Annotated in this window: 90 protein-coding genes and 2 tRNA genes (2 of these 92 running past the window's edge); 63 read left to right on the top strand and 29 right to left on the bottom strand. The window is 50.9% G+C overall.

Features of this window, described 5'->3' with window-relative positions:
- The 20 genes from ABDW72_RS00470 to ftsZ all read left to right on the top strand — a co-directional run.
- A protein-coding gene (locus tag ABDW72_RS00470; RefSeq protein WP_347156465.1) for a phytoene desaturase family protein crosses the window boundary here: on the top strand, window positions 1-1,378 show its 3' portion. The gene continues 122 nt to the left of window position 1, outside the view; only the last 1,378 of its 1,500 coding nucleotides appear in the window; its start codon lies off the left edge, out of view; the stop codon is at window positions 1,376-1,378.
- 19 nt (window positions 1,379-1,397) lie between these two features.
- The gene (locus ABDW72_RS00475) at window positions 1,398-2,231 is read left to right on the top strand and encodes a phytoene/squalene synthase family protein (RefSeq protein ID WP_347156466.1); all 834 of its coding nucleotides are present in this window, start codon (window positions 1,398-1,400) and stop codon (window positions 2,229-2,231) included.
- Window positions 2,231-2,764, top strand: coding sequence for a hypothetical protein (locus ABDW72_RS00480; RefSeq protein WP_347156467.1), 534 nt, complete (start codon window positions 2,231-2,233; stop codon window positions 2,762-2,764). The genes ABDW72_RS00475 and ABDW72_RS00480 overlap by 1 nt, the downstream gene beginning before the upstream one ends.
- A gap of 77 nt (window positions 2,765-2,841) precedes the next feature.
- Complete coding sequence (locus ABDW72_RS00485) at window positions 2,842-3,540, top strand: lycopene cyclase domain-containing protein (protein WP_347156468.1); 699 nt, start codon at window positions 2,842-2,844, stop codon at window positions 3,538-3,540.
- 5 nt (window positions 3,541-3,545) lie between these two features.
- On the top strand, window positions 3,546-4,397 hold the full coding sequence (locus tag ABDW72_RS00490; protein WP_347156469.1) for a 4-hydroxy-3-methylbut-2-enyl diphosphate reductase: 852 nt from the start codon (window positions 3,546-3,548) through the stop codon (window positions 4,395-4,397).
- A 99-nt stretch (window positions 4,398-4,496) separates the two neighbouring features.
- Window positions 4,497-5,180 (top strand): fatty acid desaturase, encoded by a 684-nt coding sequence (locus ABDW72_RS00495; RefSeq protein WP_347156470.1) that lies wholly within the window; start codon window positions 4,497-4,499, stop codon window positions 5,178-5,180.
- Window positions 5,181-5,318: 138 nt separating this feature from the next.
- Window positions 5,319-5,891: a hypothetical protein gene (locus ABDW72_RS00500; RefSeq protein ID WP_347156471.1), complete on the top strand. Its 573-nt coding sequence runs from the start codon at window positions 5,319-5,321 to the stop codon at window positions 5,889-5,891.
- A gap of 466 nt (window positions 5,892-6,357) precedes the next feature.
- Complete coding sequence (gene mraZ, locus ABDW72_RS00505; protein ID WP_347156472.1) at window positions 6,358-6,825, top strand: division/cell wall cluster transcriptional repressor MraZ; 468 nt, start codon at window positions 6,358-6,360, stop codon at window positions 6,823-6,825.
- The gene (rsmH, locus tag ABDW72_RS00510) at window positions 6,825-7,739 is read left to right on the top strand and encodes a 16S rRNA (cytosine(1402)-N(4))-methyltransferase RsmH (RefSeq protein WP_347156473.1); all 915 of its coding nucleotides are present in this window, start codon (window positions 6,825-6,827) and stop codon (window positions 7,737-7,739) included. Before mraZ ends, rsmH begins: the two co-directional genes overlap by 1 nt.
- Before the next feature lie 41 nt (window positions 7,740-7,780).
- Complete coding sequence (locus ABDW72_RS00515) at window positions 7,781-8,215, top strand: FtsL-like putative cell division protein (RefSeq protein ID WP_347156474.1); 435 nt, start codon at window positions 7,781-7,783, stop codon at window positions 8,213-8,215.
- Entirely contained in the window at window positions 8,205-10,307 is a 2,103-nt protein-coding gene (locus tag ABDW72_RS00520) for a penicillin-binding transpeptidase domain-containing protein (RefSeq protein WP_347156475.1), read from the top strand. The genes ABDW72_RS00515 and ABDW72_RS00520 overlap by 11 nt, the downstream gene beginning before the upstream one ends.
- A gap of 2 nt (window positions 10,308-10,309) precedes the next feature.
- Complete coding sequence (locus ABDW72_RS00525) at window positions 10,310-11,773, top strand: UDP-N-acetylmuramoyl-L-alanyl-D-glutamate--2,6-diaminopimelate ligase (RefSeq protein WP_430438140.1); 1,464 nt, start codon at window positions 10,310-10,312, stop codon at window positions 11,771-11,773.
- A 59-nt stretch (window positions 11,774-11,832) separates the two neighbouring features.
- Window positions 11,833-13,053: a phospho-N-acetylmuramoyl-pentapeptide-transferase gene (mraY, locus tag ABDW72_RS00530; protein WP_347156477.1), complete on the top strand. Its 1,221-nt coding sequence runs from the start codon at window positions 11,833-11,835 to the stop codon at window positions 13,051-13,053.
- Window positions 13,054-13,060: 7 nt separating this feature from the next.
- The gene (murD, locus tag ABDW72_RS00535) at window positions 13,061-14,404 is read left to right on the top strand and encodes a UDP-N-acetylmuramoyl-L-alanine--D-glutamate ligase (RefSeq protein ID WP_347156478.1); all 1,344 of its coding nucleotides are present in this window, start codon (window positions 13,061-13,063) and stop codon (window positions 14,402-14,404) included.
- Window positions 14,405-14,435: 31 nt separating this feature from the next.
- Window positions 14,436-15,608: an FtsW/RodA/SpoVE family cell cycle protein gene (locus ABDW72_RS00540; protein ID WP_347156479.1), complete on the top strand. Its 1,173-nt coding sequence runs from the start codon at window positions 14,436-14,438 to the stop codon at window positions 15,606-15,608.
- Window positions 15,601-16,713 (top strand): undecaprenyldiphospho-muramoylpentapeptide beta-N-acetylglucosaminyltransferase, encoded by a 1,113-nt coding sequence (murG, locus tag ABDW72_RS00545; protein WP_347156480.1) that lies wholly within the window; start codon window positions 15,601-15,603, stop codon window positions 16,711-16,713. Before ABDW72_RS00540 ends, murG begins: the two co-directional genes overlap by 8 nt.
- On the top strand, window positions 16,710-18,119 hold the full coding sequence (murC, locus tag ABDW72_RS00550) for a UDP-N-acetylmuramate--L-alanine ligase (RefSeq protein ID WP_347156481.1): 1,410 nt from the start codon (window positions 16,710-16,712) through the stop codon (window positions 18,117-18,119). Before murG ends, murC begins: the two co-directional genes overlap by 4 nt.
- 100 nt (window positions 18,120-18,219) lie before the next feature.
- Window positions 18,220-18,885 (top strand): cell division protein FtsQ/DivIB, encoded by a 666-nt coding sequence (locus ABDW72_RS00555; RefSeq protein WP_347156482.1) that lies wholly within the window; start codon window positions 18,220-18,222, stop codon window positions 18,883-18,885.
- 12 nt (window positions 18,886-18,897) lie between these two features.
- Complete coding sequence (gene ftsA, locus ABDW72_RS00560; protein WP_347156483.1) at window positions 18,898-20,238, top strand: cell division protein FtsA; 1,341 nt, start codon at window positions 18,898-18,900, stop codon at window positions 20,236-20,238.
- Between the two features lie 25 nt (window positions 20,239-20,263).
- Entirely contained in the window at window positions 20,264-21,799 is a 1,536-nt protein-coding gene (gene ftsZ / locus ABDW72_RS00565; protein WP_347156484.1) for a cell division protein FtsZ, read from the top strand.
- 267 nt (window positions 21,800-22,066) lie between these two features.
- Here ftsZ and ABDW72_RS00570 read toward each other — a convergent pair whose 3' ends face one another.
- The 4 genes from ABDW72_RS00570 to ABDW72_RS00585 form a co-directional block, all read right to left on the bottom strand.
- Entirely contained in the window at window positions 22,067-22,591 is a 525-nt protein-coding gene (locus ABDW72_RS00570) for an NADPH-dependent FMN reductase (RefSeq protein ID WP_347156485.1), read from the bottom strand.
- Window positions 22,592-22,745: 154 nt separating this feature from the next.
- The gene (locus ABDW72_RS00575; protein WP_347156486.1) at window positions 22,746-23,501 is read right to left on the bottom strand and encodes a succinate dehydrogenase/fumarate reductase iron-sulfur subunit; all 756 of its coding nucleotides are present in this window, start codon (window positions 23,499-23,501) and stop codon (window positions 22,746-22,748) included.
- 138 nt (window positions 23,502-23,639) lie between these two features.
- Window positions 23,640-25,574 (bottom strand): fumarate reductase/succinate dehydrogenase flavoprotein subunit, encoded by a 1,935-nt coding sequence (locus tag ABDW72_RS00580; RefSeq protein ID WP_347156487.1) that lies wholly within the window; start codon window positions 25,572-25,574, stop codon window positions 23,640-23,642.
- Between the two features lie 22 nt (window positions 25,575-25,596).
- Window positions 25,597-26,277, bottom strand: coding sequence for a succinate dehydrogenase cytochrome b subunit (locus tag ABDW72_RS00585; protein ID WP_347156488.1), 681 nt, complete (start codon window positions 26,275-26,277; stop codon window positions 25,597-25,599).
- A 254-nt stretch (window positions 26,278-26,531) separates the two neighbouring features.
- On the opposite strand from ABDW72_RS00585, the gene ABDW72_RS00590 reads away from it, so the two are divergent.
- The 6 genes from ABDW72_RS00590 (at window position 26,532) to ABDW72_RS20345 (ending at window position 32,487) form a co-directional block, all read left to right on the top strand.
- Window positions 26,532-29,288: a T9SS type B sorting domain-containing protein gene (locus ABDW72_RS00590; protein ID WP_347156489.1), complete on the top strand. Its 2,757-nt coding sequence runs from the start codon at window positions 26,532-26,534 to the stop codon at window positions 29,286-29,288.
- Window positions 29,288-29,719, top strand: coding sequence for a thiol-disulfide oxidoreductase DCC family protein (locus tag ABDW72_RS00595; protein ID WP_347156490.1), 432 nt, complete (start codon window positions 29,288-29,290; stop codon window positions 29,717-29,719). Before ABDW72_RS00590 ends, ABDW72_RS00595 begins: the two co-directional genes overlap by 1 nt.
- 150 nt (window positions 29,720-29,869) lie before the next feature.
- Window positions 29,870-30,751 (top strand): ACP S-malonyltransferase, encoded by an 882-nt coding sequence (fabD, locus tag ABDW72_RS00600; RefSeq protein WP_347156491.1) that lies wholly within the window; start codon window positions 29,870-29,872, stop codon window positions 30,749-30,751.
- Window positions 30,752-30,894: 143 nt separating this feature from the next.
- Window positions 30,895-31,701 (top strand): CPBP family intramembrane glutamic endopeptidase, encoded by an 807-nt coding sequence (locus ABDW72_RS00605; protein ID WP_347156492.1) that lies wholly within the window; start codon window positions 30,895-30,897, stop codon window positions 31,699-31,701.
- A 191-nt stretch (window positions 31,702-31,892) separates the two neighbouring features.
- On the top strand, window positions 31,893-32,174 hold the full coding sequence (locus ABDW72_RS00610; protein ID WP_347156493.1) for a DUF4184 family protein: 282 nt from the start codon (window positions 31,893-31,895) through the stop codon (window positions 32,172-32,174).
- Window positions 32,143-32,487 carry a DUF4184 family protein gene (locus ABDW72_RS20345; protein ID WP_430438135.1) on the top strand — a complete coding sequence of 115 codons (345 nt, stop codon included), beginning with the start codon at window positions 32,143-32,145 and terminating at the stop codon, window positions 32,485-32,487. Before ABDW72_RS00610 ends, ABDW72_RS20345 begins: the two co-directional genes overlap by 32 nt.
- 246 nt (window positions 32,488-32,733) lie before the next feature.
- Here ABDW72_RS20345 and folK read toward each other — a convergent pair whose 3' ends face one another.
- Window positions 32,734-33,219, bottom strand: coding sequence for a 2-amino-4-hydroxy-6-hydroxymethyldihydropteridine diphosphokinase (gene folK, locus ABDW72_RS00615; RefSeq protein WP_347156494.1), 486 nt, complete (start codon window positions 33,217-33,219; stop codon window positions 32,734-32,736).
- Entirely contained in the window at window positions 33,212-34,057 is an 846-nt protein-coding gene (locus ABDW72_RS00620) for an alpha/beta hydrolase family protein (protein ID WP_347156495.1), read from the bottom strand. Before ABDW72_RS00620 ends, folK begins: the two co-directional genes overlap by 8 nt.
- Before the next feature lie 340 nt (window positions 34,058-34,397).
- On the opposite strand from ABDW72_RS00620, the gene ABDW72_RS00625 reads away from it, so the two are divergent.
- Window positions 34,398-35,378: a polyprenyl synthetase family protein gene (locus tag ABDW72_RS00625; RefSeq protein ID WP_347156496.1), complete on the top strand. Its 981-nt coding sequence runs from the start codon at window positions 34,398-34,400 to the stop codon at window positions 35,376-35,378.
- Window positions 35,379-35,545: 167 nt separating this feature from the next.
- Here the strand turns inward: ABDW72_RS00625 and ABDW72_RS00630 are convergent, their stop codons facing one another.
- On the bottom strand, window positions 35,546-36,811 hold the full coding sequence (locus ABDW72_RS00630; RefSeq protein ID WP_347156497.1) for a peroxiredoxin family protein: 1,266 nt from the start codon (window positions 36,809-36,811) through the stop codon (window positions 35,546-35,548).
- A gap of 192 nt (window positions 36,812-37,003) precedes the next feature.
- Between ABDW72_RS00630 and ABDW72_RS00635 the strand changes: the two genes are divergently transcribed.
- Entirely contained in the window at window positions 37,004-39,283 is a 2,280-nt protein-coding gene (locus ABDW72_RS00635) for an aconitate hydratase (protein WP_347156498.1), read from the top strand.
- Between the two features lie 431 nt (window positions 39,284-39,714).
- On the opposite strand, the gene ABDW72_RS00640 is transcribed toward ABDW72_RS00635, so the two are convergent.
- Window positions 39,715-43,038, bottom strand: a complete 3,324-nt coding sequence (locus tag ABDW72_RS00640) for a S8 family serine peptidase (RefSeq protein WP_347156499.1) — start codon at window positions 43,036-43,038, stop codon at window positions 39,715-39,717.
- A gap of 402 nt (window positions 43,039-43,440) precedes the next feature.
- Window positions 43,441-43,737: a sll1863 family stress response protein gene (locus tag ABDW72_RS00645; protein WP_347156500.1), complete on the bottom strand. Its 297-nt coding sequence runs from the start codon at window positions 43,735-43,737 to the stop codon at window positions 43,441-43,443.
- 430 nt (window positions 43,738-44,167) lie between these two features.
- Between ABDW72_RS00645 and ABDW72_RS00650 the strand changes: the two genes are divergently transcribed.
- Complete coding sequence (locus ABDW72_RS00650) at window positions 44,168-44,602, top strand: response regulator (protein WP_347156501.1); 435 nt, start codon at window positions 44,168-44,170, stop codon at window positions 44,600-44,602.
- A 58-nt stretch (window positions 44,603-44,660) separates the two neighbouring features.
- Here ABDW72_RS00650 and ABDW72_RS00655 read toward each other — a convergent pair whose 3' ends face one another.
- Genes ABDW72_RS00655 through ABDW72_RS00675 form a run of 5 tightly spaced genes read right to left on the bottom strand, consistent with a single transcriptional unit; the run spans window position 44,661 to window position 48,723 of the window.
- Window positions 44,661-46,013, bottom strand: a complete 1,353-nt coding sequence (locus tag ABDW72_RS00655; protein WP_347156502.1) for an ATP-binding protein — start codon at window positions 46,011-46,013, stop codon at window positions 44,661-44,663.
- 3 nt (window positions 46,014-46,016) lie between these two features.
- Window positions 46,017-47,045 (bottom strand): PP2C family protein-serine/threonine phosphatase, encoded by a 1,029-nt coding sequence (locus ABDW72_RS00660; RefSeq protein ID WP_347156503.1) that lies wholly within the window; start codon window positions 47,043-47,045, stop codon window positions 46,017-46,019.
- Window positions 47,035-47,424: an anti-sigma regulatory factor gene (locus tag ABDW72_RS00665; protein WP_347156504.1), complete on the bottom strand. Its 390-nt coding sequence runs from the start codon at window positions 47,422-47,424 to the stop codon at window positions 47,035-47,037. The genes ABDW72_RS00660 and ABDW72_RS00665 overlap by 11 nt, the downstream gene beginning before the upstream one ends.
- A 7-nt stretch (window positions 47,425-47,431) precedes the next feature.
- Window positions 47,432-47,842 carry an STAS domain-containing protein gene (locus ABDW72_RS00670; protein ID WP_347156505.1) on the bottom strand — a complete coding sequence of 137 codons (411 nt, stop codon included), beginning with the start codon at window positions 47,840-47,842 and terminating at the stop codon, window positions 47,432-47,434.
- A 5-nt stretch (window positions 47,843-47,847) separates the two neighbouring features.
- Window positions 47,848-48,723 (bottom strand): STAS domain-containing protein, encoded by an 876-nt coding sequence (locus tag ABDW72_RS00675; RefSeq protein WP_347156506.1) that lies wholly within the window; start codon window positions 48,721-48,723, stop codon window positions 47,848-47,850.
- A gap of 218 nt (window positions 48,724-48,941) precedes the next feature.
- Here ABDW72_RS00675 and ABDW72_RS00680 point away from each other — a divergent pair, with 218 nt between their 5' ends.
- Complete coding sequence (locus tag ABDW72_RS00680; protein ID WP_347156507.1) at window positions 48,942-49,490, top strand: DUF4136 domain-containing protein; 549 nt, start codon at window positions 48,942-48,944, stop codon at window positions 49,488-49,490.
- A 202-nt stretch (window positions 49,491-49,692) separates the two neighbouring features.
- Here the strand turns inward: ABDW72_RS00680 and ABDW72_RS00685 are convergent, their stop codons facing one another.
- The 5 genes from ABDW72_RS00685 to queF all read right to left on the bottom strand — a co-directional run bounded on the left by ABDW72_RS00685 (window position 49,693) and on the right by queF (window position 52,608).
- Window positions 49,693-50,268 carry a heme NO-binding domain-containing protein gene (locus ABDW72_RS00685; protein ID WP_347156508.1) on the bottom strand — a complete coding sequence of 192 codons (576 nt, stop codon included), beginning with the start codon at window positions 50,266-50,268 and terminating at the stop codon, window positions 49,693-49,695.
- 187 nt (window positions 50,269-50,455) lie between these two features.
- Window positions 50,456-51,001 carry a hypothetical protein gene (locus tag ABDW72_RS00690; RefSeq protein WP_347156509.1) on the bottom strand — a complete coding sequence of 182 codons (546 nt, stop codon included), beginning with the start codon at window positions 50,999-51,001 and terminating at the stop codon, window positions 50,456-50,458.
- 399 nt (window positions 51,002-51,400) lie between these two features.
- The gene (locus tag ABDW72_RS00695) at window positions 51,401-51,649 is read right to left on the bottom strand and encodes a hypothetical protein (RefSeq protein ID WP_347156510.1); all 249 of its coding nucleotides are present in this window, start codon (window positions 51,647-51,649) and stop codon (window positions 51,401-51,403) included.
- A 139-nt stretch (window positions 51,650-51,788) separates the two neighbouring features.
- Window positions 51,789-51,862: transfer RNA gene (locus ABDW72_RS00700), tRNA-Pro, on the bottom strand.
- Between the two features lie 245 nt (window positions 51,863-52,107).
- Window positions 52,108-52,608, bottom strand: a complete 501-nt coding sequence (queF, locus tag ABDW72_RS00705) for a preQ(1) synthase (protein WP_347156511.1) — start codon at window positions 52,606-52,608, stop codon at window positions 52,108-52,110.
- Window positions 52,609-52,924: 316 nt separating this feature from the next.
- Here queF and queC point away from each other — a divergent pair, with 316 nt between their 5' ends.
- Window positions 52,925-53,608 carry a 7-cyano-7-deazaguanine synthase QueC gene (gene queC / locus ABDW72_RS00710; RefSeq protein WP_347156512.1) on the top strand — a complete coding sequence of 228 codons (684 nt, stop codon included), beginning with the start codon at window positions 52,925-52,927 and terminating at the stop codon, window positions 53,606-53,608.
- Window positions 53,609-53,644: 36 nt separating this feature from the next.
- On the top strand, window positions 53,645-54,349 hold the full coding sequence (locus ABDW72_RS00715) for a 7-carboxy-7-deazaguanine synthase QueE (RefSeq protein WP_347156513.1): 705 nt from the start codon (window positions 53,645-53,647) through the stop codon (window positions 54,347-54,349).
- Between the two features lie 87 nt (window positions 54,350-54,436).
- Here ABDW72_RS00715 and ABDW72_RS00720 read toward each other — a convergent pair whose 3' ends face one another.
- Window positions 54,437-56,884 (bottom strand): beta-propeller fold lactonase family protein, encoded by a 2,448-nt coding sequence (locus tag ABDW72_RS00720; RefSeq protein WP_347156514.1) that lies wholly within the window; start codon window positions 56,882-56,884, stop codon window positions 54,437-54,439.
- A 662-nt stretch (window positions 56,885-57,546) separates the two neighbouring features.
- On the opposite strand from ABDW72_RS00720, the gene ABDW72_RS00725 reads away from it, so the two are divergent.
- From ABDW72_RS00725 to ABDW72_RS00735, 3 genes are all read left to right on the top strand, one after another.
- The gene (locus ABDW72_RS00725; RefSeq protein ID WP_347156515.1) at window positions 57,547-57,915 is read left to right on the top strand and encodes a BlaI/MecI/CopY family transcriptional regulator; all 369 of its coding nucleotides are present in this window, start codon (window positions 57,547-57,549) and stop codon (window positions 57,913-57,915) included.
- Window positions 57,912-60,260: a M56 family metallopeptidase gene (locus ABDW72_RS00730; protein WP_347156516.1), complete on the top strand. Its 2,349-nt coding sequence runs from the start codon at window positions 57,912-57,914 to the stop codon at window positions 60,258-60,260. Before ABDW72_RS00725 ends, ABDW72_RS00730 begins: the two co-directional genes overlap by 4 nt.
- Window positions 60,261-60,528: 268 nt before the next feature.
- Complete coding sequence (locus ABDW72_RS00735) at window positions 60,529-63,015, top strand: TonB-dependent receptor domain-containing protein (RefSeq protein ID WP_347156517.1); 2,487 nt, start codon at window positions 60,529-60,531, stop codon at window positions 63,013-63,015.
- Window positions 63,016-63,086: 71 nt separating this feature from the next.
- Here the strand turns inward: ABDW72_RS00735 and ABDW72_RS00740 are convergent, their stop codons facing one another.
- Complete coding sequence (locus ABDW72_RS00740; RefSeq protein ID WP_347156518.1) at window positions 63,087-63,689, bottom strand: histidine phosphatase family protein; 603 nt, start codon at window positions 63,687-63,689, stop codon at window positions 63,087-63,089.
- Between the two features lie 396 nt (window positions 63,690-64,085).
- Between ABDW72_RS00740 and ABDW72_RS00745 the strand changes: the two genes are divergently transcribed.
- Both ABDW72_RS00745 and ABDW72_RS00750 read left to right on the top strand, forming a co-directional pair.
- Window positions 64,086-65,177: a polysaccharide pyruvyl transferase family protein gene (locus tag ABDW72_RS00745; protein WP_347156519.1), complete on the top strand. Its 1,092-nt coding sequence runs from the start codon at window positions 64,086-64,088 to the stop codon at window positions 65,175-65,177.
- A complete protein-coding gene (locus ABDW72_RS00750) occupies window positions 65,174-66,559 on the top strand; it encodes a Coenzyme F420 hydrogenase/dehydrogenase, beta subunit C-terminal domain (RefSeq protein WP_347156520.1) in 1,386 nt (461 codons plus the stop codon). The genes ABDW72_RS00745 and ABDW72_RS00750 overlap by 4 nt, the downstream gene beginning before the upstream one ends.
- A gap of 72 nt (window positions 66,560-66,631) precedes the next feature.
- Here ABDW72_RS00750 and ABDW72_RS00755 read toward each other — a convergent pair whose 3' ends face one another.
- The 4 genes from ABDW72_RS00755 to ABDW72_RS00770 form a co-directional block, all read right to left on the bottom strand.
- Window positions 66,632-67,579 carry a glycosyltransferase family 9 protein gene (locus tag ABDW72_RS00755; protein ID WP_347156521.1) on the bottom strand — a complete coding sequence of 316 codons (948 nt, stop codon included), beginning with the start codon at window positions 67,577-67,579 and terminating at the stop codon, window positions 66,632-66,634.
- A gap of 280 nt (window positions 67,580-67,859) precedes the next feature.
- Window positions 67,860-68,747 (bottom strand): hypothetical protein, encoded by an 888-nt coding sequence (locus ABDW72_RS00760; RefSeq protein ID WP_347156522.1) that lies wholly within the window; start codon window positions 68,745-68,747, stop codon window positions 67,860-67,862.
- Window positions 68,748-69,683: 936 nt separating this feature from the next.
- Window positions 69,684-70,181, bottom strand: a complete 498-nt coding sequence (locus ABDW72_RS00765; RefSeq protein WP_347156523.1) for a DinB family protein — start codon at window positions 70,179-70,181, stop codon at window positions 69,684-69,686.
- A 103-nt stretch (window positions 70,182-70,284) separates the two neighbouring features.
- Window positions 70,285-70,974: a helix-turn-helix transcriptional regulator gene (locus ABDW72_RS00770; RefSeq protein ID WP_347156524.1), complete on the bottom strand. Its 690-nt coding sequence runs from the start codon at window positions 70,972-70,974 to the stop codon at window positions 70,285-70,287.
- Window positions 70,975-71,382: 408 nt separating this feature from the next.
- Here ABDW72_RS00770 and ABDW72_RS00775 point away from each other — a divergent pair, with 408 nt between their 5' ends.
- The 11 genes from ABDW72_RS00775 (at window position 71,383) to ABDW72_RS00820 (ending at window position 89,496) form a co-directional block, all read left to right on the top strand.
- On the top strand, window positions 71,383-72,804 hold the full coding sequence (locus tag ABDW72_RS00775) for a 3-keto-disaccharide hydrolase (RefSeq protein ID WP_347156525.1): 1,422 nt from the start codon (window positions 71,383-71,385) through the stop codon (window positions 72,802-72,804).
- 210 nt (window positions 72,805-73,014) lie between these two features.
- A complete protein-coding gene (uxuA, locus tag ABDW72_RS00780; RefSeq protein WP_347156526.1) occupies window positions 73,015-74,196 on the top strand; it encodes a mannonate dehydratase in 1,182 nt (393 codons plus the stop codon).
- A gap of 170 nt (window positions 74,197-74,366) precedes the next feature.
- Window positions 74,367-75,551 (top strand): Gfo/Idh/MocA family protein, encoded by a 1,185-nt coding sequence (locus tag ABDW72_RS00785; RefSeq protein WP_347156527.1) that lies wholly within the window; start codon window positions 74,367-74,369, stop codon window positions 75,549-75,551.
- Between the two features lie 113 nt (window positions 75,552-75,664).
- The gene (locus ABDW72_RS00790) at window positions 75,665-76,984 is read left to right on the top strand and encodes an MFS transporter (protein ID WP_347156528.1); all 1,320 of its coding nucleotides are present in this window, start codon (window positions 75,665-75,667) and stop codon (window positions 76,982-76,984) included.
- 47 nt (window positions 76,985-77,031) lie between these two features.
- Window positions 77,032-79,374: a DUF7133 domain-containing protein gene (locus ABDW72_RS00795; RefSeq protein ID WP_347156529.1), complete on the top strand. Its 2,343-nt coding sequence runs from the start codon at window positions 77,032-77,034 to the stop codon at window positions 79,372-79,374.
- A 324-nt stretch (window positions 79,375-79,698) separates the two neighbouring features.
- Window positions 79,699-80,028 (top strand): aminopeptidase P N-terminal domain-containing protein, encoded by a 330-nt coding sequence (locus ABDW72_RS00800; RefSeq protein ID WP_347156530.1) that lies wholly within the window; start codon window positions 79,699-79,701, stop codon window positions 80,026-80,028.
- Between the two features lie 2 nt (window positions 80,029-80,030).
- Window positions 80,031-80,108, top strand: coding sequence for a hypothetical protein (locus tag ABDW72_RS20420; protein ID WP_488168635.1), 78 nt, complete (start codon window positions 80,031-80,033; stop codon window positions 80,106-80,108).
- Between the two features lie 50 nt (window positions 80,109-80,158).
- Window positions 80,159-81,811, top strand: a complete 1,653-nt coding sequence (locus tag ABDW72_RS00805; RefSeq protein ID WP_347156531.1) for a M1 family metallopeptidase — start codon at window positions 80,159-80,161, stop codon at window positions 81,809-81,811.
- Between the two features lie 614 nt (window positions 81,812-82,425).
- Window positions 82,426-85,440, top strand: a complete 3,015-nt coding sequence (locus tag ABDW72_RS00810; protein WP_347156532.1) for a SusC/RagA family TonB-linked outer membrane protein — start codon at window positions 82,426-82,428, stop codon at window positions 85,438-85,440.
- 19 nt (window positions 85,441-85,459) lie between these two features.
- Window positions 85,460-87,043 (top strand): RagB/SusD family nutrient uptake outer membrane protein, encoded by a 1,584-nt coding sequence (locus tag ABDW72_RS00815; protein WP_347156533.1) that lies wholly within the window; start codon window positions 85,460-85,462, stop codon window positions 87,041-87,043.
- Window positions 87,044-87,165: 122 nt separating this feature from the next.
- The gene (locus tag ABDW72_RS00820; protein WP_347156534.1) at window positions 87,166-89,496 is read left to right on the top strand and encodes a S9 family peptidase; all 2,331 of its coding nucleotides are present in this window, start codon (window positions 87,166-87,168) and stop codon (window positions 89,494-89,496) included.
- 26 nt (window positions 89,497-89,522) lie between these two features.
- Here ABDW72_RS00820 and ABDW72_RS00825 read toward each other — a convergent pair whose 3' ends face one another.
- Window positions 89,523-90,410 (bottom strand): AraC family transcriptional regulator, encoded by an 888-nt coding sequence (locus ABDW72_RS00825; RefSeq protein ID WP_347156535.1) that lies wholly within the window; start codon window positions 90,408-90,410, stop codon window positions 89,523-89,525.
- A 177-nt stretch (window positions 90,411-90,587) separates the two neighbouring features.
- Between ABDW72_RS00825 and ABDW72_RS00830 the strand changes: the two genes are divergently transcribed.
- From ABDW72_RS00830 to ABDW72_RS00880, 11 genes are all read left to right on the top strand, one after another.
- Entirely contained in the window at window positions 90,588-91,535 is a 948-nt protein-coding gene (locus tag ABDW72_RS00830; RefSeq protein ID WP_347156536.1) for a dihydrodipicolinate synthase family protein, read from the top strand.
- Between the two features lie 54 nt (window positions 91,536-91,589).
- Entirely contained in the window at window positions 91,590-93,044 is a 1,455-nt protein-coding gene (locus ABDW72_RS00835) for an aldehyde dehydrogenase (NADP(+)) (protein ID WP_347156537.1), read from the top strand.
- 11 nt (window positions 93,045-93,055) lie between these two features.
- A complete protein-coding gene (locus ABDW72_RS00840; protein WP_347156538.1) occupies window positions 93,056-94,057 on the top strand; it encodes a 4-hydroxyproline epimerase in 1,002 nt (333 codons plus the stop codon).
- A gap of 2 nt (window positions 94,058-94,059) precedes the next feature.
- Window positions 94,060-95,361 (top strand): NAD(P)/FAD-dependent oxidoreductase, encoded by a 1,302-nt coding sequence (locus tag ABDW72_RS00845; protein ID WP_347156539.1) that lies wholly within the window; start codon window positions 94,060-94,062, stop codon window positions 95,359-95,361.
- A gap of 56 nt (window positions 95,362-95,417) precedes the next feature.
- Window positions 95,418-97,196 carry a DUF885 family protein gene (locus ABDW72_RS00850; protein WP_347156540.1) on the top strand — a complete coding sequence of 593 codons (1,779 nt, stop codon included), beginning with the start codon at window positions 95,418-95,420 and terminating at the stop codon, window positions 97,194-97,196.
- A gap of 9 nt (window positions 97,197-97,205) precedes the next feature.
- Window positions 97,206-99,422, top strand: a complete 2,217-nt coding sequence (locus tag ABDW72_RS00855) for a S9 family peptidase (RefSeq protein WP_347156541.1) — start codon at window positions 97,206-97,208, stop codon at window positions 99,420-99,422.
- A 122-nt stretch (window positions 99,423-99,544) separates the two neighbouring features.
- Entirely contained in the window at window positions 99,545-101,935 is a 2,391-nt protein-coding gene (locus tag ABDW72_RS00860; RefSeq protein ID WP_347156542.1) for a beta-L-arabinofuranosidase domain-containing protein, read from the top strand.
- 126 nt (window positions 101,936-102,061) lie between these two features.
- Window positions 102,062-104,026, top strand: a complete 1,965-nt coding sequence (locus ABDW72_RS00865) for a glycoside hydrolase family 127 protein (protein ID WP_347156543.1) — start codon at window positions 102,062-102,064, stop codon at window positions 104,024-104,026.
- A gap of 257 nt (window positions 104,027-104,283) precedes the next feature.
- Window positions 104,284-107,127, top strand: a complete 2,844-nt coding sequence (locus ABDW72_RS00870) for a glycoside hydrolase family 2 TIM barrel-domain containing protein (RefSeq protein WP_347156544.1) — start codon at window positions 104,284-104,286, stop codon at window positions 107,125-107,127.
- 208 nt (window positions 107,128-107,335) lie between these two features.
- Window positions 107,336-107,412, top strand: a tRNA-Arg gene (locus tag ABDW72_RS00875).
- A 271-nt stretch (window positions 107,413-107,683) separates the two neighbouring features.
- Window positions 107,684-108,100, top strand: a complete 417-nt coding sequence (locus ABDW72_RS00880; protein WP_347156545.1) for an organic hydroperoxide resistance protein — start codon at window positions 107,684-107,686, stop codon at window positions 108,098-108,100.
- An 87-nt stretch (window positions 108,101-108,187) separates the two neighbouring features.
- Here ABDW72_RS00880 and sucC read toward each other — a convergent pair whose 3' ends face one another.
- Window positions 108,188-109,384, bottom strand: a complete 1,197-nt coding sequence (gene sucC / locus ABDW72_RS00885; RefSeq protein WP_347156546.1) for an ADP-forming succinate--CoA ligase subunit beta — start codon at window positions 109,382-109,384, stop codon at window positions 108,188-108,190.
- A 192-nt stretch (window positions 109,385-109,576) separates the two neighbouring features.
- Here sucC and ABDW72_RS00890 point away from each other — a divergent pair, with 192 nt between their 5' ends.
- Window positions 109,577-110,680: an AI-2E family transporter gene (locus ABDW72_RS00890; protein ID WP_347156547.1), complete on the top strand. Its 1,104-nt coding sequence runs from the start codon at window positions 109,577-109,579 to the stop codon at window positions 110,678-110,680.
- Between the two features lie 335 nt (window positions 110,681-111,015).
- The gene (locus tag ABDW72_RS00895; protein WP_347156549.1) at window positions 111,016-111,684 is read left to right on the top strand and encodes an ABC transporter ATP-binding protein; all 669 of its coding nucleotides are present in this window, start codon (window positions 111,016-111,018) and stop codon (window positions 111,682-111,684) included.
- Between the two features lie 148 nt (window positions 111,685-111,832).
- On the opposite strand, the gene ABDW72_RS00900 is transcribed toward ABDW72_RS00895, so the two are convergent.
- On the bottom strand, window positions 111,833-111,970 hold the full coding sequence (locus tag ABDW72_RS00900) for a hypothetical protein (protein WP_347156550.1): 138 nt from the start codon (window positions 111,968-111,970) through the stop codon (window positions 111,833-111,835).
- 218 nt (window positions 111,971-112,188) lie between these two features.
- On the opposite strand from ABDW72_RS00900, the gene ABDW72_RS00905 reads away from it, so the two are divergent.
- Complete coding sequence (locus tag ABDW72_RS00905; protein WP_347156551.1) at window positions 112,189-112,989, top strand: hypothetical protein; 801 nt, start codon at window positions 112,189-112,191, stop codon at window positions 112,987-112,989.
- An 80-nt stretch (window positions 112,990-113,069) separates the two neighbouring features.
- The gene (locus ABDW72_RS00910) at window positions 113,070-115,022 is read left to right on the top strand and encodes a RecQ family ATP-dependent DNA helicase (RefSeq protein ID WP_347156552.1); all 1,953 of its coding nucleotides are present in this window, start codon (window positions 113,070-113,072) and stop codon (window positions 115,020-115,022) included.
- Between the two features lie 128 nt (window positions 115,023-115,150).
- On the opposite strand, the gene ABDW72_RS00915 is transcribed toward ABDW72_RS00910, so the two are convergent.
- Window positions 115,151-115,343 carry the end of a proline iminopeptidase-family hydrolase gene (locus tag ABDW72_RS00915; protein ID WP_347156553.1) on the bottom strand. 866 nt of this gene lie beyond the right edge of the window, so the window shows 193 of its 1,059 coding nt (coding positions 867-1,059); its start codon lies beyond the right edge, outside the window; it ends in the stop codon at window positions 115,151-115,153.

Genomic DNA, 115,343 nt, shown 5'->3' on the forward strand with positions numbered 1-115,343 from the left:
GGCGCGCAGCTTCAGCACCGAAGGGTTTACGTTTGATATGGGCCCCAGCTGGTACTGGATGCCCGATGTATTTGAAGCCTATTTTAACCGTTTTGGGAAAAAAGCCGCCGATTACTATAAGCTAAAGCGCCTGGACCCGTCTTATACTGTTATTTTTAGCGAAGACGATTTTATGCAGGTACCTGCTTCTTTAGAGCAGTTGCGGCAGCTTTTTGAGCAAATGGAGCCAGGCAGCGCTGCACAGCTCGATAGGTTTCTGGAGCAGGCCGCATATAAGTATGAGGTTGGCATTAACCAACTGGTATATAAACCGGGGCGTTCCCTCACAGAATTTATGAGCCCCCGCCTCCTGCTGGATGTGCTCCGCCTCGACGTGTTCCAGTCTTTCTATAAACATATCCGCCGTTATTTCAGGCATGAGAAAATAATCAAGCTTATGGAGTTTCCGATCCTGTTTCTGGGTGCCCTGCCAGAGAACACGCCGGCACTCTACAGCCTGATGAATTATGCCGATATCAGTCTGGGAACATGGTATCCGGAAGGAGGAATGCACAAGATCGTGGAGGGCATGGTGCAGCTGGCAGAGGAGAAGGGCGTACAATTTCGCTACGACCAGGAGGTGCGCCAGATAGAGGTGCAGGACGGGGAGGCGCAGCGCATCATCACGGCTACTGATACGTTTGAAGCCGACGTGATCGTGGCCAGCGCTGATTATCACCACGTAGAAAGTAAACTGCTGACCGGGGAGTACAGAAGTTATTCGCCGGAGTATTGGGATAAGCGCGTGATGGCGCCCTCATCGCTGCTGTTTTACCTGGGCGTAAACAAGCGCCTGCAAAACCTGCAGCATCATAACTTGTTTTTCGACGAGGATTTCGGGCCACACGCCAAAGAGATCTATACGCACCCGAGATGGCCTGAGAAACCTTTGTTCTATGTTTCAATGCCTTCTCTAACCGATCCAAGTGTAGCTCCTGCAGGGGGCGAGAACCTGTTTATACTTATACCAGTGGCTCCGGGGCTGGAGGATACGGAAGCCGTAAGAGAGCAATACTATACCCTGGTAATGGACAGGCTGGAGCGCCTCACCGGGCAGGAGATTCGAAGTGCCGTGGTGTATAAGCGCAGCTACGCCCACCGCGATTTTATCAGTGATTATCATGCCTTTAAAGGGAACGCCTATGGGCTGGCAAATACGCTCATGCAGACGGCGCTGCTGAAACCGGCACTCAAGAGCCGTAAAGTGAATAATCTGTTTTATGCAGGTCAGCTGACGGTGCCCGGACCCGGCGTACCCCCGGCGCTGATCTCAGGGCAGGTAGTGGCCAAAGAAATAGCAAAGGAGTTTGCTGCTGTCCCAGAAACTGTAAATTCTTAATCCTTTTACGTCAACACCCATGGAGCTTTACAGAGAAACATGTCACAAGTGCAGCAAAGTCATTACGCAGGCATATAGCACCTCCTTTACACTGGGCATCAAAACACTGCATAAAAAGTTTCATGAGCCCATTTATGCCATCTATGGCTTTGTGCGGTGTGCTGATGAGATTGTGGATACCTTCCATGACTATGACAAACGTAAGCTGCTGGCAGATTACAAAAAGCAGGCATTTGAGGCGATCGAAAATGGCATCAGCCTGAATCCGGTGTTGCATGCTTTCCAGGTTGTCGTAAAGGATTATGGCATTGACTGGTCTTATATTGAGGCATTTCTGAAGAGTATGGAAATGGACCTTGAGGACCATGTATATGATAGCTCTCTGTATAATGAATATATCTATGGCTCGGCAGAGGTGGTAGGCCTCATGTGCCTGAAAGTGTTCTGCGAAGGAGACGAGGCCATGTTCGAACGACTTCGTAGACCTGCCTGCAGCCTGGGTGCCGCCTTTCAGAAAGTGAATTTCCTGCGCGACATGCGTAGTGATTATACCGACCGCGGGCGCGTATACTTCCCTAAAGTAGAGTATGGCAGCTTTAACAACAGCAGCAAGGCGGCCATAGAAGCAGATATACGGAATGATTTTGAAGAAGCGTATGTTGGCATTATGGCACTGCCCCGCTCAGCGCGGATGGGCGTTTACCTGGCCTACGTTTATTATTTGAAGTTATTCCGGAAAATTCAAAACCTGCCGGCAACCCACATCCTTAATGAGCGCGTAAGAGTACCTGATAAGGCAAAGCTGGCAATATTGCTCGGCTCCTATTTACGGTACCGACTTAATGCGATTTGATGAGAAAGTATGTTCTTTTAATTTTATTTCTGGCGCTTATAGGGCAGGCATTTGCCGGTGAAACGGCACGGTATAAACTGGATTCTTTGCGCCTGCAGTACCAGGAGGCGAGCAAAAACGAGGAGGTTGCCAACGCTTTTTATAAGCTGATGAGTACCTACCAGGGCCATGACCCTTTGGTTTTAAGCTACCAAGCTGCTTCAGAAGCTGTGATGGCGAAATATGTCTGGAACCCTTACAGCAGGCTAAAGCATTTGAAAACAGCTTCGGCTATTTTTGAGCGGGCTGTAAAGCTGGACAATACGCATCCTGAAATACGCTTTCTACGCTTTACGGTAGAGCACTATGTGCCACGCTACCTTAACCTGAGCGGGCACGTGGCAGAAGATAAGCAGATTGTGCTCAGCAGCCTGCAAGCGTATCCCAACTCGGTTTTATCACCCGGGCTGGCAAAAACGATACGCGATTTTATGCTTTCTAAAGACCATTGCACCGAAGCCGAAAAAGTGGCCCTGCGTAGCGTTCAGATTTAAGAACGGCCGGAGTAGTGCTGCGGTGTTACGCTTAACCGGCGGCTTGATGGCACCAGGTCCGTTTACCTTATAGCACTATGTACATCTACTTATACCTGAATCTCTTTACGGTATTCTTTCCGTTGCTGCTCTCTTTTGACAGGAAAGTTGCTTTCTATAAAAAGTGGCCGGCACTTTTCCCGGCTATACTTGTTAATGCGCTGGTGTTTGTTGTCTGGGATGCCTTTTTTACCAAAATAGGGGTGTGGGGCTTCAATCCCGCTTACCTGACGGGCATCTACCTGTTCAACCTTCCACTAGAGGAGGTGCTCTTCTTTATAACGGTTCCTTACGCCTGCGTTTTTATCTACGAGGTACTGAATGCTTATATATCGCGCGATGTGGTGCGGCCTTATGCCAAAACCATTGCTTTTTTCCTGATGATGGTGCTGCCGGTGATTGCAATTTTTAACATGGAGCGGCTCTATACTTCTTTTACATTTTGTTTGCTCATCATCCTGCACCTGGTGCACCTACGCTATTTTTATGACAAGGTGCTCGGTCGCTTTTACCTCATGTATGCGGTACACCTGGTGCCTTTTCTGCTGGTAAACGGCGTGCTGACATACTTGCCGGTGGTATGGTACAACAACAGGTATAACCTGGGTATCAGGCTAGTATCGATTCCGATAGAAGATGTGTTGTACTCTATGCTGATGCTGTTGCTGACCATCTCGATTTATGAAGGCATTCTGCGCCGCAAGACGGCTAAACAATATGAGCCCGTGGCTGTATAACCAATATGAAAAGCCTGCGCGTTACCATCGACTCTAATTCCGGCTTCTGCTTTGGTGTGGTATACGCCATCCAGATGGCCGAAGACCTGCTGGATGAACAGGGATACTTGTACTGCCTGGGCGATATTGTGCACAACGACAGAGAAGTAGAGCGCCTGCAGAAACGGGGGCTGCGGATCATCAACCACGAGCAACTGGCCGAACTCCGCCAGGAAGCAGTGCTGATCCGGGCGCATGGAGAGCCTCCGGAAACCTATCAGATGGCCCTGCAAAACAACCTCACGCTTATTGATGCCTCTTGCCCGGTAGTACTTAAATTGCAGAACCGCATCAAAACCTCGTATGACAAGAAAGAGCAGCTTTTTATCTATGGCAAGCACGGCCATGCTGAGGTGCTAGGATTATTAGGGCAAACAAGCAATGAGGCTGTGGTTTTTGAAAGTATGGGAGAACTGTTGCAACACGAGTTGCCGCAGAAACTGACGCTCTACAGCCAGACAACTAAAAGTACCGATAGCTTTTATGCCATCAAAGAAGAGTTAGAAGCGCGCGGGTTTGAGGTAAATGCCAACGATACCATCTGCCGGCAGGTCTCTAACCGTGATAAGGAACTGCGGAAGTTTGCAGCCAGGTTTGATAAAGTTATTTTTGTTTCGGGCACCAAATCCTCAAATGGCAAAGTGCTGTACCAGGTTTGTAAAGCCGCGAATGAGCACACGCATTTTATCTCTACGGTAGAGGAACTGCAGCCGGAGTGGTTTAGCACCGGCGATAGCGTGGGCATATGCGGTGCTACTTCCACGCCTATGTGGCTAATGGAGCAGGTGCGCGATGCATTATTGCAGGAGGAGGAATAATAAATTGCTGTACGCAACCGGCGCTCTTTTATACTTGGAGTATGAGAGGGGTGGCTTTTATACGTTGCTAAACAGCAGGTGTGATGGATTTAATTAACTATGGACAACGGAAGGGACAACAGGGGGATTTTTATAGCGGCCGTTATTCTGGTATGTTGGGCCGGCCTGCTTGCCTGTCTGCTTACATCTTTCACCGTTAATTTTGCCTCACCGCTAACATACCTGTTTGTGCTTTTACAGACACACCTGTACACAGGCTTGTTTATCACCGCACATGATGCCATGCATGGCGTGGTAGCGCCCGGTAAACCTACGTTAAACCGCCGTATCGGCACTTTTACAGCTTTTCTTTTTGCCTATAACTGGTATCCGCGCCTGTTACCCCGCCATCACCTGCACCACCACCACGTAGCGACAGAGCAAGACCCGGACTACTATCATGGATCTTTCTGGCCCTGGTACTTTCGCTTTTTAAGAAACTACATCACCTGGTGGCAACTGGTTTTGATGGCTATCACCTATAACCTGCTGCAGCTGTTCTTTCCACTGCCTAATGTGGTGCTGTTCTGGATGCTGCCAGCGGTTTTGGCTACATTTCAGCTATTTTATTTTGGCACATACCAGCCTCACCGCGGAATGCATGCACCAGAAAACCTGCATAATTCGACCACGCAGGCTAAAAATCATGTATGGGCGTTTATAAGTTGTTATTTTTTCGGATATCATTTCGAGCACCACGATAAACCGTATCTGCCTTGGTGGCAACTATATAAGACAAAATAGATATTCCTATTTTATTTTTCTAAGCAATTTTGTAACTATTAAGGGGGAGAGTAAGTATGCATCAGCTACACTTGTGTACATATATGTCCTGTTATTTCTATAAATTGCCCTAGCTTTTCACCCTTAATTGTTAATTGCATGAAATTACCTGTACTTTCTTTTTACCTGTTGCCGGCGTTGCTGCTGTGCATGGCCCTGTCGCAGCCAGCATATGCCAGTAAAGATGACAATACACTTAAAACAGGCATCAGCTATGTATGGCTCTCTGATTATGACAGCCAGGGTGTGATGTTCAGCGACCGCTATAGCCATTACCTAGGTGACCGCTTTGCTGCCGGACTTAATCTTGGTTTACTGGCAGCTTCCCGGTATGACGAGATAAAGCAACTCTACACCATCAAGAATACTTTTTACATGGGTACGCTGGAACTGAGCTACGATGTCATCAAAAACGATGCAATTCGTCTCCGGGTCGGAGCAGGCGGTAGCATGCGCCACCGTGCAGAAATCAGCTCCAATACCAAAGACCTGGGTACCTTGGATGGGTCTGTACGGCATATTAAATCGTCGGAGGGGGGCTATAATGCGTTCCTGGAGAATGACTTCGGTATTCTGAAAAATGGCGTGGCGGGCGGCCGCATCGAGTACTTCTCGTATGCCAAAGGAACCCCTGTTTTTGCCATAGGATTGCACATCGGCTTCTCGTTCTAAGAACACCTATAACTACATTTGACAAGGGAGCTTTTAGCTCCCTTTTTTGTTGCCCTTCCTCCTGGTTTACCCAGCTCCAGAGCCAGCAGATCTATCCCAAATAGGTGCTGCTAAACCGGACAAAGGTTGGGAAACGCACCCACTTTTCACCACATTTTCCACTTTCCGCCACTTCTGCTGTGGATATTAATCTAAAATTCTAAATATTATATATTTATATCGGTAAGTAATTGATGGTTAATATGTTGTATTTATTATAGGTCGTAGTATAGGCAAAGAATTGGATGAAAGCAAAAAAACTTATACCCAAGATATAAGCATTGTGGGATGTATAATGTGGATAAGTGGGGTGGATAACCATAATTTATCCACAAAGTGGTAAAAAGTGGTAGATTGTGGTTGCCGGGTTTCCCTGAATCGCTACATTTGTATACTCCGAGAACTATACGGAATAAGGCTCGATTTTATGAACTTCCTCTCTGGCGAATATGAATGCAAGATAGATCCGAAGGGAAGGCTGGTTTTACCTGCAAAGATAAAAGCCAACCTGCCAGAGGCGTCGGGCAATCATGTGGTGCTCACAAGGGGGTTTGAACCGTGCCTGGTGTTGTACCCGAAAGCAGATTGGAAAGTGATTTACGACAAGGTGGCGGGTCTGAACGAGTTCAACGAAGAATATCGCCAGTTTCAGCGCAATTTCTTCCGGGGCAACACGGAGGTGGAGTTGGATGGCGCCGGGCGCTTTATCGTGCCAAGAACGATGGCGCGTTTTGCAGAACTGGAGAAAGAAGCGATTGTAGTGGGATTAGGCAACCGGGTGGAGATCTGGAACCCTGACAAGTATGAGGACTTCCTGATCAAGGATCAGCAGAACTTCTCTCAGTTAGCCCAGAAGTTTTTAGGGGATAAACCAGGAGAGGAGCCGCTGATCTAATGGAGTATCATCGCCCGGTATTGTTGGAGGAGTCGGTTGCAGCCATGGATATCAGACCGGACGGGGTGTATGTGGATGTGACCTTTGGCGGAGGCGGCCATTCTGCCCAGATCGTACAAAAGCTTGCAGCTGGCAAGCTATACAGTTTTGACCAGGACCGAGATGCCGAGGAGCAGTCGAAGAAGTTGGAAGGTCCGAACTTTCAGTTTGTGCGGGCTAATTTCCGCGATTTAAAAAAGTACCTGCGCCTGTACCGCGTGAAAGAAGTAGATGCCATACTTGCTGACTTGGGTGTGTCATCGCACCAGTTCAATGTGCCGGAGCGTGGCTTTTCAACTCGCTTCAATGGTCCGCTGGACATGCGCATGAACCCGGAAGCGGGCATTACGGCGCAAGAGGTGCTGGAAACTTACTCGGAAGAGCAGTTGCACCGCATCTTTGGCATTTACGGCGAAGTGAAGAACGCCCGCACACTTGCCCGTACCATAGTAGAAAAACGGGTGCGCAAGCCACTGGAAACGATAGAAGACTTTAAACAGGCGATCAGCTCCTGTACCCCGAAAGGGAAAGAAAATAAGTACCTGGCGCAGGTCTTTCAGGCGCTCCGAATTGAAGTAAATGACGAGATGAAGGCGCTGGAAGAAATGCTGCAACAGGCGGCAGAGGTGTTAAAGCCCGGTGGGCGACTGGTTGTGATCTCCTATCATTCGTTGGAAGACCGGCTGGTAAAAAACTTCATCGCCAAAGGCAAATTTTTCGGGGAGGTGGAGAAGGATCTCTTTGGCAACGAAATAAAACCGCTGGAGGCTGTCAACCGCAAACCACTGGTGCCGTCGGAGCAGGAGCTACTGGAGAACAGCCGCTCTCGGAGCGCTAAACTAAGAGTAGCAGCAAAAAGAGAATTAGATGATTGATTAAACGGTTGAGCGTTGCTCAGCTAAAAATAAGCGTAACTATGGCTTCTAACCTGATGACTAAGAAAGCAAGCGCACCCAAGTATAATGCGGTGCGCGTGAAGCCAGCGGAAGAGCCGCCTAAGCCGCAGCCCAAAGCCAGAAGCTTTAGTTTATTCTCGCTGCTCGACAAGTATGCCAACGTTGATTTCCTGTTTGAGGAAGGGGTGCCGCTCAAGTATATGCCGCATGTGCTTTTCCTGACAGCCATGGCCCTCTTTTACATCGGCAACACCCATTTCGCCGAAAAGACGATCCGCAAAATAGACAAGGTGAAGGCAGAAACCGAAGACCTGCGCGCCGATTATACTACGCTCAAATCGGAGTATATGGAGGCCAGCAAGCAGTCGGAAGTGGCCCGCAATGTGGCGCCGCTTGGCCTGATCGAAAGTTCATCTCCCCCTTACCAAGTAATAGTACCAGCAGATGAATATTAAGAAGTCCATACTCGTTCGTGTGCGGGTAGCCTTTCTGGCTATCTGCCTTTTTGCATGCGCGATTGTGTACAAAGTAGTGGCGATCCAGTTTATGGATGGCGCCAAATGGAAGAAGATCTCTAAAGAGCGCCGCATCCATTACCAGCCGGTGTTTGCCACCCGCGGCAACATTTACTCTGATAACGAAAGTATACTGGCCACGTCGCTGCCGTTTTACCGCGTTGCTTTTGACCCGACTGTGGCTGATGCTGCCGTGTTCAATGGCGGGGTAGATTCGCTGGCCCTGCTGCTGTCGCGCTACTTCAAAGACCGTCCGGAAGAATACTACCGCCGCAAGATCAAGAATGCCCGCCACAACGGCCGGCGCTACATCCGGCTTAACGGCCATCAGATCGACTACCAGGCCAAGAAGATGATGGCCAAGTGGCCTATTTTCCGCACCGGCAAGAACAAGGGAGGCGTGATCTTCGAGAAAGTAGAGAAGCGTTTCAAACCTTTCGGCATTCTGGCAGACCGTTCTATCGGCTTTATCAATGAAGATAAGAACGGCGCGGGCTTGGAATACAGCTTCAACAGCGATCTGGCTGGCACTGACGGAGAAGCACTTTTCGAGCGTATTGCAGGTGGTAACAAGCCGATTTACGACGGAACCGAAGTGCAGCCACAACACGGCTACGACATCGAAACCACCATTGATATCAACCTGCAGGACGTGGCGGAGAATGCCTTGTATAAGCAACTGGATAAATCAGGGGCCGACCACGGCTGCGTGATTCTGATGGAGGTAAAGACGGGCGAGATCAAGGCCATAGCCAATCTTGGCAAAGTAGAAGGCGGATACATCGAAGATTACAACTATGCTGTAGGTAGCCAGGGCCGCACAGAGCCGGGTTCTACCTTTAAGCTGGCTTCGATGATGGCGATGTTTGAGTATACCAATAATGCGCTGAGCCTTTCTGATACCGTGGATACAGGCAACGGCACCTACCGCATCCGGAATACCACCATGAACGACTCGAAAACGGGCGGCCATGGCAAGATATCAGTGCAGGAAGTGTTTGAGGTATCTTCTAATATCGGAGTGGCCAAACTGATGGAGCGAACCTTCGGAACTAACCCGCAGGCGTATGTGGACTATCTGCATAAATTTGGGCTCGACAACACGCTTGGCTTCCAGATGGAAGGGGAGGCGCGGCCATTTATGAAAAGCCCCAGCGATCGCACCTGGTATGGCACCACGCTTACCTCTATGGGCATTGGCTACGAACTGAAGATATCACCGCTGCAGACGCTGGCTTTTTACAATGCTGTGGCGAACAACGGCGTAAAAGTGCAGCCCATCATTGTGAAGGAGATCCGCAAGGCTGACAATGTGATTCAGGCATTTCATACTAGAGTATTGGTTGATAAGATCTGCTCTGACGAAACGCTGAAGAAATTGAAGACCATGCTGGAGGGCGTGGTAGAAGAAGGTACTGCGAAGAACATACTTGGCGAAGACTACAAAGTGGCCGGCAAAACCGGAACGGCCAAGAAGATCAAGAACGGCCGTTATGTGCGATCCTATTCCGCCTCTTTCGTGGGCTATTTTCCAGCCGATAATCCGAAGTATAGCTGTATTGTGATCATCGACGATCCAAAGGGCGTGAATGTATACGGTGGCCTGGCAGCAGCGCCTGTGTTTAAGGAAGTGGCCGACAAAGCTTACGCCCGCGATCTGGCCATGCACAAGCCACTGCAGGAACGGGTGGTGCCTAACAAGGAAAGCCTGCCGGATGTAACAGCAGGTAGCTTTGATGACCTCACGCTGATCTGCAACAAAATAGGCATCAGCAACCATCCGGGAAATACCGACGAGGAGTGGGTGAAAGTGGAGCCGGGCACGCGCTCGCTTAACTTTAAACCAAACCCGGTGCTGGGCGACCAGGTGCCGGATGTGACCGGACTTACCCTGCGCGATGCCTTGTTTATACTTGGTAACCAGCACCTGGAAGTAAAGGTGGAGGGAAGTGGCAAGCATGTGAAGGAGCAGTCGCTGGAGCCGGGAACCCCCATCAATAAAGAAAAACAGATAACCATTGTGCTAAGCTGATGCTGACCTTACAAACCATACTGCAGGAAGTAAAGCCGCTGGAAACGATCGGCTCGCTGGACGTGCCGGTGGAGGCCATCACCTTCGACTCGCGCCAGGTGCGGGCGGGCGTGGTGTTTGTGGCGATCCGGGGCGTGCAGGCTGATGGACATGACTTTATAGGCAAGGCTGAAGAAGCAGAGGCTGCTGCCATAGTCTGTGAACACCTACCCGCTGAACCCAAGGCTGGTATGACTTACGTGGTGGTGCCAAACGCAGGAGAGGCACTGGGCAAAATGGCATCGGCGTTCTACGGCCATCCGTCGCGGAAGCTGCAACTGGTAGGCGTGACCGGAACAAACGGGAAAACCACGTCTGTAACTTTGCTGCACAAGCTGTTCCGGGAGTTAGGTTACCATGTAGGGCTGCTCTCCACAGTGCAGAACCAGATAGACGAAGAGGTAATGCCGTCCACCCATACCACACCGGATGCTGTGAAGCTGAACGAGCTGCTGGCGCAAATGGTACAGGCTGGCTGCACCCACTGCTTTATGGAGGTGAGCTCGCATGCGATGGTACAACAGCGGGTGGCGGGGCTACGCTTTGCCGGTGGTGTATTTACCAACATCACGCACGACCACCTCGATTACCACAAAACATTCGAGGAGTATATCAAAGCCAAGAAGTCATTTTTTGACATGCTCCCGAAAAAAGCTTTTGCCCTGGTAAATGGGGATGACAAGCGTGGCCCGGTGATGGTGCAGAACACAAAAGCAAGTGTGCATTACTTCGCACTGCGCAAAGCTGTGGAGTTTAAAGCCCGCATCCTAGATAACACCCTGCAGGGCCTGCACCTGGAGGTAAACGGCCATGAGATCTGGTGTCAGCTGATCGGGGCTTTTAATGCTTATAACCTATTAGGTGCTTATGGCGTGGCCGAGCTGCTGGGCGAAGACCCGGTGGAGGCGCTGACAGTGCTTTCCAGCCTGAGTTCTGCTGCAGGCCGCTTCGATTATGTGGTATCGCCGCAAGGGCAGGTGACCGGCATCGTGGATTACGCCCATACACCGGATGCACTGGATAATGTGCTGCAAACGATTCGGGATATCCGCAACCCGACACAGAAAGTAATTACGCTGGTAGGCTGCGGCGGCAACCGCGACGCCGCCAAGCGCCCGCTGATGGCCGACATTGCCTGCCGTTTCAGCGACAAGGTGATCCTGACTTCCGATAACCCGCGCTTTGAAGAACCGGAAGCCATCCTGCAGGACATGCAAAAGGGCGTAAAGCCGCTGGATTATAAAAAAACATTAACAGTGCTGGATCGCAAAGAGGCTATCAAAACGGCTTGTATGCTGGCCGCTCCGAACGATATTATACTAGTGGCGGGCAAAGGCCACGAAACCTACCAGGAGATTAAGGGCGTGCGGCACCCGTTTGACGACAAGCAGGTGCTGCGCCAGATGTTTGAGCAGTTAGGGAAGTAAAATAGAAGCACCAAGTATAAACAAGTATAAATTTAGCCAAAGGAAACCGAATACATTAAATGCTATATTACCTCTTTACATACCTTGATCGTAAGTTCGACTTTTTTGGTGCTGGTGTATTCCAGTACATCTCCTTTCGGGCAGGTATGGCTACGCTGTTATCGCTGCTGATAGCGATGATCTTTGGTGGCAAACTGATAAAGGTGTTACAGCGCAAGCAGGTAGGCGAGAGTATCCGCGACCTGGGTCTGGAAGGCCAAATGGAGAAGAAAGGCACCCCGACCATGGGCGGCCTTATCATCCTGATGGCGATCCTGGTGCCGGTGCTGCTTTTCGCCCGGCTCGACAATGTCTACATCCTGCTGATGCTGGTTTCTACTGTATGGCTGGGCATGATCGGGTTCCTGGATGATTACATCAAAGTATTCAAGAAAAACAAAGAAGGACTAGCCGGTCGTTTCAAGATATTAGGGCAGATTGGCCTGGGGCTCATTGTCGGGCTGACGTTATACTTCAGCAATGACGTAACGGTGCGCCAATATATTTTCTCCGACGGCACCACGTCTGCTGTAAATGCCACGCGGCATTTTGTGGATGTGAAGTCGATGATCACCACCATCCCATTCCGCAAAAATAACGAGCTGGACTACTGCAACCTGTTCGCCTTCGCCGGGCCGCTGTTCCAGGACTGGTCCTGCTATCTCTACATTCCTTTTGTGATCCTGGTGATCACAGCGGTGTCGAATGGAGCCAACATTACGGATGGCATCGACGGGCTGGCAGCAGGTACTTCCGCTATTATTGGCACTACCCTGGCCATTTTTACTTACGTTTCGGGTAACACCATTTTTGCAGATTACCTCGACATCATGTACATCCCCAACTCCGGCGAGCTGGCCATTTTCTGTCTGGCCTTTGTGGGGGCGTGCGTCGGGTTCCTGTGGTATAATTCGTACCCGGCACAGGTCTTCATGGGCGATACTGGCAGTCTGGCCATCGGCGGCATCATTGCAGTGCTGGCGCTGATCGTGCGCAAAGAGCTGCTGATTCCTATTCTCTGCGGTATATTCCTGATTGAAAACTTATCAGTGATGCTGCAGGTGAGCTATTTCAAGTATACCCGGAAGAAGTATGGCGAAGGCCGCCGCATTTTTAAAATGTCGCCGCTGCACCATCATTACCAGAAAATGGGTTACCACGAGTCGAAGATTGTGGGCCGCTTCTGGATTGTGGGCATTATGCTGGCCATACTTACATTGGTAACATTAAAACTTCGCTAACACAACTATGCAGATAGCCATACTAGGAGCGGGAGAGAGTGGTGTAGGGGCTGCTTTGCTGGCAAAAGCAAAGGGCCTCGACGTGTTTGTGTCGGATATGGGGCAGATCAAAGCAACTTATCAGGCCAAACTGGAAGCCGCGGGTATTCCCTTTGAAGAAGGCACGCACTCCACAGAACGTATTCTGAAGGCAGATCAGATCATCAAAAGCCCGGGTATTCCGGACAAGGCACCGCTGGTGCAGGAGGCAATCAAACGGGAGATCCCGATTATTTCAGAGATCGAGTTTGCCGGCAGGTACACCGAAGCGAAGTTCATCTGCATTACAGGCACGAACGGTAAAACTACCACCACGCTGCTTACTTACCACCTGCTGCAGAACGCAGGCCTGAACGTGGGGCTGGCGGGTAACATCGGAGAGAGCCTGGCCGAAAAGGTGATCGAGAACAAGTATGATTATTATGTGGTGGAGCTGAGCAGCTTTCAACTCGACAACATGTACCAGTTCAAGGCGCATATTGCGGTGCTCACCAACATCACGCCCGACCATTTGGACCGCTACGACTATAGCATGGAGAAGTATGCCGCCTCTAAGCTGCGGATTGCGCAGAACATGACCGGCGCAGATTTCTTTCTCTACAATGCTGACGACGAGAACATCGCCAAAGCATTTCACTCCAAAACTTTTAGCGGTACTGCTGTCCCTTTCTCCCTGCTAGGCGCAGAAAAGGCGAAAATGACAATGGAGGGCACCAACATAAAACTGACCATGCCCTATTATGAGGGAACGGTAGACACAGCCAAGTCGCCTTTGATTGGCAAGCACAACCAGTACAATACCATGGCCGCAGTAGCGGTGGCAAAACTGGTGGGGATAGCTGATGCCAGTATAGCCGATGCACTGGAAACTTTCCAAAACGCAGATCACCGGCTGCAGCCCGTAGGAGAGGCCAAGGAAGTAACCTACATCAACGACTCGAAGGCGACCAATGTGGAGGCGGTGTGGTATGCGCTGGAAGGCATCAAGCAGCCAATCATCTGGATTGCCGGCGGCGTGGACAAAGGCAACGATTATAGCACCCTACAGGACCTAGCACGTGAAAAGGTGAAGGTGCTGATCTGCTTGGGCAAAGACAATAAAAAACTGCAGCAGGCATTCGGCAGAGTCGTGCCGATCATTGCTGAAACGACTTCCATGGACTATGCCGTGCGCCTGAGCCGCTCACTGGCAGAACCCGGCGATGTAGTGCTGCTCTCGCCAGCCTGTGCCAGTTTCGACCTGTTTAACAATTACGAACACCGTGGACAGCGCTTTAAAGAGGCTGTAGAAAAAATAGTGCTGAAAAAATAGTGGAAATATCAAACCGATTTAGCCAGAGGTTATGATTAAGAAGTGGTTACAAGAGAACTTGAAGGGAGACCCTGTGATATGGGGCATCGTGTTCTTCTTTTCGATTATCAGTGTGCTGGTCGTATACTCTGCTACCGGAACGCTTGCTTACAAAAAAATGAACGGCAATACAGAGTATTTCCTGTTCAAGCATTCCTCGCTGATCCTGATCGGCCTGGGCTTTATGTGGGCTGCTCATAAAATCGATTACCGCTATTATTCCAAACTGTCGTTGCTCTCCCTGCTGATCTCAGCGCCCTTGCTAGTAGTTACTTATTTCTACGGCTCCAACATCAACGAGGCCTCCCGCTGGATTACCATTCCGGTGATCAACCAGACGTTTCAGCCTTCTGACTTAGCAAAGCTGGCCCTGATCTCGTACTTGGCCAGCATGTTGTCTAAAAAACAACATCACCTGGATGATATCAAGCGTACCCTGCTGCCGATCTTTGGCTGGACGATTGCTATCTGCGCCCTGATCGCCCTGACCAACACCTCGACCGCCGTGCTCCTGTTCCTGACCTGCTTATTGCTGATGTTTATTGGCCGCGTGCCGATAAAGTACCTGGCGGCTGTGGTGTTGATTGGTGTAACGGTAGGCGGCACGGCTTTGGTGCTGGGGCAGCGCCTTACTACGGCCATGAGCCGCATGGAGGACTTCATGGACCCGCACAAAACGGCTTTCCAGCTGGAGCAGTCTTACATTGCCATCGCTACAGGCGGTATCGTGGGCAAAGGCCCCGGCAACAGTGATCAGCGTGATATCCTGCCTCACCCGTATTCCGACTTTATCTATGCCATCATCATAGAAGAGTATGGATTGATGGGCGGTGTAGTAGTGCTCTTCTTTTATCTGGCGCTGCTCTACCGGGGGCTCGTCACGGTGAGCAGGAGCAACGGGGCCTTTGGCGGGCTGCTTTCTGCCGGCCTTAGCTTTAGTTTGGTGATGCAGGGCATGATCAACATGGGCGTGGCGGTGGGCTTAGGGCCTATCACCGGTTTGCCACTGCCGCTCCTGAGTATGGGAGGTACTTCGCTGATCTTTACAGGTATTTCCCTTGGAATTATCCTAAGTGTGAGCCGCACCGACCTGGAAGCCAACCGGGTGTTGGAAGGCGTAACCGTAGCCAATAAAGGAAAAGAGAAAAGAACCGTGCATGTCTGAGACCGGCAAACCATATCGTGTGATCATCAGCGGTGGCGGCACCGGTGGGCACATCTATCCGGCGGTGGCAATTGCAAACCGGCTGAAGGAGGTGAACCCCGCTACCGAAATCCTGTTTGTGGGCGCTAAAGGCCGCATGGAGATGACGCGTGTGCCAGAGGCAGGTTACAAGATCGTGGGTTTATGGACCAGCGGGCTGCAGCGGCGCTTGACATTGGACAACTTGTCGTTTCCGTTAAAAGTGGTGTCCAGTGTGAGGGCTTCGCACCGGATCATAAAAGAGTTTAAGCCGGATGCGGTAGTAGGGGTAGGTGGTTTTGCCAGCGGCCCGCTGCTGTATGCGGCTACTGCCCGCCATATTCCGTCCCTGATACAGGAACAGAACTCCTATGCGGGCATCACGAATAAAATGCTGGCCAAGCGCGTGGATAAAGTATGCGTGGCCTACCCGAACATGGAGGCATTCTTCCCGGCCGATAAACTGGTGCTGACGGGTAACCCGGTGCGCAGCGACATCATGGCAAGTCATGCAAGGCGGGCTGCAGCGCTGCAGCACTTTAACCTAAACGGGGAGCAGCAAACAATCTTAGTAATCGGTGGCAGCCTGGGTGCCCGGACGCTGAACCATAGTATAGCCGCAGGGCTGGCGCAACTGGCGCAGGCTGGCTATAACCTTATCTGGCAAACCGGTAAGTTATACTTCCCGGAAGCTGAGCGGCTGGCGGGCAAGTATGAAAAAGAGGCAATCCGCGCCTTTGAGTTTATCAAGCGCATGGATCTGGCGTATGCCGCAGCCGATGTGGTGATCTCCCGCGCAGGAGCGCTCTCCATTTCGGAGCTGTGCCTGGCGGGTAAGCCGGCTATACTTGTTCCTTCGCCCAACGTGGCGGAAGACCATCAGACTAAAAACGCGATGGCGCTGGTGCAGCAACACGCTGCCGTGCTGGTGCGCGATGCAGAGGCAGCCGAAAAGCTGGTGCCTGCCGTGCTCCAACTGGTGCAGGACGAGCAGGAACTTGAGCGCCTGAGTGCGAACATCCGGAAGATGGCGCGGCCGAATGCCGCGGCCGATATTGTGAACGAGCTTTTAAACCTGATCAAGTGAAACTGGAGGACTATCGTTATATCTACTTCCTGGGCATCGGCGGCATCGGTATGAGCGCCATTGCCCGCTGGTTCAAGGCCAAAGGGTACCCGGTGTGGGGTTACGATAAAACCCACACCTCCTTAACCGAGGCATTGGAGCAGGAGGGCATTACGGTGCACTATGAGGATGCTATAGCGCATCTGCCGCAGGAAGTGCTACAGCACAAAGCTGATACGTTGGTTGTGCTGACGCCCGCCATACCGGCAGATCATACCGAATGGGCTTACCTGAAGGAGAATGGTTATACGATAAAGAAGCGCTCCGAAGTGCTTGGCATTATTACAGCGGCAGCTTATACGGTGGCGGTAGCCGGCACACATGGTAAGACTACCACATCTGCGATTGTGACGCACCTGTTGCACCACGCGGGCGTGCCTTGTTCCGCTTTTCTGGGAGGAATCGCGACAAATCTCAATTCCAATCTGCTGATTGGTGAAGGCCATGTGGAGAAAGAAGTGGTGGTTGTTGAGGCCGATGAGTACGACCGTTCGTTTCTGACGCTGTATCCAGATATTGCGATCGTAACTTCCGCAGACCCAGACCACTTGGATATTTATGGCAACCGGGAGGAACTGATCCGCACTTTCCAGAAGTTCATTAGCCAGATAAAGCCGGGCGGTTACCTCTTTTTGCAGGAAGGGACCGATCCGGTGCTGGCAGATAAGGTGCAGGAGGGGGTGCAGGTGATAAAGTATAGTTTGGATCGGGGAGAGGCACATGCTAACAACCTCGCTATCAGTGGCCGGTGGTTTAATTTTGATGCCGTGAGTCCCTATGGTAACATAGCTTCACTGCGCCTGGGGGTACCTGGATTTCACAACGTGGAGAACACACTGGCGGCTATACTTGCTGCACAAGTGTTGCAAGTTTCAGTGCAAAAAATTAAGGCTGGGGTAGAGACGTTTTTAGGGGTAAAGCGGCGCTTTGAATTCGTGTATGAAGGGGAGGGCAAAGTATACATTGATGACTATGCACACCACCCCAAAGAGATCGATGCATTCATGACATCACTGCGTGCACTCTACCCAAACAAGAAAATAAAGGTCCTATTTCAGCCGCACCTTTTTACCCGTACCCGCGACTTTTCCACGGCTTTTGCCGAGAGCCTGAGCCAGGCAGATGAACTGGTATTGCTGGATATCTATCCGGCCCGTGAAAAACCCTTGGAAGGGGTTACGTCAGAGCTTATTTTAAGCCAGGCAACATGCCCTGTAAAAGAACTGCTGCCTAAAGAAAAAATAGTGGAAAATCTATTTAAAAACGGCAATTTTGACGTTCTGGCCACTATTGGTGCCGGCGATATTGACACGCTTGTAAAGCCTTTAAGAAATTTTTTAGAAAATAACGGGCATGGGCTTGAATAGTAAAATAAAATCTTTAATTTTTGCAGGTTGTAGCATCATTACGATCGGCGCTTTAGCAGGCTTCGCTTCTTCCAGACAAAAGGAAAAGATCTGTGAAAAAGTGTCAATAAATATTGATAATGAGTACAACAATTACTTTATTGGGGATACGGATGTCCGGGACCTGATGACGCGGGATGGAGACCGAAATCTGGAAGGACTTCCGAACCAGCAAATCGACCTGAAGAACCTTGAAAAGCGCATTGAAGCAAATAAATTTGTGCAAGATGCGGAAGTTTACCGGGGGCTCGACGGTAACATTCATGTAAGTATAAAACAGACAAGACCTATTGCCCGAATTATACGGTCAGACCAGGATGTATACTCAGACCAGGATGTATACATAGATGCAGCAGGAAATATTCTCCCGCTTTCCGACAGGTATACGGCACGTGTAATTCCCATTACCAGGTCGGCAGTCCGGCAAGCTTCTGACAAAGGCTTCTTTCAGGATTCCGTTGGCCAGTCTTATCTTTCTCTGCTGCAGTTCATCGAGAACGATCAGTTTTGGAAAGCACAGCTAGCTCAAATGCACATTGATGGCACGGGCAAAGTTTCTTTCTTACCCGAAGTAGGGGAGCATACCATTGAATTTGGTAAGCCGACCGACATCGAGAAAAAGTTTAAGAAACTAATGATCTTTTATAAACAGGTGCTACCCGTGATGGGATGGGACAAATATAAAAGAGTGAATGTAGAGTTTGATGATCAGATTATTTGCGAATAACACAAACAACATATGCAGAACGACAAAATAGTAGTAGGCTTGGACATTGGCACAACCAAAGTTTGCGCGCTTGTTGGTCGGAAGAATGAATTCGGGAAGCTGGAGATATTGGGTATGGGTAAAGCCGTATCTGAAGGTGTGGTGCGCGGAATCGTGAGCAACATTGATAAGACAGTAGACGCTATCAAGAAAGCTATCCGCCAGGCAGAGGAACAATCGGGGATCAATATTGGCGTAGTGAACGTGGGCATTGCCGGGCAGCACATTAAGAGCCTGCAGCACAACGGCAGCATTACGCGGCAGGTAACTGACCACGAGATCACGGTGGACGATGTGAACCGCCTGACCAACGACATGTACCGACTTGTAACACCTCCGGGCAGCGAGATCATCCACGTCATGCCACAGGAGTATAAGGTAGACTATGAGGAAGGGATTATAGATCCGGTAGGCATGTCGGGCGTGCGGCTGGAGGGCAACTTCCACATCATCACAGCCCAGTCAAATGCCATCAACAACATCAACAAGTGCGTAACCCGCGCTGGTCTTGAGATTGACAACCTGATTTTGGAGCCGCTAGCCTCGTGCATGTCGGTGCTGAGCGATGAGGAGAAAGAAGCAGGTGTGGCGCTGGTAGACATTGGCGGCGGCACCACCGACTTAGCCATCTTTAAGGACAATATAATTCGCCATACGGCAGTTCTTCCTTTTGGGGGCAGTATCATCACCTCTGATATCAAGCAGGGCTGTATGGTGATGCAGAACCAGGCAGAGCAGCTGAAGGTGAAGTTTGGCAAAGCGATCGCGGATGAGGCTTCAGAGAACGAGATCGTTTCGATCCCGGGCCTGCGCGACCGTACGCCAAAAGAAATATCGCTGAAGAACTTGGCTTACATCATCGAGGCGCGGATGGAAGAAATCGTCGAGCTAGTCTATGCCGAAATCGTTCGTTCGGGGTTTGCAAACAGCCTGGCAGCCGGTATTGTGATTACGGGTGGCGGTGCGCAGATGCAGAACCTGGTGCAGTTAGTGGAGTACATCACCGGCATGGATACGCGTATTGGCTATCCAAATGAGCACTTGGGCAAGTCGAAGATCGAGGCGGTGAAAAGCCCGATGTATGCGACTAGCGTAGGCCTGGTACTTGCCGGCTATCAGCCAATCGACCAGCGGGTAGAGCACTTTGCTGATGCCTCTTCGGAAGAGTATAACAAGCCTGCCGCGCCGCAGCAGCAAAAGAGCAATAGTACGAACAGCAACAGCGGCAGCACCAGTGCAGGTGGGGTAGGCCTGTTGCAGAAGCTTAAGGGCTTCTTATCAGACGACATAGACAACAACAAACAAAGTTATTAACCCATTAAGAGCAGGAGAAATTAGTATGACTTCAATGTACACTTTTGACTTACCGTCCAGCAGTAAGTCCATCATCAAGGTGATTGGCGTCGGGGGCGGAGGAAGCAACGCGGTAAATCACATGTATAGCCAAGGCATCAAAGATGTTGAGTTTATCATTTGTAATACTGATGCCCAGGCCCTTAAGAGCAGCAGCGTTCCAAACAAGCTTGCTATCGGCCAGAACCTGACAGAAGGATTAGGTGCGGGTGCTAACCCTGAAAAAGGAAAGCATGCCGCCCTCGAGAGCAAAGAGGAAATCCGCGAGATGCTGAGCGCCGACACCAAAATGGTGTTTATCACGGCTGGTATGGGTGGTGGCACCGGTACAGGTGCTGCGCCGGTCATTGCTAAAGTTGCCAAAGAACTTGGTATCCTAACCGTGGGAATCGTAACGGCTCCATTCGCTTTCGAAGGAAAGAAGAAAAAGGTAGCGGCCGAGAACGGCGTGAAAGAACTGAGCGAGAACTGCGACACGATCCTGGTAATTTTGAACGACAAGCTGCGCGAGATGTTTGGCAACCTGACCATCCGGGAGGCTTTTGCTAAAGCGGATAACGTGCTGACTACTGCGGCCAAGTCTATTGCAGAGATCATTACGGTCACGGCTGAAGTGAACGTGGACTTTGAAGACGTGAAGACAGTGATGAAGGATTCTGGCGCTGCAGTAATGGGTTCTGCAACGACAGAGGGAGAAGGCCGCGCCCTGCGCGCCGCCGAAGAAGCGCTATCTTCACCATTGCTCAATAATACAGATATTCACGGTGCCCAGAAAATCCTGCTTTCCATTATGTCTGGCGAGCAGGCAGAACTGGAAATGGACGAACTGACTGAGATCACAGAGTATATCCAGGACAAAGCTGGCCAGGAGGCAGAAGTTATCTTCGGCCATGGCATTGATTCCTCATTAGGGCAGAGCATCCGTGTAACGGTGATCGCGACGGGGTTTGCGAATAGCACCGATGATATCATGGAGCCGAAGAAAACGGTTTTTGATCTGAACAGCCAAAAAAAAATTGAGATAGCTGAGCCGGTAAAACCAGAAGTAGCGGAGCCAGCAGCTTTCGTATCGCGCCCTACAGTAGCGCCTGTGGCTACGCCGCAGCCGCCAGTTAATCAGCCAACAGCACCTGCTCCGCAGCATAACCCGGAGCCTGTTCGCCGCCCTGTAGAGCAGCCGCAGCGTGTTGTGTTTGAACTGGATGGCAATGTGCACAATAATAATGAAGGGTATGCTGCCCGCGAAGAAGACAAAGCTACCCGTGAGGCTGCCCGTTTGGCCGAAGAGCGTGAGCTGATGCAGCGTCGTGCTGAGGAGCGCCGTGAGCGTTTGCGCATGTTGAGCTCTGAGATCACCACAGAAGCCATCAAAGAGAAACTGGATGTACCGGCTTACCTGCGCCGCAATGTGGCCCTGGACAGAGTAGCACATTCTTCAGAGCGAAACATTTCCCGCTTTAACCTGAATGATGACAACGAGATTTTAGGCGACAATCGTTTCCTGCACGATAATGTAGACTAAGCTCAGTTGCAAGTATAAAACAGAAAAGCCTGCTTTAATTGAGCAGGCTTTTCTGTTTTATACTTGCCAAAGGCTGATTGAAGTATGGCAAGTTGCTGCCATACTATATTATTGTTGAAGTATAGCTAAGTTAAAGCGGTAGGCTTTGATGCCACTTGTGCGCTGATATTGCAGTTTATTTGTGCCTTTGATCAGATAGTGCATTACAATAAGAATGGCGTGCAGCAGCTATATTATAGCCCGTCATGACTTCAGACAACCCTGAAATCAGAAATCGATAAGTTGCGTTATCTGCTGTTCGATCAACTCCTGGTACAGCTGGTTTGTAACAGCTTTACCGTCAAAGTTTTTCTTAATGTGCGCCAGCTTAATTTTCATTGGCATCACGTGCATGCCCAGGTAGTTGAGAATGTCTGTCAGATGGCTTAAGGCCAGGCCACTGCCCTGCATTCCGGACGATAAGCCAACCAGAGCCGCTTTCTTGTCTTTAAAAGTATAAGGATAGTCGAGGCCATCAATAAAAGCTTTTAAAACCCCCGGAAAAGAGCTGTTATACTCCGGCACTATAAATATAAACTTATCGGAAGTGGCGACCATGTTGCTGAGTTGGTTAAATGCCTCGTTCTTGCCGGTATTTTCGTAGAGGGCAGAAGTGGTAAAGTCAGCAGGTAAATCTGCCAGGTCCAGAATCTGCGCTTGCTGGCCTTTTGCGGCAATCTCCTGAACGTAGAGGTCTGCCACTGCCCTGGAGTTGGAGGAAGGTCTGTTGGTGCCTGATATAATGGTGATCATGTGTTTCAGCTAAGTTTATCGTATCAACACGAGATGCCGGCTGTTGTTTAGCACCCTCTGTTGTTTATACTTTGAAAGTACGTATAGCCTGGGGATAAAACAAAAAGGCGGAGCAGTGATCGACTGCTCCGCCTTTAAGATAGCTGCTGATGTGCTATACGAGGTTCTCAGAAGTTGCCTTGGCAGAGATGAATTCTCTACGCAGCATAGCAATGTTCTCCAGCGAAATACCTACCGGGCATTCTGCCGCGCAGGAACCAATGTTTGTGCAGGAGCCAAAGCCTTCTATATCCATTTGCGCAACCATGTTCTCTACGCGTGTTTTACGCTCTGTTTTACCTTGCGGCAGGAGCGCTAACTGCGATACTTTGGCTGATACAAACAGCATAGCAGATGCATTCTTGCAAGCGGCCACGCAGGCACCACACTGAATACAGGTAGCAGCATCAAACGCCTTGTCTGCAACTGATTTCGGGATCGGGATCTCGTTGGCATCCGGCACACCACCTGTATTGATGGAGATGTATCCACCGGCTTGCTGAATACGGTCAAAAGCGGAGCGGTCTACTACCAGGTCTTTGTGAACTGGGAAAGCAGCGGCACGCCATGGCTCCACTGTGATTGTATCGCCATCGTTAAAGTGGCGCATGTGCAACTGGCAGGTGGTGGTGCCTCGCTCCGGGCCATGTGCGCGGCCGTTGATGAACAGGCTGCACATGCCGCAGATACCTTCGCGGCAGTCGTGGTCAAAAGCGATCGGCTCTTCGCCTTTCAGCAGCAGGTCTTCGTTCAGGACATCCAGCATTTCCAGGAAAGACATATCCGGAGAGATGCCTTTCAGAGGATAAGTGACCATCTGGCCTGCTGTATTTCTATCTTTTTGGCGCCAAACCTTTAGTGTCAGATCCATTGGTTTAGCATTTGGATTACTTCCAGCCATCTTATTTACAATTATGAATTACAACTTATGCATTATGAAGTAGCAGGAGCAGGGGAGATTGCTTGTCCCGGTGCTGGTTACTGCTTCATAACCTTAACCTTTGCGTGCTTATTTGTAGCTACGCTGTGTCAGCTTCACATTTTCGAAGTCGAGCTGTTCTTTGTGTAGAATAGGTTCGTTGCCTACGCCTGCAAATTCCCAGGCAGCTACATACGCAAAGTTCTCGTCGTCACGCAGCGCTTCATTTTCCGGTGTCTGGTATTCCTCGCGGAAGTGACCACCACAGGATTCGTTACGCTGCAGCGCATCTTCAATCATCAGCTCGCCCAGTTCCAGGAAGTCGGCTACGCGATTGGCTTTTTCCAGTGTCTGGTTTAGCTCTTCGTTCACGCCTGTTACCTTCACATCGCGCCAGAATGCTTCGCGCAGCTTACGGATTTCCTCACGGGCAATCTGAAGACCTTCGGCGTTACGGGCCATACCACAGTAGTTCCACATAATGTGGCCCAGCTCCTTATGGAAGAAGTCAACGGTACGGGTACCTTTGATAGAAAGCAGTTGCTGGTTTTTAGCGATCACGGCCTGCTCTGCCTCTTTGAAAGCCGGATGATCTGTCGGAACCTTGGTATACGGCATGCGCGCCAGGTAATCACCGATCGTATACGGCAGTACAAAGTAGCCGTCTGCCAAACCCTGCATCAGGGCAGATGCGCCCAGGCGGTTAGCACCGTGGTCAGAGAAGTTACACTCGCCGGCAGCATACAAGCCCGGTACATTGGTCATCAGGTTGTAATCCACCCACAGGCCGCCCATGGTATAGTGTACGGCAGGATAAATGCGCATTGGGCGTTCGTAGGGGTTCTCATCGGTGATCTTCTCATACATCTCGAAGAGGTTACCATACTTGGCGCTGATGGTTGCCAGGCCGTCGCGGTTAATGGCATCGGCAAAGTCCAGGTATACGGCCAGGCCGGAGGCTCCCACGCCACGACCTTCGTCGCATACTTGCTTAGCATTTCGGGAGGCTACGTCGCGCGGCACCAGGTTACCAAAGGCAGGATATTTGCGCTCCAGGTAGTAGTCGCGGTCGGCTTCGGCAATGTCGGCTACTTTTATTTCGCCCCGGCGCAGCTTTTCGGCTGTTTCCACCGTTTTCGGCACCCACACACGGCCATCGTTACGCAGCGACTCTGACATTAGCGTCAGTTTCGACTGGTACTCGCCGGATACCGGGATGCAGGTCGGGTGAATTTGTGTATAGCAAGGGTTTGCAAAGTATGCACCTTTCTTGTGTGCCCGCCAAGCGGCTGTGGCGTTAGAGCCCATCGCATTGGTAGAAAGATAGAACACGTTGCCATAGCCACCGGTAGCCAGCACCACAGCATGAGCACTGTGCGACTCGATGGCACCTGTGATCAGGTTACGCACCACAATGCCGCGTGCCTGCCCGTCTACAATCACCAGGTCCAGCATTTCAGTTCGAGGGAACATCTTTACTTTCCCGTAGGCGATCTGGCGGTTCAGGGCGGAGTAAGCACCTAAAAGCAGCTGCTGTCCGGTTTGGCCGCGGGCGTAGAACGTACGCGATACCTGGGCGCCACCGAAAGAGCGGTTGGCCAGCAAGCCACCGTACTCACGTGCGAACGGCACACCCTGCGCCACGCACTGGTCGATGATGTTGACGGATACCTGTGCCAGGCGGTAGGTGTTGGCTTCACGGGAGCGGTAATCACCACCTTTGATGGTGTCGTAGAACAGACGGAAAACAGAGTCGCCGTCGTTCTGGTAGTTTTTGGCAGCATTTATACCGCCCTGTGCCGCAATGGAGTGCGCCCGGCGCGGAGAATCCTGAAAGCAGAAAGACTTTACATTGTAGCCAAGCTCTGCAAAAGTAGCCGCAGCAGAAGCGCCAGCCAGGCCGGTGCCTACTACAATAATATCGAATTTACGTTTGTTTGCCGGGTTTACCAGCTTTATATTGAATTTATGCTTGTCCCATTTTTCCGCTAAAGGGCCTTCCGGGATTTTCGAATCTAACATCATAGCAACTATCAAAAGTTATTATTTACATAAGGAAGAAGAAATACAACGGTATGGCTGCAAAGGCCAGGCACACAATAACAGAAAAGCCGTAGCCGAACATCTGTATAAAGGGTGTGTATTTCTTATGATTCAGGCCTAGAGTCTGGAAGGCACTCTGAAAGCCGTGGATAAGGTGGTAAGCCAAGGCGATCATAGAGATCACGTAAATAAGCACATACCACCATACCTGGAATGATTGTAACACTTTAAGGTACAGGTTCTCATAAGAAACATTCTCGATCACCACGCCTTCCAGGCCCCCAAACTTGGTAGGGATAAAGAAGTTCCAGAGATGGATAATAAGGAAAACTAAAATAACAGTACCCAGCAGGCCCATGTTGCGGGAAGACCAGGAACTGTTCTCCTCCGGATGGTTATTGGCATAATCAATCGGGCGGGCTGCCTGGTTGCGGCGTGTTAATACCACGGCATCGTAGATATGGAAAATGAAGCCTAAAGCCAATACAATTTCCATTACGCGGATGATGCCGTTGTGCGCCATAAAATCAGAATAAAGGTTGAATGCCTCCCCGCCATCATCCTTAAAGAGCTGCAGGTTACCGAGCAGGTGCACAACCAGGAATGAGCATAGGAAAAGGCCCGTGACAGACATCACGATCTTTCTCCCAACCGTACTGGAAAACGTTTTAGTAAACCAATTCATCTGTATTTGTTAAAGGTTAAATAATGGTGCTTTTTAAACTCTCAAAGGTACATGCCGACCTGCGATAAAACAATTTTACAGTCATATTTTGAATCAATCTAAATTGGTATGCGTAGGACAGAAAACTTTATCATACAACCCGCTTTCTGCCCATTTGTTGATAATAATTTCACAAGAAATTAGTTAAGTTTATACTTACATTTGTATACTTACATTTATTGCCTAAACCTAGTTGTATGCCAAACAGTTTACGCATGAGGTATCTGCTGCATGGCAGCCTGTTGTGGGTGTTGATCTTGTTGTTGGGTTGTTTCACAAAAGCACAGGCAACGCACATCCGGGCAGGAGATATCACAGCCCAACGCGATACTACTCCCAACCCGAACCCGCGCCGGTTCTTTTTTACCATGATCATTTACATGAACACCGAGGCCGCCGCCGACCACCCGAAGGTGAACGTGGCCATGGGGGATGGAACCGTAGTAGAAGTGAACAGACTCACAGGAGCCGATGGCATTCCGATCGGTAACAATACAGATAAAAACGTTTATAAGTGGGAGTATACGTATGGCGCCGATGGCACCTATACGGTATCGTGGAACGGCGTAAACCGGAACAATAACATCCTCAACATTGCGCCGCCCTCTGACCAGGTATCCTTTCTTATTTCCACCACCATCAACATTAATGCCCTGCGCGGGTTTAACAGTACTCCGGTTCTGACGGTGGCTCCTATTGATATAGCTGCCGTAGGGCGTGTATTTGTGCACAACCCCGGCGCCTACGACCGCGATGGCGACAGCCTTGCCTTTAAGCTGCGCGTACCACAGCAACAGGACGGTGCTACCGGCAAAATATTGGCGGTACCCGGCTATACGCTGCCCAGCCGTACCTTCGACTGCCTGACAGAAGATGGTTCTGCTCCCGCTTACCTGACGCTGGACCTGAACACAGGGCAGCTTGTATGGAATGCCCCTTGCGTAAAGGGTGAGTATAATGTGGCGTTTGTAGTGGAAGAATGGCGGGTATCCAAAAACGGAGCGGTGAAGCTCGGGGAAGTGGTGCGCGACATGCAGATCATTGTAAAGGAAACGGAGAACCGCCCGCCTAAACTCATGCCAAAAGATACCTGTATTGTGGCAGGCACTACCCTGAATGGTACCGTACGGGCCACAGACCCGGATGGCGACCTGATTGACCTGACCGTAGCGGGTAGCGGCATTGTACCGCCGGCTACTTTTGATGTAACAAGGCGGGTGAAAGGCGAATCGGTTGGTAAGCTGACCTGGGCTACAACCTGCGAGGATGTACGGGAACGCCCTTATCAGGTGGTGTTCAGAGCCCAGGACGTTCGGCAGAATACTGACACGCATCTGGCCGACCTGCAAGCCTGGAACATACGGGTGGTGGGGCCGCCACCGCAGAACTTAATGGCTACCGGGGCCGACCGAACGGTAACGCTAACCTGGGACCCTTATACTTGTCAGAATGCCTCTGTTATTCGTATTTATCGGCGTGAGGGTCCATCAGGCTTTGTACCTGACGTGTGCCAGACCGGTATACCCGCCAGCACTGGCTATGTCCTGATAGCGGAGGTAACACCGGATAAAACAACCTATGTGGATGATAACAAAGGAGCTGGGCTGACGGCAGGCGTAGATTACTGCTACATGATCTATGCGCAGTTCCCATTGCCTGAAGGCGGGGCGAGCCTTGCCTCGAATGAGGCATGTATGGAAGTAGAGCGTGATATCCCTTACCTGACTAATGTGACCGTTCTCAGAACAGACGCTACCGCCGGGCAGATCCGGGTAAGATGGACACAGCCGGAAAATGTAGAGAAGCTTACACTTCCGCTGGAATACCGCCTGTACCGCAAAGTAGGGCTGGAACCGGGCACAGGCTACCAGCAGGTGTTCACGAGCCGCAACATGAAGGACACTACGTTTGTGGATGTCAACCTGAATACCGAAGCCAATGCATACCGCTACCGCCTGGAGTTCTATCAGACACCAACTGCCGGCGGCCAACCGACTGCCCTGCGCGATAGTACAGAAGCATCGAGCGTGCGCCTGAACGTGGCGACAGCTCCAAACAACGAACAGGCGATTGTGCTGAATTGGACCTATGATGTGCCCTGGAAGAATGAAGTGTTCAAGCACCGCATCTACCGGCAGGTGGATGGCGCGTTTGTTCTGATAGACAGTGTTGCTGCTACCGCTGCCAGTGGCACCTATACCGATCGGGGTACCTTCGGCAATACTCCTCTCAAGCGGGGAGAGAACTACTGTTACTATGTGCAGACAGTAGGCACTTACCAGATTACGGGACTACCGGAGCCGCTGCTGAACAACAGCCAGCAAGTATGTACGGCGCTGCCAAAGATTGTATGTGCGCCGGAACTGACGATAGACCAGCTTGATTGCGATGCCTTCGCCCGTAACCCGACCTCGCCGCCTTACCAGAACGTACTGACATGGGTGCCGCAGATTACCGGCGATTGCACTGATCAGATCGATTTTTATACGGTATACTTTAAAGGGCCGGATGATACCGATTACACCAAGCTGGCTACAACGAAGGAAACCACGTACACCCATACCAATCTGCAGTCTTATGCGGGCTGCTATGTGGTAACGGCCACAGACACTGCGGGTACAGAGAGCCCGCGCAGCAACGAGGAGTGCAAAGACAACTGCTTCTTCTTCCTGCTGCCCAACATCATCACGCCAAACGGAGATGGCCTTAATGATGTATTCCGTCCTGATAAGCGTTCTGGCTTCATCAAGAGCATGAACTTTAAAGTGTTCAACCGCTGGGGCGTGCAGGTATACAGTAGCGGCACTGTAACGGATGGAGAAGGCCTGTACATCAATTGGCCGGGCATCGATGAAGACGGCAACCGCCTTAGTGACGGAACCTATTATTATGAAGCGAACGTAAAATTCTTTACCCTCGACCCCACAAAAGCACACAACACGTATAAGGGGTGGGTACAGATCGTACGTTAATGAAGATAGAAAATTCAATATCAGAAAAGTTGCCAGACAGGGCCATCGTGTTTTACGATGGCACCTGTGGCTTTTGCCAGGCCAGCATCCAGGTAGTGCTCAAGTATAACAAGCGCCAGAATTTACATTTTGCCGCGCTCCAATCAGGTGTGCTCGAAGAGCTGGTGCCCGCCGCACAGCGTCCTGATCCGCTTCCGGATTCCATGCTTTTTTATGAGGACGGGAAGCTATATACCGAGTCGGAGGCAGCCTTACGCATTGCACGGCACCTTAACTTTCCATTGTCGGTCCTTTACTATTTCCGCATTATTCCTTTATCTTTCCGCAACTTTGTGTACCGCTTTATAGCGAAACACCGCTATTTAATAGCCGGGCGCACAGAAGCTTGTATGCTGCCAAGCCCTGAAGAGCGGGCTAGATTTGTAGCGTAAGCAGACAAAAGCTTCTTTAAATCAAGCACCAGGTATAGTATAATTATAGCTTTAGAGCGGGCTATATTATGCTTGCTAGTCAGGTATTTAAATTGGCTGATTTGCTACTAAAGAGAAGATAACCGAATTATACTAAACCAATAACGACGAATGAAGAAGGCATACGTTTTTCCGGGACAGGGTTCTCAGTTTGTAGGCATGGGGAAAGACCTGTACGAGCAGCACGAAGAAGCAAAGCAGCTGTTCGATAAGGCAAACGAAATCCTGGGATTCAACATTACCGAGATTATGTTCAGCGGCACCGACGAGGAGCTGAAGCAAACGAAAGTAACTCAACCGGCTATTTTCCTGCACTCGGTAGCACAGGCTGCTGTTGCCAAGGATTTTGCTCCCGATATGGTGGCCGGTCACTCGCTGGGCGAGTTCTCAGCGCTGGTAGCCAGTAAGGTGCTAAGCTTTGAAGACGGACTGCGGCTTGTGTCGAAACGTGCGTTGGCGATGCAGACTGCCTGTGAGGCAAACCCCTCTACGATGGCTGCCATACTTGGCCTGGACGATGCGAAAGTAGAAGAAGTATGTGCCTCCATTGAGGACGAGGTGGTGGTAGCCGCTAACTATAACTGCCCCGGCCAGCTGGTGATCTCCGGCTCTAACAAAGGCATTGAGATCGCCTGCGAAAAGATGAAGGAAGCCGGTGCCAAGCGGGCCTTGCCCTTGCCGGTAGGGGGTGCTTTCCACTCGCCGCTGATGAAGCCTGCCGAAGAAGAACTGGCGAAAGCCATTGAAGAAACAACCTTCAGCCAAGGCATTTGCCCGATCTACCAGAACGTAGATGCACAGCCACATACCGATCCGACGGAAATAAAGCAGAACCTGATCAAGCAGTTGACCGCACCGGTACGCTGGACACAATCCGTGCAGCAGATGCTAGCCGATGGCGCTACGCTTTTTGTGGAGTGTGGCCCGGGTAAAGTGCTCCAGGGATTGGTGAAAAAGATAGACCGGAATGCCGAAGTAAGCTCTGTTGAATAAGCAGCAGACAAATTCAAGTATAAAATCCTTTCCGGCATAAAGCTGGAAAGGATTTTTAATTTTTAGCAGGCTTGCCGCAAGTATAAGCTGTTGCTACAAACAGTAGTTTGCTATATTTGCCATACATTCCTTCCGCTACAACTATGAAAAGTAAAGCCTCACTTCTGCTATGGGGCAGCGGGTTCGTGGTGCTGAACCTGTACGCCAACCTCATTCCGAAACTGTTTCAGCTTGATGTACTGCCTTGGCTGGCGTATGCCTTCGGCTTCTTCATGGTCGCTTTTCTGCTGGGGCGGTACGTGCTGCGGCTGCAGGGTCTGGCGTCATTTGGGTTGCAGCGGCATATCGGCTGGGGTAGCAACCTGGCGATCGGGTTTATACTTGGCTTCAGTATCTGGGCACTTAAGAATGTGGCATATTATGCTATGGGCAAATTTGAGGTAACAGGTATGATGGACACCTCTTATATCGGTGTCCTGCTGGGGCAGGCGCTAATGGGCATGTTTCTGGCCTCCGCCATCAACGACCTGATGATCCGCGGCTATTGGTTTGCTTTTTGTAAGCGGGAAAATTTTATGAAGTGGTATCTGCTCATCGCCACTGTTCTCTACGCTCTCGATGATTCCTGGAACGAGGGCTTTGATTTGATGAACCTGGTCTTCTCGGCTATACTTGGCCTTTCGCTCGCGTATACGGTGCTCAAAACCGGTTCTATCTGGATGACCATTGGCATTCATTGGGGAGGCAACGTGCTGTACCGGATGATGTCCGGCTTCAACGGCCAAGGGATCTGGAAAGTAGAAAGCGTAGCGGAAGGGGTGCAGTATGAGTACGTGAGCCTGCTAGTTACTGCGCTTCTATTTCCTGTGGTATACTTTATGTTGCGTGATAGTAAACAGGCCTCGGAGGAAGCGGGATGGCAGGAAGAAAGCACTCCACAACCTGAGTAATTCACTTCATGCTGTAGCAGCTGGAGGCCGGGCTGAGGGGATGATTTGGTAAAGCGCTTATGATACAAATGTTTAAGTGCTAGCTTAAAGTACTGTACTTCCGCTTGTATAAGCTTGTGGTGGGCTACGCTCGTTTAGCTACTTTTTCTTACTTTTACCAATGCCTCTTACGTTTGCACACCCCGCCTTAGTTGTACCTGTCTACTATCTTCGGAAGAGCTATTTTTTCTGTCACCGGCCTGGTTATCGGAAGCATTGTGCCTGATTTCGAATATTTTATTCGAATGAAGAAAGAGCCAAGTATGTTCAGCCATACCTTTCTGGCTTTATTCTGGTTTAATCTGTCGCTTGCACTTTGCCTGGCTTTCCTTTTTCATGGCATTGTAAAAAAGCCGTTCATCCAAAACCTGCCACAATGGCTGTTCAGGCGGTTCTCAAAGTATGCCGGCTGGCAATGGTATTCATATTTTTAAACGAAACTACTTCAAAGTAGTGCTATCGGTGCTTATAGGGGCAGCCTCGCATCAGTTATGGAATTGGTTTACGCACTATAGCGTACATTTCACGAATGGCAACCGCAGGTTAAGTTATCTATTTTTTGGCTGGGAAATAAAGACTTATACTATACTTCACATGCTGAACTCGATAATTGGCTTGCTTATCCTGCTGGTACTTGTTTTGAAATTACCTGCTGATCGTCATGCCAGGAGAGTTCATCACAATAAATGGTACTGGGTTGAAGTCATCTTTGTAAGCAGTGCCATCATTTTTATAAGAGCGGCTTAAACCCCTTTTTCAGCAATAGATGATCTGGTAACTGTTATGATCTCTGCGGCTAAAGTAGGAATTGTAACGGCCTCTACTATTTACCTGCTCCGTAACAAGGCAGCTTTTAAGTAACAAAAGGTTTTTATGTGGTTAGCTAGAGAGCTCTATACTGCATTGTTGCACAGGCAGTAGATCAGGATGTTACTTGTGGCGCAATATTTAAAAACGATGTTATGCTAGTATTTATTAAAACTGAATTAAAATTTACCCCTTAAATTTCTGCACCTCCAACGTATCCGCACAATCCTCTAGCAATTGCTTTATACTTCGCTTTAGCACCGGGTGATCCAGATTAGGGGCAATCTCTGCTAAAGGCATCAAGGTGAAGCGGCGCAGGTGCAGCTGCGGGTGTGGGATGGTGAGGCGCTGGGTCTGTAGCACCAAGTCGTCATAAAACAATATATCAATATCGATGACGCGGGCGCCCCAATGCTCTTGCCGTATACGGCCCAGTTCCTGCTCGATAACATTTATACGTTGCAGCACCTGTTCCGGGCTTAGCCCTGTTTCCACCTCCAGCACCTGGTTCAGGAAAGCAGGCTGGTCGGTTTTGCCCCAGGCAGCTGTTTCGTACAGCTTTGAAGTTTGTGTGATGGGGCCCACCCGGTCAGTTATACTTGTACGGGCCTGCTGTAAGTATAAAGTACGGTCGCCGAGGTTGCCGCCCAGCAGCAAGTATAGCTTAGGCATGTTTTCGAAAGAAACTTATACTTAAGTCGGCAGCAGTACGGGCAGCTTCCGGTAGTTCTTGTCCATCGTAAGGATGCTTGCCACCAAAGGAGTGATTCGCTTTGGGTAGCAGGTGCAGTTCGGCGTCTGGTTTGCGGCGCTTCAGGTCGTAGGCCATTTGGGTGGGCAGCGTTTCATCCTGTTCGCCATGCAACAGAAGCAGCGGCTGCCGCATATGTTGAATAACTTGTGGAATATCTAGCCGGTCACGATTTCGCTGGAAATCCTCCACCATCTGATAATACAGCGGCATCTTTTGCCCGGTACGGCCGTTGAGCACCCACTGTACACCATTCTGCTGCCACTGTGTCATTGCCTCCTGCGACCAGCGCTGATCGTAATCACTTACGGCAGCCCAGGTAGCCACGGCTGTTATACGCAGGTCTTCGGCGGCTTTCAGGATCACGGCACCGCCACCCCGGCTGTGGCCGATCAGGTAAATGCGGTTAAGGTCGAGTTCTTTTTGCTGTATTGGCGCCTGTGTGTCGTGCAGCAGATCGATCAGTGCACCCAGATCATCCAGTTCCAGGCTGAAGTTATTCTGCCCAAAAGCTTCCAAGTCATGTACATCCGAGGAGTCTTCTACTGTCGTGCCGTTATAAGAAAAGTTGAATTTCAGGAATACAAAGCCCTGCTCGGCAAAGTAGCGTGCCAGCAGGTTGAAATGCCCCCAGTCTTTAAATCCCTTAAAACCATGCGTGAAGATCACCACTGGTTTCGGCTGCCCGTCCTGGGCAAAGGTAATGTCGGCGGTAAAAGGGTGGCCGTGCTCCGGGTATACAACAAAGTCTACTTTCATCTGTTTGCTTGTTGAATGGCTGAATTGTTAAATGGTTAAACTGTTTGATTGGTGCTTGTTAAATGCTTAATTATTGACGGATAAATGGCTAATCTTCTTTACGAAAGTAGGTTTTAGAACCTGTGCCTTTTATAAGGTGGGGCTTTTGCGTTTACATGGGCTAAACCCTTAAACTTACTGGGGTAAATGCTATCCCTATAATTGAGCGGTAAATCGACCTCCGGTAATTTAATCATTCAGCAATTTACCAATCAACCTCCAACCACCAACAATTATACTTCGTTTTGCCCCAACACGTTTGGAATCCACTTTTGCAGGCAGTAATATTGTACACCAACACATGAGCATTAGCCTAAAGGAAATACAAGCGCCCATTGCGCAGGAAATGGAGCTGTTTGAGAAGAAGTTCAGGGCCTCGATGAAGTCGAAGGTGCTGCTGCTGGACCGGATCATGAGCTACATTGTAAAACGCAAAGGCAAGCAAATGCGGCCTATGTTCGTGTTCTTTATGGCCAAGCTTTTCCGTGGCGACGGCATTGGCGACGCCACGTACCGTGGCGCAGCCCTCATTGAACTGCTGCACACGGCCACGCTCGTGCACGACGACGTGGTAGATGATGCCAATTACCGCAGGGGTTTCTTTTCTGTAAATGCGCTCTGGAAAAACAAGATTGCCGTACTCGTAGGCGATTATTTATTATCCAAAGGCCTGCTGCTATCATTGCACAATGATGATTTTGAGCTGCTTAAGATTGTGTCGAATGCGGTGCGCGAGATGAGTGAGGGCGAGCTGTTGCAAATGGAAAAAGCCCGCCGCCTTGATATTACAGAAGAAGTATACTTCGACATCATCCGCCAGAAAACGGCTTCACTTATTGCTTCCTGCTGTGCGGTTGGAGCTGCCTCAGCCGGTGCTGCCAAAGATGAGGTAGAAAAGGCCCGCTTGTTTGGCGAAAAAGTAGGCATCGCTTTTCAGATCAAAGACGACCTTTTTGACTATGGTACCGCCGAAATTGGCAAACCTGTAGGCATCGATATCAAGGAAAAGAAGATGACGCTACCGCTGATTAATGCCTTGAGTTCCGCCGACTGGCTGACCAAGCGCCGCATGATTTACAACGTCAAAAACAACAATGGCGATAACAAGCGGGTGCAGCAGGTGATCGACTTTGTGAAACAATCAGGCGGCATCCAGTATACTATCCAGGTTATGAACCACTACCACGCAGAAGCACTGGCTATTCTCAACACATTTCCGCCCTCTCCGTCACGCACATCGCTGGAGCAGCTCATTTCCTATACTATAGAGCGGGAAAAGTAACATTTCGTTTTTCGTTGCGCGTTTACCGTTTTAGGAGATAAGCTGTGCAGGAGTATAAAAGCGGTTGAGACCTGCACGGCTCCTGCTAGATTTGTCTTACAAACAACAAAGGCCGCTACTCTTAAAGTAGCGGCCTTTGCCTTTGTGCCGATCAACGGAAAATGAAGCTACGCTTTCTCTGCCAGCAGCTCGTCCATCGTTTTGTTGAATTCCTTCACCCATTCGTCGTAGTACTTGCCAGTGCCCGGGCCGGAAAAGCCGGTGTGGATCTTACGTACCTTGCCGTCGCGGCCAATGAAGATGGTGGTTGGGAAGGACATCACATGGTTAAGAGCAGGCAGCGCTTTGCCAGCAGCAGCATTATCTGCGATTCCGGCTACCAGTAGATCATAGTTAATGTCGAAACGGTTTTTGAGTTTGCTCAGGCGGGCAGCAGCTTTGTCAAATTCCGGGCTGCGCTCAAATCCCAGGCCAATCACCTCCATACCCCGGCTTTTGTTCTTGTCATAGTATGGTGCCAGGAACTGTGTTTCGTCCATGCAGTTAGGGCACCAGCTGCCCATCAGCTGCACCAGCACCACCTTGCCCTTATACTTGGGGTCAGACAAAGATACTTTTTCGCCCTGCAGGTTCGGGAAGGTGAATGATAGCGCCTCATAGCCCGGCTTCAGGAAAGTGAGCGAATCAGCATCAGCCAGTTTGGCGTTCGGGTCGCGCTTGGCGGTCCAGGTTTCATGGCCCGTCATACCGGAATAGAACTGGCCCTGCAGCGTGCTGTCGTTGGTGGGAGTAGCGGTGAACAGGAACGCATGGCTGCCATCAAAAGTAGACAGTTTTAGCTGATTGCCTTCTACCTGGCCGTCCAAGTAACGGTAATCGCCGGTTTCAGTCAGGAAAGTGCCGGTTACCTCGTTGCCACTCTGCTTAAACACGCCCACGGCATCGTAGGTGTTGCCATCGCCTTCGTCGAACTCAACCTGCCAGTTGCCATCGAAGTTATACTTGGCTTCAGCAGGATTTTCAGCAAAGCGGTTGGTCTTGCCATGCTCGGCTGTAAACGGAACGGAATATGGTGTTTTAGAATCGTTTTTCACAAAACGGCCCGCCATTTTGTCGCCATCTACTTTTGCGATCAGGTCTGCATCAAAAATGTGAAGGCCGATCTTAAGCGAGTCGCCTTGCTGCTGGATCTTGTTGAGCAGAATGCGCTCTTTGCCATTTACCAGGTATAGCACTGGTTTGCTGTCTTTCTCTGCTGCCTCCAGCAGGAAAGGAATCTCCTGGCCTTGCGTATGCAGCACTACACGCCACATGCCCGGTTGTATAGTATTATCTGCTGATGTGCCCGAGGTACAGGACGTTGCCACTTGCGTTATCAGCACTAATAAAAACAAAAACAGCCGGAGAGGGGTATTTAAAATGAGTTGTTTCATATCGGAATCAGTATAAATAGTAAAAGGCAAAAATAGGGGATATAGTTCTAAAATCCGCAAATTGCAGTACATGCCTTCCAGGGGCTTTCGCCCGTATATATTCATAGGCGCAAATATTGTGCTAAAAGTATGAGATTTCGTACATTTGTAAACTTCACAACGAAGCATTTAAAAACTAACAATAGCAAAACTATGGCATTTGATTTAGAAATGATCAAGGCAGTTTATGCCGGCATGGGAGAGCGCATTACAACTGCCCGCCAAGCAGTAGGCCGTCCGCTTACCCTGACAGAAAAAATCTTGTATTCACACTTGTATGAGGGGAACGCAACAGGGGCGCATGAGCGTGGCAAGTCTTATGTAGACTTTGCGCCGGACCGGGTGGCGATGCAGGATGCGACAGCGCAGATGGCTTTGCTTCAGTTTATGCAGGCTGGTAAGCCTACGGTGGCGGTGCCTTCTACCGTGCATTGCGATCACCTGATCCAGGCAAGGGTAGGGGCTGACTCAGACTTAAAAGACGCCTACGACGAAAACAAAGAAGTATACGATTTCCTGGCCTCCGTATCGAACAAGTATGGCATCGGTTTCTGGAAACCAGGAGCGGGTATCATCCACCAGGTAGTGCTGGAGAACTATGCATTTCCGGGCGGTATGATGATCGGTACGGACTCACACACCCCGAACGCTGGTGGTTTGGGTATGGTAGCGATTGGCGTTGGCGGTGCCGATGCTGTGGACGTGATGGCCGGTATGCCCTGGGAGTTGAAATTCCCGAAAGTGATTGGTATTAAGCTGACAGGTAAACTCAGTGGCTGGACTGCCCCGAAAGACGTCATCCTGAAAGTGGCCGGTATCCTGACGGTAAAAGGTGGTACTGGTGCTATTGTGGAATACTTCGGTGAAGGTGCTGAGAACCTGTCCTGTACCGGTAAATCTACTATCTGTAACATGGGTGCCGAGATTGGCGCCACAACTTCAGTGTTTGCTTACGACGAGAAGATGCGCGCTTACCTGAACGGTACTAACCGCGAAGAGATCGTGCAGCTAGCCGATGAAGTAGCCGAGCACCTGCGCCCGGATGATGAAGTATACGCCAACCCGGCTGCTTACTATGACCAGCTGATTGAGATCAACCTTTCTGAGCTGGAGCCGCACGTAAACGGCCCGTTCACGCCGGATGCTGCCTGGCCAATTTCGCAGTTTGCGGCTGTGGTGAAAGAGCACAACTGGCCTGCTAAACTGGAGGTGGGTCTGATCGGCTCGTGTACCAACTCTTCTTATGAAGACATCACGCGTGCTGCTTCGGTGGCTGCGCAGGCAGTAGAGAAAAACCTGACTGCTCAGGCGGAGTTCACCATCACGCCAGGTTCTGAAATGGTGCGCTATACTACAGCACGCGACGGTTTGCTGGACACCTTTGCCGGAATGGGCGGTGTCGTGTTGGCAAATGCCTGTGGCCCTTGTATCGGCCAGTGGGCACGCCACACCGACGACCCGACACGCAAAAACTCCATCATCACCTCCTTTAACCGTAACTTCGCCAAGCGGAACGACGGTAACCCGAACACGCACGCGTTCGTGGCCTCACCAGAGATCGTGACCGCCTTTGCCATTGCCGGTGACCTGACATTTAACCCGCTAACGGACACCCTGACCAATGACGACGGAGTGGCTGTGAAGCTGGACGAGCCAAGAGGTATTGAGTTGCCAACGCAGGGCTTTGCCGTGGAAGACGCGGGTTATGTTGCCCCTGCCGAAGATGGTAGCCAGGTAGAAGTAGTGGTCGATCCGGCTTCGGATCGTCTGCAACTGCTGGAAGGCTTTAAGCCGTGGGAAGGTACCGACCTGAAAGGCCTGAAGCTGCTCATTAAAGCGCAGGGCAAGTGTACGACCGACCACATTTCGATGGCTGGTCCGTGGCTGAAGTACCGTGGTCACCTGGATAACATCTCGAACAACATGCTGATCGGCGCTATCAACTGCTTTAACAGCGAAGCCAACAAAGTATGGAATGAAATGACGCGTGGTTACGACACGGTGCCGGCTACTGCCCGTACGTATAAGGCTGCTGGTATTGGTACCGTTGTGGTGGGTGATGAGAACTATGGCGAAGGCTCATCCCGTGAGCACGCTGCCATGGAGCCCCGTCACCTGGGTGTTCGTGCCGTACTTGTGAAGTCGTTCGCACGTATTCACGAAACCAACTTGAAGAAGCAGGGTATGCTGGGACTGACCTTTGCCAACAAAGCCGATTATGATCTGATAGAGGAGAACGATACCTTCGATATCATCGGTCTGGAAAGCTTTGCTCCGGGCAAGCCGCTGAAAGTGGTACTGCACCACAGCGACGGCACCCAGGACAGCTTCCAGGTAAACCATACCTACAACCAAGGACAGATCGAGTGGTTTAAGGCTGGTTCAGCACTAAACCTGATCCGCCTGAAGCAAAAGCAAGCTGCAAACGCATAATTGCTGCTGACTAAGTATAAAACAAAGAAGCCTTACCAACCGGTAAGGCTTCTTTGTTTTATTATACCAGCTGTACAAGTATGGGGCAGCCTACTTTAAAGTATAAAGTAGCTCTAACCTATTAATCAGACGGCCATCCTGCCAGAATCTCTGTAACTATCCCAGGCAAGAAGCTGATGCCATGCCCCTTGCCCATGAGATTTGTGCAGGAAGATAAAAAGCAAAGGCATGGTTTAGGCACTCCCGCTATAAAGCTTCTCCTACACTATTTTATATTACAAATATGGGTATAGAAATCATTTGAAGTAATTGTCATCCTGTAAGAATCTTGTGGGCAAGCCGCAAGAGCTTAACCTCCCTTCAACCAAGTTACTTTCAGTATGACAGTGCTTTCTTATACTTCAATCTAATTTTGTCCGCATACTTTCTATCTACGGTTTCAGTACCACCAGCCGCTTGGTGATGGTGGCGTGCTCATACGTGATCTGGAGGAGGTAGACACCTTCACTGAGCCTGGCTAGGTCCAGTTGCGTTTCGTCGGGCGTTTGGCGTGTTGCAGGCGTTATGCAGTGGCCTAGCATGTCTACTAGCTTCACCTGCGGGTTGCCATGGCCTTTGGTTAGCGCTTCGGTTCGGATGCGCACATAGCCGCGGGCGGGATTTGGGTAAACCTGCACCTGTTGTGCGATTGCCTCAGGTATTCCGGTTGGAACGACTCTCATAATTTCTAAGGTCCGGGAGATGGAATCCTGTGTGCAGCCAAAGCGGTCTGTAACCAGTAGCTTTATTTCGTAAGTGCCATCCTCTGGGAAAGTATAAACAAGGTCTTTTGTAGTGATAGGAGCCGTGTTGTTGACGCTCCAGCGCCAGCTGCCACCATTTATACTTGTATTGATAAAGGTAACGGGCGTGCCGGAAAAAACATCTGGCTGGCTCACCTCAAAGGCGGCAATAGGGGCAGGCGGCAAAGAGAACACAGCAGGCACTACTTCGCTCTCGTACAAAGAGTCGGCATTAGCAGCATAAAGTACCATAGGCTGCGTAAGTGCCGGCAGCGTTATGGTTGCGCCGGAGCCTAGCGGCTTTGATTTGTTAGCATCCGCATAAAAGTTATAATTGTTGCCCTTTCCTGGCCGCCAGGTGCGGGGGCTGCCAGCGCAGGCCGTATCTGCGAGCGCCACTGGAGCAGGGCCAGTTTTGATGCTTCGATACTTTTGCTGTGCGGCAGCGGCCTGTTGTTGCAACTCCTGCAGGTTGTCTCCGGCTAACACCGCAAAAGCGATGATACCGGTTTCGCCAGGAGCAAGGTTGCTGACAAGGCCGCTCACCACCTGCGACACATTGTTGCCCGGTCCTCCGCCATTCGCTGTTCTTCTGGCCACGCCTCCCGAAACAGACCTGAACTTTTCTGATGAGGTAAACCCATCTTCAACTGCAAAGGTGCTGTCGCCACCGCCAATGTTATCAATCGCATAATAGCCGTGCGGCTGTTTAGTTAATAAGGTAATGCCGGTGTAGGGTAAGCCGGCAGCCGTGCTGTGCACGTACCCGAGGGCGTTTGCCTGGTCCCATTCTGCTATATTGGTCGTGTGGTCGCCAATATCCCAGTCCGCAAACAGGCCGGTATACAATTTTTTAATAGTAGAATCAGTCCGGTTGGTGATCTGGTACTCCAGGATAATGAAGTTTTGATCTGCTTCATCGCTCCAGGCATAGGCCACGTGCTTTACTTTGACGCCCACCGTGTGGTCAGACGGGTAATTATCCTGCATCACAGCGCGTACTTCCTGATCGGCTTGTGGCGTGTTATACAACAGGCGGGCAGTGCTTGTAGGTATAAAATCGCCATCGCTCTGGTATATATCATTGCGGATGTTATCCGAGACATGGCTGGGATCTGTAGCCAGCAGCAGGCCACCTTCAAACAGGAGCGAACTGCTGTTTTTATACGTTACGCCTTCACCTTGCTTTCTATTTAAACCATTATAGCCCAGGTTGCCCTTGCTGTTAACGGTTACAGCCAGTTGGTTAGCGTTAAGCGTTACAAAGTCAGGGTTGATGAAAATGGTAACGTACTGGAAGTCTGAGTAAGCCCCATCGGAAAAGTCAAGGCGCAGCACTACAGAAATATTGTTAGGCGCTCCTTCAGCTACTTTGATCTTGAAGGGCTGCAGTGTGTTGCGGACTGTCGCCAGAGTACCCAGGCTGCCAAGTGCCAAGCTGCCTTCGGTCACTGTCAGGTAGGGCGAAAGAGATGTTAGCGTTACCTGCAGGTTCCCGACAGGTGCCAGGAAATTTGTAAAGTCAGCGATCATTGCTGCGGTTGCTCCGGCATACAGTTGCTGCCTGTCTGCAGCTGCGAAGCTGTTGCATCGCACAGCTTTGACGTTGGCTGCCGATAAGGCTTTCTTAATATTCAAGCGGCCTTTGCCCAGCATGCCAAGGTAGGGCTGGTTACCTGCCAGTTGGTAGATGTCGTCGGTGGTAACCCGCAGGCGCTCCATAACCTGCAAAGCATTCAGTTCCGGGAAACGTGCCCTTACCAGCGCTGCCGCACCCGACACGATCGGCGTAGCAAACGAAGTGCCGTTCCAACCGCCACTCAGCTGGGTGTCAGAATAGGACGACAGCGATAAAATATTCTGGCTCGGTGCCGTCAGATCTATTTTGTAGCTGTAAGTATAAGCAGCAACTTTTACGTCGGAAGCATTGGTGCCTCCCACCGACAGCACGTTCTCATAAGCTGCAGGATAAATATCAAGTGGTTTGCCGCGGTCGGTGTTGCCGCCAGCTGCCACTATAACCACATTCTTGTTTAGTACGGCGTAGTTAATAATGTCCTGCTCGTATTGGGAGCGCCCCTCGCCACCCCAGGATAAGTTGATCACTTTACAGCCTTTGTCTGCTGCATATACAATTGCCTCATACCCGTTAAAGTTGCCGTTTTCTTTCGACGAGAAGACTTTTAGGGGTAGAATGGTGGACTTGTAGCCAACACCGGCTATCCCAAAGGCATTGTTGGTAGCGGCAGCAGCTACCCCGGCTACCGCCGTGCCATGGCCTCTGAAACTCGAGTCATCACTGGGGTCGTTATCATTATCGGCAAAATCCCAGCCCTGGTAGTTGTCAATGTAGCCGTCGTTATCGTTATCAATCCCGTCTATCGGGTCGCTGGTGTTATACTTTACCTTGTCTTTCAGTTCCTGGTGCGTCAGACGGGTGCCGGTATCCAGAATGCCTATCATGATGTCGGCGCTGCCCTGCTCTGCTTCCCAACCGCCATAGGCTTTTACTAGCTTCAGGTAGTACTGAGCAGTTTTGGCGGAGTCGGCAGAGGGATCGTTCGGCTGTAAAAACGGCTCGCGTAAGTATACCGGCTCTACGTACTCAACAGCACCTGTACCCAGCAAGGTGCGCCTCACCTGCTCCAGGCTCTGATCGGGGTTATACGTCAGTTGATAAAGCAGCGACAGATCTACAGCTTGGCTTGTAGCCATGCGGCTGTTAGCTGGTGGCGCTACTTTCGGAAATTTCTGATGCACGTTACGCCCTCCTACTTGGGCAAGAGCCGCTCGAAGGCGGGCAGTGGCAGGAGCAGCCAACCGTGCGTTAGTGGTAGGTTTGAGCTTGTATACGACCGTATAAGGCTGCGTATGGGCCGCTTGCAGCTGTTGTGCTGTTGCAATGCATACCGGAGTCAGAAACAGTAAAGCACACAAGGCAAAGTGCTTCACTAATGTTAGAAGTGTAGACATGCAGCCAAATAGGTTTGATTTTATAGGTACACCTGGTTTAAACAGAAAGGACAAACAGCTAATGTTTTCAAAGCTGCCGCAGCCCGTAAATGCCCTTCGAGGTAATTAGGTCATTGTACGATACAAATATTATAATGGATAAAAGTATCGTATAAATTTTACTATATATTGTTGATTAATTATTGACAGGAAGAATTTGGAAGTAGCAGGTCTGTAGGAGTTAATAGGATTGCAGAGCGGCCGCTCGAAAAACTGAAACTAAGATCGGAAAAGCGAAGGAGAGAAGCGGTGAGTTACTGCTACTTGAAAGCAGACAAAGTGTGTTAAGTTATACTTAGTGGATAGGTTATAGTAGCAACGGAAAGGCAATAGCCCCTGCCAGCAAGCTGACAGGGGAGGAGTTTAGCTGAACATGTTATCAAGATCTTTTTTGAGGCCGTTAATACCATCTTGCAGGTCCTGCCATTTGGAATGGGTATCTTCCGTGGTGTCCATTTTACTGGCAATCAGCGCCCGTTTTTTTTCCAATCCGGCAATGTGCTCGTGGTAAGTGTTGTTTGAGTCAGCGGTAGTTGCATTAGCGCGCCCTTTTAGAGTTTTTATTTTATGATCCAGTTCATTCAAACTTTGTTGTATTTCTTCACGCGTCAGGTTTTGGGGAGCGCGCATGTTTTCAGGTTTTAAGGGATAATTTTCCATAACAAATTTTTCGTTTACGCTGTTAAGTTTGCCAAAGTAGCGGCTGTTTCACTCCTAAATACTCTTTTATGTGCCAAAAGGATGTATTGAAATGCACGGCCGTTTCACAATTTTTGCGCAATTCCAGTAGCAGGACCAAGCTAACGGTTGTGTGCGGCACCCAGTTATACCCGAAGTATAAACTATGAAACAAGTAGAACCGAATACTTATACATGGGTTTCTTCAGCAGCCGCATCGCACATACTAGCCTTTACTGCGTAGGTGATAATTATAGTAATCTTTTTTGATGCAACAGCTAAAATTCAGCCCTTGCTGCTTTTGAAAATAGCTTTCAATAAACGATATTTGCTTGTTCTAATCAGTCTATCCGCACTTGCGTTTAAGACTACCTAGAGCATTAGGCCCGCCAAAATAGGAGACGCAAACCGGATGAACGAAACGAATACACAACTGGACCTGGTACTTTTAATTGACGATGATGATACCACCAATTACCTGAATGAGCGTCTGCTGACTGAAATGCAGGTGGCGAAACAAATCATGGTCCTGAAAAACGGGAAAGAGGCTATCGAGTATTTAGGCAGAGCAGAAGAGGCGTTAGAGAAGCGCCCGGACTTGATCTTCCTGGATATCAAAATGCCTGTAATGGATGGTTTCTCTTTTCTGGATGAGTACCATAACAGAGGGTTTGACGCAGGGAATTACGTGATCATTATGATGCTGACCTCATCGGCAAGCTTCTACGACCTAGAGCGCCTGAAGAAGTATAGCAAAGTAAAACGCCATTTCTCCAAAGCTCTCACCAAACATGACGTGCGGGAAATTATGAACGAATACTTCAAGCAGAAAGGAATAAAGCGCTAACAGCAGTTCATTTCTCATAAACAAGAAAGCCATGGTTCCTGTACCATGGCTTTCTTGTTTATGAAGGTTCCTCCTTTACCAGCTCCTCGGAAGGCCAGGTGAAGATAAATTCACTGCCGTCTCCTGTTGAATTTAAACGGATGCTGCCGCCTTTTACCTCTACAATCCTTTTAACGATCGACAGGCCAAGGCCGCTGCTATCGGCACGCGGAAAGCTACCGCCTTTTTCATACATCTCAAAAATGTTTGCTTGGGTTTCCTGTGCGATGCCGGGACCATTATCTTTCACCGAAAAAGCGACAAACCTGCCAGCTAAAGCATAAGAAACCGCTATCTCCGCATCGTCCGGGTTGTGGTGGTATTTGATAGCATTACCGATTATGTTGCTGAACACCTGGAACAGGTAAATCTCCTGCGTATAAAGCACCGGCATCTTGGGAGCGATCACAATGCGGAAAGTGGCAGGCACCGTTAACGAGGAGACAACGTGGTAGAGTAAGATCTGGAGATCAATCACCTGCTTGGGAATGTTGCTATGGCCGGCCAGTGAGTACGCCAGAATACTGGTAATCAGGCGATCCATTTTATACGTTTGCTGGCGTAGCATCGGGAACACGTGCTGTGCCTCGGTTAGTTGCTCTGCCTTCAGGCAAGCTTCCAAGGCTGTGGCTAGGCCATTGATATTCTGCAGCGGAGCCCGCAAATCATGCGATACGGTATGGGCAAAGGCATCCAGGTCAGCGTTGATGCGCTGTAGCAGGTCATTCTTTTTCTCCCGCTCTTCCAGTAAATGGCTGATCTCCTGGTTAGAATGATTCAGCTGTAAGTTCAGCTTTCTGATCTCCTGCAGTTGTTGCTCTGTTTCCAGGTTGCGCAGGTGTAGCTGGTCCAATAGCTCTAGCAGCTGCATGTTCTGCCGCTTTATTTCGGCATAAGGCGATATGTCTTTTTCCTGCTCAAACGTTTTTATCCATACATCCAGCATCGCTTTGGTAACAGCGGGAGTAGTGGCCGGAATGCGTTTGCGCAGCACTACGCGGGTGCCTTTGGCAGCATGGCTCTCCATGTGCATATAATCTACCAGCTTTTTGGAATTCACAATTCCTGAACCTCTGCCTGCCTGAAAGCCGCTATTAGAAGTATAATATTCCAGGTCCGCAATGCCGCGGCCGTGGTCCGCAATCAGGGCTTCCAAAAAGTTAAGTCCATTTTCCTCCACCAGGCTGAACTGTATAGAGCCACTGCCGGCATACTCCACCACATTGCGGCATATTTCTGATACCGCAGTGGCAAACTTAGTTTGGTTAGCCACTGGTATTTTCAGGCGCTCCGATAGCTGCATGGCCCGCTTATAAGCCAGCACAACATCGAGTTCGTTTGTAATAGTAAGTTTGAAGATACGGCGGTGCATGCGCTACGATATGTTCTGTTTACAAACCAATACAAGGGTGTCATCTGTCTGCCGGCAATATTCTTTATACAGCACGGCAGCAATAATAGCAGCATGGTGCTGCTGAATGCCCGGGTACTTGCTCAGTTCCCAACGCGACTTCAGTCCGTCTGAGTGTAACACCAGCAGTTTGTTTCGGTTCCATTCCAGCTGCTGCACATTCAGTGTGTTAGGAATATTGTGCCCTAGAATACCGTTGTAAGACAACATATTTTTGTAGCTACCCACACCAAAGGGACCGTCCAGTGAGAACAACTTGCCAGCAATGTTGCCGACGCCGCAGTATTTTACAGAAGAGGGGCTGATGTGTGCACAAAGACCTACCGCGCCGCGTGTGCGCCGGATAGAGTTATGTATAATGCGTAGCAAACCTGGCTGGTCTGATGCGAAGTTCTTTTCGAACGTATCTGCTGCCAACTCGGAAGCTTCCTGGGCCTGCAGCCCATGGCCAAGGCCATCTGCTGCCAGCAAGTATAACTCGCCCCCTTCTATCAGAATAGAGAAGGCATCACCGCAGGCTAGTTCCGCAGGTTTGGGTACCATGACCGCTCCTACTTCATACGGCGCCATCGGATCGGTGGCAGGCGCTCTGTCCTGTTTATAGATACGGGAGAGAATGACAGTGCCTACCCCTTGGTGCGAATACATATCAAAAAAATCAGACTGTCGCCTGATTGCACCAAGTCCTTCGCCGGATGAGCCATAGGTAGAAACACCGTCCTCCATCATGCGGGCAGGATCGCCCATGCCCGGACCGTTATCAAGGCAGATAATTTCGATGCCGTCCGTATCCAGTGGCTTTACCAGCAGATCGCCGCCGTAGGTGCTGTGCTTGGTGAGGTTGGAGACCATCTCGGCCACCACAATGTTAATCTTGCCTACGCCTGCCGGCGAAAAGCCATAGCTTTCTGCCAGGCGGGCAATATCGCGCTTGGTAAGGCTGGCAAAAGATTTATCGGGTACAGAAAACCGTTGGTGAAATTTAACGCCCATTCTTCCAGTGTATGATGGTAACAACGGTGCCCTTGCCGGGCGCACTGGTAATAGCAAATTCACTGACAAGGCGTTTGGCGCCCGGCAAGCCCAGGCCCAGGCTTTTACCAGTAGAGTATCCGTCGCGCATCGCTAACGGAATATCAGCAATGCCAGGGCCGGTATCCGTAAAGGTTAACCTGACACCCACCTGTGCATTTTTGCTGATGATCTCTAACATGGCTTCACCGCCAGCAGCATACTTGAGCATGTTACGTACCAGCTCACTGGCTGCCGTAATGAGCTTGGTTTGGTTCACCAGGCTCATCCCTATTTTGGTGCTGTATTCCCGCACTCGGTTTCTGTATGGAATTACATCTTGTTCGCGTACGATTTGCATCGTATCTTTAGTCAAGACTATCATCCGGCTCCTCCTCTTCGTTCTCTTCCGGAGTCTTTTCCAGTTCGATCTTCTTGTGAAGAAGCTCCATTCCTTTCTCTACGTTCAGGGCCGTATAAACGCCCTGCAAAGTAAGGCCAAGTTCCACCAAGGTGATCGCAACGGCTGGCTGCATGCCCACGACCACTGTTTCGGCGCCCATAATGCGCGACATGGAGGCAATGTTGCCCAGAATGCGGCCCATGAAGGAGTCCACGATACTTACTGCCGATATATCGATCAGTACGCCTCTGGCCCCGGTTTGGCTCACCATGTTTATTAAATCGCTTTCTAAAGTAAGGGCTAACCTGTCGTATAAATCTACCTGTATGGTTACAAGCAGGAATGGTCCCATCTTCAGGATAGGTATTCTTTCCATCTACGTTAATTACTCAGTCTAATACCACTATTCCTGTTCGATTTTTTTACCACTTCTACGTTCGTCATGGCAAAGGCAAGCTGCAGTGCACTGGCCAGCGATGCTTTGGTTTTAATGTTGGACAGGTCGATGCCCAGGTGTACGATCGTTTGTGCAATTTCGGCACGAATACCGCTGATAATACACTCGGCTCCCATTAAGCGCGTGGCACTTACGGTTTTGATGAGGTGCTGCGCCACTAGCGAATCTACGGCTGGCACACCCGAAATATCCAGTATGGCAATGTTGCTGCCTGTGTTTACTATTTCCTGCAGCAGGTTCTCCATTACGACCTGGGTGCGGGCGCTGTCGAGCGTGCCGATAATGGGCAGCGCCAGAATGCCATCCCAAACACGGATAACGGGAGTAGAGATTTCATTGATCTCATCTGTCTGGCGAAGTATAACTTCTTCGCGGCCTTTAATAAAGGTTTCAAAGGTGATGATGCTCAGGTTGTCAAGCAGCTTGTTTACTTTCAGCACTTCCTGGTACAGCTTAGCCGGGTCGGAGCGGAAGTCCTCCTCCAGCGCATTGCTTAGCGCCTGCTTCAGGCTAAGCACATACAAGCCGGTGTCGCGCGGGCTAAAGCCCTGGCGGGCACGGGTAACCGACACATCGTTCAGTATCTCCAGCACCTGCTCATACTCTGGTGTATAGATATTTTGAAAGTTGCCCTCGGCAAATGCCCTGACTAACCCATTCAGCAGCTCTTCTGACTGCTTGCGTAACTCATCATTCGAGATCAGATCGTCGCGTAAAGAGGCGTCAGCCAGCTGCAATTTCATCCAATCTTCCAGAATGCTTTTTCGGTGCTTCTGTAACGTTTCTGCCGTATTATCCATGTATGTGTACACTTAAGTATTCTCAAAACTTCAGGGAGATATCGCCAGAAAGGAGCGATAGCTCTGCAAGCCTAAAGATAGACAGAAAGATGTTGATGTGTACACTTTTCTGCCAAAAATAAGCAGTTTAATGCCCGAGGAGCAAAGTAGTATTTCCGCTGGCGTCTACCTGCCGGAGCTACGGCCGTAAAACAAGTAGCTATTATTTTTATACAATTATGATAAGTACACGAACCTTTGCAAGTTGTTTAGTTTTGCTGCTGTTGCTGGCAGGTTGCTCCCCTAAGATTGCTGTTACCGCAGAGCCAGCCACAAATTTTAACTTGTCGGATTATCATACGTTTGCATTTTATGACGTACAGGCCTCTGGTAGCGGGCTTGAGCCAAATTACCGGTCTAAAGTAGTGCTGCTGCAGGAGGAAATTGCCCGGCAGCTGCAGGCAAAAGGATTGCAACAGGCTACCAATAACCCGGACCTGCTGGTAAATATCGGCGTGGTGGTGAACCAGCAGGTGCAGACCCGCGAAACCGATTTCAGAACGGATGCTCCTTTATACATTGGCCAGCGCCACTATACCTGGAAAAGTGAAGAGGTGCCCGTTGGCCGCTATAAAACAGGAACCGTATCGATAGATCTGGTCGATAGCAATCAAAATGAGCTGGTGTGGCGGGGTACAGCCGAGGGTATTCTGCCCCACAAAGAAAGCAAGCTACGTGAGCGCATTCAGGAAGGCATGCAGCAACTGATCGGTCAGCTACCGCAGTAACGGGCAACATCTATATGCATTCAGTAGCTTGCCCACACCTGCGTTTCCCTTGCGAGATTTGAGGTTTGTACTGCCAGCAGGCTTTGGGTGTTAGCGGCTTTCCTGTGCCTGTTTTGAAGTATAGAAGAGATTTAGATTATGGAGAGAAAAGGTAGTGCATTGCTCCTGGCAAGTATAGCCTGGGCAAAGCCGCAGGAGAACATCAATCCAGAAAATCAATTTGCAGCTGCACGGTTTCTTCCGCTATGGGAGTTATGAGCGTTACAGTTACCAGATCACTTTCGTTGTAATACTTCGCAATCCCTTTGATGATACCGACAGCGACTCCGGCCATTCTGCGTTTTGAATAATAATCGACGATCAGCTGCTTATTGCCTTGCTGGGTAACCTGCAGTTTAGGTGGTGTTGTTCTGGCATCTTCCCGCCTGACAGCGCCATGCATCGCAATTTCTGTATTCAGGAGCATATCATACGTTCGCCAGTCAGGATGAATATACTTTTTATAGATCAGCAACAGATCGGGGACCAAAAATTCGCCAAAACGCTCCAGCAGTTCATGAACCGGTAAACCCGTTAGGGCAGATGCGGTGTGCACAAGGGCAAACAGCTCCCTAACCGGGTACATTTCATGCATCTGATAGCTGACAGGCCGTTCGATGCCTGCCTCTTCCAGTAAGTTTATCCATGTGCTGTAATCGTAAGCATTTTCAACAAAGCGCTTCAACAGCACAAAAATAGACCCGTGCATGCTGTCTTCAGCAGCGGTAGTAGTTTCCATGATTAATGTCTTTCACTTCCTGTCTGGCAGGTATCAAGCTGCAAAGTACGGGAAAGAAACCAGAAAGTCACTTTTAGCTTTCCGTAAACCCCGGCAACCTGTACGGCTGCGGCACTAGCGGTTGCGCACACCGGGCTGCAGCAAATGGCAGTTTCTGCTGTAACAGGGCAGTTTGTAGTATTATACTTTAATAATTTACCTGGGCTACCACTTCGATGTCGCGCGGTTGGCTGAGCTGCATCTCCGGGTTTACTTTAAAGGTGTTAGCTGTTGTCGCTTCCTCTGAGAGGCGAATGTCATCAAGCAGGAAGCGGCGGTGCTCATGGCTTTTGCCTGCAACAGCGCCCCATACTACCGGCCTTTCCTGTGGATCTTTGCCATAAATGTAAGGTGCTAAACTAACCTGTTTTTCATCACCGTCATTATCCGTATACGCCAACTGCAGCATATTCTGGTTTTCAATAGCCCGGATTACGGCGCCTGCTTTCTGGTTGCCTTCTAAAAAGTACATGCCTTTCTCCGTCAGCCTGCCCAAAATAGGAGGAATGGTGTTGATGTCTTTCAGTTCCTGAAAAGCAGAGGGCTCCTGGATTTCAATGAAGCCGTCGAGGTGCAGGTTATGAATATAGTTTTCGGTGATCAGGGACGGGTTCTCCTTTATTAAAGGTGTCAGGTTGTGAAAAGAGTTGTCACCATAAAAACCGTGCAGGTAAGATAAGACTCTGTTGACCATAGGTTTGTTCTTTAGAAGTGAGACGTATTTATACGTGACAAAGTTGTTGTTAGCGCTGCCGGGTTTCTTCTCGGCGGCGGCACTTTCTTCTTTTACCGGGCGCCGGTTTTGCTGCCTGTACCCTGTAAAGAATAAGTATACTTTATACTACAGAACTGATGTCCGTGTTTTTGGCTTCTAAACTAGAATAGAAGTATAAAAAAGCCTTCTACATGATCTCCTGTAAAAGGCTTGAAAAGGCCGGGGAGTTGGAAGCTTGATCAGGGGAAAAGCCGCTCCCGTTTATGATTACCGTTTATCTTTTCTATGTCAGTCAGGTTTTACTCTCAACTGACGCGAAACTTAGTAACGCTGAAACGGATACTGTTTACAAATACGAGCATCAACCTGAGTGTTTCACTATTTTCCGCCTTGCCCGCGAAGAGATTGTACCTCAGATTGCAATGTAGAAACTTGCGAACAAAGCTTTTTCACCTCCTGGGTTAACTCCTTCAGCATAGTATACATCTCCCCGATATTGGTATAGGAGGGACGTAATTCATCCAGTATTTTCTCGTTCTGCTTATAAATATCAAAGTTTTCTTTCAGGACTTTAGTGAAATTATCCCGCATTACTCTTAATATTTCTTCGTTTGTAACCTCTGCCATAGCTCTTGTTTTTAGTATGCTACCTACGTAGCAGTTCTAAGCTCCTATCCTTGTCAACCAGCAACAATCATTAAGCTGACGAAATCTTTCAGTTTACAAAAAGAAAGGCCTTTTACACTAAGTAAAAGGCCTTTCTAAGTCGGAGTGGCGGGATTCGAACCCACGACCTCCAGCACCCCATGCTGGCGCGATACCAGGCTACGCTACACCCCGAACTGCTGCTCTAAATGCTGCAGAAACTGCCTAAGCGCGCATTATTCTTAAGAGCACCGCAAGATATATGTTTCAAATCATTTTGTCAATGCCTGCCGAATTCTGTCGTTGCAAACATAATTGAAAAAGTCCTGCTATGCTTTGGGAATGCAGCCTTTGCTTCAGTTTTAATGATTTCCTGAGCAATGCCATACTTGATTGTCTGCTATTTACGCTTGTTGAAAAGAATTCCTAACAAGAGCAAGCTATTGCAATCTGCTGTCGATGGTGCAGGTAGTGTTGATGCCACCGCGCACGTTATACACCGTGTGCACGACCAGGTACCCGGCATCCCCTAAAGCTTTGCGCAAGTCTTCGTAAATGTATGCGGTAATATCTTCCTGCGCCGATCCGATATTTCGCCAGGAAAGGATATAGTATTTCAGGCTTTTGAGCTCGAGAATACAAGAGCCAGGTACATATTCCACGCGCAGCGTACCAAAGTCGGGCAGGCCGGAGAAAGGGCAAAGCGCAGAAAATTCGCCTATTTCCGTTTCATACACCACTACCTGCTTGGCCTGGTGCTTGTAAGGCATTTTGTGGATTTCCTTCTGGCGCGTGTCCGGCGAAAAGAACAGCCCAAACTTACCGTCAGGCTTAATGCCATACTCCGCCATGTAGTCCAGGGCACTGCTGGTATGCTCCAGCGCCTGTCTATAAGAATCTTTTAATTGTTCTTTGATATCGATTTCTTCTGTACTGTTCATCGCTGTTGATAGAGCTAAAGTTAATCTGCCAACAAAGGTATTACATAATTCGTGCTATTTAAACAGCTAGCGCAGCTTAGGAGGGAAAAGATGTGCCAGAAAAGCTAAATAATAGCTAACTTTCGGGATTCACGGAAACGTTACTTTCAGTAAAAACCTTATGCAGGTAGCGTTGAAAAGCGCGTGGCAAGTATAGGTATCCTTGGTGCGGTGCAAGTGCTGCTGCGGCAACTGTCCGCTGCAGCCATGCACCAGTTGGCCTGCTCATACCTGGAGGACGCATGACCTGGCGCTTGTTTGTATAAATTAAAACGAAATGAAAGATAGTAACGCAGCAGCCCTTGTTCTTTTTTCAGGAGGGCAGGATTCTACTACCTGCCTGTTCTGGGCGAAAGAGCTGTTTGGGCGCGTAGAAGCGCTTGGGTTTAAGTATGGGCAGAAACATGCAGTGGAATTGCAGCAGGCGCAACTGATTGCTGATAAGGCGCAAGTGCCGTTTCGGGTAATCGATATCAGCGGCATGTTGCAGGCCTCAGCGCTCACCGAGCACGAGAAAGATGTAGCCGCACAACATGAGTTAAATGAGAACCTTCCGGCAGCGTTCGTGCCCGGCCGAAACGCGGTGTTCCTTTCAATTGCGATCAGCTACGCCTACACGCAGCAGATTACCGATGTTGTTGGCGGCATGTGCCAGGCAGATTATTCGGGATATCCTGACTGCCGGCGCGTATTTATCGACTCGCTGCAGACCAGCATGTCGCTGGCGCTCGACACCGATATCCGGATCCATACGCCGCTGATGTATAAAAGCAAAGCCGAAGCCTGGAAGCTGGCAAAGGACCTGCAGGTGCTGGATATTGTGCGCGATCTGTCGCATACGGATTACAATGGCGACCGCACCACCTACAACGAATGGGGATACGGCAAGCTGGATAACCCAGCCTCGATCTTACGGGCCAAGGGCTACGAAGAGGCAAAAGCAAATGGTTGGTTAGATTAAAGAAGAAGCGATACGATTGTGGTGGAAAGTATAAAATTGAAAGAAACGACTTATAAAGTAAAGGCAGTCTGGAAAACACTGCAGGGCGAAGGGTTGTTTGCCGGCCGGCCGGCTGTATTTGTGCGCCTGGTAGGCTGTAACCTGTGGACAGGCTATGAAGATTCGCGCTCGAGGGATGCGGCCCGCACGGGCGCAAGCTGCCCCCTCTGGTGTGATACTGATTTTACAAAAGAAGGAAGCAAAACGTATACGGCCGACGCTCTTGCTGAAGAAGTGGCTGGTATTGGCGGTGATATCAGGTTTTGTGTGGTAACAGGAGGGGAGCCTTTGCTGCAACTGGATGCGGAACTGATGGAAGCATTGCACCGGCAGGGCTTTTTTGTGGCCATCGAAACAAACGGCACCGTGCGCCTGCAGGGTGCCTGTCAAAATGCAAAAGGGGAGCTGATTGCACCAGACTGGATTGTGTGCAGCCCGAAATTGCCCGAAGACCTCTTAACGTTGGAATACTTTGATGAGCTAAAGCTGGTGCTGCCCAGTTATGCCCCCAACAAGTACGCCTCATTTGCCCGGCGGCAACGGCAGCATACCGTGCAAAATAGTACACTGCCACTGCTGTGGTTACAGCCGGAAGACGGCACCCGGCTACAGGAGGCAACCCAAATGGCTATAAACCTTGCCTTGGAAAACCCCGCCTGGCGCGTGTCAGTGCAAACGCATAAGATCCTAAACGTAGAGTAATACCAACATACGGCCAATTAACTTAAACGCGGCAGATTTAAAAACCTGCCGCGTTTGCTTTTTACTATTTATTCCCTTTCCCGCGCACTAATCGTCATCTTCGTCCTTCTTCTGCTCTAGTTTCAGAAAGGCGCTTCTGCGCGGGGCCGGCATCACCGAATGTTCACCTTTTACCGACTTCCAGATCACCTCATTCAGGTCCAGGTCCGGGGCTGCATCTTCTTTGGCGAGGTTAAAATGCTCCGAGCGTTCGGCACTTTTGTTTAGCGCCATGTTGCGGGCGTCCAGGTCCACGCGCGCGGCTTTTACCTGGTAGGGTGTCAGGTTAGGAGTAGCCGTAAAACAGTCGTAGAGGGGCTTTGCGCCGGCATCATACTGGCTCATTGGCGGCAGGCCCAGCAGCAGCTCCATGGTACGCAGCACTCCGGAAGTAGAGTACATGGTATGGTTTACCGCATGGCGCTTGGTATACGGGCTGATGACAAACACCGGCGAGCGGTGCGCATCCACGTGGTCGGGACCGTTCTGTGCATCATCCTCCAATACGAAAATGGCCGTTTCAGCCCAAATGGGGCTGTGCGATAAGTAATCGACCAGCTGCCCAAGTGCCAGGTCATTGTCTGCTACAGCGGCGATAGGTGTAGGTTTACCGCGGCGTTGCCCGCTGGTGTGGTCGTTGCTGAGCCGGATCGTACTGAACTGCGGCACAGCATTGCGGGCAAGCAGCGAGTCGAAGTCATGTTGCCAGATACGCACCCGCTCCACATCTTTAATATCCATGTTAAAGCTGGGCGACTGCTTGCAGATGTGTCCTTCCAAAGCTTTGATGTTCGCTTTTCCGTTACCCGAAAACTCGCCGTAGCTACGGTAGCTAAGGCCGGCGCGCTGGCAATAATCCCAGATATAGCCATCCCGCGGGTAGGCAATTTTGCGGGAGCCTTCGTAATCGTAAGAGCCTCCGCGGCCGCCATAACTGATGGGCCATGTTTTTTCGGTATAGTCGGTGGCATAGGCTGCCGTGCTCCAGTTGTGTCCGTCGGCACTCACTTCGGCATCTACATAGAAGTTGTCCAGCAGCACAAACTCACGGGCAAGGGCATGATGATTAGGGCTGACTTTCTCCGGGAAAATACATAAGGATGAATCGCCATTGCCTTCCGTCATGTCGCCTAAAACCTGGTCGTAGGTGCGGTTCTCTTTGATGACATAGAACACATACTTTATCGGGGATGGCTGTCCGGTTTTGCCCGGGAAAGGAGAGCTGGCCTCAACTCCGTTCTCCTGCGTTGTAGGCTGCTTAAAAGGACTGTTCGCGTAAACCTGCTGGGAGTACTGTTCCAGTTTGTCGTCGTTAGGTTTGTCGATAAGCGATAAGGTGCCTTTGAACAGGCTGCCGATATACTGTACTTCCTGGCTTTTGGTAGAGCCTTTCTGGTAGCCACTGTCGTCTGTTTCTTTGACCGGCTGCGGGCCATTGGGGTTGGCCATTGAGGAGAATCCTTTGCCGTTCGCTACCAGGATCTTGTTCTTCAGCGTTTTGAGGTTAGTTGGATACCAGCCGGTTGGAATAAACCCTTTGGCCTGGCTCTTGCCAGGTGTGGCGACATCAAAAACAGCCAGGCAGTTGTTATCTGCGTTCGCAATGTATAACGTACGCCCGTCCGGCGACAAAGCCAGGGCGTTGGTGGTAGAGCCGGTCAGGGTAGTAGGGTAGAGTGAGGCTGAGATGGTCTCCAGCACCTTGCGTGCCCTGGTATCGATCACCGAAACGGAGTTGTCGTTTGCATTGGCGACGAACAGGTACCGGCCATTCTTGCTTTGTACCATCTCGTTCGGGTGATTTCCCGTTGCGATCTCATCCGTGATTTTCTCGGCAGCAGTGTCATATACCACCACTTTGTCGCCGCCCCAAAGCGAGATGTATAGCGCGCGCTTATCCGGCGACAACAGGCAAGTATACGCTTCATTTTGCAAGGGTACTTTCGAACGCGTGGCGCCACTCTTCAGATCAACCAGGTATAACGTGTTGTCTTCTTTCGTAACAGTATAGAGCAGGTGCTGCGCATCATCTACTTCGATACCCGTAGGGCTGATCTTATCTTTTGGCCAGCGCCTGCCCAGAGCCAGCGTGTCAGGAGCCCCCAGCTTCCGGTTTTGGATCGGGTATACCAGGATGATGTTATCGTTGCCACCCGACACGTATAGCTTTTTGCTGTCGCTGCTAAACTTTAAACCATACCAGGCTGTTTTAACAGGTTTTTCATCCAGGAGCTTCTCGTTTTTAGGGTCGATCAGTTGGATGCTTTGTTTCCCCTGCCCGTTGTTAGTAACTGCGAGTAGTCGTTTGGAAGGAGCTAACTGCACGTTTAGCGGCAGATCGCCTAAAGGCAGCGAGCGCCCCGCCGGGCTAAGCGACCAGCCATTGGGCAGTAGTACTTTAGGAGCCTGGGCATTGTTGGTGGGCAACTGGGCGAAGGTGCTGCCTGCATAAATGGTAGCCGCAACGTAAAGGGCCAGCTTTGTGATCCTGTGCATGAGATTGGTGTTTAACTCTATTGTATAAAAGCGTATGCTATCACAATTCAAGTGAAAACTGTATTAAGCTTAGGGCTTCAATTCCCGTTGGTTACAGCCCAGGGAGTTCCAACGATTCGGTAATAGTACCTAAAGTTACGAATTACGCAGCGCATTTATGCGGGCTGCTCCTGTAAATATAACATCGGAGCGCCCTGTTACCTGCACGTCCTCTGCTATACTTCTCCTAAATGCTTCCATACATGTATAATCAGGCGCTTTGGCGCCTCTACATGCTATGCTGTAAAATTAAGTCATGCATGCCGGTAAAGTCCACGAAAGGGTGTTATGAAATCATTAAGCTATACTTGTGTGAGGCTGGGCACACTTTCCTGGCAGCGGGTTTACCCTGCCTGCACTATGTACTTAAAGCCGTTCTGCAAGCCGCCCTGATTAGCACAGAGCAGGTGTGCGTACACCGCTGCTGAGCCGGCAAGCGGTGCTACTTGCTACTTCCCGGCTGCCGGGCTGCCATACTTCAGGCCGGTTTGCACCCGACGACCGAAGTATAAACAGCTTTTATTTAGAACCATAAACTTTTTTAATCCTAGTGCGTTAGTTTTATTACTAAAGAGTTAGGAATTTTACTAATTAATTAGTAGTATTGAGTAAATGATTCGATCATGCAGAAATTAGCAAAAAGAGAAGAGCAGATTATGCAGGTTATCTGGCACCTCGAAAAGGCTTTCATCAAAGACATTATTGATGAGCTGCCGGAGCCAAAACCGCACTACAACACCGTGGCTACCATGGTTAAGATCCTGGTAGAAAAAGGGTTCCTGCAGGCAGAAAAACTCGGCAATACCTACCAGTATACACCGCTGGTACCGCTGGCAGAATACAGAAAGCAGGACATGGCAACCATCAAGCGCAAATACTTCGGCAATTCTTTCTCTAAGATGCTGACCTATTTTGCCAAGGAAGAAGACCTGTCTGATGATGAACTTGATGAATTGGTACGCCTGATCAAATCTCAAAAACAATCTAAATGATGGAAACGCTAATCGTCTATTTCCTGAAAGTATCGCTTGTGAGTGGTGTGGCTTACCTGTTTTATAAAAGTGTGCTGCAGCATGAAAGCTTCTTCGCCGCAAACAGGCTATACCTGCTTGCCTGTCTGGTGCTGGCTTTTGCGCTGCCGTTTGTAGCTATACCGCAGTTGGTTAGCCACCAGGGCTACATTACCAGCATCCTGCAGCCAGCGCATACGTCTGCAGCGGAGCCGGTAACAACTGTTGCGGAACAGGTGCCGCCGCCTGCGGCCGTGGTTTCGCCCCAAGCCCCACCTGTTGTCCGGCAGCAGGAGGTAGGCCATGTGGGAGCGCCGCAGGAAGTAAAACCTCAGCAGGCGCAGGACGAAGGCTTTAGCTGGCTGTTCTGGCTGTCGGCGTTGTACCTCTTTGGCGTGGCAGTATTTGCCCTCACGCTGCTCCTGCAGGTAGGCGCGGTGCTTTACAAAGTAGCCACCAGTACAGACCGCATCCGCGACGGCGACTGTGTGATTGTAAACACGGCTACCCCGCAGGCGCCCTGCTCTTTTTTCCGGTACACCTTTATATACCCGGATGATTATGACTTTGAAACATACGAGCAGATCATTGCCCACGAGAAAATACATGCCCGGCTGGGGCACAGTTTCGATCTGCTGCTGGCTGAAATCGCTGTGATCATACTATGGTTCAACCCGCTTATCTGGCTGTGGCGCAAGGAGGTGGAAAAGAACAACGAATACCAGACCGATGCTGTGTTACTGGAAAAAGAGGTCATCAGCCGCGACCGCTACCAACTGAGCCTGGTGCAGATCGCCGCTCCCAACAAACCGCTAAGCATCACTACCAACTATAACCAGTCATTGTTAAAACAACGCATTATGATGATGAACGCAAAAAAATCGACCTGGCACAACTACTGGAAGTATACTTTCCTGGGACCGTTGTTCTTCGGAACGCTCCTGCTAATGAATGCGCCTGCCCAAAGTATGAGTATGGCTGAAATTGATAGTAAAGATATGACTATGCACGAGCGCGTGGCAACTTTGCAGGAGCGCCTCACTTCCCCTGTGCAGGAAAACAGCAAGATAAAGCAAACTATAAAACAGCAGGAAAAGCAGCAGGTAAAAGAGAAGAATAAACCTGCCAAAGAGGAACTGAAATCCCGCCAGAGGAGCAGGTACCCGTTCAATAATATGGGCTCGCAAACCGATATGTCGAAAGGCTACTGGTACAGCAGCAGCGAAGGCGGGGAATATTGCCTCCAGTTCAAAGGCAACAAAAGCGCCTCAAGCTGGAACATGTCCCGCTGCTTTGACAAAGGGCTTTTTCAGAAAAGAGGCGACCAGGAGTATGTGATAACCAAAGAAATGGGTACGCTGCTGCTAAAGGGCAACCTGGATGCTGAAGCAGGGCAGGGCACCTATACCTTTACGGAAGATGCCTCCTTTAAAAAGTACCTGGCAGACAACCATATCACCAGCAACGAAAACAACCTGATGTTCCACCTGTTTTTTGGCGATGTGAACAAGCAGTATGTTGCTTTCCTGAAGCAAACCTACCAGAATGTAGAGGGAGAACGCCTGTTGGAGCTGGCGATACATGGCATCTCGTTGCAGGACTACCAGAACTATATGGCCTTATTTCAGAAGTATAGCAACAAAAAGCCTTCGATTGAGGATGTGGTAGCTGCCCGAATCCACGGCATCGATCAGGCTTATGTGCAGGAGCTGCAGGCCATGGGCTTTAAATCACTTAGCATGGAGAAGATGATGGAAGCCAAGATACATGACATAGACCGCAGCTATGTGGAAGGCCTGCGAAAAGCTGGTTTCGATAACCTGCCAATCGATAAAATAGTTGCTGCGAAGATTCATGGCATCAACCCGGAATCGATTAAGGAACTGCAGGGGCTTGGCTTCGGGAACCTGTCGCTCGACAAAATGATGGAGATGCGTATTCAGGGTGTGGATGCTGCTTCTGTGGCGGATCTGCGCGCTGCAGGGTTTGACAAGCTGACAACCGACCAAGTTGTACAGGCCAAAATATTCGGGCTGAATGCAGCTACAGTGAAAGAGATCAGGGCCTTGGGCTTTAAGAACCTCGACTTTGAAGACATGATTACTGCCCGGATTCACGGCGTAGATGCGGCGTATGTGCAGGATCTCAAAAAAGCCGGGTTTGCTGATATCACAATGGACAAAGCAGTGGAAGCAAAAATACACGGCATCACCGGCGACTTTATTAAAAAAGCAAGACAGGATGGCTACAACCTGAACAGCCTTGATAAATACATCGAGCTGAAAATACATGGCATGGCCCTGGAGTCGCTGAAGGAAAAAGATTAAGCAGGAGTTTTTCTGCCCATAGGCTGGCGCGTTGCAACAGGCAATGCGCCGGTCTGCCTCCCAGGATATAACGTGCATGGGATTGTTGCTTCTCCTGAGATAAAGGCAGCTAAAAGACACCTGTTCCCCATCCTCATAGAGCCGAAGCGTTTTCTAAGCAAATTTCACTGCACGGCTGCCGGATATGCAACCTGCGCGTAATTGTCGTGTCTTTAGGGCAGCTCAGTCGGATCCATCTTTTATACTATAAATTTCTAACCCTACCACTATGAAAAAAAGGCTACTTTTTTTCCTGGGACAACTATGCCTTTGCCTATACTTCAATGGTGTGAGCGTGGCCCAGGAAAAGGCTCAGGCACCCGCTGCGCCGCAACCTACCGGAAGCGAAGGGAAGCTCTCCGGAATCCTAACCGATTCGCTGACTGGCAAACCAATTGCCTACGCTACAGTCGCGCTGTTGCAGCAGGGGAGCACGCAGGCGCTGAATGGCACGTTGACGGGGCAGGATGGCCGTTTTACATTTAGCCAGGTGCCCGCCGGCAAGTATAACCTGGCGATTAGCTTTATCGGCTACAAAACCAAAACTCTGCAGGTGCTCGTTACAGGCGGCAATGCGGATCTGCAGCTAGGTACCATCCGGCTTAGCCCGGCAGCTACCCAGCTGCAGGAGGTAAATGTGCAGACGCTGCGGCCCACCATTACGCAGGAGGCAGACCGCGTGGTGATGCAAGTAGAAGGGTCGGCGCTAGCAGCCGGGAATACCGCCTATGATGTGCTGGCCAAAGCCCCGGGTGTTTACGTAGACCAGGAAGGCAACATTCAGCTCAACGGCAGATCGGGCATTACTGTAATGCTGGATGGCAAGCTGACCTACCTCTCGGCCCGTGACCTGCGCACCATGCTGGAAGGGATGCCCGCCGAGAACATCAAAAACATTGAGGTCATCACGCACCCGTCTGCCAAGTATGATGCGGAAGGATCATCGGGCATTCTGAACATCAACCTGGTGAAAAATGAGCAGCGAGGCATGAACGGCAGCGTGTATGCCGGCACTACGTACAACGGGCATCTGTTCGGCTACTCAACAGGAGGTCGCCTGAACTACAAGGCAGGCCCCTGGAATACCTTTGTGACCCTGGACATGGCCCGCCGCGTTGGTGGCCGTGAGGCTACTTTCACACGTGTCTTTCAGGGAGAAGCGCAAACCATCTACTTTGACCAGGTAGCCACGGGCAGCTACCATGTGCAGGGGCCTCCTGCTGTGCGGTTAGGGGCAGACTACAGCCTGAATGAGCGCCAGAGTATTGGGTTTATGGCTTATTACGGCACCAACTTCCTGCACAATGATTTCCTGACCGATACGTATATCGGCACCTCCCCAAGTCAGCCGGAGCTATACATCGACGCCAGCAACTACGTGACCAATCGCTTTACGAACCGCACGGCCAACCTGCACTACCTGGCCAAGTATGACACGCTGGGTACCATGCTTTCGGCAGACCTGGACTATGCCCGCATTACGAATGCCGGAGAGGCAAACTTTTACAACTACTATGACTCTCTGGCCTCCGATCAACCTATTATTAAAGATTTCCTGTATACACATACGCCCAACGGGTATGATATTTATTCGGCCAAAGTAGATTATAGCCGGCCATTGGCAAAAGACGGGAAACTGGAGCTGGGCGCCAAAGCCAGCCGGGTGATTTCCGACAACGATTCCCGCTTTTACTTTAACAACAGCGAGGCGCCCGTGCTGGACCCCAACCGCACCAACCACTTTGTATACACCGAAAATATCTTTGCCGCTTACCTGAACTGGAGTGGCAAAGTAGGGGAGCATTTTAAAGTGCAGGCAGGCCTCCGCGCCGAGCAGACACAGTCGCGGGGAGAACTCCGGACTACCGGCCAGGTAACGGAGCGAACGTACCTGAACCTGTTCCCGAGCGTATTCGTGCAGCAAAAGGTGAGCGATGATTACGAGCTGAATTATAGTTACAGCCGCCGCATCGAGCGGCCCAACTACGGCAACCTGAACCCTTTCATCTTTTACCGCGATCCGTATACCTGGGTGCAGGGCAACCCGTACCTGCGGCCACAGTTATCTCATGCGTTTGGACTCCGGCAGGTATTCAAGCAGGATTACAGCTTGGAGCTGAACTACCAGCTTAACCACGACGTAATTGCGGAGGTGCCGGTAATTGATGCAGAGAAGGCCACGACGCTCTACTACAACGGCAACGTAGACGATGCGCAAAACCTGAGCCTGACAGCTGTAGTGCCAATAAAAATTCTCAAGAACTGGGAGACCCGCAACACCCTGGTTGTTTCTTACGACGAGTATAGCACCATTGTGAATGCTGCGCCCATCATCAACAGCCAATGGTCTTACATGCTGCAATCAAACCACACCATCTTATTGCCATTTGAACTGCGCATGGAGCTGAACGGTGCCTATGTGGCCGAGGAAGTATACGCCCTCTATATTGTGAAACCCCGCTGGTGGGTGCACGCCGGAATCAAGAAAAGCTTTCTGGATGAAAAGCTGGACCTCAGCTTTAATGTAAACGACGTTTTCAAAAGCCAGCGCATCGCTGTTGCGTCCAAATTGGGCGGAGGAAACGTAAACGACTTCGATCAATACCTGTTTAACCGCTACTATGGCGTAACCTTGCGCTACAACTTCAGCAAAGGCCAGAAAGTGGAGGAGCGGCAGCGCAATAGCCTGGAAGAATTGAGACGTACCGGCAACTAGCAGCCCTGGGTGTCAGCATAAAGTATAAGCACGTATGGCGCAGAGATAAATACATTCTGCGCCATACGTGCTTATACCTTTAACTCGCCTGTATCATTTACCTGGAGAACCCGCGCTGTTTCCTCATATACTTCAATGATGCTGATGGAAGCTGGGCTGATTTCGAGGCGTTGGAACATGTCCAGGTGGATTCCGGCATAATAGGCAACGGCAGCTTTGATCATGTCGGAATGGCTGACGATGATGATCGTGCCCTGTGGGTGCTGCGTGCACAATTTCGCCATACCTGTGATCATCCTCGTCTGGGCCTCAAGCATGAGTTCTCCGCCAGGTATGCGCGTGCTGCTGCGAAACGAATTGAAGCGTTGAAACTGCGGGTCCTTGGCTATGTCCTGAAACGTACGGTCGGTCCAGTGGCCAAAGTCGAGCTCCTGGAAGTCTTCGCAGGTATGCGTTTCCAGGTTCAGCGCACGGGCTATGGAAGCAGCGGTTTCCTGGGCACGCTCCATCGGGCTGCTGTACAGCGCTGTAATGGATGCTCCGGCCAGCCGTTCCGCTAGTTTACGGGCCTGCGCCTGTCCTTCTTCATTTAAACCAACGCCAGCTGTCCGTCCTGTAAGGCGGTTGCCGACGGCAGCTGTGGTGGCATGGCGTATGAGTAGAAATTTTGTCATAAGTATCGTGTAAGTGCAAAGCCGCATCAAAACAGAGCAGCCTTCCACTCCGCTAAAAGTATACTGCCGGTACTTTTCTCAGGCAGCAACATGCTAATTTTAAACCGTGTACTTTAACGGAGCGACGCCTAAAGCGTTTTGTGTGGCAGCAGCGGTGCCGCTTTAAAATCACTGCTGAGGTAGCCCTATCTGGGCGTAACTGCACTTTCTGGTCACTTCCTGTTGGCTTGGTTTGCCAGGAAACCTGCATAACCTAAAAGGCACTTATCCCGTTTGGCTTGAAAGCAGCTACTGCCTTTCGACGGCTACTTCCGGCATCTCGGAGTCATGTTAGCGGCGTTGATGCACAGGCACGGCATCCAAGTAAACTCACGGGAAAAACTAAACTAAATTAAAATGACTGTTTTGAAGATAGGTGTCTTAACTTTTCACCGGTGCATCAATTATGGCAGTTACTGGCAGGCGCGGTGCATGGCGGAAGGGATAATGGCACGCGGCCACGAGGCCACTATTCTTGACCACGATTCGCAGCAGGTGAACTTGGCTGAATGGCGCTGTGCCTTGCAGCCGGTGCTGCCAACAGCTGTGCCTAAAACCGATTACCCGCTTTACCGTGAAAAGGTGCTCCGCTTTTTTAACACGTTTAAGTCGCTGCCGCTTTCACCCCGTTTTCAGCTGGATGATCCGGCCGGGATGGAGGAGTATGATGTCGTGGTGGTGGGCAGCGACGAAGTATGGAACCTGTCGCATCCGTGGTTCGGCCAGTGCCCGTTATTCTATGGCGATGGCCTTGAGGCCAAGCGGCTGGTGTCGTATGCCGCCAGCTTCGGAAACTATGATGCTTCCTGGGGACTGGAGCCTGCCTGGGCAGAAAAACTACGGAATTTTACTTCCATCTCGGTGCGGGATGAGAACTCCCAAACGATCATCAGAAATGCATTGGGGTTTGAGCCGGAAATGGTACTGGACCCTTGTCTGCAGTTCCCCATCCGGCCGGATGACCGGAACATGGACCATGTGCCTAAAGCATACATTGCCGTTTACGGACACAACTTTTCGGAATATTATGCCCGTGAAGTCCGCGAGCTGGCGACTCGTAAAAACCTGCCCCTGATCAGCATTGGCTATCGCAACGACTGGGCAGACGAACAGTGGCTGACAGCTGATCCGCATGAGTTTGCGCATTTTATAGCAGGTGCTGCCGGCGTGGTTACAAACTTCTTTCACGGCTGTGTTTTTGCCTTGCATAACACCAAACCGTTTATCTGCGAAACATCAACATACCGCAGGCATAAACTGCAAGGGCTGATGGCTAAAATAGGAGGGGAGAGTCACCTGATCACCGAAGATACGCCTGCTGAGGTATACGATGCCCGTTTAAGCGAGCCGTTAAGCCCTGAGATAACGAAACGAATAAATGACCTGCGCAATACTTCAAATGCCTACCTCGACCGGGCGCTGAGTCTCAAACAACTTCAATTTGCATGAACGATCTGATTAGCCCACGGGATATTGTCCGCTCCGGTTTGTGTATAGGCTGCGGTAGTTGCGTGGCGCAAGCCAACACCCCTGCTGCGCAAATGGAGTTTGATGCGTTTGGCCAGCTAAAGCCAGGTAGTGGCTCCGAATGGTATCGCCAGAGCTCGGAGGAGTTTACGCGGACCTGCCCGTTTTCTCCTGCAGCCAAAAACGAAGATCACCTGGCAGCAGAGCTGTTCCCGGTAGCTCCGCACCGCGATGCTGCGATCGGCAGTTTCCAGTCAGCGTACGTTGGCCATGTGGCCGAAGAAGATTTCCGTACGCAAGGCAGTTCGGGCGGCATGGTGACCTGGGTCGCCACAGAGCTGTTTCGCAAAGGGATGATCGACGGTGTGGCACATGTGGTAGCGACTGAAGATCCGCAGCAGGATGGTCGATTTTTTAAATACCGCATCGCCCGTTCCGAAACAGAGATACGGGCCGGTGCCAAATCGCGCTATTATCCTATCGAGCTGTCTGAGATACTCAAAATGATACGGGAAGTGCCGGGCCGGTATGCGGTGGTCGGAATCCCCTGCTTTATCAAAGCTGTTCAGTTGCTCCGGAGCCAGGACCCGATTTTTCGGGAGCGCATCCGGTTCACACTCGGGTTGTTTTGCGGGCACATGAAAAGCGCGCGTTTTGTCGAAAGCTTTGCCTGGCAAATGAATGTTCCTATAAACCAGGTAGAGCGGGTGGAATACCGCCACAAAGACCCCAGCCGGCCGGCAAACTGGTACAATGCCCGGCTCACGCTCCACGACGGCCAAACGGTAAACAGGGACTGGTGGCACCTGGCGGATGGCGATTGGGGCGGCGGCTTCTTCATGAACTCGGCCTGCAACTTTTGTGACGACGTGGTAGCAGAAACTGCTGATATCTCGTTTGGAGATGCCTGGGTGGAGCCGTATTCATCCGACGGAAAAGGAACGAATGTAGTGGTGGTGCGCTCGCCGGTTATCGAGAATCTGGTAGCTGCTGCCATAGAGGAAGGCCGGCTTAACCTGGATGCAGTGGATCGTAACTTTGTAGAGCAGACACAAGCGGCAGGTTTCCGGCAGCGTCGTGAAGGACTCGCGTATAGGCTCTCCTGGAGCCGGACAGGCGTGCAGCCGCGCAAGCGTGTTGCCCCAGATGCGACCACACCTGCCAGGCAACGCAAAGTGATTTACCGCTTGCGGTATCTGATTTCTGCCTGGAGCAATCGTATGTTCCGCTTGGCCCGCCAACTTCGCAGCCCCAAGGTATACCTGTACTGGGCACGTGTGGCAGCGGCTGTCTACCACGGCCATGCTTACCACAAAGGCAAAATCAGCGAAATACGCACACGTTTCAAGCAGCTAAATGGGTAGCCCTTAGCCCTCGTTATACTTAGCTATACTTGTTTCTGGTGATGGGGAATTATTGTTGGTTTAACTGCGAAGCTATACTTGTCGGGCTATGGGTGCTTTGGTTTGAGCGCAAAGTTTCTCGAGTTCAGCCGCTACCCGGCTGATCACGGTTTGCCAGTCTCCCGACTGCGTTTGCCGGAACAGCCGCATAGTTGGATACCAAGGGCTGTCGTCTCTGTTGCGCATCCAGCGCCAGTCTGCCTCTGAATGCAGCAAGGTCCAGACGGGGATGCCGAGTGCCCCGGCCAGGTGCGCCGGCATAGAATCAACGGTAATCACCAGGTCGAGGCTACGGATAAGGCTGGCATACGTGTATAGGTCAAATTCACCGGGGTGCACGCCGAAACCTTCCTGCCAGCCAACCGAGGCAGCCCCTGCCTGAAGTATAAACAACCGGATGCCCGGCACCGCAGCCAGTGGCGACAGAAATGAATACGGTATAGACCGAAGGCTGTCCCAGTTACCTGCCTGCCAGATGAGCCCTATAGCCAGTTGCTCCTTCGGGTAACAAAGCAGCATAGGCGCAACGCTAATGTATGGCACTGCCGAAGGAATAGTAGCCAAGGTGGTGCGGAAGATGTGCTGCAACTCCATTACTTCCACATCCACATCATACTCAACTTCCGGCGAACCGTCGTGCAAAGGTATCAGGTGGTCGATCCCTTCAACAGAGCTTAAAAGCTGCAGCAGTGGCGGTTGCGCCCAAACAGTGACCTCAGCGGCAATGGCTTTTAGAAGCGGAGCATATCGAATGAACTGCAGCGTATCACCAAGCCCATGGTAACAGCGCACTAGCACGCGCTTGCCATCCAGGGGCGTTCCGTTCCAGACGTATTGATAATGCCGCGGCAGGTGCCAGCAAGGTGTGCCGGCATGGGAGCGCAGTACGTCATCGCTTACCTCCAGCGCCTTTTCAAAGTTACCGTTCAGCATGTAGTGCATCCACAGCTGCGAGGTGTCATTCGGGAGCTTCTGGCCCATAGGAATAACGCTATACCTTTAAATTACTTTCTTATAGTTTGTAGCCTGCGCTAACTGCTTCCAGTGCCTGTCTCATCCTGCGGCAATGGTTAAGAAACAGGATACACTAAGGGCTGTTGCAACCCACCGCCTACTACGTATTATACTTTTAAAAACGGCAGGGTTAAGCATCGTAGGCTTGTACTGCGCTAGTTAAAACGGATACAGAAAAACGAAAGAAACTTTTCGCTCCTTTCGTTTTTCTGTATTCTATACATGCATCATACTTCTTGTGCTGCAATTAGCGGGCGTACCGCCGCGTCATCGTAGCGCAAAAATCTGCAAACTCGTCAACGTTTTGCGGCGGGCTGGTGTGGTGCGGCGCTATACCATGCGACTCGGGCGTGAAGCAAAAGGTGATGGTCAGATCAAATTCGTCGAGCGCGCTCATCATCTTATCAAACCATCTTTCTGAATCCGGCCGTAAATAATCTGCCCAGCTCAGGCCTGTTCTTAAGTACTTTACACCCAGCTTTCGCAGCCATTCCACTGCCAGCTCCAGGCGGTGATCTTCGAAGTGGAACCACTGGCAGATGCCGAATTCCGGTGTATAGTCGGCGAACTGCTTGGCAGCAAGCTTGGGGGTACCGTCCTCGTGCAGCAGGCCCATGTAAAAATGGCGGTAGTAAGACGAGCCTTCGGCTTCGCGGTGGCGGGTAGTCGCTTCCCAGGCCTGCGGCAGGTCGAAAAGGCTATACCAATGCACCCGATTCACACGGCCACGTAGTAATTCAGCTGTCCGGCGAAGGCCAAAGTCCTGCACTTCCTCTGCTCCAAAAGTCGAGATGCCTACTTCGGTTACCCACACGGGCAGCTCTGTTACAGCTTCGATCGAGGCGATCTGATTTCTCCAGTCATCCAGTTGCCAAAGGTTCCAGTCAAGCGGAAAGCCGTGTACGGCTACGGCATTCAGGTCGTCGAGTGCGCCTAATTTCTTCAGGCGCTCAATAAAGAATGGGTCAATGGGCGAGATGCCACCCAGCACGCGCAGAATATCAGGGTTTTCAGCTTTAACAGCCTGAGCTGCCTTTTTTACCATTTCGGCATAGATGTGCCACTCCGGGTCAAGCGTAGGGTCCCAGTGGGACTTATTATTTGGCTCGTTCCAGAATTTAACTGCTTCAATCATGTGTTCAAGCTTAGCTTAAGTTGTTAGTTAACGGGTTCAGATTAATTGCCGTGAAAATGGGGCAGCAATTATAATCTTTATTGACAGCTGGGTGCTGTATACTGATTTAAGACCTGTACGAAATACCTTTCTCCGGGGCATGAATAGCTCAGTGCCTGCCTGTTTGAGGAGGTTTGAGCAGACCCTTGTTCTGGAAGTTACCTGTTCGGGATTCCCCGGCTTTTCCAGAGAGCAGCTTGCAAGGCGCAGGGTCAAACCTGAATGCCTGAGCTGCAGAGCTGTCGTACAGTATGAATTGAAAAATGGAAAGGTCTGTCACAATAGGTTATGAAACTTTACATGAGGTACTTGCCTGCATTCTGCTGCATGCGGCGATATACTCCGCTGCAACTGCTTGCCTACATCCATCTTCCGGCCTTCGGGAATCATATTACGCCGCTGGCTTTTTGAAGGTATAGATGCTTACTGATTTTTATTTACGAAAGTTTAAGAAGATGCTAATAAAACATCCGGAGCATTGGATGGTATACTTGCATTGGCAGAACGGAAAGGGAATTACGCTGGTGTATGGCCTTCCTACACAGGCTGGAATGCCAGCAGAGTTGCCCGGTTTCAGTGGACATAAATGAATGAGATACTTACACCACCTGAGGGCGCAACAGGCAAGTTAGCAGCCGAAGCAGGCAGAAAGTGGAATATCTGCTTCACTGAGATTAAGCTGTGATTTGCAATAAAGTGCAACAGGAAGCAAGTGGTCTGGAAAGGTAAGTGCAAGCCTTCACTCCACTAAACGGGGTAGCTCGCTCCTGACATCTTTTAAGTAAACCGTAGCGGCTACACCTCCAGGATCTTTGGTTCCGTTCCATGGAAGTATAGCCGCTACAGTTCAATAAAACAGTAAATTATATGCGCTGTAGTCGTTCGCGCAGCTTAAGTTTAAAGGCCGCCTTCATCAGCGCTGGGTCCATAGCTGCCCGGAATAGGAATGTTTAACAGCCGCAGGTATACGCCCAGCTGTGCGCGGTGGTGAATCAGCTGCGCCAGTGCCATGCGGATCACCTCATACTTGCTGGTCGTGCTATAGATCTGGTCACCGTTGCGTAAGGTCCAGTTATCCGCTAGCTGCGCTTCGTTGGCGGCAACTAACTGCGCTTGGCCATCAGCTAAACACGTCTCGAAAAAGCTGAGCAAAGAGGCCCTGTCGGTTGTGGCCTGCGGTTGATAGGGGTTGCTGGCAAAGTCAAGTTCATCAGTGGTCAGGGCCATGCTGATCCAGGAGGGAAGCTCGGCAACGTGCGCTGCCAGGCGCTGCAGGTGCATGCTTTTTTCGTGTGGCTGCCAGTCAAACTTGTCATCTGGTACACGTTCCAGCATTTTGCGTGTAGTAACGGCTTCCTGGTCCAGTTCTTTCAGCAGTGATGGGATGATGTTCATAGGTTTATTTTTTTGTTGAGGTAACAAAGAAAAAGCGTCGCACTGACAACCCTATGGCAGTGTACCTGCAACAATAAAATTTATTTCAGGAGAGCAGCAGCAATTAATAATTTACTGGCAGCAGCTTCATATACTCGTTCAGCGGAATGTGGTCCGTTTTGCTGAAAGGCTGTTCCGTATTCTTCAGGTTAAGAATGCGGGAAACCCTGAAATCGCGGTAGTCCTGGCGCAGGTGGCACCAGGCGATCAGGTGCCAGTTGAAGGCATAAAAAATTAGACCGATAGGTTCTACCTGCCTTTGGCTTTCGGTGTCGCTGTTGTTTTTGTAGTGCAGCTCCAGCATTGTTTTGGCAGAAATGGCATACTGGAGTATGGACAGATACGCAAATTTATTATCGAAGCAGGAGGGCAGTTGCAGTTTAATGTTGTGGAGAAGGTTTTCTACGGCTTCTTTCTGCGGTGCGCGCAGCACAGCTTTTACTTTGATCAACGCCGAGGAGTAGTGCGTCTGGATGGACCTGTCGGCAAAACCATTAACCATCATTTCCATCAGCAGCAGGGCATTGGCCTCGTCTGAGCTAAAGGAAACAGGCGGAAGAAAATAGCCTTGCACTACAAAGTAGCCTTTGTGCTGTTCAAAGCTTACCGGAACTCCCTGCTCGCCCAGCGCCTTGATATCTCTGTAAACGGTGCGCACGCTGATGTTGAACTTCTCCGCGATTTTTTCTGCCGTCACATACCGCTTCGATTGCAATAAAGTGAGAATGCCAAACAGGCGGTCAATTCTGTTCATACTGGTGCTGCTTTGCCGGGTAAATGTCCGGTAGTTTTATACTTCTAAGATAAGGAAATTTGGTGCTTTCTGGAGTACTCCCGAAAATAAAGGATAAGATGCGACCTGAAGGCCCAAAACCGGCTGCAGGAGCTAAGGCCAGTTGTTTGAGATAAGTATAGTCCGCTACGACAGTTATACTATGGCGAGCTTTCGGCACTAAACTACATCAATCTGATCGCTCAGTACCAGCAAAAAAGCACCTAAGCTATCTTAAATCAGCTGATTTGATACAGGTTACGTGGTGGCAGAGCTGGGTTTAGTGTAAATTATACTTATATTGCTGTTGTAACAAGTAGCTATTCGGGCGTAAAGTTTAGGCGCCGAAGTTCTGAAAAGAGGAATCCGTTTTCACCTAATCACAGAAAAATGAAAAGAAGTTATTTACCGCTTTTGCTTATGCTGTCCCCGGTTGCCTGCCTTCAGTCCGGGTGCTCTCCAACGAGCAAAGAAACGGTCGTAAATGCTGAAGCTGTACAGCCTCCGGACGCTACACAGCAGGACGGCTGGACAACGCTTTTTAACGGCCACGACCTGACCGGCTGGAAGCAGGTAAACGGCAAGGCGAACTATAGGGTAGCGGATGGCGCTATTGTGGGAACAACGGTAACAGACTCACCTAACAGCTTTCTGGCAGCCGATAAAGAGTATGGCGATTTTATACTCGAGTTTGAAGTAAAGCTGAACAACGACATTAACAGCGGCGTGCAGTTTCGCAGCATTTCAGATCCGGCAGTGATGGACGGACGTGTGCACGGCTACCAGTTTGAGCTGGACCCTTCGGACCGGAAATGGACCGGCGGGGTTTACGACGAAGCACGGCGGGGTTGGCTTTACCCGCTTACACTCAACCCTGCTGCCCAGTCCGCATTTAAAAAGGGCGAGTGGAACAAGGCCCGGATTGAAGCCATCGGAAACAAGATCAAAACCTGGGTAAACGGCGTGCCGGTGGCCTCGGTTGTTGATGACATGACTCCCAGCGGAATCATTGCGTTGCAGGTGCATGCCGTGGAAAAGCCTGAAGACGCCGGAAAAGAAATCATGTGGCGGAATATCCGCATCAAAACCGATAACCTGACGCCCCGCGAAGGGCATGATGCCTTTGTCGTGAACCTGGTGCCCAACACCCTTACAGAGCAGGAAAAAGCGCAGGGATGGAGCCTGTTGTGGGATGGTAAAACAACCAACGGCTGGCGAGGCGCTTACAAAGACAAGTTTCCGGAAGGTGGCTGGAAGATCGAGAACGGAGAGCTGCAGGTGCTGGAATCCGGTGGCGGCGAATCTGTAAATGGCGGCGACATTGTAACCGACAAGGAGTATGGCGCTTTTGAATTACAACTCCAGTTTAAGCTTTCTCCCGGTGCCAACAGCGGCATCAAATACTTTGTCACCGAAAAAGAGGACGTGGGCAAAGCCTCTGCCATCGGCCTCGAATACCAGTTGCTCGATGATGAACGGCACCTGGATGCCAAGTTGGGGCGTGATGGAAACCGTACATTGGCCTCTCTCTACGACCTGAAAACTTCAGAGAAAAACAAGCGTTTCCTGAAACCCATAGGAGAGTGGAACGAGGCCCGGCTGGTAGTAAAACCTGATAGCACGGTAGAGCACTGGCTGAATGGCATTAAAGTGCTGGAGTATAAACGCGGTTCCAAAGAGTTCCGCGACCTGGTGGCCATCAGCAAGTATAAAGACTGGAAGAACTTCGGCGAAGCTCCTAAAGGCCACATTCTTCTGCAGGACCATGGCAACAACGTTTCCTTCCGAAGTATAAAAATCAAAGAACTATAGCGCTACGCTGCCTGCCAACCTGACCTGCCGATGTACCGGCAGGCCAGCAGTTTTGGCTTTTGCAGCAATCCCGCTCAGGCAGGCATAGACCAAAGTATAGGTTGTCAAAGCAGCTGTGACTTCAAACTCTTGGTAAGCCTGGTCTTTTGCCCGAAGCAGCTGAGGAAAGCCTTTGCGGTACCTAAAGTAATTCAAACCTAGCACCAGAATATGCCCCTATTACAAAGCTGGCGATGGTACGGTCCCAACGATCCGGTTTCCTTACAGGACATCAGGCAAGCCGGCGCAACCGATATTGTGACCGCGCTGCATCACATCCCAAATGGCGAAGTATGGCCCGTAGCGGAGATCAAAAAACGGCTGGCCGAAGTGGCGCAAGCAGGGCTGGTATGGAGCGTGGTGGAAAGCGTGCCGGTGCACGAGGCTATCAAAACACAGACTGGCACTTTCAGGCAGTATATCAACAACTACAAGCAATCGATCCGGAACCTGGCGGCCTGTGGCATCCGCATTGTTACCTATAACTTTATGCCGGTGCTGGACTGGACCCGCACCGACTTGAGCTATACCGTAGCAGACGGTTCCAAGGCCCTCCGCTTTGAGAGAGCTGCTTTTATAGCCTTTGATGTATTTATGCTGCAGCGGAAAGGTGCGGCAGAAGATTACACGGCAGAGGAGCTGGAAAGGGCAAGGCAGCGGTTTGAAGCCATGCCGGAAGAGGAGAAACTGCTGCTGCAACGCAACATCATCGCGGGACTGCCCGGCAGCGAAGAGAGCTTTACGCTGGCGCAGTTTCAGGAGGCGCTGGATGCCTATACTGGTATCGATGCAGACAAACTGCGGCAGCACCTGGTATACTTCTTACAGGAAGTGGTGCCGGTGGCTGAGGAAACTGGGGTGAAAATGGTCATTCATCCGGATGATCCGCCCTATTCTATTCTGGGGCTGCCCCGGGTGGTGAGCACTGCCGCCGATGTGGCGGCGCTGGTTGAGGCGGTGCCGTCGCCGAGTAACGGCCTATGCTTCTGCACAGGCTCCTTTGGCGTGCATCCAGACAATGACTTGCCGGCCATGGTGCGCCAGTTTGGCGAGCGCATCCACTTTGTGCACCTGCGCAGTACACAGCGCGATGCAGAGGGAAATTTCTATGAAGCCAACCACCTGGAGGGCGACGTGGACATGTATGGTGTGATGCGTGAGCTGGTCCTCCTCAACAACCAACGGCAGCAGCCTATTCCGTTCCGCCCCGACCACGGCCACCAGATGCTCGACGACCTGCACAAAATGACCAACCCCGGCTATTCCGCTATCGGACGGCTACGTGGGCTGGCAGAGCTGCGGGGACTGGAAATGGGAATTCAAAAGTCCATGGATAGCAGCCGGAGCGGTTAGGAGTGAAGGCATCCGAAGGATCTAGTTTTAAAGAGGGATTGAGCACTAATCGGATGCAAACAGAGTGAAGCCGTTTCCTAATGTAGATTTATACTATAAGGAGTGCCAGAAATGAAAGCGTTGCCTGCTATGCAGCAAGTATAAACAGGGCAGGTACAAATTAAACATATATGATGGACAAGAAAGTTGTACGGGCCGGAATCGTTGGCTCCGGTTTCGCCGCGAGGTTTCACTTCGATGCTTTACAGCGCGTTTTCAGCGCAAAAGTAGTGGTGGTTGGCGCTTACTCGCCCTCACCGGAAAATCTGCAGGCATTTACGCAGGAGCGGAACCTCACAGCATTCGACAACCTGGAAAGCTTACTGGACAAAGCCGATGTCATTCATGTATGCACCCCACCCGTAACGCATGAGCCGATCGTGGTAGCGGCTTTAAAGCGGAACAAGCACGTGATTGTGGAGAAGCCTTTTACCGGTTACTTTGGCGACGGAAGCGCAGATTTCAACGGCGATACTTTCCCGCGCGAAAAAGGGCTGAAAGAAACGCTGAAAAGCATCAGCCGGATGCTGGAAGCGGAGCAGGCAAGCGAAGGGATGATCATGTATGCTGAGAATTGGGTGTATGCCCCCGCCGTACAGAAAGAGCGGGAAGTGCTGGAGAAAACAGGTGCCCAGATCATCTGGATGCACGGGGAAGAGTCCCATTCCGGCTCTCACTCGTTGGCCTATGGACAGTGGCACCTTTCCGGCGGCGGCTCCATGATCGGGAAAGGCTGCCATCCTTTGTCTGCTGCCATTTACCTCAAGCATGTGGAAGGCCGTGCCCGCAACGGACAGCCGATCCGGCCAAAAACTATTACGGCGCGAACGCATGCTATTACGCGTATGCCGAACTTTAAAGATGAAGGCCATCTCAGAACAACCTACAAGGACATAGAAGATTTTGCGATGCTGCATGTGGTATTCGAAGACGGCACCATCGCCGATGTGTTTGCCAGCGAACTGGTGCTGGGCGGCGTGCACAACTGGATCGAAGTGAACACCACGAACCACCGGACGATCTGCAACATCCATCCGAATAACGCCATACAGGCCTACACACCTTCGGAAGCTTATTTCAAAGACGTGTATGTGGTGGAGAAAACAGAGACGAAACAGGGTTGGTCTTCTATGTCGCCGGACGAAGGTTGGTTTGCCGGTTACCAGCACGAGATGGATGCTTTCTACCGGTCTGCTGCCTATGGCGATCCGGTAGAAAGCAACAGCCGCCTGGCCGCTGACGTGATCGCCACTATCTATGCCGGGTATGTTTCTTCAGAAAGAAAGGGAGCCGAAGTGCAAATCACGATTTTATAGTTATGTGTAGGGGATATGACCAGTAACCGGCGCCAGTCTTTGCCATCTGTAACGCTTACTTTAACAGAGATCATGTATTGTACTTCATCATCAGAAATAAGCTAGAGCATACCATGGAAAAAACTAAGCGAAGTGCAGAAGGCACGATCAAACAGGAAAAAGTGGGGAATTACCGCTGGGTAGTGTGCGCGCTGCTTTTCTTTGCCACCACCATCAACTACATCGACAGGCAGGTGATCGGTTTGCTGAAGCCTACCCTGGAAAATGAGTTCAACTGGTCGGAGCTGGACTACAGCTATATCATCATGTTCTTTTCGGCTTCCTATGCGCTGGGCTACATTATTTTTGGCAGCATCATCGATAAAGTAGGGTCTAAGCTGGGCTATGCTATTTCTGTTACCTTTTGGAGCATTGCGGCCATGCTGCATGCCGCTGTGCAAACTACGCTTGGCTTTGGTTTGGTGAGGGGATTATTGGGGCTGGCAGAATCGGGTAACTTTCCGGCAGCCGTGAAAGCAGTGGCAGAGTGGTTTCCGAAAAAAGAACGTGCTCTGGCAACCGGTATCTTTAACTCCGGCACCAGCATCGGCGCGGTGGCTGCTCCCTTGCTGGTGCCCTGGATATTGGGGAACTACGGCTGGCAGGAAGCTTTCCTGATTACCGGGGCCTTAGGTTTTATATGGTTGATCTGCTGGTGGTTTTTCTACGAGGTACCTTCACGGCAGAAACGACTGACCACCGAAGAATACGCCTTCATTCACAGCGATAACGAGCCTGACCCGGCGGAAACCACAAGTTCCATCAAGTGGAGCCGTTTGCTACAGGTCCGGCAAACGTGGGTGTTCATCATCGGCAAAGTGCTGACCGATCCGATCTGGTGGTTTTTCCTGTTCTGGCTGCCTTCCTACTTCGCCACTACCTTCAACCTGGACCTGACCAAGCCAAGTCTGCCTTTGGCTGTTGTTTATACCGCCACCACCTTTGGCAGTATCGGCGGGGGCTACCTGTCGTCTTATCTCATCAGGCGGGGCTGGCCGGTACTTAAAGCAAGAAAAACCACTTTGCTGATCGTCGCGTTTGTGGTGTTACCTATTGTGCTGGCAAGGTATGCCCCGGATATTTGGGTAGCTGTGGGTATTATTAGTCTGGCGGCGGCGGCGCACCAGGCCTGGAGTACCAATATTTTTACTATTGTTTCAGATATCGTGCCCAAAAGGGCGGTAAGCTCGGTGGTGGGAATCGGCGGCATGTCCGGCTCCATTGCCTCTACTTTGTTCCCTTTGCTGGTCGGTACGCTGCTGCAGCACTACCAGGATGCCGGTAACATCAGTGCCGGCTACAACATCCTGTTTCTGATCTGTGGCTTTGCCTACCTGCTGGCCTGGCTGCTGATACAGTTGCTTACCAAGAATATGAGGCCGGTTGAATTATAGCTCCACAAAGTAACTGTCGCTTATAGCATCGAATAATTAACTATAATATGAAAAAGTACTCCTACATACTTCTGCTGCTCGTTTTGATGTGCATCCTGGTCTACTGCCAGTCCAGCAAACCTGAAGCGGCACAACAAGCTACGGCTGCGACTGCACCGACACAGGAAGAAGTAAGCCCGCCGGCACCGCTACCGCCAACATTCACGCTGGAGTCTTCGCCGGTTGTTTCACCCGCGCAGTCGCTGGAGCTGATGCAGCTGGAAGATGGGTTTGACGTGAAATTAGTGGCAGCAGAGCCACTGGTCAGCACACCGGTTGCTTTATCTTTTGATTATGACGGGCGCATGTGGGTGGTGGAGATGGAAGGCTACATGCCGGACACCGCAGGCACTGGAGAAGACATCCCACAAGGAAAGGTGGTGATCTTGGATGATACCAACAACGATGGCGTAGCCGATCAGAGGATGGTGTTCCTGGATTCGCTGGTGCTGCCACGGGCCATTTGCCTGATCGATAGCGGAATACTGGTGGCCGAACCGCCGCGTCTGTGGTATTATGAGATAAACAATGACAAGCCGGGAAAACGGACCTTGGTTGATGCTGAGTATGCGACCGGCGGCAATGTGGAGCATCAGCCAAACGGCCTGCTTAGGGCCATGGACAACTGGATCTATAACGCCAAATCAGACAAGCGCTACCGCAAGATCGGAAACAAGTGGGTAAAAGAGCAGACGCATTTCCGTGGCCAGTGGGGCATCAGCCAGGACAATTACGGGCGCCTATACTATAACACGAACTCCGAGAACGTGCTCGGAGACTATTTTTCGCCGGGCTTTGGGGCAACAAACAAAGACCAGCGCGGGGTAGCCGGGTTTGTGGAAAAGATAGTGGAAGACAACCGCGTGTACCCGATCAGGCCCACACCCGGCGTGAACAGAGGGTACATGGAAGGCGTGCTGGACGATAGCCTGCGCCTGGTGAACTTTACAGCTGCCAATAGTCCTTTGGTATACCGGGGTGGCCTTTTTGGGGAGGAGTATGCCGGGAATGTGTTTGTGGCAGAGCCGTCGGCCAATCTTATCAAGCGCAACATCCTGCACGAGAACGGCTATGTGACTGATGGCAAGCAAGCCTATCAAGGCAAAGAGTTTCTGGCAAGCCGAGATGAGCGCTTCCGTCCGGTCAGCCTCTACAACGGCCCTGACGGTGCTTTATACATCGTAGACATGTACCGCGGTATTATTCAGCATAAAACCTACCTAACGACCTACCTCAAAAATCAGATCGGAAAACGGGAGCTCACGCAGCCTTTGGGGTATGGCCGCATCTATAAAGTAGTGCCGGAAAATAAGGCGGCTGCCATGGTAAAGCTGCCCGAAGACCCGGCACAACTGGTGGCTTTACTGGGCCACCCGAACGGCTGGGTGCGCGACAATGCCCAGCAGATGCTGATAGACCGCCATTTTATACAGGCGATTCCGGCGCTGCGGCAAGCTGCTGCCCAAACAGACAAACCGCTGCAGGCCATACACGCGCTCTGGACACTGGAAGGGCTCGGCGCCCTGCAAACAGATGAGGTGGTGGCGCTTTTAAAACAACCTGTATGGCCCGTGCGGATGCAGGCCTTAACGGTACTGCCTTCGGTGCTTGACAAGACCAACTACAAGCAAGTAGTACCGGTGCTGGAGCAATTAGTCACCAGCAACGATGCCTTGGCAGCTCCTTATGTAGCTTTTCTAGCCAACTCTATCCGGCCGCTTGATAAAGTAGCTGCGGATAAACTGTTGCAGAAGGTCGTGAAAAAATACCCGGATGATAAGTATGTGGCTGATGCTGTAATCAGCAACCTGCAGGGCCGTGAAGGTGCGTTCCGGAAAAGTATAGCAGGCATTGCGTCGGACTCGGCACTTGCTTTCAACAAAAGCATACGCAAAGTGATTGCAAACACCAACAGCGCCAAAAAGAACCGGAGTGCTAAAACACTGCTCAAGGAATTTCCAAAAGGAGCAGCGATGTTTGCCTCCACCTGCCAGACCTGCCACGGTCCGGATGGAAATGGCGTGAAGTCTTTGGCGCCGCCGCTGAACCAGTCGGAGTGGGTGCAGGGTGATAAAAGCAGGCTGATTTCCATTGTGCTGTTCGGCCTGACAGGTCCTGTAAAAGTGAACGGCCATTTGTATAAAGCACCGGAGATCAACGGCGACATGCCGGGTATAGGCTATGACAAGTCTCTCTCTAACGAAGATATCGCACAAGTGCTAAGTTTTATTCGCCAGTCGTGGCGGAACGATGCCGAAAGAGTTACTGCTGCAGAAGTAAAAGGCGTGCGGGAAAAACTGAAAGGGCGCCAAAAAGCTTTCACCATAAAGGAATTGACAAACCAACGTTAAGCATACTTTTTAGGTCTGCTATGGTGCTGTTACTTTATACTTGCAGGTGTACCAGATAGCGGATGCCGAATAAACAATACCTGCCATCGCCTTTATGCCAGGCGCAATGGGTGTTTTGGCATGCAGCACACGGGCTTCTTTCCGCTATTTGTTAGTATCGTATCACAATAGGGTATGCTGCTATAATTCCTTTTGCAACAGAGGCGCTATCTTACAGCAGCATTAAGAGCAGGAACAGGAGCCGCAAAGTAAACAACACCTTCATTCCGCTCTTTAAGCTGCTTGCCTGTCTTTGCTTTAATTAGGTCAGCGAGCTTTTAGAAAGTGGAGGCTTTAGAGGTAGCAAACCCTGTATCTATTAGTTTCAAACAGATGTATATGTATAGCGGGGGCAGCGGCTCAAAGCTGCAGTGGGGAAGGAGCTTATTTTATTGCTGGGGAACGAGGAGAGCAGTATCAACTACAAAGATAACTGGTATTCGGCAGGATAGTACTTTTTTATACTTCTTCGGGCTTGTAAGGCCGAACCTGGCCGCTGTGCTGGATTGTGAAGCAAATACCGAAATAATATTTGCCCCTGACCCTTCACCGGACGAAGTCGTCTGTGTGATAAATGGGATTTCGGAGGGATCAGAATTGAAGAAGATTACCTGATCATGCCGGAAGGAAAGCGCTTGCTGGGGAAACAGTTGCTCCGGACAGCAGCCGGGCTGGAGGAACTGAGGTCATCGTAGCTGTTAGCAATCTTCCTTTATACGTTTTTATTCATTAAGCATTTTCCTGCATGAAAAAACAACTGTTCGCCGGCATTGTAGCCTTCGCCCTGGTTTTCTGCTCCATACCTTCCCTGCAGGCGCAAACGCCCGTGTTCACGCACCAGGATACCCTGCGCGGCAGTATCACCAAAGAGCGGGCATGGTGGGATCTGACGTATTATCACTTGCAAGTGAAGGTTAACCCTGCTGATAGTACGATCCGCGGAGCCAACACCATTCAATATAAAGTGCTCGAGCCGAACCAGCTGATGCAGATCGATCTGCAGCCTCCTATGGCGATTGAAAAGGTAGAGCAGCAGGGCAAAGCACTTGCCTTTACACGGGATGGCAACGCCTACCTGATTCAGCTCGCAGAAAAGCAGGTTCCTGGTTCAATCAATGCCATTGAGGTGACATTTGGCGGCAAGCCGCAGGTAAGTAAGAATCCACCCTGGAGCGGCGGTATCACCTGGAAAAAAGATGCCCAGGGGCAGCCATTCATCGCAAATTCAAATCAGGGAGATGGCGCCAGCCTGTGGTGGCCCTGCAAAGACCACATGTATGACGAGGTGGACAGCATGCTGATCAGCGTAACAGTGCCGAAGCAGCTGATGGATGTCTCGAATGGTAAGCTCCGGAACGTGGAGCAGCATACTGATGGCACTACAACCTACCACTGGTTTGTCGCGAACCCCATCAACAACTATGGCGTGAACCTGAGTGTGGGCGATTATGCCCATTTTTCAGAGAAGTTTCAGGGCGAGAAGGGACTGCTGGACTGCAATTATTACGTGCTGAAAGAAAACCTGGAGAAAGCGAAAGTACAGTTTAAAGATGCGGCCAGAATGCTCACCGCGTTTGAATATTGGTTTGGACCTTATCCGTTTTATGAAGATGGCTACAAACTCATAGAAGTGCCCTACACAGGGATGGAGCACCAGAGTGCCGTTACGTATGGCAATGGCTATAAGAATGGCTACAGGGGCAGAGATGAAAGCGGCACCGGCTGGGGCTTTAAGTTCGACTTTATTATCATTCATGAATCCGGCCACGAGTGGTTTGCCAACAACATCACCTATAGAGACATTGCCGACATGTGGATTCATGAGAGCTTCACCAACTATGCCGAAAGCCTGTTTGTGGAATACTACTATGGCAAGGAAGCCGGAAAGGCTTACGTACGCGGCACCCGCCGCGGTATAAAGAACCAAAAGCCCATCATCGGAATCTACAATGTCAATTACGAAGGGTCGGGTGATATGTATCCGAAGGGCGGGAACATGCTGCACACCTTGCGCCAGGTTGTAAATGATAACGACAAATGGCGGCAGATCCTTCGGGGGCTGAACCGCGACTTTTACCATCAGACCGTGAGCACGCAACAAATAGAAAACTACCTTAGCGAGCACACAGGCTATAACCTGTCCGGCTTTTTTGACCAGTACCTGCGCGATGTACGCATTCCGAGGCTGGAATATAAGGTAGTAGATCGCAAGTTAAAGTATAGGTGGGCCAACTGTGTGCAGGACTTCAGCATTCCGGTGAAAGTATACCTGAATAGCAAGGAAAAGTGGCTGAAACCAACTACAACCTGGCAGGAACTGAAGGGCGTAAACAAAGGCACGCTCCTGCAGGTAGATCCTGATTTCTATGTAGAAGCGGCAGAAGTAGCGGTGCTGTAAATGCAGGGCAGCTACATACCAGTGTATTTACTCCAAGTATAGCTGGCAAAGGCCCACCTCAGTGGCTGCCTTGTTGCGCCAAAGCCTGAAAGCATATATCAGTTAGGGAATACTCTTAAATAAGCAGTTCGAGGTTAAAAAATCTCTTTATGTGTTAATATAGTATTACGATTGGCTAATTTTCAGGAACTCCTTTGCTACTATGTTTAATACCTTAGCATAAGTAAATCAAGAATAAGCTAAACCCTAAAACAAACAAGGTATTTCTAAGCTGCCCAAGTATAGCACACGAGGCAGGAAGGATACATATGTCTGATCGACAAATAGAACAGCCAGACGCTTTAATCTCAGTTGATCTTTGAAGCTTGGCCAGAAGTATAACATGCGGTAAACGCTGCTTCGGCGCCTGCCCGAGCAGGGAGGTATAGCTGTAGCTGCTTGTATGAGAATTGCTTTATAAATCCTATAAAATTTTACTTATGGCTAAACCTCCGGACTATGTAAGTACGCTGAAGCAGGCTTATAACATAAGGCGTATGCATACGATGTATAGCAATCCTTGAGCTGGTATAACAGTTTTTCAAAGTACATGTAACTTCTTATTGAATAGAATTATGAAATGGAAATTGGTTAAGCAAATTTTCACAGTGACTACCTATGCCCTTGTGGGTGCCGGAATTACCTGCTGTTGGGCGGCACCGGCGCAAGCTGCTCCCAATGGTGCAAGCGTCTTTCGGTTTGCAGATGCGCAGATATCGGGAGTTGTAACTTCTTCGGAGGATAACAGTCCGCTACCGGGCGTAACTATTGTTGTAAAGGGCAGCAGCATAGGCGCTACTACCGATGCCCAGGGGCGCTACCAGATCACAGTGCCCGAAAATGCAACGCTGCTGTTCAGTTATATTGGGTTTACGACCAAAGAAGTACCGGTAAACAACCAGACACAGTTAAACGTGTCTCTGGCACCCGATCAAAAGCAGTTGAGTGAAGTTGTGGTGATTGGTTATGGTACCCAGCGGAAAGGCGATGTAACCAGTTCGGTGGCCAGCGTAAAGCAGGAGGATTTTACAAAAGGAGCCGTGCGCGATGCAGCACAGCTCATTCAGGGGAAAGTAGCCGGTTTGCAGGTGTCTACCCCTAGTGGCGACCCTACCGCAGGCACCCAGATTTCACTCCGGGGTATTACCTCACTGCTCGGCAATACCAGCCCGCTGGTGCTGATAGACGGCATTCCGGGTGACCTGAACACCGTAGCGCCCGAGGACATTGAGTCGGTGGATATCCTGAAAGATGGCTCTGCCGCCGCTATTTATGGTACACGCGGCACCAACGGCGTGATCCTTATCACCACTAAAAAGAACAACGGCGTGCAGCGCTCCACCATCCAGTACAGCGGCTATGCCAGTGTGCAGACAATTGCCCGCCGGCCGGAGTTCTTAACAGCAGACGACTACCGCAGGCTGATCGGAGAAGGGGTAGGCTTTGAAGACTTAGGTGCTTCCACAGACTGGTTTAAGGAGATCACCCGCACGCCTTTCAGCCACACGCATAACCTGAGCATACTAGGAGGCTCCGCTAACACGAACTATACAGCCTCCTTAAACTACAGAAACTGGGAAGGTATTTTCGATAAGTCTGATTTCCAGCGTGTCATAGGCCGTGTGGATATCAACCATGCCATGTTCAACGATAAGCTGATCATCAACATGAACATGATCACTCGAAACCAGAAGTACTGGACCGGGGGAGATGGTGCCAGCTTTAACGATTATGTATACCGCCAGTCTGTTATCCGCAACCCGACAGATAGCGTGCGGAACAGCAATGGCGGCTGGGTGGAACGGAGCATTTACTTTTACGACAACCCGGTGGCTTATATCGCAGAAACAGATGGGGAGAACCGGCAGCGTGAAATGCGCCTGAATGGTAGCATCAGCTGGATGCCTGTTTCTGATCTGCGGCTTAAGCTGATGGCATCCAGTAACAACCAGACCGAGGAAAGAGGCTATGCCGAAACGAAACAGCATGTCTCTACGGTGAAGAACGGAAGAAACGGTTATGCCTCCCGGGGCACAGATGATTTCAGGGATAATTTGCTGGAGTTTACAACTGATTATTCCAAAACCATTGGCAACCATCGCTTTACTGCCCTGGGCGGATACAGTCACCAGGAGGTAACGGATGAAGGTTTCTGGATGCAGAACTGGGATTTTCCGACAGATCAGTACACCTATAACAGGATGGAAAGTGGCAGCGCCTTATCGCGGGGACAGGCACCCATGAGCAGCTACAAGAACTCTTATAAACTGATCGGCTTCTTCGGGCGCCTGAATTATACCTGGAACGACAAGTATATGCTGATGGCAAGTATACGCCACGAGGGATCGTCCAAGTTCGGGGCTAACCACAAGTGGGGCAATTTCCCGGCCATTTCTGCAGGTTGGAGGATTAGCGCTGAACCCTTTATGAAAGGAATCACCGCCATCAACGACCTGAAGCTGCGGGCTGGCTACGGCGTAACAGGCTTGGCGCCAAACCAGTCCTACCTGTCGCTGACAAGCCTGAACTATGGAAGCCGTTTTTTATATAACGGCGAATGGATACAACAGCTGACACCGGTACGCAACCCGAACCCCGACCTGCGCTGGGAGAAAAAGCAGGAGTATAACGCCGGCATCGACTTCTCGCTGTTCAGCAACCGCGTGTATGGCAGTGTGGATGTATACCGCCGCAACACCAAAGACATGTTGTGGGACTACCAGGTGCCGGTGCCGCCATACCTTTACAATAGTATAACTGCCAACGTAGGGGAGATGCGCAACGAAGGACTGGAAGTATTGTTGAACCTGGATCCGGTGCGCACACAGGACTTGCAGTGGACCACCAGCCTGAACTACTCGACCAACCGCAATACGCTGGTTTCGCTCTCCAACGAGCTCTTCCAGACAACCAACGACTTCTTTGACACCGGCTATACCGGCGAGCCCATCCAGGAATCGACCCATCGGGTGAAAGTCGGTGGCCCGATCGGAGACTTTTATGGCTACAAATCAGTAGACATCGATGAGAACGGCAGGTGGATAATTGAAAGCGAAACCGGCGAACACATTCCGCTGGACGATGCATCGCCGGATGACAAGAAGGTGATAGGCAACGGACTTCCCAAGTTCTATGCCGGCTGGAACAACACGGTTCGCTACAAGAACATCGACCTGACCGTGAACATGCGGGGCGCGTTTGGCTTTCAGGTATTAAACTTCCAGCGCATGTTTTACGAGAACCCCAAGGTAACGCAGTATAACATGCTCAAGTCTGCCTTCGATAATGTATATGGCAAAGCAAGATTAAACAGCGACCTGGCCTATGTAAGCTATTATGTTGAAGACGGAGACTACTGGAAAATTGACAATGCAACGCTGGGTTATACCCTACAAATGCCGGAGAATAAAATCGTGAGAAACGCTCGGATCTATGTTTCCGCCCTGAACCTGCTGACGATCACCGGCTACAAAGGCATAGACCCGGAAGTGACCCGTACCGGCGACGATGGACTCTCTCCGGGGAACGACTACCGGGACAAATACCCCACAACGCGTACGTTTACCGCTGGTATTAATCTGACTTTCTAAAATCTTCAAGAAAACTACGATGAGAAAAAGAATCATACCTTATATCCTCACGATAGCAGTGGGAGTATCCGTTTCGGTGAGTTCCTGTACAGACCTGGATGAGGAAGTATACGACCAGTTGCTGGCGGATAAGTTTAACCCAACCGAGAACGACATCGGCGCTGTCATTGCCCCGGTTTATACCATTCTGCGGCCCATGATGATGGGCTGGCAGCCATACTTTGATGTGCAGGAAGAAAGTGCTGACATTATTGTAACTCCCGTGCGGCCAAACGGCTGGTACGATGGGGGCACTTACCAGCGGATGCACCGCCATACCTGGTCCTCGCTGGAGTGGCAACCAACCAACCTCTGGAACAACTGCTACAACGGCATCAATTCGGCGAACCGCGTTATTTACCAGATCGAGTCAGGAGAGATTCCGATTACACAGGGGCAGGAAAACCTGATTGCTGAGCTGAAGACGGCACGTGCTTTTTACTATTCCATCCTGTGCGACAACCACGGCAACGTGCCCATCGTGACCGACTATACCGCTACCGAACTGCCTCAGCAGAGCAGCCGCCAGGAGGTGTATGATTTTGTGGTGAAGGAGCTCAACGAAAATATCCCTCTGTTAAGCGAAGAAGCAGGCAAATCGACTTACGGCCGCTTTAATAAATGGGCTGCAAAAGCGGTTTTGGCTAAGATGTACCTCAATGCCGAAGTATACACCGGCACGCCTGCATGGGATAAATGTATACAGGAATGCAACGACATCATCAACTCAGGTGCTTACATGCTGGAGCCAAATTACCGGGACAACTTTAAGACAGACAATGAAGGCTCCCGCGAAAACATCTTCGTAGTGCCTTATGATGAAAACCTGGCCACTGGCTTTATCATGCACATGAAGACGCTGGACCCGCTGTCGCAGCAGGTATACAAAATGGAAGCCCAGCCTTGGGGGGGAAACTGCGCTATCCCGCAATTCATCAATACCTATGATCCGGAAGATGGCCGCCTGAAAGCTACCTGGATACAGGGCAAGCAGTATACCCCAGAGGGCAAAGAGATCATCGACTATACCAAGCAGGTAGATGGCATCGAGATGGCTGCCTCCAACCAGGGATACCGCATGGGCAAGTATGAGATCAAGCTGGGGGCAAGAGGTAATCTCAGCAACGACTTCCCAGTGTTCCGGTATGCAGAAGTGCTGATGATGAAAGCCGAGTCGCTCCTGCGCCAGGGACAGGCCGATGAGGCAGCTGCTATTGTTACCGAAGTGCGACAACGCGCCTTCAAGGATACTGATCCGGAGAAAGCGGTAGTAACAGGCCAGGAGTTAATAAAGGGAAGTACCTACAACTATGGTTACTGGGAAAACGGACAGGTAAAGAATGCCGAAGGAGGCGCTGATATCCAGTTCGGAAGATTTCTGGATGAACTGGGATGGGAATTTGCCGCCGAAGCGCACCGCCGCCAGGACCTGATCCGCTTCGGGGTGTTTACGACCAAAACCTGGTTTAACCACCAGCCCAACGGAGCAGACAAGATCCTGTTCCCAATTCCAGATGCGGAAATCAATAAAAATCCGAATCTGAAGCAAAATCCTGGATATTGATTAAGAAAATTGGTTAATTGGTTAGTTAGAGAAAACTGTTCACCCGCCTCTGTTCCTGTAACGGAGGCGGTGGGCGGTTTCCTTCCGTACCGGCTTTTTACTTCTGAATAGACCAGTTCCGCATGCATAATCTTCCTCTTTATAGAAAGCGAACGATCTTCAAAAGCACCTCCTTTTACAGCCAGGCCACGGCGCTACTATTGCTTGCCTTCCTCCTGGGCCATACTAGAGCGGTGCAGGCACAAGGCACCAAAGCCGACTACCAGCGGGCGGAGGCACTGAAAGAGGCCTTAAAAGAGCAAGTATTTTATGCGCCGACCAGCTTTCACTGGCTCGAAAAAGGCAACAGCTTTTGGTATAGCAGCATCACACCCAAAGGGCGGAAATTTGTGCTGGTGGATGCGCATAAGCAAACCCGGAAACCAGCCTTTAACCAAGAAAAGCTGGCAACGAGTTTGGCGGCTGCGTCAGGTAAAGAAGTAAAGCCTTACGACCTGCCTTTCACTACCATTTCTTATACCGCTGACGGAAAAGCAATTGAATTTACGGCGCTGGAAAACAAGTGGCGCTGTGCCTTAAATACCTATAAATGCCAGCAGATCGGCAAAGCCGTGGCAGAGCAGAAAGACAACCGCTACTGGGGCGATGGCTGGGACGAACAGAGCCAAAAGCCCGTTCCATCGCCGGACGGAAAGTGGGAGGCTTACATCAAAAATTACAACGTATACATTCGGCCGGCAACTGGCAGGGGGCAAGAGCAGCAACTCAGCTATGACGGGTCAGAAGGGGAGTTCTATTCGTCTTTTATCGCCTGGGCGCCGGATTCTAAAAAGTTAGCGACCAACAAGGTGCGGCCGAATATAAAGCATCTGGTTTATTTGATTGAGTCTTCGCCGGAAGATCAGCTACAGCCTAAACTGCACTCCCGCAATTACCTGAAGCCCGGCGATGCACTGCCGCAAAAAACGCCGCAGCTTTTTATGATAGATACCAGGGAGCAGCGAAGTATGGATCCTTCCCTTATCAGCAACCAGTATGCCCTGTCAGCTCCCGATTGGCGAAAAGACAGCCGCGCTTTTACCGTAGGGTATAACCAGCGCGGGCACCAGGTATACAAGGTGCTGGAGATGGATGCCGCCTCCGGGCATGTGAAGGAGCTGATTGATGAAGAGAGCAAAACGTTCATCGATTACAGCGGGAAACTATACCGGTATGATGTGGCCGATGGCAAAGAGATCATCTGGGCATCGGAACGCGACGGATGGAATCATTTATACTTGTATGATGGCCAGACAGGGAAAGTAAAAAACCAGATCACCAAAGGAAACTGGGTGGTGCGAAACGTCGTGCAGGTTGATGAGCCTACGCGCACCATTATCTTCGAGGGCAGCGGGCGGGAACAAGGCCAGGACCCTTACCTGATCCAATATTATAAAGTAAACTTTGACGGCTCCGAACTCACGCCCCTGACCACGGAGAATGCAAACCACAAGGCTACCTTCTCACCGGATTATACTTATTTTGTCGATAGCTACTCGCGGGTAGAGATGCCGCCGGTAACGGTGCTGCGCCGCACATCGGATGGCAAAGTGCTGATGGAACTGGAAAAAGCAGACATCGCCAGACTGCTGCAAACCGGCTGGAAAATACCCGAAACTTTTACTGCCAAGGGCAGAGACAATGAAACGGATATCTGGGGGATCATCATCCGGCCCTCCAACTTTGATCCGGCGAAATCATACCCTGTGATCGAGTATATTTATGCGGGTCCGCAGGATTCTTTTGTGCCGAAAACCTTTAACTCGGATTTCCGCTACCAATTCCTGCACGCGTTGGCAGAACTGGGATTTATTGTGGTGCAGATGGATGGTATGGGTACCTCTAACCGCTCAAAAGCTTTTCATGATGTATGCTGGAAAAACCTGAAAGATGCCGGTTTTCCAGACCGCATTGCCTGGATAGAGGCAGCTGCCGCAAAGTACCCGTACATGGACATTAACCGCGTCGGCATTTTCGGGAATTCTGCAGGGGGGCAAAGTTCGGCGGGAGCGCTGCTGTTCCATCCGGAGTTTTACAAAGTAGCCGTTTCTTCATCGGGCTGCCACGACAACCGCATGGATAAAATGTGGTGGAATGAGCAGTGGATGGGATACCCGATCGGGCCGCAGTATGCCGCTTCATCAAACGTTACGAATGCCGCCAAGCTACAGGGCAAACTGCTGTTGATTTTGGGAGAGATGGATGATAACGTGGACCCCTCTTCTACAATGCAGTTTGTAAATGCTCTGATCAAGGCAAATAAGAACTTCGACTTTCTGCTGGTGCCGGGTATGGGGCACTCGTTGGGCGGAGACTATGGCGAACACAAGCGGCGCGACTTTTTTGTGAAACACCTGCTGGGTGTAGAGCCGCCTGAATGGGAAGGACAGCAAGGTATAGCGCCTGCGCCCTGATAGCGCCAACCACGGGTTCGATTGCCTCAGACAAGATGGGGCGTAAATTTATCGCGGTGCATTTTTACATACTCAGAAGGAGTATAGTTCGTGATTTCCTTAAACTGCCGGTTAAAGTAAGAGATGTTGTCATAGCCGCAGGCAAAGGCTGTTTCCCGGATGTTCCACTTGTCTTCAATAAGCAGGCGGCAGGCATGCCCAATGCGGATCTCGTTGAGGAACCTGGAAAAGGTTTTGCGGGTATGTTGCTTAAAATAACGGCAAAAGGCATTTATACTCATGTTGGCTATATCGGCAGCTTCCTGGAGCTTGATTTCTTCCGAAAAGTTGTTCATGATATAGGTGAAAACGTCGTTTATCTTTTTGCTATCTGTGTCTTTCTGGGGGCCATCGAAGCCAACAGACGAGAGCAACTCCAGTTCTTTGGAAGTGGCCAGCACATTGAGAATGGCAAAGACCTGTAAAAGCTTTTCGAAGCCTTGCTGCGAAAGCAGTTCGTGCACCATGGCCGCTACTTTTCGTTTGGTATCGCCTTTTACCCGGATGCCCCGCTTGCTGTTGAGCAGCAGTTTCTGGATAGCGTATACTTCCGGCAGGGCAAAGAATTTTTCGCCAAAGGACTCGGCATCGAAGAAAACAGACGTGTTCCGGGCTTTTAACCCGGCGTCCGGTTCATAGTGCTTTTTATCGTTCCGGAACACATGCGGCAGGTTGGAGCCCAGCAAAAAAATATCTCCGGATTTAAAATTGCCGATGCTGTCGCCGATAAACCGGGTGCCGGAGCTCTCGTGTATATTCATCAGCTGTATTTCCGGATGGAAATGGAGGTTGTCGTAGAAAAAGTCCTGTTCTTCATATTGTACCCGGATGGATTCACCGGACGTTTTGGGGATCTTAAAGTATACAGGTTTCATAGTAGTAATTTATGAATGTCTACGAATATGATCGATAAATTAGAAAATAATAGTGAAAGATGGTAATAGAGTATCAGGAATAGGTAAAATACTGAACCTGCCTTTTGTGCCGAAGCCTTAGTTTTGTTTTATACAATCCAAAGTATAATATAATCAGTTAATTAAATTGTAAACGCTATGACCGTAAAATGGGAGGGGGTGTTCCCCGCTGTAACGACAAAGTTTACCGATGCAGACAAGCTTGATATTCCGGCCTTTTTAAAGAACATCCAGGCCCAGCTTGCGGCCGGCGTAAACGGCATTATTCTGGGAGGTACCCTGGGAGAGGCCAGTACCTTAACCGACGAAGAAAAAAATGTGCTGGTGCAGGAAACAGTTGCCTATGTGGACGGAAAGGTGCCGGTGATTCTGAACATTGCCGAACAAACAACTTCCAAAGCCATGGAGGTAGCGGCCATGGCCCGCAAAAACGGGGTAAGCGGCCTGATGCTGTTGCCGCCCATGCGGTATAAAGCCGATCATCGAGAAACGGTGAGCTACTTTACCGCGATCGCCCAGTCCACCGACCTGCCCATCATGATCTATAACAACCCGATCGATTACCGCATCCTCGTCACATTGGATATGTTTGAAGAGTTGACGAAATTAGAGAACATCCAGGCTGTGAAGGAGTCTACGCGGGAGGTATCGAACGTGACAAAGATGATCAACCGGTTTGGCAAGCGTTTTAAGATCCTGTCTGGGGTGGATACGCTGGCATTGGAAAGCCTGCTGCTGGGTGCCGATGGCTGGGTAGCCGGCCTGGTTTGTGCTTTCCCGGCAGAGACGGTGGCCATCTATAAACTCATGAAGGCCGGGCGCTGCGAAGAAGCCGTGCAGCTGAACCGGTGGTTTTTTCCTTTACTGGAGCTGGATGTGCATCCCAAACTGGTGCAGAACATCAAGTTGGCCGAAGTACTAACAGGCTTGGGCACGGAAGCGGTGCGGCTGCCCCGTATGCCGTTAGAGGGGGAGGAAAGGGAGCAGGTGCTCAGCATTATTCAGGAGGCACTGGAAAACCGTCCGGTATTGCCGGTGTTAGAAGCAGCGCCTGCTGCTCCGGTTTATTCAGAAAACGGAGCCTAGCGCATCTCTACCAGTGCTTTCCTATTTTATCACAATGACTTAACGTAACAGAACATGTCTTTTGATGCCGTATTCGATAAAGCAGTAGAAGCATTTAAAGTATACAAGAAGATTGCTCCCGCAGAAAAGGGCCAGTTTCTGAGAACCATAGCCGAAGAGATCGAGCAGTTGGGAGATGCCTTGTTGCAGACGGCCCATCAGGAGTCTAACCTGCCGCTGGCCCGGCTAAGCGGCGAACGGGGCAGAACTACAAGCCAGCTGCGCCTTTTTGCCAGTCTGGTAGAGGAGGGCTCCTGGGTAGAAGCAACGATAGATACGGCCTTGCCTGAGCGCAGCCCTGCCCCGAGAGCAGACCTGCGCCGGATGCTGGTACCGCTGGGGCCGGTGGTCGTTTTTGGCGCGAGCAACTTTCCTTTTGCTTTCTCTACAGCCGGAGGAGATACTGCTTCTGCGCTGGCCGCCGGCTGCCCAGTGGTTTATAAAGAGCACCCGGGGCACGCGCAAACATCACAGCTGGTATACGGCGCCATTCAAAAAGCACTCCACCGCTGCGGCTTGCCGGAGGGCGTCTTTCAGCACGTACAGGGCGGAGCAGATGTGGGCCAGGCACTAGTAAAGCATCCTAAAGCAAAAGCTGTCGCTTTTACAGGCTCTTTTAAAGGGGGCAAAGCTATTTTCGACCAGGCATGCCGGCGCGAACAACCGATTCCGGTTTATGCCGAGATGGGCAGCATCAATCCTGTTTTTGTATTGCCGCAAAAAGCAGCGGCAGATCAGCAGCAACTGGCCCGGCAGGCGGCACAGTCCGTGTTGCTGGGTGTTGGGCAATTCTGCACGTGCCCGGGGCTCATCTTTTACCCCGAAGGAGCCGCATCCGAAGAATTTCTGCAAGCGCTTACCGGTGAACTGGAAGCAGCGCCGGCAGCTAACATGCTGCATCAAACGATTTGCAACAGTTACTACAAAGGCGTAAACCAACTGCTGGCAGAGAGCGGTGTTGAAAAAGTAGTTGCCCCGGATAAAGACGTGTTGGTGGGCAATGCTGCGCTGGCCCGCACAACCTTGTCGCAGTGGTTGCAAAACCCGGCGTTGCAGGAGGAGGTGTTCGGGCCTTTTACGCTTGTGGTCACTTATAATAACCCGGAGGAGCTGGAATTGGCTGCGGAGAAGCTGCAGGGGCAGCTGACCTGCACGCTTTGGGGCACAGCGGCAGAACTGGAGCAGGCAGGCAAGCTGGTAGATGCGCTACGTGAAAAGTGCGGTCGCCTGCTGTTCGAAGGGGTGCCTACAGGGGTAGAAGTAAGCCCTGCCATGACCCATGGTGGTCCTTTCCCGGCTACAACCGACAGCCGCAGTACATCCGTGGGCACCTATGCTATCAAGCGCTTTGCCCGGCCTGTTACCTTTCAGTCAGCTCCGCCGGAGCTATTGCCGGAGGAGCTGAAAGACCGGAATGAAGGCTCGATCTGGCGCACCATCAATAATAACCTGACACAAGACAGCCTGTAACTACACCCTTTATGGCGCGAAAAACATTTTTCTGCATTGATGCGCACACCTGCGGCAACCCGGTCCGGCTTGTGGCCGGAGGAGGACCCATTTTGCAGGGGGCAAACATGAGCGAAAAGCGGCAGCATTTTTTGCAGGACTATGACTGGATCAGGAGAGGCCTCATGTTTGAGCCCCGGGGCCACGATATGATGTCGGGCAGCATCCTTTACCCACCGCATGATCCTGAAAACGATATTGCAGTGCTGTACATCGAGACTAGCGGATGCCTGCCCATGTGTGGCCACGGTACCATTGGTACGGTGACCATTGCCCTGGAAGAAGGCCTGATCACCCCCAAAACACCGGGGCAGTTGCGCCTGGAAACGCCGGCCGGGCTTGTAAAAGTGAGCTATACAGAGGAAGGCCGGAAAGTAAAGACCGTGAAGCTAACCAATGTGGCCTCGTACCTGGCAGCAGAAGAGCTGACGGTGGAGTGTCCGGAATTGGGGCAACTGACGCTAGATGTCGCGTATGGCGGTAATTTTTACGGCATCATCGATCCGCAGGAGAACTTCCCTGGGCTGCAGAACTTTACAGCAGATAAGCTGATTGCCTGGAGCCGCGTGATCCGAGAGCGCATGAATGAAAAGTATACGTTTGAGCATCCGGAGAATCCAACCATCAGGGGGCTTTCGCACATCCTTTGGACGGGAGACACCCTGCTGCCAACCTCTACCGCCCGTAATGCAGTTTTCTACGGAGACAAAGCCATTGACCGCTCTCCCTGCGGCACCGGCACCTCGGCACGTATGGCGCAGTGGTATGCCAAGGGCCTGTTGAAACCGGGGCAGGAGTTTATTCACGAGAGCTACATCGGCTCCATTTTTAAAGGCACCATTGAAGGCGAAACAACAGTGGCGGGCAAACCGGCCATCCTGCCCGGAATAGAAGGATGGGCTATCGTAACAGGGCTCAATTCTATTTTTCTGGATGATGAAGACCCTTATGTACACGGATTTCAAGTGATCTAAGTATGAGCAGAGTTGTTATAATCGGCGGCGGTATCATTGGGTTGTTTACCGCTTATTATTTGTCGGAGGAGGGCTTTGAGGTTACGATCCTGGACAAAGGGGATCTGGCGGATAACTGCTCCATCGGCAATGCAGGTATGATCGTGCCAAGCCATATTGTGCCGCTGGCTTCGCCGGGTATTATCGGGAAAGGGCTGAAGTGGATGCTGTCCGCTACGAGTCCTTTTTACATTCATCCCAGGCTTAACTGGAGGCTAATGGAGTGGTGCCTGCATTTTTATAAAGCAGCTACCAAAAAGCACGTGGCCTACAGCATTCCGTACCTGAAAAACCTTAGCCTGTTAAGCAAGAGCTTATACCTCAGCATCGCCGAGCAACACCCCTCCGTGGACCTGGGCCTGGAGCAGAAAGGGCTGCTAATGCTGTACAAAACGGAAGAAGCAGCACACGAGGAAACGGCGTTTGCTCAGCTGGCGCGACAGAGCGGGCTGGAAGCCGATGTGCTTTCAAGAGAGGAGGTGCAGCAACTGGAGCCGCACCTGGAAATGGATGTGCTGGGCGGCGTTTACTTTCCGGGCGACGCACACCTGCACCCGGCTAAGCTCAACAACTTTCTGTTGCATCATCTGGAGGAGAAGGGGGTGAAAATTATGCGGCACACTGAGGTGCTCGATTTCTCTTTTTCCGGCAGGGCCGTGAAGGCAGTGTTAACAGATAAAGGCGACCAGCCCGCAGACTATGTCATCGTATGTGCCGGCTCACACTCGGGCGAGGTGGCCCGGAAATTACAACTGAACCTGCCGATGCTCGGCGGCAAAGGCTATAGTTTCGTGGCACCTAATGTTCCCCCGATTCAGCTGCCCGCCATTTTGGTAGAGGGAAAAGTTGCCGTTACGCCTTACGGTGATAAGGTGCGTTTTGGGGGTACCATGGAAATAACGGAGGCCAACCACCGGATCAATATGAACCGGGTAAAAGGCATTCAGGATGCGGTGGGCAGGTACTACGGCAGTTTTCAGTGCTCTATGCCGGCGCAGCAGGAGGTCTGGAGCGGTCTGCGGCCATGCTCCCCGGACGGGCTGCCCTACATTGGCTTTACCGAACGCTGGGATAATGTACTGTTTGGCACCGGCCATAGTATGATGGGCATTAGCCTGGCGCCGGCTACAGGCAAAGTGCTCGCAGCGCAGCTCCTGAACAGAAAAGAGCCTCTCCTCATCGATGCCTTTTCTCCTGACAGGTATAGCAAAGCAATACGCTCCAGAGCAATTACCCGGATTGATACTATAAAAGCCGTTAGCTGACAAACGGCGGCAAAGCAACCGATACTTGCCTCCTCTAACCTATACAGACCTACAATATGAAATTATCTACTGCTTACTTCGTTTCGTTTCTCCTGTTGCTGGGGCTTGCTGTACCTGTTGCTCAGGCGCAGGATACGGCTGCACCTTACCGGCAAACTGACGATATAAGCGAACTGATGGTGCGGTTAAACGCTGACGAAGGCAGCCTGAGCCGTTTCTACCTGATGAAGAATGCACCGGAAACGGTAGCCCGGTTTCAGGAGCTTTACAACCAGTACCTGCCGGAGCTCAGCCGCATGAATTACGACGCGATGAATACAGGCAGCCGCGTAGATTACCTGCTGACAAAACGGGACTTGGAAAATAAGCTGCGTCTGCTCGATATCGCTTCCAAAGAGTATGCCCAGATCAGCAAGTGGATTCCGTTTGCGGAGAAAGTATACGCGCTGGAAAAGCCCCGCAGAAGAGGCCTCACACCTGACGGAAAGAAAATAGCTACAGAACTGAATGCCATCGAAAAAGAGATCACTACGGCAAAGGCAGCCCTGGAAAAAGAACCTTTCCTGAACAGGAACCTTGCCTATAAACTGCAGAACACCATCAATGACCTGCAGGCGGGGCTGAAAAGTGTGTACACGTTCTACTACGACTATAATCCGGGCTTTACGTGGTGGGTGCCGGAACCTTATAAACGGGTAGATGCGCTACTGACAAGCTATGCCGCGCTGGCCGAGAAAAAGGGAAACGTGCCCGCCAAAGGCCAGAAGACGGATGCCAGCGGTATTGCTGGTCTTCCCATCGGCAGGGAAGAGCTTATCAAGCAGCTGCAGTACGAAATGATCCCTTACACCCCGGAAGAGCTGATCACGATTGCCAACAAAGAGTTTGCCTGGTGCGATAAGGAAATGCTGAAAGCTTCGCATGAGATGGGCTTCGGCGACGACTGGCACCGTGCCCTGGAGCAGGTGAAGAATTTTTACGTGCCGGAAGGAGAGCAGCCGGAAGCGATGCTGAAGCTCTACAACGAGTCAGTTGATTTTATCAAGCAAAAGGACCTGATCACTATTCCGCCATTGGCAGAAGAAACCTGGCGCATGGAGATGATGACGCCGGAGCGCCAGCTCGTTAATCCCTTCTTTCTGGGAGGAGAAACGCTGATCATCTCTTACCCGACCAGCACGATGGCGCAGGCGGACAAGCTGATGAGTATGCGGGGCAACAACCCTCATTTCTCGCGGGCCACCGTGCACCATGAGCTGATCGCGGGCCATCACCTGGAAGGTTTTATGAACAACCGCTACAAAACGTACCGCGATTTCTACACGCCTTTCTGGATAGAGGGCTGGTCGCTGTATTGGGAGATGCTGCTCTGGGACCAAGGCTTCCCGCAATCGCCAGAGGACAAGGTGGGGATGCTTTTCTGGCGCATGCACCGCTGTGCCCGTATCATCTTCTCGCTCAATTACCACCTGGGCAAATGGACGCCGCAGCAATGTATAGACTTCCTGGTAGACCGGGTGGGGCATGAGCGGGCTAATGCCGAAGGCGAAGTGCGCCGTTCCTTCGAAGGCCACTACGGCCCTTTATACCAGGTAGCCTACATGATGGGCGGGCAGCAGTTTTATGCCTTGAAAAAAGAATTGGTAGACAGCGGCAAAATGACTTACAAGCAATACCACGATGCCGTGATGCACGAAAATAGCCTTCCGGTAGAAATGGTACGGGCGATACTGCTTAAGCAGCAACTCCCCAAAGACTATAAAACAAGCTGGCGGTTTTATGACATGGATGCAGCCTCTGCAACTACAGCGAACGGCCGGGCAGCTGTTAAATAAACGGGACTTATGAGAATACCTCCAAACTACCTGAAACTGCTCCGGCTCCTGTTAATCTGGCTGCCGTTGGTGCTCTTTTCCCTGCCAGGAGTTGCGCAGGAGGGAAAAGGTATTTACTGGATGAAAGCAGGCGATGCGTATGCCCGGCAGGAAGCGGAAGGCATTGTGACTTATACGCTGCCGGCCCAAAGCAAGCAGCTTATACTTGCCCGCGAAAAGCTGGTGCCTTCCGGTGCAACGGAGCCGCTCCAGGTGCAGGATTTCTCTTTTTCGGAGGATAAGCAGAAGCTGCTGCTTTTTACGAACACCGTTAAAGTATGGCGCCTTCATACCAAAGGCGACTACTGGGTGTATGACCTGGCCGGGCAACGCCTGCGCAAGCTGGGACAGAACTTACCTGCCTCTTCCCTGATGTTTGCCAAGTTTTCGCCGGATGGCAAGCAGGTGGGCTACGTAAGTGGCCATAACATTTATGTTGAGAATCTGGCGGATGGCACAGTGAAGCAGCTGACAACAGATGGCAGCCGGAAACTGATAAACGGCACCTTCGACTGGGCGTACGAAGAGGAATTTAGCTGCCGCGATGGGTTTCGCTGGAGCCCGGACAGCAGGAAGATTGCCTACTGGCAACTGGATGCCACAGGTGTAAAAGATTACCTGCTCTTTAACGACACTGATTCCATTTATCCCACAGTGCATCCGGTAGAATACCCGGTGGCCGGAGAGGCTCCCTCGCCTTACAAGATCGGGGTGGTAGAGGTAGCTACAAAAAATACCCGCTGGATGAACCTGCCCGGCGATCCACAGCAGCATTATGTGCCCCGTATGGCCTGGGCAGCCAACGCAGACGAACTGATCCTGCAACAACTCAACCGCAAACAGAATGAAAGCAAACTTTTTCTTTGTAATGCCACGACCGGCCAGGTAAAGCCGGTATACACAGAGAATGATAAAGCCTGGATAGACATTCTGCCTTCCTGGGACAGCAAGTATAACGACAGTGGCTGGGACTGGCTGCAGGAGGGCCGGGAGTTTTTGTGGGCCAGTGAGAAAGACGGATGGCGCCACCTGTACCGCATCAGCCGCGACGGCAAAAAAGAAACGCTTCTGACAAAAGGCAACTACGACGTAATGGAGATTGTAGCGGTGCAGGAGACAGAAGGGTACATATACTTCATGGCCTCGCCAAACAATGCTACGCAGGCTTACCTGTACCGCACGCGCCTGAACGGGAAAGGTAAGGCAGAACGCCTGACACCTATAACTGAGGCCGGCACCCACCACTATACTTTGTCGCCGAGCGGCAAGTATGGCTATCACAGCTTCTCGAACCATTATACAAAGCCAGTTTCAGAGTGGGTGTCGCTGCCGCGGCATAAGGCACTGAACGGAACCAGTGCTGTGGACCAGGCTCTGGCACAGGCTGCTACATCGGCGCCTTCGCTCCGGTTCTTTAAAGTAAAAACCGCCGATGGAGTGGAGATGGATGCCTGGATGGCAAAGCCTGAGCCGTTCGACTCCACCAAGAAGTATCCGATTGTGTTCTACGTGTACACAGAACCTGCGGGGCAAACGGTGCTGGATACCTATGGTGCGGGGATGAACGGCCTGTACAGAGGCAGTATGGCCGAAGATGGCTATATCTATGTATCGGTAGATGGCAGGGGAACGCCTGCCTCAAAGGGGCGCGAGTGGCGGAAAAGTATTTACCGCAAAATCGGAGTGCTGAACATACAGGACCAGGCCGCAGCCGCCAGAGAGATCCTGAAACTGCCTTACGTGGATACCACTCGGGTGGCAGTATGGGGATGGAGCGGCGGCGGCTCCACCACCTTAAACCTGCTTTTCCAGTACCCGGACATCTATAAAACAGGCATCGCGGTGGCGGCCGTGGGCAATCAGCTGACTTACGACAACATTTACCAGGAGCGCTACATGGGGCTGCCGCAGGAAAACCTGGAGGACTTTGTACGGGGCTCACCGATTACGCACGCAAAAAACCTGCGGGGGCACCTGTTGTACATCCACGGCACCGGCGACGATAATGTACACTACAACAATGCTGACATGCTGCTGAACGAACTGATCAAGTATAACAAGCAGTTTCAGGTGATGCCATACCCTAACCGCACACATAGTATATCAGAAGGCGAAGGCACGCAGGAACACTTGTCTACACTTTATACCAATTACCTGCGGCAATACTGCCCTCCGGGAGGACGCTAGCTGGCTTGTGGGAGCCTTGATGCGATGGACTAAACAGCTCTACCGGGAGCAGAACGGGTACTTATACCCAGGCTCATACCCATGAAAAAAAGTATTTGAAGTGATTACTAAAACAGCTTGATATGAAAAGATGTACGTTTTTCCCTATGTTGATTGGCTCTTTCTGCCTGGCAGGCGCAGCTGGGGCGCAGTCTTACGTGCCGGAGTGGCAGGAGGCGGAGATGAAGGTAAAACCGGCGGTGGAAATAAAGGCGTATCCCTTTGATCTGGAATATGTAAAGCTGCTGGACGGCCCTTTTAAGGAAGCCATGGAAGTGGATGCCAAGTATTTGCTGAGCATCGAGCCTGACCGGCTGCTGGCAGATTTCCGCACGCATGCCGGCTTACAGCCGAAGGGCGAGAAGTATGGCGGCTGGGAATCGTCGGGTTTGGCGGGGCACTCGCTCGGGCATTACTTATCGGCTTGTGCCATGCAGTATGCCTCCACGGGCAATAAAGCCTTCCTCGACCGCGTCAACTACATTGTGGATGAGCTGGCGGAGTGCCAGAAAGCCCGCAAAACCGGTTATTTAGGAGCTATCCCGGAAGAAGACAAAATTTGGGCAGAAGTAGCGAGCGGGAATATCCGTTCCAGAGGCTTCGACCTGAACGGTGCCTGGTCGCCCTGGTATACGGTGCATAAAATAATGGCCGGTTTGCTGGATGCTTACCTATATACTGACAACAAAAAGGCGCTGGAAGTAGAGAAAGGCCTAGCCGACTGGACGGGGAAGGAAATAAGCGGCCTGAACGAACCGCAGATGCAGGAAATGCTTATCTGTGAGTATGGCGGCATGCCCGAGACACTGGTAAACACCTATGCGCTGACAGGAGACAAAAAGTACCTCGATCTCTCTTATCGCTTTTACGACAAACGCATCCTCGACTCGCTTGCCGTAAAAAAAGACGTACTGCCGGGCAAGCACTCCAACACCCAGATTCCCAAAGTTATTGCCAGCGCCCGCCGCTATGAGCTGACAGGCGACCAGAAGGATGCCACCATCGCCCGGTTTTTCTGGAACACTGTTACAAAGGATCATTCGTATGCAACAGGCGGCAACAGCAACTATGAGTACCTGGGAGACCCGGATAAGCTAAACGACAAGCTCACCAACAACACCACCGAAACCTGCAACACCTATAACATGCTGAAGCTGACGCGGCACCTGTTTGCCCTGGAGCCTTCGGCCGACCTGATGGACTATTACGAGAAGGCGCTGTATAACCATATCCTGGCCTCGCAGAACCATGCGAGTGGCATGATGTGCTATTTTGTGCCCTTACGCATGGGCGGGCAAAAGCAGTATAGTACTCCCTACGATGATTTTACCTGCTGTGTGGGTTCCGGCATGGAGAACCACGTCAAGTATGGCGAGAGCATTTACTACCGAGGAGAAGATGGCAGCCTGTATGTGAACCTGTTCATCCCCTCAGAATTGAACTGGAAAGAGAAAGGCATTACCGTGAAGCAGGAAACAAAGCTGCCGGCAAACGACAAGGTGCTGTTCACCATCACGACGCCTAAGACAGTGGCTTTTCCCCTGCGTATCCGCAAACCGCACTGGTCCAACCAGGTACAGCTAAAAGTAAATGGCAAAGAGCAGCAGGCATCAGCCGATGCACAGGGCTACCTGGTGCTGAACAGGAAATGGAAGAACAACGACCAGGTAGAGCTCACCGCACCGGCCAGTATCTATACCGAAGCCATGCCTGATAACAAAAACAGGAAAGCTATTTTCTACGGCCCGGTGCTGCTGGCAGGGGTGCTGGGCGATACAGAGCCGGAGCCGGTGAATGGAATACCCGTGCTGGTAACCACCGAAACCAACACCAACAACTGGGTGAAAAGGATCAACAACGACAAACTCCTTTTCCAGACAGCGAATGTGGGCGTGCCTGGCGATGTAAAGCTTATTCCTTTCAATCAAACAGAAAATGAATTTTATACCGTGTACTGGGATGTGTTCAGCCCGTCAGGATGGGCGGCGCAGAAGAAGGTTTACGAGGAAGAGAAAAGGAAACAGAAGGAGCTCGAAGCCCGCACAGTGGATATGCTGCGCGTGGGTGAAATGCAACCGGAGCGGGACCATGAGCTGACCGGAGAAAAGACCACAACCGGCGAAGATCATAACCGAAAGTGGCGGTCAACAGAAGAAGGCGGTTCGCTTTCTTTTAAGATGAAAGTTGCCCCGGATGCCCGAAATGTGCTGATGGCTACCTACTGGGGCATGGATAACCGCGGACGGAATTTCGACATACTTGTGGATGGGGTGAAGATCGCCACCGAAGACCTGAACAAGTATAAAGAGAGCAAGTTCTACGACATCTCTTATCCGGTGCCGCAGGAGCTGACAAAGGGTAAAAAGTCTGTTACGGTAAAACTGCAGGCCAAAGAGCACAACAGTGCCGGCCCGGTGTATGGCTGCCGCATGGTGCAGGAGGAGCAGGACCCGACCAGTTCTTCTCAGAAATAACTTCTGCCCCAACGGACAGACGCTCCAATAAAGCCGCAGCGTGTTCGCAGACCCGGACCGCTGCTGCTTTCGGTTTTTCTCCTGCTACCTGTTAGCAAGTATAGGCAACGTAATTATAAACAAAGGATGAAAAGTAAAGCTGTTTCATGTGTTATCGTGTCCCTACTGAGTTCTGCTGCCCTGGCGCAGACCACGAGCGGGGAGCTACAACCAGTTAATTTCTCGAAAGTTACCATTACAGATGCCTTCTGGAAACCGCGCATCGACCAGGTGGCCACTGTCACCATACCCGTTTGTATTGAGCAGACGGAAGTGAAAACACCGCGTATCCGCAACTTTGAAATTGCGGCGGGCCTGAAAGAAGGTAAATTCGAAGGGATCTTCTACGACGACTCGGATGTGTACAAGGCACTGGAGGCAATCGCTTATTCTTTAAAGGATAAGCCAAACCCTGCGCTGGAGCAGAAGGCGGACCAGTGGATCGATATCATAGCCAAAGCTCAGCAACCGGACGGCTATATCAACACTTATTATACCCTGCAGTTTCCGGAGAAGCGCTGGACCGATATGAGCATGCACGAGGACTACAATGGTGGCCATTTGATTGAAGCTGCCGTTGCCTACTACGATGCCACCGGGAAGAAAAAGCTGCTGAATGTCGCCACTAAATTTGCTGACCATTTTGCCTCCCTCTTCGGCCCGGGCAAGCGCGACTGGGTAACCGGCCACCAGGAACTGGAACTGGCGCTGGTAAAGCTCTACAAAACCACCAATAACAAAAAGTATCTGAACATGGCCGACTGGCTGCTGGCGGAGCGGGGCCATCAACTGGCTAAAGGCTATACCTGGACGGAGTGGAAAGATACGGCCTATGCCCAGGATGTGGTGCCCGTGAAACAGCAGAAGCAGATCACCGGGCATGCCGTACGTGCCATGTATATGTATACCGGCGCTGCCGACGTAGCCGCCCTGACCGGCGATAAAGACTACCTGCACGCCATGAAGGATGTATGGGAGGATGTCGTCTACCGCAACATGTACATCACCGGCGGTATCGGCTCTTCCGGCAGCAACGAAGGCTTTTCTAAGGATTATGACCTGCCCAATGAGCGGGCCTACGCCGAAACCTGTGCCTCGGTGGGCATGGTTTTCTGGAATCAGCGCATGAACAACCTGACCGGTGACAGCAAGTATATCGACGTGCTGGAACGGAGCCTGTACAACGGTGCGCTGGATGGCCTTTCGCTCAGCGGCGACCGCTTCTTCTATGGCAACCCGCTGGCTTCGCTGGGGCAGAGGCAGCGCAGCGAGTGGTTTGGCACCGCCTGCTGCCCCGCCAATATATCCCGGTTAATTGCCTCGCTCGGAAATTACGTCTATGCACAGTCCGACAAAGGGATGTGGGTGAACCTGTATGTAGGAAGCCAAACCACATTTGATGTCGGCAAAAAGCAGATACCGGTGGCGATGAAGACGAACTACCCCTGGGACGGGAAGATCAGCTTAACACTCAACCCGGCTACTGCTACCCAATCGGCGCTTCATCTGCGGATTCCCGGATGGGTGCAGGGGCAGCCGGTTCCCGGCGACCTCTATCATTTCTCTGACGCGGCACCAGCCAACTATACCATTATGCTGAACGGCAAAAAAGTACCTTACAAAATGGAGAAGGGATATGCGGTGATCGACAGGAAATGGAAGAAAGGCGACCAGGTGGAGCTGAATTTCCCGATGGAAGTAAAAAAGATCATCTCTAAAGACAGCCTGGAGTATAACAACAACAGGATTGCTCTGCAAAGAGGACCGTTGGTGTATTGTGTGGAAGGCGTCGACAATAACAGCCATGCCTGGAACATGGTAGTGCCCGAGAGTACCACTTTCCAGGCAAACTACGATAAAGACATGCTGCACGGCATCGTAACGCTGAAAGCGGAAGTACCGGTGGTGATGGTTTCGGATGATAACCTGTCGGTTTCTACCGGGAAGCAAACCATTACGGCCATCCCTTACTATACCTGGGCGAACCGGGGCAAGAGCCCGATGCAGGTATGGCTGCCCACCAAAATTAATGATGTGAAGCTGAATTATTAACCTGAGCTACAAAGCAGGCGGTTAAACACATGAAAGCCGGCCCTTGGGTCGGCTTTCATGTGTTTAACCGGTGTCCATTGTTCAACTCTGCTGTGCTTACTACAAAGTATGAGGGCGATCTGGTAAGCCTCGGAAGCTTTGAGATGTGTTGTGATGCAGGACTGTTGCTACCCGTACTATTTAGGGCTACAGGTGAGGCAGTTTGGAAGGATTGTAGTAGATTAAAGGTACTGGTTCATTTGTCACCTTTATACTTTATGATGATTTCCTACGCGCGCTATACTTGCTTTCTTACGTTTCTGCTTGTTCTTTTCGCTACAAGTGCCACGACCGGGCAGGGCACGCAGGTCAGGTTTCTTAGCGGCACTGATAAAGACCATACTATAAACTGGCAATTTAAGGTGTCGGGTGGGCGCAACAGCGGCAAGTGGGCTACCATACCTGTGCCATCAAACTGGGAAATGCAGGGCTTTGGCACCTACCATTATTGGAGCGACTGGGCTGGCGGTTTGGCTCCGGACAGCATCGGAGAGTATAAATACCAGTTTGCCGTTCCGGCTGACTGGAAAGGCAAAGCCGTGAACATCGTTTTCGGTGGCTCCATGACAGACACTGAAGTAAAAGTAAATGGCAAGCTTGCCGGGCCACTGCACCAAGGTGGCTTTTACGAGTTCCGCTACGACATCACGGATCTGGTACATGTTGGAGACGTAAACCTGCTGGAGGTAAATGTAAAACGCTTCTCTGCCAATAAGTCCATCAACCTGGCCGAGCGTAGAGCTGATTTCTGGCAGTTCAGTGGCATTTACCGGCCCGTTTGGCTGGAGGCATTTCCGGAGCAGCACATTGTTCGCACGGCCATCAACGCCCGGCATACAGGTGATTTTGCCATTGACGTATTTCTCGACGGCATCAGCACGGCAGCTAAAGTGGTGGTGCAACTGCAGCAACTCAACGGTAAAAAGATCGGGAAGGCGGTCTCCGCTCCAGTTAAACCGGGCCAGCAGGTGGCACATCTGCAGACAACAGCCCAGAACATCAAGCCGTGGTCAGCCGAATGGCCGAACCGTTACCAGGTAAAGGTCATGCTGCAAAACAAACGCAAGGTACTGCATGAAGAGACTGAGAAATTCGGCTTTCGGACTGTAGAAGTGCGCAAACATGACGGCCTTTACGTTAATGGCGCTAAAGTTATGCTGAAGGGAGCGAACCGCCACACGTTCTGGCCCACGTCCGGCCGCACGACCAGTAAGGCGTTGAGTATACAAGATGTGAACCTGATGAAGGACATGAACATGAACGCCGTGTGCATGTCGCACTACCCGCCTGACAGGCATTTTTTGGAAGTAACAGACTCGCTGGGGCTCTACGTGCTCGACGAGCTCACCGGCTGGCAGGACGCCTATGATACGGAAGTAGGCGAGAAGCTGGTGCGGGAACTGGTGATCCGGGATGTCAATCATCCGAGCATCCTCCTGTGGGACAACGGCAACGAAGGCGGCTGGAACACGGACCTGGACGATGACTTTGCCCGCTGGGACCCGCAGGCACGCACGGTCATTCATCCCTGGGCTAATTTCAACGGTATCAACACTGGCCATTACGAAGTATACGACTGCTGCACCGGCACTTTCTTCCATGGCAACGATCTGATCATGCCAACCGAATTTCTGCACGGCCTCTACGACGGCGGCGCCGGCGCGGGCCTGGAAGACTGGTGGAACCTAGTGCTGCACAACCCCTTAACTGCCGGAGGGTTCCTGTGGGCCTATGCCGACGAAGGCATTGTGCGCGACGATAAAGACGGCATGGTGGATGCCGCAGGCAACAGCGGCCCCGATGGCATTGTAGGTCCATACCGGCAAAAGGAGGGTAGCTTTTTCACCATCAAAGAAGTATGGGCGCCGGTATACCTGCCCCTCAGCGAGCAGGATAACCTGCCGGCCATGTTCAACAGCATCCTGCAAGTAGAAAACAGATATGACAACACCAACCTAAAGCAGGTGCACTTCTCCTGGCAGCTGGTTGATTTTCCTGCGCCAGGCTCCACAAGTACGGAGCATGCCATCGCTGCGGAAGGGATGTTGCCTTCACCGGAAGTGCTCCCGCACCAGATCGGCTTACTGCAGGTTAAGCTTCCCCCGGACTGGCAAACACATGACGCTTTTTACCTGACAGCCACTGACCCATACGGGCGCAACATTTATACCTGGACCTGGATGATTCCGGAGCCGCAGGAGGTAGCGCAACAGCTGGTGCAGGGCGGAACTGGTCGTGTGCGAGCGACAGAGAAAGATGGGCTGCTCCGCCTTGCCGCTAACGGAACGGAGGTGCAGCTCAGCACAAAGACAGGACTGCTGCAAAGCGCTTCGCACAACGGGAAAGCAGTGGTCTTGAGCAATGGCCCCCGCCTGGTCTCGGGAGAAGCATCGCTGAAAACGCTGGAGCACCACCCGGATGGAAACGACTATGTGGTGGAGGCAACCTTTGAGGGCACGCTGAAAAAGATCACCTGGCGCATGTTGCCCGATGGATGGCTGCAGTTAAACTATGCCTATCAGTTCAAGGGGGGCAAGGGGCTTGATTACCTGGGTGTAACGTTTGATTTTCCGGAGGACCAAGTGAAAGGTATGCGCTGGCTGGGCAGAGGTCCTTACCGTGTCTGGAAGAACAGGATGAAAGGGCAGGAGTTCGGGGTATGGCAGAAGGCTTACAACGATGCCATGACCGGCGTTAGCTGGGAGTATCCCGAGTTCAAGGGCTTCCATGCTGATGTGTACTGGGCCACGCTGCAAACCAAACAGGTGCCGGTTACGATGGTGTTTGCTTCGGATGCAATGTTCCTGCGCCTGTTTACACCGCGGGAACCGGAAGGCGAATCTTTTGACCCGAAAACTACGCATGTAAATTCTCCTGCCGGCGACATTTCGTTTCTGCAGGGCATTGCGCCAATCGGTACTAAATTCCATACAGCAGCAGAGCATGGCCCGGCCGGGCAGCCCAACCTGGTACCACGGCTTGGGATGTGGTATGAAGAAGCGGTATACTTTTACTTTGGAGACGACCTGCCTCTACCCAAAGAAGAAGCTTCAAAGAAATAAATATAAAGCTATGTAGTTTACTATAGAAGCTCTTAGCCGTACAGGAGTGTGTTTTGGGACTTCCTACTGTTCTACTGATTGTGATTCGGCAAGTATGAAATAGGTGAGGGGAAGAATCCGGCAGGTAAATATTTTAGGTGGCCCTGGTATTTTTTTACGGCTTCTGTTTCGTATTATCAGTATACTTCCTATTTTTGCACGCACTAACGCACCCGTAGTTCAACTGGATAGAATATCGGATTTCGGCTCCGAGGGTTAGGGGTTCGAATCCTCTCGGGTGCACCAGCAGTATGAAAGCCTTGTAAGTCATTCGCTTACAAGGCTTTTTTTATGCTTATTGGGCTACGGTGAAAGCATATAACGCGGGTTTACTTCTGAACTATACTTACCGACACGTGCAGGTACTTCTGCTGTGGCTGTGGCAGTAAAGGCATCTGCAGCCGGCTTTTCTGAAGTATAGCGGGCAGGTTTAGATTTGGCAGGAAGGCGTTATTAGTAAACAATGTGCAACCGCTACCTGTTAAGAGGGCTAAGTATAAATCTTAACCTGTAAAGTATGGAAAAACTGTATACGGCAGTAGTAACTGCCACCGGCGGCCGTAAAGGCCATGTAAAATCATCAGATGATGTAATTGATATGCAACTGGCCATGCCGACAAACATGGGCGGTGAAGGCAACAAGACCAACCCCGAGCAGCTGTTTGCAGCTGGCTATGCTGCCTGTTTTCAGAGCGCCTTGCTGGTAGTAGCAGCACGTCACAAAGAGCGCCTGGCACCTGATTCGACCGTAACCGCGCACGTGGACCTGAATAAAATGGATGATGGCGGCTTTGGCCTGGGCGTAAAGTTAGCGATAGACCTGAAAGGGCTGGACCACCAAAAGGTAAAGCAAATGGTAGATGAGGCGCACCAGATATGCCCATACTCTGTGGGCACACGCGGTAACATTGAGGTAGAACTGGAGGTACTCTAACAGCGCAATAATTTCTTATATGCGAGCTATAAAACAGGAAAGGCAGCCGATAGCGGCTGCCTTTCCTGTTTTATAGCTACTGAAGGATTAAACTTCAGCCAATACTTGCTTTACTTTTTCTGCTGCTTCTTTCAAAACAACGGCCGAGTATACTTTCAAACCAGACTCGTCGATAATGCGGGCGCCTTCTTCGGCGTTTGTCCCCTGCAGGCGCACAATGATCGGCACGCGTATATCGCCGATGTTTTTGTAGGCTTCTACTACACCGTTGGCTACGCGGTCGCAACGTACGATGCCACCAAAAATGTTGATCAGGATCGCCTTTACGTTCGGGTCTTTCAGGATGATGCGGAAACCTGCTTCTACAGTCTCAGCATTTGCACCACCCCCTACGTCCAGGAAGTTAGCAGGCTCACCACCCGAAAGCTTGATGATATCCATGGTTGCCATGGCCAGACCAGCACCGTTTACCATACAGCCTACATTGCCATCCAGCTTCACGTAGTTCAGGTTGTGCTCGCCAGCTTCTACTTCCAAAGGATCCTCTTCAGACACATCGCGCAGATCAGCCAGGTCTTTGTGGCGGAACAAGGCGTTATCGTCCAGGTTTACTTTAGCGTCTACGGCCAGTATCTTGTTGTCAGATGTTTTCAGCACCGGGTTGATCTCGAACATAGAAGAGTCTGTGTTCACATACGCCTTGTATAGGTTCGTTACAAACTTCACCATTTCTTTAAAGGCTTCACCCTCTAAACCAAATGCGAAAGCAATCTTACGTGCCTGCCATGACTGCAGTCCTGTAGCCGGATCAATCCACTCTTTGATGATCTTCTCCGGAGATTTCTCGGCCACTTCTTCGATGTCCATACCTCCTTCGGTAGAGGCCATGATCACGTTCTGACCTTTGGCGCGGTCCAGCAGGATGCTCAGGTAGAACTCTTTTGGCTCCGAATCGCCAGGATAGTACACGTCCTGGGCCACCAGTACTTTCTGTACCAGCTTGCCTTCCGGGCCTGTCTGGTGCGTAACCAGGGTCATTCCCAAAATCTGAGAAGCGATTTCTTTTACCTGCTCCAGGTTTTTAGCCAGCTTTACGCCACCCCCTTTGCCACGGCCGCCTGCATGGATCTGTGCTTTGATCACGTGCCAGCTGGTGCCTGTTTCTTCGGTCAGCCGTTTGGCAGCCGCTACCGCCTCTTCCGGCGTGTCAGCCACGATACCTTCCTGTATGCGTACGCCGTAACCTTTTAAAATGTCTTTAGCCTGATATTCGTGTATGTTCATGCTTTCATTTTTATTGGACGCACGAAAGTACGCCTTTATCCCCTCAAATTCAAGTACTGCATTTTTAAAATATTCTTTCTGAAAGCATGCAACAGCTGCTAAAAGCTGCCTTACAACCTCGTTTTGTAACGTGCCCGTGCATTTGAGAGTACATTTTAATAGCCAGTGCTTACTTGTTAATACTGATAACCTATGCTGAATGTTTATACCTTTGCCAAACGTGTAGCCGTAGCCGCGCTCGTAACATTGCTGATCCTGACAGCTTTTTACATGCTGGGCTGGCATACGTATTTTTTCCTGTTAGTTTTTGCCGGAGTCTTAGTAGCTGTGATGTTTTGTGGAATCACAGACTGGCTGCAAGACAAACTGCCGCTACCGCGCGGGGTGTGCCTGCTTTTGGCAGTAGTACTTTTCTTCGGCTCCATTACGGCGATCATCTGGTTCATCGCACCCACTATTGGGGCACAGGTGCAGGAGATGAAGCAAACAATACCGCAGGCATTTAGTGGCCTTGAGGCTCAGTTGAGCCAGTACGGGTGGGGGCAGAAAATTCTGGACAGGGTGCCGGACAATCTGAGTAGCGTGCTGCCGAAACAACAAAGCCTGTTTACGCGTGTGTCCGGCGTTTTTTCAACCACTCTAAGCGTGCTCGCCGACGTAATGATCGTGATTGTGACCGGGCTCTTTTTAGCTACTAGTCCAAAACTGTATACGATCGGGTTTACAAAGCTTTTCGCGGTGCGCCACCGCACGCGCATCCTGGGTGTGCTCGACAAGTGTTACGATAACCTGAAGAAGTGGCTTATTGCCATGCTGATCGATATGTCTGTTACCGGTATTGTTGCCGCCATTGGATTTAAACTGATCGGGCTGCCACTGGCTTTTGCAGTAGCGTTGATCGCTTTTTTTGGTGAATTTATTCAGAACATTGGCCCAGCTCTGGCCGGTGTCGTTGCCGTACTGATCGGACTAACGCAGGGGCCGCAACTGGCGTTTTATGCTTTGTTGCTGTACTGCGCCATCCAGCTCGTGCAAAGTTACCTGGTCACACCGCTCATTTACCAGCATACAGTAAACCTGCCGCCGGCATTGCTACTCTTCTTTCAGGTACTACTGGGTATTTTTCAGGGGATTATAGGCCTGATTTTAGCAGCCCCGCTGCTGGTGACGCTCATGGTACTGGTAAACGAATTATACGTCAACGACTTGTTAGAGAAAAAGCCCATCAATGCCTCCGAAGAAGGACCTCTAGCAGAGAAACTCAACAACACAAAGCCGGTCCGCCATAACGGGTAAATACATTTTACAAATAACCAGCAGCGCCTAAATGAGAGAAATGTGCGGTGTAGCGCCTGATAAAGGTAGTTCTATACTTTAGCCGATGATAAAAAGCTTTTGTCCGGGCTTATACTTGCTGTGTTGCTTTTCAGGTACCGGGCGCTCCTGGCTATAGTATAAATGTAGCGCTCTGCCGGAGAAGTGCCGTTCAGGTAAACAGGCAAGCAGCGCAATGAACCATAAAAAGTGGTACTAGGGTGATTATTGCTGAAGCGCTTAGAAGTAAATCAATTGTTTTGTAGCTTTGGAAGATTATTTTTTTACTTATCCGCTGATAAACAATTGCCCCGACTGTGCTGCAGGTTTCAAACATCCATAAAAAATACGGTTCGCTTCCGGTTCTTAAAGGTATAGATATGTCCATTACTGCCGGCGAGGTGGTATCTATCGTAGGCGCTTCCGGTGCCGGTAAAAGCACCCTGCTACACATCTTGGGTACGCTGGATACGGCTGATTCCGGTGAAGTAATGTTTGATGACAAGAACATTGCCCGCATGAACTCCACCGAGATGGCCCGCTTCCGTAACCGGCACATTGGGTTTATTTTTCAGTTCCATAACCTGCTGCCGGAGTTTACGGCGTTGGAAAATGCCTGTCTGCCAGGCTTTCTGGCCGGGCGACCGGAGGAGGAAGTAAAAGAGCGGGCAACGCACCTGCTGGAAATGCTAAACCTTTCTCACCGCATTCACCACAAGCCCTCCGAGCTATCAGGAGGGGAGCAGCAGCGCACGGCTGTGGCCCGCGCCCTCATCAATTCGCCCCGCATTATTTTTGCCGACGAGCCGAGCGGTAACCTCGACTCGAAAAACGCCCAGGAACTGCACGACATCTTTTTTAAGCTGAGGGAGGAATTCAACCAGACCTTCGTGATCGTGACACACAATGAGCAGCTAGCCGCCATGGCCGACCGCACGCTGGTGATGAAGGATGGCCTGATCGTGCAGGAATCAACGGTGCAATAGTGCTCCGTGCTCTCCATTAGAAGATAGCTGCATCATTCCTGTACGGTATCGTAACCGCATTGCCCCATAGCGGCGTTTGGCGTACCGTGTCCATCCGAAGCGGACTACCTGTTTCTTCTGCGCTTTCCGGGCCGTTTACAAGCCAATACTACTTTTGCTGCACATCTTGATCAAGTATAAACAGCGCAATCTGGGTGTGCTGCATCCGTTTATACTTGCCGGTACTTTCCTCTTCAACAGATAGAAGTATAGCTTGCTTGGTAGCTAAATTTAGTTGCTCCTGCATTTTATACTTTTATCCAGAATTTACGTACATATCTTTTACCCTTGTGCCATTTCTCAGCCCTTTATGCGCCACAGGTTTACGTGCTAAAATAATTGGAAAATAGTTTGTAACTACTTGATAATCATAGCTATAAAATAGCTATTTTTTTTACTTTTTTGCACCATTTTATAGGTGGCTATGTTTACCTAATGTACCATAACTAAGAAAGCTAAGGAGAAATGAATCAACCAAATAAGGAAACAAAAGAGCTGAAGAAATCTAAGATCGAAAGCTACGACATCGCCAAATCAGATGAGACGCTTCACCTGGCTATAGACTTGGCTAAGTTCATCAAAGAGAACCGTTTGTACCAGAATATACAGGGCAAAGAGTACGTGAACGTGGAAGGATGGCAGTATGCCGGTTCCCGTCTGGGTATTCTGCCTGTAGTGGAGCACGTGATTAACGTGAGCACTGACGATGAAATAAAGTACCAGGCAAAGGTGAACCTTCTGGACCTGCGCAGCGAACAGATTGTAGGCGCTGGCTTTGCCATCTGCTCGAATCGTGAGCAGGGCAAAAAGTATTACCAGGAGTTTGCGATTGCTTCGATGGCGCAGACACGTGCTATTGGTAAAGCATACCGTAACATCCTGGCGTGGATCATTCGTGCGGCTGGTTATGAGCCAACTCCTGCAGAGGAAATGGACTACAGCGGCAACGACCAGGCAGCTAAACCGGCAGTGCCTACCGAGAAAAAGCCGACTATGAAAGCCGCAGCGACAGCAAAAGCTACTGAGCCTGCGCCGGCAGCAGCAGCAGCAGAGCAGCCGGAGGAATCTGGTAGCGTGCGTTATGCGTCTGCCAAGCAGAAGGAGGAGATCATTCGCCTGCTGAACAATCCGGTGATCACACGCCAGGAGAAAACGAAGATGTTGCTCAACATCAACCGCTTCGACGAAGAGCGTGCCGGTCAGGCTATCGAAAAGCTGAAGAAAGTAATTGAAGAGCGCGAAGACGGACAGTCTGCCGCCGCGTAATTATACTTGATTTATCAGCAGTTAAGACCTGCTCCTGCAAAGGGGCAGGTTTTTCTTTTTGCAGGCAAGTATACCTGTTAATGTCTGCAGTAACTTGTATTTTTGTAGCCAACCTAACGCTCATTTTGTCCGACATCCACCACATACTTAAAATCTACTGGGGCTACGACCGCTTCCGGCCGCTGCAGGAGGAGATCATCCGCTCGGTGCTGGCGGGGCAGGACACGTTGGCGTTGCTGCCTACGGGTGGCGGCAAGTCTATCTGCTTCCAGGTGCCGGCGCTGGCGCAGGAGGGGCTATGCCTGGTCATCACTCCGCTCATCGCTTTGATGAAGGATCAGGTGGAGCAGCTAAAGAGCCGGGGCATCTCAGCGGTGGCGATTTATTCGGGCATGAGCCGCCGCGAGATCGACATTGCTTTTGATAACTGCGTGTATGGGGCTGTGAAATTCCTGTACCTCTCGCCGGAGCGTTTGCTCACCGAGCTGTTTCAGGAGCGGGTGAAGCGCATGAAGGTGAGCCTGCTGGCCGTGGACGAGGCGCATTGTATCTCGCAGTGGGGGTATGATTTCCGGCCACCCTACCTGCAACTAACTGCTTTGCGGGAATCGCTGCCCCAGGTGCCGGTCATCGCCCTCACCGCCACTGCTACCGAGCAGGTGCAGCAGGACATCCAGGAGAAGCTCAGCTTTCCAAAGCCCAATGTGTTTCAGAAAAGCTTCGCCCGCGCTAACCTGTCGTACTCCTGCCTTTATACCGAAGACAAAGCCAGCCGCCTGCTCGAGATGCTGCAGCGCATGCCGGGCCAGAGCATTGTGTATGTGCGCAGCCGCCGCCAAACCGTAGAACTGGCCAAATTCCTGCAAAGCCGCCGTGTCTCCGCCGCTGCTTACCATGCCGGCTTGAAGTTTGAAGACCGCAATGCCGCCCAAAAAGCATGGATTGAGAATAAGGTGCGGGTGATGGTGGCGACAAACGCCTTCGGGATGGGCATCGATAAACCGGATGTGCGGCTGGTCGTGCACCTGGATTTGCCCGAAAGCCTGGAAGCTTACTACCAGGAGGCAGGCCGCGCCGGGCGTGATGAGCAATATGCCTACGCTGTTATACTTTACAGTCCGAATGATGTGGCAGAGCTGCAGCGCAAAGTGGAGGAGGCGCATCCGGCGGTGGAGTACATCCGAAGGGTATACCAGTGCCTGGCCAATTATTACCAGCTGGCGGTAGGCAGCGGCCTGATGAGCAGCTTCGATTTTGACCTGGGGCCTTTTGCTAAGAACTATAAACTACAGGCCCTGGAGGTGCACCATGCCGTAAAGCGCCTGGAGCAGGAGGGTTTCCTACAGCTAAATGAAGGCTACTATTCACCTTCGCGGCTGCTACTGGCCCTGGAAAACACTGCTTTGTATGACTTCCAGCTCAAGAATCCCGAGCAAGACAAGCTTATCCGCGTGCTGCTGCGCATCTATGGTGGCGAAGCCTTTGTTAATTTTGTAAAGGTATCGGAGCGCAAGCTGGCTGAGCAACTCCGAATACCGGAGTCCAACCTGCGGCGCAAGCTCGAATACCTGCACAAGCTGCAGGTCATCCAATACGAGCCCCAGCACGATTCCCCGCAGTTGATCTTTACCAAACCCCGGCAGGATGCCGCCAGCCTGCAGCTGGACGTAAAACGGCTGAATGCGCTGCGAGAGCGGGCGCTGCTGCAGGCTAAGGAGATGGGCCGCTACGTAGAAACCTCCAACCGCTGCCGCACACAGCTGCTGCTGGAGTACTTTGGCGAAGTACCTGATACTCGCTGCCGCATCTGCGACTTTTGCCTGGCAGAGCGTAAGAAAGCGCGGGCAGGGCAGGAGCAGGAAATCCTGCGTGCCAAACTACTGGAGCTGGTACAGGTAAAGCCTTACCTGCCCAAAGAGCTGGTGCAGGCCTTTGAGCCAAAACATGCCGATATTGTTACATCCCTTATTCGCGAACTGGTAGATTTGGGCCGCCTCAAGTATAAAGAAAGCGGCAAGCTGGAGGTAGGGTAGCAGCCAAGCTTTATGTTCTCTAGCCCAGTTATTTGTACTGGCTACAGGAAACTACAACAGGTGCAATAAATTAGAAGAGCCGGGCTAAAGTGGCATAAAAAAGCCGGACATTTGCCCGGCTTTCTGTGTTAGGAGGCTGATTTGACCTTTTTTACTTTTCCAGTGTTTACGTCTTTGATAAACTTGATCACGCCGTTCATGTAGACCTGTTGGTCGTCCCACATGGCCAGGTGGCTGCCGTTGGGGCAGTAGAGGTACTGGCCATTTTGTACCAGCTGGCTCATTTCCTTCATCTCCTCCGGGTTCATGGTATCATACTTG

Origin of the sequence: Pontibacter chitinilyticus, from assembly GCF_039748935.1 — a bacterium.
Classification (GTDB): Bacteria; Bacteroidota; Bacteroidia; order Cytophagales; family Hymenobacteraceae; genus Pontibacter; species Pontibacter chitinilyticus.

What these genes read in the sequence shown, in the direction of transcription:
- ABDW72_RS00590 (WP_347156489.1), top strand. Translation starts at nt 26,532, where the DNA reads ATGAGGTATCTGCTGCATGGCAGCCTGTTGTGGGTGTTGATCTTGTTG.
- ABDW72_RS00910 (WP_347156552.1), top strand. Translation starts at nt 113,070, where the DNA reads ATGTCTGCAGTAACTTGTATTTTTGTAGCCAACCTAACGCTCATTTTG.
- ABDW72_RS00755 (WP_347156521.1), bottom strand. Translation starts at nt 67,579, where the DNA reads ATGGGCCAGAAGCTCCCGAATGACACCTCGCAGCTGTGGATGCACTAC.
- ABDW72_RS00770 (WP_347156524.1), bottom strand. Translation starts at nt 70,974, where the DNA reads ATGAACAGAATTGACCGCCTGTTTGGCATTCTCACTTTATTGCAATCG.
- ABDW72_RS00900 (WP_347156550.1), bottom strand. Translation starts at nt 111,970, where the DNA reads ATGCAGGAGCAACTAAATTTAGCTACCAAGCAAGCTATACTTCTATCT.
- ABDW72_RS00785 (WP_347156527.1), top strand. Translation starts at nt 74,367, where the DNA reads ATGATGGACAAGAAAGTTGTACGGGCCGGAATCGTTGGCTCCGGTTTC.
- ftsZ (WP_347156484.1), top strand. Translation starts at nt 20,264, where the DNA reads ATGACTTCAATGTACACTTTTGACTTACCGTCCAGCAGTAAGTCCATC.
- ABDW72_RS00605 (WP_347156492.1), top strand. Translation starts at nt 30,895, where the DNA reads ATGAAAAGTAAAGCCTCACTTCTGCTATGGGGCAGCGGGTTCGTGGTG.
- folK (WP_347156494.1), bottom strand. Translation starts at nt 33,219, where the DNA reads ATGCCTAAGCTATACTTGCTGCTGGGCGGCAACCTCGGCGACCGTACT.
- ABDW72_RS00515 (WP_347156474.1), top strand. Translation starts at nt 7,781, where the DNA reads ATGGCTTCTAACCTGATGACTAAGAAAGCAAGCGCACCCAAGTATAAT.
- ABDW72_RS00760 (WP_347156522.1), bottom strand. Translation starts at nt 68,747, where the DNA reads ATGATTGAAGCAGTTAAATTCTGGAACGAGCCAAATAATAAGTCCCAC.
- ABDW72_RS00540 (WP_347156479.1), top strand. Translation starts at nt 14,436, where the DNA reads ATGATTAAGAAGTGGTTACAAGAGAACTTGAAGGGAGACCCTGTGATA.
- ABDW72_RS00890 (WP_347156547.1), top strand. Translation starts at nt 109,577, where the DNA reads ATGCTGAATGTTTATACCTTTGCCAAACGTGTAGCCGTAGCCGCGCTC.
- ABDW72_RS00625 (WP_347156496.1), top strand. Translation starts at nt 34,398, where the DNA reads ATGAGCATTAGCCTAAAGGAAATACAAGCGCCCATTGCGCAGGAAATG.
- uxuA (WP_347156526.1), top strand. Translation starts at nt 73,015, where the DNA reads ATGCCCCTATTACAAAGCTGGCGATGGTACGGTCCCAACGATCCGGTT.
- ABDW72_RS00765 (WP_347156523.1), bottom strand. Translation starts at nt 70,181, where the DNA reads ATGAACATCATCCCATCACTGCTGAAAGAACTGGACCAGGAAGCCGTT.
- sucC (WP_347156546.1), bottom strand. Translation starts at nt 109,384, where the DNA reads ATGAACATACACGAATATCAGGCTAAAGACATTTTAAAAGGTTACGGC.
- queC (WP_347156512.1), top strand. Translation starts at nt 52,925, where the DNA reads ATGAAAGATAGTAACGCAGCAGCCCTTGTTCTTTTTTCAGGAGGGCAG.
- ABDW72_RS00835 (WP_347156537.1), top strand. Translation starts at nt 91,590, where the DNA reads ATGTCTTTTGATGCCGTATTCGATAAAGCAGTAGAAGCATTTAAAGTA.
- rsmH (WP_347156473.1), top strand. Translation starts at nt 6,825, where the DNA reads ATGGAGTATCATCGCCCGGTATTGTTGGAGGAGTCGGTTGCAGCCATG.
- ABDW72_RS00490 (WP_347156469.1), top strand. Translation starts at nt 3,546, where the DNA reads ATGAAAAGCCTGCGCGTTACCATCGACTCTAATTCCGGCTTCTGCTTT.
- ABDW72_RS00665 (WP_347156504.1), bottom strand. Translation starts at nt 47,424, where the DNA reads ATGCAAATCGTACGCGAACAAGATGTAATTCCATACAGAAACCGAGTG.
- ABDW72_RS00840 (WP_347156538.1), top strand. Translation starts at nt 93,056, where the DNA reads ATGGCGCGAAAAACATTTTTCTGCATTGATGCGCACACCTGCGGCAAC.
- ABDW72_RS00790 (WP_347156528.1), top strand. Translation starts at nt 75,665, where the DNA reads ATGGAAAAAACTAAGCGAAGTGCAGAAGGCACGATCAAACAGGAAAAA.
- ABDW72_RS20420 (WP_488168635.1), top strand. Translation starts at nt 80,031, where the DNA reads ATGCCGGAAGGAAAGCGCTTGCTGGGGAAACAGTTGCTCCGGACAGCA.
- ABDW72_RS00690 (WP_347156509.1), bottom strand. Translation starts at nt 51,001, where the DNA reads ATGGTCAACAGAGTCTTATCTTACCTGCACGGTTTTTATGGTGACAAC.
- ABDW72_RS00720 (WP_347156514.1), bottom strand. Translation starts at nt 56,884, where the DNA reads ATGCACAGGATCACAAAGCTGGCCCTTTACGTTGCGGCTACCATTTAT.
- ABDW72_RS00500 (WP_347156471.1), top strand. Translation starts at nt 5,319, where the DNA reads ATGAAATTACCTGTACTTTCTTTTTACCTGTTGCCGGCGTTGCTGCTG.
- ABDW72_RS00850 (WP_347156540.1), top strand. Translation starts at nt 95,418, where the DNA reads ATGAAATTATCTACTGCTTACTTCGTTTCGTTTCTCCTGTTGCTGGGG.
- ABDW72_RS00630 (WP_347156497.1), bottom strand. Translation starts at nt 36,811, where the DNA reads ATGAAACAACTCATTTTAAATACCCCTCTCCGGCTGTTTTTGTTTTTA.
- mraZ (WP_347156472.1), top strand. Translation starts at nt 6,358, where the DNA reads ATGAACTTCCTCTCTGGCGAATATGAATGCAAGATAGATCCGAAGGGA.
- ABDW72_RS00865 (WP_347156543.1), top strand. Translation starts at nt 102,062, where the DNA reads ATGAAAAGTAAAGCTGTTTCATGTGTTATCGTGTCCCTACTGAGTTCT.
- ABDW72_RS00475 (WP_347156466.1), top strand. Translation starts at nt 1,398, where the DNA reads ATGGAGCTTTACAGAGAAACATGTCACAAGTGCAGCAAAGTCATTACG.
- ftsA (WP_347156483.1), top strand. Translation starts at nt 18,898, where the DNA reads ATGCAGAACGACAAAATAGTAGTAGGCTTGGACATTGGCACAACCAAA.
- ABDW72_RS00635 (WP_347156498.1), top strand. Translation starts at nt 37,004, where the DNA reads ATGGCATTTGATTTAGAAATGATCAAGGCAGTTTATGCCGGCATGGGA.
- ABDW72_RS00905 (WP_347156551.1), top strand. Translation starts at nt 112,189, where the DNA reads ATGAATCAACCAAATAAGGAAACAAAAGAGCTGAAGAAATCTAAGATC.
- ABDW72_RS20345 (WP_430438135.1), top strand. Translation starts at nt 32,143, where the DNA reads ATGCCGGCTGGCAATGGTATTCATATTTTTAAACGAAACTACTTCAAA.
- ABDW72_RS00775 (WP_347156525.1), top strand. Translation starts at nt 71,383, where the DNA reads ATGAAAAGAAGTTATTTACCGCTTTTGCTTATGCTGTCCCCGGTTGCC.
- ABDW72_RS00845 (WP_347156539.1), top strand. Translation starts at nt 94,060, where the DNA reads ATGAGCAGAGTTGTTATAATCGGCGGCGGTATCATTGGGTTGTTTACC.
- ABDW72_RS00675 (WP_347156506.1), bottom strand. Translation starts at nt 48,723, where the DNA reads ATGGATAATACGGCAGAAACGTTACAGAAGCACCGAAAAAGCATTCTG.
- ABDW72_RS00670 (WP_347156505.1), bottom strand. Translation starts at nt 47,842, where the DNA reads ATGGAAAGAATACCTATCCTGAAGATGGGACCATTCCTGCTTGTAACC.
- fabD (WP_347156491.1), top strand. Translation starts at nt 29,870, where the DNA reads ATGAAGAAGGCATACGTTTTTCCGGGACAGGGTTCTCAGTTTGTAGGC.
- ABDW72_RS00855 (WP_347156541.1), top strand. Translation starts at nt 97,206, where the DNA reads ATGAGAATACCTCCAAACTACCTGAAACTGCTCCGGCTCCTGTTAATC.
- murG (WP_347156480.1), top strand. Translation starts at nt 15,601, where the DNA reads ATGTCTGAGACCGGCAAACCATATCGTGTGATCATCAGCGGTGGCGGC.
- ABDW72_RS00520 (WP_347156475.1), top strand. Translation starts at nt 8,205, where the DNA reads ATGAATATTAAGAAGTCCATACTCGTTCGTGTGCGGGTAGCCTTTCTG.
- ABDW72_RS00495 (WP_347156470.1), top strand. Translation starts at nt 4,497, where the DNA reads ATGGACAACGGAAGGGACAACAGGGGGATTTTTATAGCGGCCGTTATT.
- ABDW72_RS00620 (WP_347156495.1), bottom strand. Translation starts at nt 34,057, where the DNA reads ATGAAAGTAGACTTTGTTGTATACCCGGAGCACGGCCACCCTTTTACC.
- ABDW72_RS00650 (WP_347156501.1), top strand. Translation starts at nt 44,168, where the DNA reads ATGAACGAAACGAATACACAACTGGACCTGGTACTTTTAATTGACGAT.
- ABDW72_RS00655 (WP_347156502.1), bottom strand. Translation starts at nt 46,013, where the DNA reads ATGCACCGCCGTATCTTCAAACTTACTATTACAAACGAACTCGATGTT.
- ABDW72_RS00815 (WP_347156533.1), top strand. Translation starts at nt 85,460, where the DNA reads ATGAGAAAAAGAATCATACCTTATATCCTCACGATAGCAGTGGGAGTA.
- ABDW72_RS00660 (WP_347156503.1), bottom strand. Translation starts at nt 47,045, where the DNA reads ATGGGCGTTAAATTTCACCAACGGTTTTCTGTACCCGATAAATCTTTT.
- ABDW72_RS00640 (WP_347156499.1), bottom strand. Translation starts at nt 43,038, where the DNA reads ATGTCTACACTTCTAACATTAGTGAAGCACTTTGCCTTGTGTGCTTTA.
- ABDW72_RS00730 (WP_347156516.1), top strand. Translation starts at nt 57,912, where the DNA reads ATGATGGAAACGCTAATCGTCTATTTCCTGAAAGTATCGCTTGTGAGT.
- ABDW72_RS00585 (WP_347156488.1), bottom strand. Translation starts at nt 26,277, where the DNA reads ATGAATTGGTTTACTAAAACGTTTTCCAGTACGGTTGGGAGAAAGATC.
- murD (WP_347156478.1), top strand. Translation starts at nt 13,061, where the DNA reads ATGCAGATAGCCATACTAGGAGCGGGAGAGAGTGGTGTAGGGGCTGCT.
- ABDW72_RS00825 (WP_347156535.1), bottom strand. Translation starts at nt 90,410, where the DNA reads ATGAAACCTGTATACTTTAAGATCCCCAAAACGTCCGGTGAATCCATC.
- ABDW72_RS00805 (WP_347156531.1), top strand. Translation starts at nt 80,159, where the DNA reads ATGAAAAAACAACTGTTCGCCGGCATTGTAGCCTTCGCCCTGGTTTTC.
- ABDW72_RS00595 (WP_347156490.1), top strand. Translation starts at nt 29,288, where the DNA reads ATGAAGATAGAAAATTCAATATCAGAAAAGTTGCCAGACAGGGCCATC.
- queF (WP_347156511.1), bottom strand. Translation starts at nt 52,608, where the DNA reads ATGAACAGTACAGAAGAAATCGATATCAAAGAACAATTAAAAGATTCT.
- ABDW72_RS00695 (WP_347156510.1), bottom strand. Translation starts at nt 51,649, where the DNA reads ATGGCAGAGGTTACAAACGAAGAAATATTAAGAGTAATGCGGGATAAT.
- ABDW72_RS00680 (WP_347156507.1), top strand. Translation starts at nt 48,942, where the DNA reads ATGATAAGTACACGAACCTTTGCAAGTTGTTTAGTTTTGCTGCTGTTG.
- ABDW72_RS00725 (WP_347156515.1), top strand. Translation starts at nt 57,547, where the DNA reads ATGCAGAAATTAGCAAAAAGAGAAGAGCAGATTATGCAGGTTATCTGG.
- ABDW72_RS00485 (WP_347156468.1), top strand. Translation starts at nt 2,842, where the DNA reads ATGTACATCTACTTATACCTGAATCTCTTTACGGTATTCTTTCCGTTG.
- ABDW72_RS00880 (WP_347156545.1), top strand. Translation starts at nt 107,684, where the DNA reads ATGGAAAAACTGTATACGGCAGTAGTAACTGCCACCGGCGGCCGTAAA.
- mraY (WP_347156477.1), top strand. Translation starts at nt 11,833, where the DNA reads ATGCTATATTACCTCTTTACATACCTTGATCGTAAGTTCGACTTTTTT.
- ABDW72_RS00740 (WP_347156518.1), bottom strand. Translation starts at nt 63,689, where the DNA reads ATGACAAAATTTCTACTCATACGCCATGCCACCACAGCTGCCGTCGGC.
- ABDW72_RS00820 (WP_347156534.1), top strand. Translation starts at nt 87,166, where the DNA reads ATGCATAATCTTCCTCTTTATAGAAAGCGAACGATCTTCAAAAGCACC.
- ABDW72_RS00795 (WP_347156529.1), top strand. Translation starts at nt 77,032, where the DNA reads ATGAAAAAGTACTCCTACATACTTCTGCTGCTCGTTTTGATGTGCATC.
- ABDW72_RS00745 (WP_347156519.1), top strand. Translation starts at nt 64,086, where the DNA reads ATGACTGTTTTGAAGATAGGTGTCTTAACTTTTCACCGGTGCATCAAT.
- ABDW72_RS00645 (WP_347156500.1), bottom strand. Translation starts at nt 43,737, where the DNA reads ATGGAAAATTATCCCTTAAAACCTGAAAACATGCGCGCTCCCCAAAAC.
- ABDW72_RS00810 (WP_347156532.1), top strand. Translation starts at nt 82,426, where the DNA reads ATGAAATGGAAATTGGTTAAGCAAATTTTCACAGTGACTACCTATGCC.
- ABDW72_RS00750 (WP_347156520.1), top strand. Translation starts at nt 65,174, where the DNA reads ATGAACGATCTGATTAGCCCACGGGATATTGTCCGCTCCGGTTTGTGT.
- ABDW72_RS00830 (WP_347156536.1), top strand. Translation starts at nt 90,588, where the DNA reads ATGACCGTAAAATGGGAGGGGGTGTTCCCCGCTGTAACGACAAAGTTT.
- ABDW72_RS00480 (WP_347156467.1), top strand. Translation starts at nt 2,231, where the DNA reads ATGAGAAAGTATGTTCTTTTAATTTTATTTCTGGCGCTTATAGGGCAG.
- ABDW72_RS00575 (WP_347156486.1), bottom strand. Translation starts at nt 23,501, where the DNA reads ATGGATCTGACACTAAAGGTTTGGCGCCAAAAAGATAGAAATACAGCA.
- ABDW72_RS00570 (WP_347156485.1), bottom strand. Translation starts at nt 22,591, where the DNA reads ATGATCACCATTATATCAGGCACCAACAGACCTTCCTCCAACTCCAGG.
- ABDW72_RS00580 (WP_347156487.1), bottom strand. Translation starts at nt 25,574, where the DNA reads ATGATGTTAGATTCGAAAATCCCGGAAGGCCCTTTAGCGGAAAAATGG.
- ABDW72_RS00735 (WP_347156517.1), top strand. Translation starts at nt 60,529, where the DNA reads ATGAAAAAAAGGCTACTTTTTTTCCTGGGACAACTATGCCTTTGCCTA.
- ABDW72_RS00870 (WP_347156544.1), top strand. Translation starts at nt 104,284, where the DNA reads ATGATGATTTCCTACGCGCGCTATACTTGCTTTCTTACGTTTCTGCTT.
- ABDW72_RS00860 (WP_347156542.1), top strand. Translation starts at nt 99,545, where the DNA reads ATGAAAAGATGTACGTTTTTCCCTATGTTGATTGGCTCTTTCTGCCTG.
- ABDW72_RS00685 (WP_347156508.1), bottom strand. Translation starts at nt 50,268, where the DNA reads ATGGAAACTACTACCGCTGCTGAAGACAGCATGCACGGGTCTATTTTT.